105 protein-coding genes, 2 tRNA genes and 3 pseudogenes (2 of these 110 cut by a window edge) are annotated in these 113349 nt (G+C 58.8%); 62 read left to right on the top strand and 48 right to left on the bottom strand.

Going from position 1 to position 113349, the window contains the following annotated elements; genetic code table 11:
* The 3 genes from HMPREF0326_RS12945 to HMPREF0326_RS12955 all read right to left on the bottom strand — a co-directional run.
* On the bottom strand, positions 1–113 hold the 5' portion of the coding sequence (locus HMPREF0326_RS12945; RefSeq protein ID WP_008685921.1) for a hypothetical protein. It extends 100 nt beyond the left edge of the window; only the first 113 of its 213 coding nucleotides appear in the window; the start codon lies at positions 111–113; its stop codon lies off the left edge, out of view.
* Between the two features lie 169 nt (positions 114–282).
* Positions 283–2850 carry a preprotein translocase subunit SecA gene (gene secA, locus HMPREF0326_RS12950; protein WP_008685920.1) on the bottom strand — a complete coding sequence of 856 codons (2568 nt, stop codon included), beginning with the start codon at positions 2848–2850 and terminating at the stop codon, positions 283–285.
* A gap of 422 nt (positions 2851–3272) precedes the next feature.
* Positions 3273–5012 carry a methyl-accepting chemotaxis protein gene (locus HMPREF0326_RS12955; RefSeq protein ID WP_020990608.1) on the bottom strand — a complete coding sequence of 580 codons (1740 nt, stop codon included), beginning with the start codon at positions 5010–5012 and terminating at the stop codon, positions 3273–3275.
* 999 nt (positions 5013–6011) lie between these two features.
* On the opposite strand from HMPREF0326_RS12955, the gene HMPREF0326_RS12960 reads away from it, so the two are divergent.
* From HMPREF0326_RS12960 to HMPREF0326_RS12970, 3 genes are read left to right on the top strand one after another with little or no spacing between them, the layout of a single operon-like run.
* Entirely contained in the window at positions 6012–7202 is a 1191-nt protein-coding gene (locus HMPREF0326_RS12960; protein ID WP_020990609.1) for a DUF3440 domain-containing protein, read from the top strand.
* Positions 7202–7618 (top strand): hypothetical protein, encoded by a 417-nt coding sequence (locus HMPREF0326_RS12965; RefSeq protein ID WP_008685917.1) that lies wholly within the window; start codon positions 7202–7204, stop codon positions 7616–7618. The genes HMPREF0326_RS12960 and HMPREF0326_RS12965 overlap by 1 nt, the downstream gene beginning before the upstream one ends.
* Positions 7608–8231 (top strand): IbrB-like domain-containing protein, encoded by a 624-nt coding sequence (locus tag HMPREF0326_RS12970; protein ID WP_008685916.1) that lies wholly within the window; start codon positions 7608–7610, stop codon positions 8229–8231. Before HMPREF0326_RS12965 ends, HMPREF0326_RS12970 begins: the two co-directional genes overlap by 11 nt.
* A gap of 247 nt (positions 8232–8478) precedes the next feature.
* Here HMPREF0326_RS12970 and HMPREF0326_RS12975 read toward each other — a convergent pair whose 3' ends face one another.
* Complete coding sequence (locus tag HMPREF0326_RS12975) at positions 8479–10218, bottom strand: methyl-accepting chemotaxis protein (protein WP_008685915.1); 1740 nt, start codon at positions 10216–10218, stop codon at positions 8479–8481.
* Between the two features lie 190 nt (positions 10219–10408).
* On the opposite strand from HMPREF0326_RS12975, the gene HMPREF0326_RS17010 reads away from it, so the two are divergent.
* A complete protein-coding gene (locus HMPREF0326_RS17010; RefSeq protein WP_147568335.1) occupies positions 10409–10675 on the top strand; it encodes a hypothetical protein in 267 nt (88 codons plus the stop codon).
* A gap of 184 nt (positions 10676–10859) precedes the next feature.
* Here the strand turns inward: HMPREF0326_RS17010 and HMPREF0326_RS12980 are convergent, their stop codons facing one another.
* From HMPREF0326_RS12980 to HMPREF0326_RS13010, 8 genes and pseudogenes are all read right to left on the bottom strand, one after another.
* On the bottom strand, positions 10860–12929 hold the full coding sequence (locus HMPREF0326_RS12980; protein ID WP_008685914.1) for a methyl-accepting chemotaxis protein: 2070 nt from the start codon (positions 12927–12929) through the stop codon (positions 10860–10862).
* A gap of 1312 nt (positions 12930–14241) precedes the next feature.
* A complete protein-coding gene (locus tag HMPREF0326_RS12985; protein WP_020990610.1) occupies positions 14242–15981 on the bottom strand; it encodes a methyl-accepting chemotaxis protein in 1740 nt (579 codons plus the stop codon).
* A 703-nt stretch (positions 15982–16684) separates the two neighbouring features.
* Positions 16685–18424 carry a methyl-accepting chemotaxis protein gene (locus HMPREF0326_RS12990; RefSeq protein WP_008685910.1) on the bottom strand — a complete coding sequence of 580 codons (1740 nt, stop codon included), beginning with the start codon at positions 18422–18424 and terminating at the stop codon, positions 16685–16687.
* 689 nt (positions 18425–19113) lie between these two features.
* A pseudogene (locus tag HMPREF0326_RS12995) lies at positions 19114–20277 on the bottom strand (methyl-accepting chemotaxis protein); the annotation flags it as partial.
* Between the two features lie 99 nt (positions 20278–20376).
* Positions 20377–20949: pseudogene (locus tag HMPREF0326_RS17635) on the bottom strand (MCP four helix bundle domain-containing protein); the annotation flags it as partial.
* 583 nt (positions 20950–21532) lie between these two features.
* Positions 21533–23653 (bottom strand): methyl-accepting chemotaxis protein, encoded by a 2121-nt coding sequence (locus tag HMPREF0326_RS13000; RefSeq protein ID WP_020990612.1) that lies wholly within the window; start codon positions 23651–23653, stop codon positions 21533–21535.
* Positions 23654–24453: 800 nt separating this feature from the next.
* Positions 24454–26193, bottom strand: a complete 1740-nt coding sequence (locus tag HMPREF0326_RS13005) for a HAMP domain-containing methyl-accepting chemotaxis protein (RefSeq protein WP_020990613.1) — start codon at positions 26191–26193, stop codon at positions 24454–24456.
* A 901-nt stretch (positions 26194–27094) separates the two neighbouring features.
* Complete coding sequence (locus tag HMPREF0326_RS13010; protein WP_008685906.1) at positions 27095–27460, bottom strand: molybdenum cofactor biosynthesis protein MoaE; 366 nt, start codon at positions 27458–27460, stop codon at positions 27095–27097.
* A 78-nt stretch (positions 27461–27538) separates the two neighbouring features.
* On the opposite strand from HMPREF0326_RS13010, the gene HMPREF0326_RS13015 reads away from it, so the two are divergent.
* Positions 27539–30289 carry a hypothetical protein gene (locus HMPREF0326_RS13015; RefSeq protein WP_008685905.1) on the top strand — a complete coding sequence of 917 codons (2751 nt, stop codon included), beginning with the start codon at positions 27539–27541 and terminating at the stop codon, positions 30287–30289.
* 207 nt (positions 30290–30496) lie between these two features.
* The gene (locus HMPREF0326_RS13020) at positions 30497–30841 is read left to right on the top strand and encodes a DVU0772 family protein (protein ID WP_008685904.1); all 345 of its coding nucleotides are present in this window, start codon (positions 30497–30499) and stop codon (positions 30839–30841) included.
* 147 nt (positions 30842–30988) lie between these two features.
* On the opposite strand, the gene HMPREF0326_RS13025 is transcribed toward HMPREF0326_RS13020, so the two are convergent.
* The 4 genes from HMPREF0326_RS13025 to HMPREF0326_RS13040 all read right to left on the bottom strand — a co-directional run bounded on the left by HMPREF0326_RS13025 (position 30989) and on the right by HMPREF0326_RS13040 (position 34204).
* Complete coding sequence (locus tag HMPREF0326_RS13025) at positions 30989–31657, bottom strand: amino acid ABC transporter permease (protein WP_008685903.1); 669 nt, start codon at positions 31655–31657, stop codon at positions 30989–30991.
* Between the two features lie 210 nt (positions 31658–31867).
* Complete coding sequence (locus tag HMPREF0326_RS13030) at positions 31868–32626, bottom strand: amino acid ABC transporter ATP-binding protein (RefSeq protein ID WP_008685902.1); 759 nt, start codon at positions 32624–32626, stop codon at positions 31868–31870.
* Between the two features lie 3 nt (positions 32627–32629).
* Positions 32630–33322 carry an amino acid ABC transporter permease gene (locus HMPREF0326_RS13035; RefSeq protein ID WP_008685901.1) on the bottom strand — a complete coding sequence of 231 codons (693 nt, stop codon included), beginning with the start codon at positions 33320–33322 and terminating at the stop codon, positions 32630–32632.
* 138 nt (positions 33323–33460) lie between these two features.
* Positions 33461–34204: an ABC transporter substrate-binding protein gene (locus tag HMPREF0326_RS13040; protein WP_008685900.1), complete on the bottom strand. Its 744-nt coding sequence runs from the start codon at positions 34202–34204 to the stop codon at positions 33461–33463.
* Positions 34205–34525: 321 nt separating this feature from the next.
* Here HMPREF0326_RS13040 and wbaP point away from each other — a divergent pair, with 321 nt between their 5' ends.
* On the top strand, positions 34526–35926 hold the full coding sequence (gene wbaP / locus HMPREF0326_RS13050; RefSeq protein ID WP_008685898.1) for an undecaprenyl-phosphate galactose phosphotransferase WbaP: 1401 nt from the start codon (positions 34526–34528) through the stop codon (positions 35924–35926).
* Here wbaP and HMPREF0326_RS13055 read toward each other — a convergent pair.
* From HMPREF0326_RS13055 to lysS, 9 genes are all read right to left on the bottom strand, one after another.
* On the bottom strand, positions 35920–37035 hold the full coding sequence (locus tag HMPREF0326_RS13055; protein ID WP_008685897.1) for a glycosyltransferase: 1116 nt from the start codon (positions 37033–37035) through the stop codon (positions 35920–35922). The genes wbaP and HMPREF0326_RS13055 overlap by 7 nt on opposite strands.
* Before the next feature lies 1 nt (position 37036).
* A complete protein-coding gene (gene fabZ / locus HMPREF0326_RS13060; protein WP_008685896.1) occupies positions 37037–37504 on the bottom strand; it encodes a 3-hydroxyacyl-ACP dehydratase FabZ in 468 nt (155 codons plus the stop codon).
* A gap of 247 nt (positions 37505–37751) precedes the next feature.
* Positions 37752–38297, bottom strand: a complete 546-nt coding sequence (locus tag HMPREF0326_RS13065) for an OmpH family outer membrane protein (RefSeq protein ID WP_008685895.1) — start codon at positions 38295–38297, stop codon at positions 37752–37754.
* A 193-nt stretch (positions 38298–38490) separates the two neighbouring features.
* The gene (locus HMPREF0326_RS13070) at positions 38491–40902 is read right to left on the bottom strand and encodes an N-acetylmuramoyl-L-alanine amidase (RefSeq protein WP_008685894.1); all 2412 of its coding nucleotides are present in this window, start codon (positions 40900–40902) and stop codon (positions 38491–38493) included.
* Positions 40903–41142: 240 nt separating this feature from the next.
* Positions 41143–43917: an outer membrane protein assembly factor BamA gene (bamA, locus tag HMPREF0326_RS13075; RefSeq protein WP_009301968.1), complete on the bottom strand. Its 2775-nt coding sequence runs from the start codon at positions 43915–43917 to the stop codon at positions 41143–41145.
* A complete protein-coding gene (locus tag HMPREF0326_RS13080; RefSeq protein ID WP_008685889.1) occupies positions 43898–44584 on the bottom strand; it encodes an ABC transporter ATP-binding protein in 687 nt (228 codons plus the stop codon). The genes bamA and HMPREF0326_RS13080 overlap by 20 nt, the downstream gene beginning before the upstream one ends.
* A gap of 2 nt (positions 44585–44586) precedes the next feature.
* On the bottom strand, positions 44587–45813 hold the full coding sequence (locus HMPREF0326_RS13085) for a lipoprotein-releasing ABC transporter permease subunit (RefSeq protein WP_035073596.1): 1227 nt from the start codon (positions 45811–45813) through the stop codon (positions 44587–44589).
* Between the two features lie 58 nt (positions 45814–45871).
* Entirely contained in the window at positions 45872–47050 is a 1179-nt protein-coding gene (locus HMPREF0326_RS13090; protein ID WP_008685885.1) for an MFS transporter, read from the bottom strand.
* Positions 47051–47661: 611 nt separating this feature from the next.
* Positions 47662–49245 carry a lysine--tRNA ligase gene (gene lysS / locus HMPREF0326_RS13095; protein ID WP_008685881.1) on the bottom strand — a complete coding sequence of 528 codons (1584 nt, stop codon included), beginning with the start codon at positions 49243–49245 and terminating at the stop codon, positions 47662–47664.
* Between the two features lie 261 nt (positions 49246–49506).
* On the opposite strand from lysS, the gene HMPREF0326_RS13100 reads away from it, so the two are divergent.
* From HMPREF0326_RS13100 to HMPREF0326_RS13110, 3 genes are all read left to right on the top strand, one after another.
* Positions 49507–50070 carry a glycine cleavage system protein R gene (locus HMPREF0326_RS13100; RefSeq protein WP_008685878.1) on the top strand — a complete coding sequence of 188 codons (564 nt, stop codon included), beginning with the start codon at positions 49507–49509 and terminating at the stop codon, positions 50068–50070.
* 105 nt (positions 50071–50175) lie between these two features.
* Positions 50176–51561, top strand: a complete 1386-nt coding sequence (locus HMPREF0326_RS13105; RefSeq protein ID WP_008685875.1) for a PFL family protein — start codon at positions 50176–50178, stop codon at positions 51559–51561.
* A gap of 144 nt (positions 51562–51705) precedes the next feature.
* The gene (locus HMPREF0326_RS13110; protein ID WP_008685873.1) at positions 51706–52410 is read left to right on the top strand and encodes a DNA-3-methyladenine glycosylase family protein; all 705 of its coding nucleotides are present in this window, start codon (positions 51706–51708) and stop codon (positions 52408–52410) included.
* A 47-nt stretch (positions 52411–52457) separates the two neighbouring features.
* Here the strand turns inward: HMPREF0326_RS13110 and HMPREF0326_RS13115 are convergent, their stop codons facing one another.
* The 5 genes from HMPREF0326_RS13115 to HMPREF0326_RS13135 form a co-directional block, all read right to left on the bottom strand.
* Positions 52458–52961, bottom strand: coding sequence for a GlcG/HbpS family heme-binding protein (locus HMPREF0326_RS13115; RefSeq protein WP_008685871.1), 504 nt, complete (start codon positions 52959–52961; stop codon positions 52458–52460).
* Between the two features lie 108 nt (positions 52962–53069).
* The gene (locus tag HMPREF0326_RS13120) at positions 53070–53849 is read right to left on the bottom strand and encodes a sulfite exporter TauE/SafE family protein (protein WP_008685869.1); all 780 of its coding nucleotides are present in this window, start codon (positions 53847–53849) and stop codon (positions 53070–53072) included.
* Between the two features lie 6 nt (positions 53850–53855).
* On the bottom strand, positions 53856–54203 hold the full coding sequence (locus HMPREF0326_RS13125; protein WP_009301974.1) for a DMT family protein: 348 nt from the start codon (positions 54201–54203) through the stop codon (positions 53856–53858).
* Positions 54204–54383: 180 nt separating this feature from the next.
* A tRNA-Thr gene (locus HMPREF0326_RS13130) sits at positions 54384–54459 on the bottom strand.
* A 70-nt stretch (positions 54460–54529) separates the two neighbouring features.
* Positions 54530–55447 carry a LysR family transcriptional regulator gene (locus HMPREF0326_RS13135; RefSeq protein WP_008685865.1) on the bottom strand — a complete coding sequence of 306 codons (918 nt, stop codon included), beginning with the start codon at positions 55445–55447 and terminating at the stop codon, positions 54530–54532.
* Positions 55448–55550: 103 nt separating this feature from the next.
* Between HMPREF0326_RS13135 and HMPREF0326_RS13140 the strand changes: the two genes are divergently transcribed.
* Positions 55551–56147, top strand: a complete 597-nt coding sequence (locus HMPREF0326_RS13140) for a hypothetical protein (protein WP_009301976.1) — start codon at positions 55551–55553, stop codon at positions 56145–56147.
* Between the two features lie 13 nt (positions 56148–56160).
* On the opposite strand, the gene yjgA is transcribed toward HMPREF0326_RS13140, so the two are convergent.
* The 3 genes from yjgA to HMPREF0326_RS16350 are packed head-to-tail and all read right to left on the bottom strand — an operon-like array spanning position 56161 to position 58455.
* Positions 56161–56760 carry a ribosome biogenesis factor YjgA gene (gene yjgA / locus HMPREF0326_RS13145; RefSeq protein WP_009301977.1) on the bottom strand — a complete coding sequence of 200 codons (600 nt, stop codon included), beginning with the start codon at positions 56758–56760 and terminating at the stop codon, positions 56161–56163.
* A gap of 11 nt (positions 56761–56771) precedes the next feature.
* A complete protein-coding gene (locus HMPREF0326_RS13150; RefSeq protein ID WP_009301978.1) occupies positions 56772–57635 on the bottom strand; it encodes a 4-hydroxybenzoate octaprenyltransferase in 864 nt (287 codons plus the stop codon).
* Between the two features lie 4 nt (positions 57636–57639).
* Positions 57640–58455 (bottom strand): MogA/MoaB family molybdenum cofactor biosynthesis protein, encoded by an 816-nt coding sequence (locus HMPREF0326_RS16350; RefSeq protein WP_008685859.1) that lies wholly within the window; start codon positions 58453–58455, stop codon positions 57640–57642.
* A gap of 614 nt (positions 58456–59069) precedes the next feature.
* On the opposite strand from HMPREF0326_RS16350, the gene queF reads away from it, so the two are divergent.
* The 5 genes from queF to HMPREF0326_RS13180 are packed head-to-tail and all read left to right on the top strand — an operon-like array spanning position 59070 to position 65120.
* Entirely contained in the window at positions 59070–59570 is a 501-nt protein-coding gene (gene queF, locus HMPREF0326_RS13160; protein ID WP_008685857.1) for a preQ(1) synthase, read from the top strand.
* A gap of 30 nt (positions 59571–59600) precedes the next feature.
* Positions 59601–61322, top strand: a complete 1722-nt coding sequence (locus HMPREF0326_RS13165) for a lipid II flippase MurJ (protein ID WP_020990615.1) — start codon at positions 59601–59603, stop codon at positions 61320–61322.
* 42 nt (positions 61323–61364) lie between these two features.
* The gene (locus HMPREF0326_RS13170) at positions 61365–62408 is read left to right on the top strand and encodes a hypothetical protein (protein WP_008685852.1); all 1044 of its coding nucleotides are present in this window, start codon (positions 61365–61367) and stop codon (positions 62406–62408) included.
* A 53-nt stretch (positions 62409–62461) separates the two neighbouring features.
* Positions 62462–63961, top strand: coding sequence for a signal recognition particle-docking protein FtsY (ftsY, locus tag HMPREF0326_RS13175; protein ID WP_020990616.1), 1500 nt, complete (start codon positions 62462–62464; stop codon positions 63959–63961).
* A gap of 19 nt (positions 63962–63980) precedes the next feature.
* Complete coding sequence (locus HMPREF0326_RS13180) at positions 63981–65120, top strand: glycosyltransferase family 2 protein (RefSeq protein WP_020990617.1); 1140 nt, start codon at positions 63981–63983, stop codon at positions 65118–65120.
* Here HMPREF0326_RS13180 and HMPREF0326_RS13185 read toward each other — a convergent pair.
* Both HMPREF0326_RS13185 and HMPREF0326_RS13190 read right to left on the bottom strand, forming a co-directional pair.
* Positions 65085–66509, bottom strand: a complete 1425-nt coding sequence (locus HMPREF0326_RS13185; protein ID WP_008685847.1) for a GGDEF domain-containing protein — start codon at positions 66507–66509, stop codon at positions 65085–65087. The genes HMPREF0326_RS13180 and HMPREF0326_RS13185 overlap by 36 nt on opposite strands.
* 12 nt (positions 66510–66521) lie before the next feature.
* The gene (locus HMPREF0326_RS13190; protein ID WP_008685846.1) at positions 66522–67883 is read right to left on the bottom strand and encodes a response regulator; all 1362 of its coding nucleotides are present in this window, start codon (positions 67881–67883) and stop codon (positions 66522–66524) included.
* An 875-nt stretch (positions 67884–68758) separates the two neighbouring features.
* On the opposite strand from HMPREF0326_RS13190, the gene rpsJ reads away from it, so the two are divergent.
* The 36 genes from rpsJ to lon all read left to right on the top strand — a co-directional run bounded on the left by rpsJ (position 68759) and on the right by lon (position 92022).
* Entirely contained in the window at positions 68759–69076 is a 318-nt protein-coding gene (gene rpsJ, locus HMPREF0326_RS13195; RefSeq protein WP_006008400.1) for a 30S ribosomal protein S10, read from the top strand.
* A 12-nt stretch (positions 69077–69088) separates the two neighbouring features.
* On the top strand, positions 69089–69718 hold the full coding sequence (rplC, locus tag HMPREF0326_RS13200) for a 50S ribosomal protein L3 (protein WP_008685843.1): 630 nt from the start codon (positions 69089–69091) through the stop codon (positions 69716–69718).
* Between the two features lie 10 nt (positions 69719–69728).
* On the top strand, positions 69729–70361 hold the full coding sequence (gene rplD / locus HMPREF0326_RS13205; protein ID WP_008685842.1) for a 50S ribosomal protein L4: 633 nt from the start codon (positions 69729–69731) through the stop codon (positions 70359–70361).
* Between the two features lies 1 nt (position 70362).
* Positions 70363–70653: a 50S ribosomal protein L23 gene (rplW, locus tag HMPREF0326_RS13210; protein WP_008685841.1), complete on the top strand. Its 291-nt coding sequence runs from the start codon at positions 70363–70365 to the stop codon at positions 70651–70653.
* 2 nt (positions 70654–70655) lie between these two features.
* Positions 70656–71504: a 50S ribosomal protein L2 gene (gene rplB / locus HMPREF0326_RS13215; RefSeq protein ID WP_008685840.1), complete on the top strand. Its 849-nt coding sequence runs from the start codon at positions 70656–70658 to the stop codon at positions 71502–71504.
* Positions 71505–71513: 9 nt separating this feature from the next.
* Positions 71514–71798: a 30S ribosomal protein S19 gene (gene rpsS, locus HMPREF0326_RS13220; RefSeq protein WP_008685839.1), complete on the top strand. Its 285-nt coding sequence runs from the start codon at positions 71514–71516 to the stop codon at positions 71796–71798.
* Between the two features lie 9 nt (positions 71799–71807).
* Positions 71808–72146: a 50S ribosomal protein L22 gene (gene rplV / locus HMPREF0326_RS13225; RefSeq protein ID WP_008685838.1), complete on the top strand. Its 339-nt coding sequence runs from the start codon at positions 71808–71810 to the stop codon at positions 72144–72146.
* 3 nt (positions 72147–72149) lie between these two features.
* Positions 72150–72791, top strand: a complete 642-nt coding sequence (rpsC, locus tag HMPREF0326_RS13230; protein ID WP_008685837.1) for a 30S ribosomal protein S3 — start codon at positions 72150–72152, stop codon at positions 72789–72791.
* A complete protein-coding gene (gene rplP / locus HMPREF0326_RS13235) occupies positions 72791–73204 on the top strand; it encodes a 50S ribosomal protein L16 (RefSeq protein WP_008685836.1) in 414 nt (137 codons plus the stop codon). Before rpsC ends, rplP begins: the two co-directional genes overlap by 1 nt.
* Positions 73204–73434, top strand: coding sequence for a 50S ribosomal protein L29 (gene rpmC / locus HMPREF0326_RS13240; RefSeq protein WP_008685835.1), 231 nt, complete (start codon positions 73204–73206; stop codon positions 73432–73434). Before rplP ends, rpmC begins: the two co-directional genes overlap by 1 nt.
* Positions 73435–73436: 2 nt before the next feature.
* Complete coding sequence (rpsQ, locus tag HMPREF0326_RS13245; protein WP_008685834.1) at positions 73437–73700, top strand: 30S ribosomal protein S17; 264 nt, start codon at positions 73437–73439, stop codon at positions 73698–73700.
* Between the two features lie 9 nt (positions 73701–73709).
* Positions 73710–74078, top strand: a complete 369-nt coding sequence (gene rplN, locus HMPREF0326_RS13250; protein ID WP_008685833.1) for a 50S ribosomal protein L14 — start codon at positions 73710–73712, stop codon at positions 74076–74078.
* Positions 74079–74087: 9 nt separating this feature from the next.
* The gene (gene rplX, locus HMPREF0326_RS13255) at positions 74088–74420 is read left to right on the top strand and encodes a 50S ribosomal protein L24 (protein ID WP_008685832.1); all 333 of its coding nucleotides are present in this window, start codon (positions 74088–74090) and stop codon (positions 74418–74420) included.
* Between the two features lie 9 nt (positions 74421–74429).
* Positions 74430–74969, top strand: coding sequence for a 50S ribosomal protein L5 (gene rplE / locus HMPREF0326_RS13260; RefSeq protein WP_008685831.1), 540 nt, complete (start codon positions 74430–74432; stop codon positions 74967–74969).
* 11 nt (positions 74970–74980) lie between these two features.
* Positions 74981–75166, top strand: a complete 186-nt coding sequence (locus HMPREF0326_RS13265) for a type Z 30S ribosomal protein S14 (protein ID WP_008685830.1) — start codon at positions 74981–74983, stop codon at positions 75164–75166.
* Between the two features lie 109 nt (positions 75167–75275).
* Positions 75276–75656, top strand: a complete 381-nt coding sequence (gene rpsH, locus HMPREF0326_RS13270; protein ID WP_008685829.1) for a 30S ribosomal protein S8 — start codon at positions 75276–75278, stop codon at positions 75654–75656.
* A 10-nt stretch (positions 75657–75666) separates the two neighbouring features.
* Complete coding sequence (rplF, locus tag HMPREF0326_RS13275) at positions 75667–76206, top strand: 50S ribosomal protein L6 (RefSeq protein ID WP_008685828.1); 540 nt, start codon at positions 75667–75669, stop codon at positions 76204–76206.
* 10 nt (positions 76207–76216) lie between these two features.
* Positions 76217–76576 (top strand): 50S ribosomal protein L18, encoded by a 360-nt coding sequence (gene rplR, locus HMPREF0326_RS13280; RefSeq protein ID WP_008685827.1) that lies wholly within the window; start codon positions 76217–76219, stop codon positions 76574–76576.
* Position 76577: 1 nt separating this feature from the next.
* Complete coding sequence (gene rpsE, locus HMPREF0326_RS13285; protein WP_008685826.1) at positions 76578–77099, top strand: 30S ribosomal protein S5; 522 nt, start codon at positions 76578–76580, stop codon at positions 77097–77099.
* A 2-nt stretch (positions 77100–77101) separates the two neighbouring features.
* Positions 77102–77278 (top strand): 50S ribosomal protein L30, encoded by a 177-nt coding sequence (gene rpmD, locus HMPREF0326_RS13290; RefSeq protein ID WP_008685825.1) that lies wholly within the window; start codon positions 77102–77104, stop codon positions 77276–77278.
* A 21-nt stretch (positions 77279–77299) separates the two neighbouring features.
* Complete coding sequence (gene rplO / locus HMPREF0326_RS13295) at positions 77300–77764, top strand: 50S ribosomal protein L15 (RefSeq protein WP_008685824.1); 465 nt, start codon at positions 77300–77302, stop codon at positions 77762–77764.
* A gap of 120 nt (positions 77765–77884) precedes the next feature.
* Positions 77885–79198, top strand: a complete 1314-nt coding sequence (gene secY / locus HMPREF0326_RS13300; protein ID WP_008685823.1) for a preprotein translocase subunit SecY — start codon at positions 77885–77887, stop codon at positions 79196–79198.
* Positions 79199–79213: 15 nt separating this feature from the next.
* The gene (map, locus tag HMPREF0326_RS13305; protein WP_008685822.1) at positions 79214–80008 is read left to right on the top strand and encodes a type I methionyl aminopeptidase; all 795 of its coding nucleotides are present in this window, start codon (positions 79214–79216) and stop codon (positions 80006–80008) included.
* Positions 80009–80114: 106 nt separating this feature from the next.
* The gene (rpmJ, locus tag HMPREF0326_RS16355; RefSeq protein ID WP_005027799.1) at positions 80115–80228 is read left to right on the top strand and encodes a 50S ribosomal protein L36; all 114 of its coding nucleotides are present in this window, start codon (positions 80115–80117) and stop codon (positions 80226–80228) included.
* Positions 80229–80243: 15 nt separating this feature from the next.
* Positions 80244–80612, top strand: a complete 369-nt coding sequence (gene rpsM / locus HMPREF0326_RS13310) for a 30S ribosomal protein S13 (RefSeq protein ID WP_008685808.1) — start codon at positions 80244–80246, stop codon at positions 80610–80612.
* A 44-nt stretch (positions 80613–80656) separates the two neighbouring features.
* Complete coding sequence (gene rpsK, locus HMPREF0326_RS13315) at positions 80657–81046, top strand: 30S ribosomal protein S11 (RefSeq protein ID WP_008685806.1); 390 nt, start codon at positions 80657–80659, stop codon at positions 81044–81046.
* 46 nt (positions 81047–81092) lie between these two features.
* Positions 81093–81719 (top strand): 30S ribosomal protein S4, encoded by a 627-nt coding sequence (gene rpsD / locus HMPREF0326_RS13320; protein WP_008685804.1) that lies wholly within the window; start codon positions 81093–81095, stop codon positions 81717–81719.
* Between the two features lie 11 nt (positions 81720–81730).
* Positions 81731–82774, top strand: coding sequence for a DNA-directed RNA polymerase subunit alpha (locus HMPREF0326_RS13325; protein WP_008685803.1), 1044 nt, complete (start codon positions 81731–81733; stop codon positions 82772–82774).
* Positions 82764–83276 carry a 50S ribosomal protein L17 gene (gene rplQ, locus HMPREF0326_RS13330; RefSeq protein WP_008685801.1) on the top strand — a complete coding sequence of 171 codons (513 nt, stop codon included), beginning with the start codon at positions 82764–82766 and terminating at the stop codon, positions 83274–83276. Before HMPREF0326_RS13325 ends, rplQ begins: the two co-directional genes overlap by 11 nt.
* A gap of 277 nt (positions 83277–83553) precedes the next feature.
* Positions 83554–84612 carry a selenide, water dikinase SelD gene (selD, locus tag HMPREF0326_RS13335; protein ID WP_084493641.1) on the top strand — a complete coding sequence of 353 codons (1059 nt, stop codon included), beginning with the start codon at positions 83554–83556 and terminating at the stop codon, positions 84610–84612.
* A 102-nt stretch (positions 84613–84714) separates the two neighbouring features.
* Positions 84715–84798, top strand: a tRNA-Leu gene (locus HMPREF0326_RS13340).
* A gap of 233 nt (positions 84799–85031) precedes the next feature.
* Positions 85032–85550 (top strand): hypothetical protein, encoded by a 519-nt coding sequence (locus HMPREF0326_RS13345; protein ID WP_020990619.1) that lies wholly within the window; start codon positions 85032–85034, stop codon positions 85548–85550.
* Between the two features lie 349 nt (positions 85551–85899).
* Entirely contained in the window at positions 85900–87264 is a 1365-nt protein-coding gene (gene tig / locus HMPREF0326_RS13350; protein WP_008685797.1) for a trigger factor, read from the top strand.
* Positions 87265–87475: 211 nt separating this feature from the next.
* Positions 87476–88084 (top strand): ATP-dependent Clp protease proteolytic subunit, encoded by a 609-nt coding sequence (locus HMPREF0326_RS13355; RefSeq protein ID WP_008685796.1) that lies wholly within the window; start codon positions 87476–87478, stop codon positions 88082–88084.
* A gap of 3 nt (positions 88085–88087) precedes the next feature.
* Positions 88088–89377 carry an ATP-dependent Clp protease ATP-binding subunit ClpX gene (gene clpX, locus HMPREF0326_RS13360; protein WP_008685795.1) on the top strand — a complete coding sequence of 430 codons (1290 nt, stop codon included), beginning with the start codon at positions 88088–88090 and terminating at the stop codon, positions 89375–89377.
* A 200-nt stretch (positions 89378–89577) separates the two neighbouring features.
* Complete coding sequence (gene lon, locus HMPREF0326_RS13365; protein ID WP_008685794.1) at positions 89578–92022, top strand: endopeptidase La; 2445 nt, start codon at positions 89578–89580, stop codon at positions 92020–92022.
* Between the two features lie 464 nt (positions 92023–92486).
* On the opposite strand, the gene HMPREF0326_RS13370 is transcribed toward lon, so the two are convergent.
* The 3 genes from HMPREF0326_RS13370 to HMPREF0326_RS17015 all read right to left on the bottom strand — a co-directional run bounded on the left by HMPREF0326_RS13370 (position 92487) and on the right by HMPREF0326_RS17015 (position 93500).
* Positions 92487–92825 carry an SMR family transporter gene (locus HMPREF0326_RS13370; protein ID WP_008685793.1) on the bottom strand — a complete coding sequence of 113 codons (339 nt, stop codon included), beginning with the start codon at positions 92823–92825 and terminating at the stop codon, positions 92487–92489.
* Positions 92825–93268: a DMT family transporter gene (locus HMPREF0326_RS13375; protein ID WP_008685792.1), complete on the bottom strand. Its 444-nt coding sequence runs from the start codon at positions 93266–93268 to the stop codon at positions 92825–92827. The genes HMPREF0326_RS13370 and HMPREF0326_RS13375 overlap by 1 nt, the downstream gene beginning before the upstream one ends.
* Positions 93269–93350: 82 nt before the next feature.
* On the bottom strand, positions 93351–93500 hold the full coding sequence (locus tag HMPREF0326_RS17015; RefSeq protein WP_008685791.1) for a hypothetical protein: 150 nt from the start codon (positions 93498–93500) through the stop codon (positions 93351–93353).
* A gap of 415 nt (positions 93501–93915) precedes the next feature.
* On the opposite strand from HMPREF0326_RS17015, the gene HMPREF0326_RS16360 reads away from it, so the two are divergent.
* The 6 genes from HMPREF0326_RS16360 to traI all read left to right on the top strand — a co-directional run bounded on the left by HMPREF0326_RS16360 (position 93916) and on the right by traI (position 99528).
* Positions 93916–94998, top strand: a complete 1083-nt coding sequence (locus tag HMPREF0326_RS16360) for a tyrosine-type recombinase/integrase (RefSeq protein ID WP_198012627.1) — start codon at positions 93916–93918, stop codon at positions 94996–94998.
* 416 nt (positions 94999–95414) lie between these two features.
* Positions 95415–95636 carry a hypothetical protein gene (locus HMPREF0326_RS13380; protein ID WP_008685788.1) on the top strand — a complete coding sequence of 74 codons (222 nt, stop codon included), beginning with the start codon at positions 95415–95417 and terminating at the stop codon, positions 95634–95636.
* A 105-nt stretch (positions 95637–95741) separates the two neighbouring features.
* Entirely contained in the window at positions 95742–96095 is a 354-nt protein-coding gene (locus tag HMPREF0326_RS13385; RefSeq protein ID WP_008685787.1) for a DUF1640 domain-containing protein, read from the top strand.
* Positions 96096–96644: 549 nt separating this feature from the next.
* Positions 96645–96938, top strand: coding sequence for a hypothetical protein (locus tag HMPREF0326_RS13395; protein ID WP_008685786.1), 294 nt, complete (start codon positions 96645–96647; stop codon positions 96936–96938).
* 422 nt (positions 96939–97360) lie between these two features.
* Complete coding sequence (locus HMPREF0326_RS13400) at positions 97361–97696, top strand: plasmid mobilization protein (RefSeq protein WP_008685785.1); 336 nt, start codon at positions 97361–97363, stop codon at positions 97694–97696.
* The gene (traI, locus tag HMPREF0326_RS16365) at positions 97693–99528 is read left to right on the top strand and encodes a TraI/MobA(P) family conjugative relaxase (RefSeq protein ID WP_332248638.1); all 1836 of its coding nucleotides are present in this window, start codon (positions 97693–97695) and stop codon (positions 99526–99528) included. Before HMPREF0326_RS13400 ends, traI begins: the two co-directional genes overlap by 4 nt.
* Before the next feature lie 150 nt (positions 99529–99678).
* On the opposite strand, the gene HMPREF0326_RS13415 is transcribed toward traI, so the two are convergent.
* The 4 genes from HMPREF0326_RS13415 to HMPREF0326_RS13430 all read right to left on the bottom strand — a co-directional run bounded on the left by HMPREF0326_RS13415 (position 99679) and on the right by HMPREF0326_RS13430 (position 101991).
* Entirely contained in the window at positions 99679–100197 is a 519-nt protein-coding gene (locus HMPREF0326_RS13415) for a hypothetical protein (RefSeq protein WP_008685782.1), read from the bottom strand.
* Positions 100198–100216: 19 nt separating this feature from the next.
* Positions 100217–100459 carry a hypothetical protein gene (locus HMPREF0326_RS13420; protein WP_008685781.1) on the bottom strand — a complete coding sequence of 81 codons (243 nt, stop codon included), beginning with the start codon at positions 100457–100459 and terminating at the stop codon, positions 100217–100219.
* A 461-nt stretch (positions 100460–100920) separates the two neighbouring features.
* Complete coding sequence (locus HMPREF0326_RS17020) at positions 100921–101193, bottom strand: hypothetical protein (RefSeq protein WP_008685780.1); 273 nt, start codon at positions 101191–101193, stop codon at positions 100921–100923.
* A gap of 42 nt (positions 101194–101235) precedes the next feature.
* Positions 101236–101991 (bottom strand): ParA family protein, encoded by a 756-nt coding sequence (locus HMPREF0326_RS13430; RefSeq protein ID WP_008685779.1) that lies wholly within the window; start codon positions 101989–101991, stop codon positions 101236–101238.
* 612 nt (positions 101992–102603) lie between these two features.
* On the opposite strand from HMPREF0326_RS13430, the gene HMPREF0326_RS13435 reads away from it, so the two are divergent.
* Both HMPREF0326_RS13435 and HMPREF0326_RS16370 read left to right on the top strand, forming a co-directional pair.
* Positions 102604–102834, top strand: coding sequence for a hypothetical protein (locus tag HMPREF0326_RS13435; protein ID WP_035073709.1), 231 nt, complete (start codon positions 102604–102606; stop codon positions 102832–102834).
* On the top strand, positions 102831–104069 hold the full coding sequence (locus tag HMPREF0326_RS16370; protein WP_020990624.1) for a DNA cytosine methyltransferase: 1239 nt from the start codon (positions 102831–102833) through the stop codon (positions 104067–104069). Before HMPREF0326_RS13435 ends, HMPREF0326_RS16370 begins: the two co-directional genes overlap by 4 nt.
* Here HMPREF0326_RS16370 and HMPREF0326_RS16375 read toward each other — a convergent pair.
* Both HMPREF0326_RS16375 and HMPREF0326_RS16380 read right to left on the bottom strand, forming a co-directional pair.
* Positions 104047–106047, bottom strand: a complete 2001-nt coding sequence (locus HMPREF0326_RS16375) for an ATP-binding protein (RefSeq protein ID WP_020990625.1) — start codon at positions 106045–106047, stop codon at positions 104047–104049. The genes HMPREF0326_RS16370 and HMPREF0326_RS16375 overlap by 23 nt on opposite strands.
* Before the next feature lie 603 nt (positions 106048–106650).
* A pseudogene (locus HMPREF0326_RS16380) lies at positions 106651–106763 on the bottom strand (ParA family protein); the annotation flags it as partial.
* 131 nt (positions 106764–106894) lie between these two features.
* On the opposite strand from HMPREF0326_RS16380, the gene HMPREF0326_RS13440 reads away from it, so the two are divergent.
* Together HMPREF0326_RS13440 and HMPREF0326_RS13445 are read left to right on the top strand one after the other, a co-directional pair.
* Positions 106895–107989 (top strand): tyrosine-type recombinase/integrase, encoded by a 1095-nt coding sequence (locus tag HMPREF0326_RS13440; RefSeq protein WP_020990626.1) that lies wholly within the window; start codon positions 106895–106897, stop codon positions 107987–107989.
* Between the two features lie 270 nt (positions 107990–108259).
* Positions 108260–108535 carry an antirestriction protein gene (locus tag HMPREF0326_RS13445; protein ID WP_020990627.1) on the top strand — a complete coding sequence of 92 codons (276 nt, stop codon included), beginning with the start codon at positions 108260–108262 and terminating at the stop codon, positions 108533–108535.
* Between the two features lie 151 nt (positions 108536–108686).
* On the opposite strand, the gene HMPREF0326_RS13450 is transcribed toward HMPREF0326_RS13445, so the two are convergent.
* The 4 genes in view from HMPREF0326_RS13450 to HMPREF0326_RS13465 are tightly spaced (at most 53 nt apart) and all read right to left on the bottom strand, a layout consistent with a single transcriptional unit that may run on beyond the window.
* Positions 108687–109304 carry a phage tail protein gene (locus HMPREF0326_RS13450; protein WP_020990628.1) on the bottom strand — a complete coding sequence of 206 codons (618 nt, stop codon included), beginning with the start codon at positions 109302–109304 and terminating at the stop codon, positions 108687–108689.
* Positions 109305–109357: 53 nt separating this feature from the next.
* The gene (rdgC, locus tag HMPREF0326_RS13455) at positions 109358–110239 is read right to left on the bottom strand and encodes a recombination-associated protein RdgC (protein ID WP_008685771.1); all 882 of its coding nucleotides are present in this window, start codon (positions 110237–110239) and stop codon (positions 109358–109360) included.
* Between the two features lie 11 nt (positions 110240–110250).
* Positions 110251–112395 (bottom strand): type I DNA topoisomerase, encoded by a 2145-nt coding sequence (gene topA / locus HMPREF0326_RS13460; protein WP_008685770.1) that lies wholly within the window; start codon positions 112393–112395, stop codon positions 110251–110253.
* On the bottom strand, positions 112392–113349 hold the end of the coding sequence (locus HMPREF0326_RS13465) for a zincin-like metallopeptidase domain-containing protein (protein WP_008685769.1). 1178 nt of this gene lie beyond the right edge of the window; 958 of the gene's 2136 nt are visible here — the last part of the coding sequence; the start codon falls outside the window, past its right edge; it ends in the stop codon at positions 112392–112394. The genes topA and HMPREF0326_RS13465 overlap by 4 nt, the downstream gene beginning before the upstream one ends.

Genomic DNA, 113349 nt, shown 5'->3' on the forward strand with positions numbered 1-113349 from the left:
AGGCGGGCGGCCTCGGCTTTGGAAAGGGGCTCGCTTTCCAGCAATTGTGAATGCACGGCAAAGGCCAGCATGCGCATTCGCCTTTGCAGCGCGCTCGTATCATTTTCCTGCATAATTGTTCCGCGCTACGTCGCCTATCTGATTGCGAAAATTTCGAGCATAGTTATACTCCCGATTTTCGCAGGATCGTCAGCGAAAAAACGTGGTTTTTCGCTGACGCACGGCGGCTACGCCGCCGCAACATCCTACAGGTTTTGTGTGTCTACTTTGAAAAAGTAGGCACTACTTGTCCTGGCCGCAACACTTCTTGTATTTCTTGCCGCTGCCGCAGGGGCAGGGATCGTTGCGACCCACGCGCGGTCCGGCCTTGGCCGGTTTGTTCTTGGCGGACTGGGCCTCGGATTCGCCGCCGCCGGAGTAGGACAGCTCGCCCGCCGATTCTTCGCGGTGGCGGAATTCCCGTGCCAGGGCTTCCCTTTCCGCCTCGGCGCGGGCCTGTTCCTCTTCCGGGCTGACCCGCTGCACGCGCACGCGGGTCAGGGCGCGGAACACGCTCTCACGGATTTGGAAGAGCATTTCCTGGAACATTTCAAAGCCTTCACGCTTGTACTCCAGCTTGGGGTCGCGCTGGCCGTAGCCGCGCAGGCCGATGCCGTCGCGCAGGGCGTCCATGTTGCGCAGATGTTCCTTCCAGCAGCGGTCCAGCTCTTCCAGCAGGAAGTAGCGCTGAATGTCCTTGTAGCTTTCGGCGGCATCGGTCCGCAGCTCGTCCAGAATGCCGCGTATCAGCTTTTCGCACTCTTCCCGCTCGGGCAGGGGAGCGTTTTCGGGCAGCACGCGATCCAGATTAAAGACTTCGCGCAGGCGGGCCATGATGGTCTTGCGCGTATCGGCCAGGTCGTCGGGCGCGGCGTTGTCCAGCGGGCCGTAGGCGTCGTCCAGCACGTCGCTCAGGAACTCGTTGAGCACCGGGTCCAGGTCGTTCTCGACCATGAATTCGCGGCGCAGGGTGTAGATGACCTCGCGCTGCTGGTTCATGACGTTGTCGTAATCCAGCAGGGTTTTGCGGATCTCGAAGTGGTGGGCTTCCACCCGCTTCTGGGCCCCTTCCACGGCGCGGGTGACCATGGCGTTTTCAATGGCTTCGCCGTCGCGCAGGCCCAGCTTTTCCATGAGGCCCTTGATCCGGTCGGAACCGAACAGGCGCATCAGGTCGTCTTCCAGCGAAAGGTAGAAGCGGGAGGAACCGGGGTCGCCCTGGCGGCCCGAACGGCCGCGCAACTGGTTGTCGATGCGGCGGCTTTCATGGCGCTCGGTGCCCAGAATGTGCAGGCCGCCCAGGTCCACCACGCCGTCGCCCAGCACGATGTCCGTGCCGCGTCCGGCCATGTTGGTGGCAATGGTCACCTTGCCCTTCTGGCCGGCCTGGGCCACGATTTCGGCTTCCTTCTCGTGCTGTTTGGCGTTGAGCACGTTGTGCGGGATGCCCAGTTTGGTCAGGCGCTGGGAGAGCATTTCCGAGGTTTCAATGGAGATGGTGCCCACCAGCACGGGCTGTTCCTTCTGGTGCAGCTCGGCGATGGCCTCCACAATGGCGTCGAATTTTTCCTTGCGGCTGCGGAAGATCAGGTCCGGGTGGTCCCTGCGGACCATGGGCTTGTTGGGCGGGATGGAAATGACTTCCAGATTGTAGATCTGCTGAAATTCCACGGCTTCAGTGTCGGCCGTGCCGGTCATGCCCGAAAGTTTGTCGTAGAGGCGGAAATAGTTCTGGAAGGTGATGGAGGCCAGGGTCTGGTTTTCCGCCGCGACGGTTACGTGCTCCTTGGCTTCCAGGGCCTGGTGCAGGCCGTCGGAATAGCGGCGTCCGGCCATGAGGCGGCCGGTGAACTCGTCCACGATGACCACCTGATCGTCCTGCACGATGTAGTCCACGTCGCGCTTGAAGACCTGATGGGCCTTGAGGGATTGCAGAACGTGGTGCTGGGCTGTGATGTTGGCCGGGTCAAAGAGGTTGTCCAGTTTGAGCAGTTCTTCGCAGCGTAGCACGCCCGCGTCCGTGAGCATGGCCGTGCGGGCTTTTTCGTCAATGGTGAAATGTTCGGGCGTGAGTTGGCGCACGATGTCGTCCACCGTGCGGTACATGCCCACGGATTCCTCGGACGCGCCGGAAATGATCAGCGGCGTGCGGGCTTCGTCAATGAGGATGGAGTCCACTTCGTCCACGATGGCGAAGTTGTGGCCGCGCTGCACGAGCTGCTCGGCGTAAAACTTCATATTGTCGCGCAGGTAGTCGAATCCGAATTCGTTGTTGGTGCCGTAGGTGATGTCCGCGTTATAGGCGGCTTTACGCTCGTCGTCGTCCAGGCCGTGCACGATGACGCCCGTGCTCAGGCCCAGGAAGGAGTAAAGTTTGCCCATCCAGGCCGCATCGCGTGAGGCCAGGTAGTCGTTGACCGTAACCACATGCACGCCCTTGCCGGACAGCGCATTGAGCACCACGGCCAGGGTGGCGACCAGGGTTTTGCCTTCGCCGGTCTTCATCTCGGCGATCTTGCCCTTGTGCAGGACCATGCCGCCGACGAGCTGCACGTCGTAATGGCGCATGCCCAGCACGCGGCGCGAGGCCTCGCGCACCAGGGCGAAGACTTCGGGCAGCAGGCTGTCCAGGCTTTTGCCGCCTTCCTGCACTTCTTCCTTATACCGTGCGATGCGGGCGGCGAAGTCCGCGTCGTCCAATTGCTGCATTTCTGGTTCCAGGGCATTGATACGCTGCACCTGGGGGCGGAGACGGCGCAGATACCGTTCGTTCTTGCTGCCGAATATTTTCTTGAAAAGAAAGCCGAACATGGATGCTCCTCTGCTTCACACGGGCGGGCCGTTCGCGGCACCGACGAATTACGGGTCAGGCTTGAGTGGACGGCAGGCGCTCACACTGCCGTGGTATCTCCTAAAAATAAGTCATTATGTTATACTTGGCAATGCAAGGCGGGGCATCTTTCGGGCATTTACGCGGCACGGGAAGCCCCCGGCGTCGAGCGGCGCGGGCCGCAAGCCTTTTACGGCGAGCTGTTTCGGGAAATACGGCACGGTCCGACTTTTTGGGCAGCGGACTGCTTCGAAAAAAAGGAAGCCGGGCCCGCCATGACGCCCGGCTTATATGTGCGGCGCGCCCCGTTGTCCGTCGGGGCGCGCCGGGGAAGAGGCGCGTACTGTCCAAACGCGCCCGCGCGGCCGGGGAGGGGATGCGTGCCCCGGCCGCAACAGTGTTGTTACGCTTCTTTCAATTCCTGGATCAGATTGGTCAGGCCCTGGGCCTGGGCGGCCAGGTCGGACACGGCCTTGGCGGCTTCGGCCATAGCCTCGGCGGTCTGGCGGGACATGTCGTTGACCTGGACGATGGACTGGTTGATCTCCTCGCTGGCGGCGGACTGTTCCTCGCTGGCCGTGGCAATGGCATTGACCTGGTCCGCCGTGGCTTCCACGGTGGCGACGATTTCTTCCAGAGCCGCGCCGGATTGGCTGGCGAGCTCCGTGGCTTCGCCGATGCGTTCCACGGCGTTGTCCACGCCGGTCATGCTCTTTGCCGTGCTTTCCTGGATGGCCTTGATGGCGTTGCCCACGTCGTTGGTGGAAGCCATGGTCTTTTCGGCCAGCTTGCGCACTTCGTCGGCCACCACGGCGAAGCCTCGCCCGGCCTCGCCCGCGCGGGCGGCCTCAATAGCGGCATTCAGGGCCAGCAGATTGGTCTGGTCCGCGATGTCCGAGATCACGCCCATGATCCTGGTGATGTCCTGGGCGTGTTCGTTGAGCTGGGCCATGTCCTCCTTGAGCTCCAGGGACATCTGATGAACCTGCCCGATGCTGCGCACGGCCTTTTCCACCACCTGGGACCCGGCCTCGGCCTTCTGTTTGGTTTCGGCGGAGGCGGCCGAGGCGGAACCGGCGTTCTTGGCGACTTCCTGGACCGTGGCGTTCATTTCGTTCATGGCCGTGGCCGCCTCGGACAGGCGCTGGGCGGACTCGGCCGCGCCCCGGTCGGACTGCTCGATCTGGGCTGAAAGTTCGGTGGAGGCGGAGGAGACCACGCTGCCCACCTGCTCCAGCTTGTCAGCGGCCACCAGCATGGCCTCGGTCTTGGCCTGGGCTTCCTTGCTCGCGGCTTCGGCCTGGGCCATGGCCTCCTGGGCCTTGGCGGACTGCTCTTTGGCGTTCTCGGACTCGCGCTGGGCGTTTTCAATATTCTGCTTCAGGGCGTTGACCATTTCCACAATGGCCCCATAGACGCCCAATTTTTTGCCGCCGTCGTCAATATTGTAGTCGCCGTCCACCACGCGGTGAGCGATGGCGTTGAGTTCCCCGGGGTCCTTGCCCAACTGGCGCACGGTGTTGCGCACGATCAGAATGGTCAGGACCACGGCGATGAGAATAGCCAGCACGGTCAGGGCGGTGCCGATCATATTACTGTTTTCGTACATGGCGTCGCCTTGGGCGCTCATGGCTTCGGCGTTGTTTTTGGCCGCAACCGAAAGGGCATTGAGCTTGTCGCTCAGTTCGCGGTAGACCGTCTCCGAATCGCCCAACATCAGGGCTTTCGCCTTGTCCATATCACCTTGGCGGGAGATGCTCCGCAGGGTTTTGGAAATATCAAAAAAGCTCTTTTGCTCCGCATTGACCTCTGCCAGAGCTTTTTTGACGGCTTCCATTTTTACGCGGTCAGCCAGTTCGGAGAGATAGGAATCAATTTTTCCCTTCCAGTCCGCCATTGCTTTTTCATTTCGCTCCCTATAGGCCGGGTCTGGATTGAGAATGTAGCGGGTTTCCGCGATGCGGTATTCCGAGATGTCATTGTTCAGCTTGCCCGCCAGATCAATGACCGGAATATTCCGTCCCGCCAGGATGGTGGACATCTGATTGACGCTCTTCATCTGCACCAGCAGATAGACCGCCAGAATGGCGATCAGTATGGTCAACGCGCCCATGCTGGAAGAAATCTTTGTAGACAGTTTCATCAGAATCTCCTCGTTATTGAAGTATACGTATGCCCCGTCATTGGCCCGGTACGCTCCATTGAACGCGCCGGCATCCGTAAATACAAAAAGGGTTGCATTCCCCAGCGCAGGAGAAATGCAACCCTTTAAGAATTATATGAAAAAAGATCCGCTACGTTCTGCGGTTCTCTCTCTCTCTCTCTCTCTCTCTCTCTCTCTCTCTCTCTCTCTCTCTCTCTCTCTCTCCAGGCCACACGCGGTGACCAGCGTATGCGGCACGGCGGAAGAATAGGCGGCGTGTAAGGTATTCATGGCGTTATCCGGCGTGAAGCCTGTTTTTTATAAAGCTGCAATAGTCGCAGGGAATCGCATTCTACGCCGTTGAGCTCATATCTTTTGCATGCCTTGCTTAATCGGATGCAAAATATATTTCTTTATGTTTATCCATAAATCAAGGTTGAGAAAGGGATTTTTTCTCGGAGTAATAGCGATAACTTATTTAAATTTATTGATAAAATAAGAAAAATATTATGCTTCTGCTTTCACAAGCGGCCGATGACGCACACATGGGGGCGGCAGCTGAAAATGCACGAGCGTGCCGGAATGCCCGGGACAGGAGCGAGCGGGGAAACGGAGGCATAAGAGAAAGCGCCGCCTCTATGCCTGTAACGTTATATTGTTAAATTAGAAAATATGGTATATATATAATTTCACATATTATAAAACTAGTAATGAATTTTTATAGTTATAGTGTACAACAATAATTGCTATTTTACACGGTAGTGCATCACAATTTTTATTGTGCTGAAAAACTATATTTTATTGTATGCTGACGGATAAAGATCGTTTGAGCGGCAATAGAAAGTAAAGATAGTTTTTAAACTGATGATTACAGCCTTCAAGGTGCTGTTGATGCCTGCCCAGATGAGCGAATTCACCTGTCTGTGTGAGAGGCGCATCGTGAAAAGTATTTGATGTTGCGCGGCATCTCTCGTGCAGGCGGCTTGTGGAGTCGATGGTATGAAGCGTTTTCTTGGCATGGACGTGTTTGCCGCGGCGCGTCTGCGGCTTGAGGAGATCTTTGACAGTTTTGAGCGCGTGTATGTGTCCTTTTCCGGAGGCAAAGACTCCGGGCTTGTGGTGCAGTACGCCCTGGAGATCGCCAGGGAGAAAGGGCGTCTTCCCTTAGACGTGCTGCATGTCGACCTGGAAGCATGGTATGCGCACACCGACGCTTTCGTCACACGCATCATGACCAGGCCCGACGTCCGCCCGTGCTGGGTTTGCCTGCCCATTCATCTGCGAAATTCGGTTTCCCAGATGCAGCCGCATTGGTTGTGCTGGGATCCTGACGCGCGGGAGCTGTGGGTCCGTGAGCTCCCCAGGCATCCGGGGGTGATCACGAGTGAGGACCATTTCCCCTGGTTCAGGCGGGGCATGGAGTTTGAGGAATTCACCCCCCTGTTCGCAAAGCATTTTGCGGAGGGGCGCTCCTGCGCCTGCATTGTGGCCATTCGCAGTGATGAATCCCTGAACCGTTTTCGTACCATTGCGTCTTCGACCAAGCAGCGCTGGAACGGGAAAAGCTGGACTACCGTGACGCCTTCGGGCGTTGTCAATACATACCCGATATATGACTGGCGCACCGAGGACATCTGGACGGCCACGGGCAGGAAAGGCTGGGACTACAACCGGATTTACGACCTTATGCACCTGGCCGGAGTCGGCATCCACCAGATGCGCCTTTGCCAGCCGTACGGCGACGACCAGCGGAAGGGGCTCTGGCTTTTTAAAATGCTGGAGCCGGAGACATGGGCCAGGCTTGTCGGGCGGGTGGAAGGAGCAAACTTCGGCAACCGCTATGTGGAGCAATCGGGAAACGTGCTTGGAAATTTTCATATTCATCTTCCGCAGGGGCACACCTGGCAAAGTTACGCGGAATTTCTGCTTGAGACCATGCCTCCCCCCACCGCCGCGCATTACCGGAAAAAAATCAAGACCTTTCTCAGATGGTGGGCCAAGCACGGCGTTGAGGAGATTCCGCAGGAATCCGATGTGGAGCAAGAGAGGCTCCGTAAGGCTCCGAGCTGGCGGCGCATCTGCAAGACCCTGCTGAAGAATGACTACTGGTGCAAAGGCTTGAGCTTTTCCCAGACAAAGCGCGAGATGGAGCGCCAGGCTCAACTGATGATGAAGTATATGGTGCTGTGATGCAACTTCTGGAATTTACTCACGATGAAGATCCGATAAAGAACCGTGAATTGTTCGGACTGCTGGGCGAGTACATAGCAAGCCCGGCAATCCGTGAGACATTGGGCGGCGTCATCAGCTCAGAGCCGGGCCGCCGCTGGTTTGTGATGATGGAAGGCGCGCGGGTTGTGGCTTTCGGCTCGATACGCCGCAGGCGAACGGCGGCTTGTCTTCTTCATTTATATGCTCTGGAGGGAGAAGCGGAGATTCCCATCCTGGAACGCTGCATTCTGGAGGCGCGGGAGACCGACGCGGCTCGCCTGGTAACCGCGGATTACTGGACGCGCCGGGAGCTTTATTTCCGCTATGGATTCAGTTCCGTCTGTAAAGTCGGGCGGTTTGTGCGCTTTAAAAAGGAATTTGAGCATGGAAATTGATGAACTCCTGACCAAGCTTGGGCGGGTCCTTGAGGCCGAGACGGGCGACCTGGACAGGCGCGTCGCGGTGTACAACCGTATCGTCGCTTTGGCTTCGGCCTACCTGAATATACCGCACCCGGTGACGTGCCCCCAGCTCGTGCGTGTTGAGCAGGTCCGCGGCAATGAGTACAACCCGAATAAAGTCGCCCCGCCGGAAATGCGGCTGCTCACCTTGTCCATTGAAAAGGACGGCATGACCATGCCGGTCGTGGTGGCGGACGACAAAGAGGGTTGGGTCGTGGTGGACGGCTTTCACAGGCGGCAGGTGGTGAAGACGAAAGCGAATGTCCGGCAGAGCCTCGGGGGCTATCTCCCGATAGTCCGTCTCAACAAGAACCTTGAGGACCGCATCACGTCCACCGTGCGCCATAATATGGCCCGCGGCGCGCATCAGGTGGAGTTGACGGCGAAACTTGTGACCTTGCTTCGCGGGCATAACTGGACAAATGAGCGGATCGGCAAGGAACTCGGCATGGATCCGGATGAGGTTTTGCGGCTGAAGCAGATGCAGGGACTGGCCGAGGCTTTTTCCAATCGGGAATTTTCACGGGCATGGGATGTGGACGCCTGAACTGAAGCGGGCAGCCGGGGAGCATCTTCCACTTTTCCTTTGAAAGGGGACGCCGCGCCGGACAATACCGGCATGCTTGCTTTTTTTAACTAGCCGGTTTTCTCTGCCGGATACACAGGCCCGGCTTAACTGTGCGGCGCGCCCCGTTGTCCGTTGGGGCGCGCCTGGGAAGAGGCGCGTACTGTCCAAACGCGCCCGTGTGCGGCCGGGGAGGAGATGCGCTGCCCCCGGCCGCAATTTTTTGTGGTTATGCTTCTTTCAATTCCTGGATCAGATTGGTCAGGCCCTGGGCCTGGGCGGCCAGGTCGGACACGGCCTTGGCGGCTTCGGCCATGGCTTCGGCGGTCTGCCGGGCCATGTCGTTGACCTGGACGATGGAGTGGTTAATCTCCTCGCTGGCGGCGGACTGTTCCTCGCTGGCCGTGGCAATGGCGTTGACCTGGTCCGCCGTGGCTTCCACGGTGGCGACGATTTCCTCCAGGGCCGCGCCGGATTGGCTGGCGAGCTCCGTGGCTTCGCCGATGCGTTCCACGGCATTGTCCACGCCTTCCATGCTCTTGGCCGTGCTTTCCTGGATGGCCTTGATGGCGTTGCCCACGTCGTTGGTGGAAGCCATGGTCTTTTCGGCCAGTTTGCGCACCTCGTCGGCCACCACGGCAAAGCCGCGCCCGGCCTCGCCTGCGCGGGCGGCCTCAATAGCGGCGTTGAGCGCCAGCAGGTTGGTCTGGTCCGCAATATCCGAAATCACGCCCATAATCCGGGTGATGTCCTGGGCGTGCTCGTTGAGCTGGGCCATGTCTTCCTTGAGTTCCAGGGACATTTGATGAACCTGCTCAATACTGTGCACGGCTTTTTCCACCACCTGGGACCCGGCCTCGGCCTTCTGCTTGGTTTCGGCGGAGGCGGCCGAAGCTGAACCCGCGTTCTTGGCGACTTCCTGGACAGTGGCGTTCATTTCGTTCATGGCCGTGGCCGCCTCGGACAGGCGCTGGGCGGACTCGGCCGCGCCTCGGTCGGACTGCTCGATTTGGGCGGAAAGTTCGGTGGAGGCGGAAGAGACCACGCTGCCCACCTGTTCCAGCTTATCGGCGGCCACCAGCATGGCCTCGGTTTTGGCCTGGGCTTCCTTGCTCGCGGCTTCGGCCTGGGCCATGGCTTCCTGAGCCTTGGCGGACTGCTCCTTGGCGTTCTCCGACTCGCGCTGGGCGTTTTCAATATTCCGCTTCAGGGCAGTGACCATCTCCACGATGGACGCGTAGACGCCCAGCTTTTTACTGCCGTCGTCAATATTGTAGTCGCCCTCCACCACGCGGTGGGCAATGGCGTTCAGTTCGCCGGGGTCCTTGCCGAGTTGCTGCAGGACGTTGCGCACCAGGAAAAAGACCAGCAGCACGCCGATGACTATGCCCAGTATCAGCAGGGCGGAGACCAACGTCTTGGATGAGTCGTATAACTCGTCGCCCTCGATGCTGGCCTTGTCGCCGTTTTCCGTATTGAGCTGTACAATTTTGACGAGCAGGACGCTGGCTGTGCGGTACGCATCCCTGGAAGTGCCGTTCAGCAGGGCCTTGGCCTCGTCCGTGCGGTTCTGCTTGGAAAGGGCGTAAATTTTTTCATGGATCTGTGTGTATTTTTTCCATTCCGAGAGAAAGTCGTCGTAGAGTCCCCGTTCTTGCGGACCGGAGATCAGGGTTACATATTTTTTTTCAAGCTCGGCGATGCGTTTTTCCATTTCGGACATGAGTTTTTCATATGTGGCCATATCTTCCGCTGTGGTGGAGAAAATATGCATGACCTCGTACAAACGGTAATCCGAGGTCAGGGTGTTGAGGCTGTTTGCCGCGTTGGTGGAGGGCATCCAGTTTTTGGCGATCTCCGTGGATGCGTCATTGATATTGTTCATCTGATACAGGCTGAAAATGCCAAGCCCGCACAGCATGGCTATCAGCAGACCCATGGACAGCGACAGTTTTGTTCTCAGTTTCATTATTCCTCCCTTGAAAAACAGGCACAATGCGGAGCGACCCACAAAAAAGGGTGACGGATTTCGCATACTACGCGAAATCCGTCACCCTTGGTGAAAAATCGGCAGAAAAGACGGCAGCCGCGGCTACCTCAACTCTCTCTCTCTCTCTCTCTCTCTCTCTCTCTCTCTCTCTCTGCGGCAAAGAAAAGCGGTGCCGGGCATCCGGCAGTGCGGCGATGGGGAAGAAGAGGATGTCCGTTTATGCGCTTCATCATATTCCCTTGTGCAAAAAGCCGCCGCCGGGGGCGTCGGCCCCAAGCATCGCTTTGCGCGTTTTTTTTCACCCTGCTCTTGGGTGAAAGCAGCCTGCCGCATCGTTATGTGGTTTTATATCGGATTAGAGAAAAATAACTTTAGTTTTTTGGGAACTCATTCAAAAGAATTTTCAAAATATATGGACGTTAACAATGTATTATAAAAGACAAAAATGTCATATGGGATAAAAATTTATCCCATATACTGGAATACATTGCCCCTCAAGAGAAAGAAAGGCGCGTCCCGCTGTCCACTTCGGGACGCGCCCGGGGAGGGCGCGTGCTGTCCATACGCGCCCGTTTGCGGTCGGAGTATGCGCTGCCCCCGACCGCAAATTTCCGTCAATGTCAGGCCTGTTTCAGCTCCTGGATCAGCTCGGTGAGCGTCCGGGCCTGGGCGACCAGGTCGGACACGGCCTTGGCCGCCTCGGCCATGGCTTCGGCGGTCTGGCGGGACATGTCGTTGACCTGGACAATGGACTGGTTGATCTCCTCGCTGGCGGCGGACTGCTCCTCGCTGGCCGTGGCAATGGCGTTGACCTGGTCGGCCGTGGCTTCCACTGTGGCCACAATGTCTTCCAGGGCCGCGCCGGATTGCCCGGCGAGCTCCGTGGCTTCGCCGATACGCTCCACGGCATTGTCCACGCCTTCCATGCTCTTGGACGTGCTTTCCTGAATGGCCTTGATGGCGTTGCCCACGTCATTGGTGGAGGCCATGGTCTTTTCGGCCAGCTTGCGCACTTCGTCGGCCACCACGGCGAAGCCGCGTCCGGCCTCGCCCGCGCGGGCGGCCTCAATGGCGGCGTTGAGCGCCAGCAGGTTTGTCTGGTCCGCGATGTCCGAGATCACGGCCATAATCCGGCTGATGTCCCGGGCGTGCTCGTTGAGCTGGACCATATCCTCCTTGAGTTCCAGGGACATCTGATGGACCTGCCCGATGCTCCGCACGGCCTTTTCCACAACCTGGGCCCCGGCTTCGGCCTTTTGCTTGGTTTCGGCGGAGGCCGTGGAGGCGGAGCCCGCATTCCTGGCGACTTCCTGGACAGTGGCGTTCATCTCGTTCATGGCCGTGGCCGCTTCGGAGAGGCGGGCTGCGGACTCGGCCGCGCCCCGGTCGGACTGCTCAACCTGGGCGGACAACTGGGTGGAGGCGGAGGAAACCGCGCTGCCCACCTGTTCCAGTTTGTCGGCGGCCGTCAGCATGGCCCTGGCCTTGGCTTGGGCTTCCTTACCGGCTTGTTCGGCCTGCCGCATGGCTTCCTCGGCCTTGCGGGAATGCTCGTTGGCCTTTTCCGATTCCTGATGGGCGGCGGCGATCATCTCCTTGAGATGGGCCACCATGCTGCGCAGGGCGTCGAAAAGTGTGCCCAACTCATCGTTGCGGGTCACAGTGAGTTGTCTGTCCAGATCGCCCTCGGCGATGGCCTTGGCGCACGCAACGCACTGCAGCAGATCGCGGATGATGGGGCGGGTGACCAGAAAGATGATCAGGCCCACAATGGCCGCGCCGGCCAGCATGATGCCCAGGGCGGCGTTGCGGATATAGGCCGTGGTCTCGTTGATTTCCGAGACGTCCAGGCAGGTGACGGCGATCCAGCCGGATTCCGGGTCCAGCCGGAAGTTGAGCAGGCGGTCCACGCCCGTGCTGGTGGTGTAGCGCAGGGTTCCCTGGGGTGAGCCAAGCACCTGGCGTCCCCATTCCACCTTTTGGGCGTCGAATTCCTGGATCAGTTTGGTGTCGGGATGGGCCAGCATCAGGCCGCCGCTGTCCAGGATATAGGCATAGCCGGTTTTGCTGATGCGCACGCCCTCAATGGTGCTGGCGACGACGTCCCGGCAGGGCAGGATGGCGTAGAGCACGCCCGTGGGTTTGCCGGAGGCGTTCAGCAGCGGTGTGGAAACCACCATGGCCTTGTCGTGGATGTCCATGCTCATGAGCGGCGCGGAGATGACCGTCTCTCCCTTCAAAGACGCCTGAAAATAGGCGCGCTTGCCCACATTGACCTTACCCACGGCATCCTTGTTGCTGCCCGCCACCACCAGGCCGTCGGGCCCGGCGATGTTGACCACCGGAAAGGCCTTATACAGTTTGGCGTAGCCTTCCAGAACGCTTTGGGCCAATTGCGCGGCATCGGCCAGCCGGGCGGAATCGATCCCGGTCTGCCCCCCGCCCAGTATGTTGGCCAGGGCGCGCAGCCGGGCCGTTGCCGCCATGGCCCGCACGCTGTCTTTGTAATTGACGGCGGCATTGTTCACGCCCTTGAGCAGAATGCTGTTGCTCACGTCCAGCTCCTGCCGGAAATTCTCCTCCAGGCGGCCGGCGATCATGCTTGCGACCAGCAGCGTGCTGCACAGGATCAGAATGACAAGGGCCGTCAGGCTGGGCAACAGGAGCTTGTTTTGAATGGTGAGTTTCATGCTTCCCCCTCAGTGAACGTTTTGTGTGCCGCGCCCAAAAAAGGCCAAAGCCCCGCACTGTCGCCGGAGACGCTTTGGCCCGTATGCGCGCCCACAAAGCAAGTCAGATTTTTGTTAATTTCGTCTCTCTCTCTCTCTCTCTCTCTCTCTCTCTCTCTCTCTCTCTGTAGTGGAAAGCTGACAAGAGGGGTCAAACGCCCCGCAACAGGAAAAACGATGCATGTTATTTAGCCTGTTCATTGAAGTATCCTGAAAAATTTTTATGCCCACAGTATAGTCATTCCTGCTATTGAAATGAGTTTTCGCTGCCCATGCCATCCGGCAATCAGGACACGAAAAGCCCATAAAAAAGAAGCGGGGCGTCAGGAGAACACCCCGCTTCCAGAAGCGCGCCCCGCTGTCCACTTCGGGGCGTGCCGGGGAGGCGCGTGCTGTCCATGCGCGCCTGCTTGCGGCCGGGAGATGCGCTAACCCCCCGCCGCAAATGTCTGAACCGGGCGGCTTCCAATTTCCATGGCGGAAGCCCGGCTTTTGATTCCAATATAATGTTTCCACCGCCGCCCATGAAACGGTGCGGCAGTGGAAAAAGCACACAAAAAACGGCGGCATACCGCGCGCAAAACACGCGGCACACCACCGTCAGACGAGTCAGCCGATAAAAAATGAAAAAATTGAGGAGCTAAACTCTCTCTCTCTCTCTCTCTCTCTCTCTCTCTCTCTCTCTCTCTCTCTCTCTCTCTCTCTGCAGGCAATTCAGCGCGGCGCCTGGATGCCCCGCGCCGTTACGAAGAGAAAATATGGTTACGGATCTCTTCATTTCACACTGCCTTCTGCAAAAAAAATATTACGCTGTCGTCCGCTTCCCGGAGGCGCGGGGAACCATCTCAGGCCTTTCAAACCGCTGCCGGGCGGGTGGAATAGGCACAAAACCCTTTGTATTTACTTATCGGAAAATTGATGCATTTACTTTAGTCCCCAATAGATATTTACCAATATCGGGGAGAACGCAAGTGAAGAATGTCGCAAAGCAGATAAAAAATTTTTGTTGAATAGTATAAAATATACTTTTTTATAAATATATTCAAATAGTTGTGAAGATATACGAAATATCCGGCCGTTCCCGCCCCGCGCATATGGGCTTGCGGGTTCGCATTCCACCCGGGAATGAGCGCCGCCGCGCGGCTGCCGGTCGCAAAGAAGGCGCGCCCCGCTGTCCATTTCGGGACGCGCCTGGGGTTGGGCGCGTACTGTCAAACGCACCCGTGTGCGGCCGGGGAGGAGATGCGCTGCCCTCGGCCGCAATTTTTTGTGGTTATGCTTCTTTCAATTCCTGGATCAGATTGGTCAGGCCCTGGGCCTGGGCGGCCAGGTCGGACACGGCCTTGGCCGCTTCGGCCATGGCGTCCGCGGTTTGCTTGGCCATGTCGTTAACCTGGACGATAGAGTGGTTGATCTCCTCGCTGGCGGCGGACTGCTCCTCGCTGGCCGTGGCAATGGCGTTGACCTGGTCGGCCGTGAGCTCCACGGTGGACACGATTTCCTCCAGGGCCCGGCCGGAGCGGCCGGCAAGCTCCGTGGCCTCGCCGATGCGTTCCACGGCGTTGTCCACGCCGGTCATGCTCTTGGCTGTGCTCTCCTGAATGGCCTTGATGGCGTTGCCCACGTCGTTGGTGGAGGCCATGGTCTTTTCGGCCAGCTTGCGCACTTCGTCGGCCACCACGGCAAAGCCGCGTCCGGCGTCGCCCGCGCGGGCGGCCTCAATGGCGGCATTCAGGGCCAGCAGGTTGGTCTGGTCCGCGATGTCCGAAATCACGCCCATGATCCGGGTGATGTCCTGGGCGTGCGCGTTGAGCTGGGCCATGTCGTCCTTGAGTTCCAGGGACATCTGATGGACCTGTTCGATGCTGTGCATGGCCTTTTCCACCACCTGGGCCCCGGCCTCGGCCTTCTGCTTGGTATCGGCGGAAGCGGCGGAAGCCGAACCGGCGTTCTTGGCGACTTCCTGGACAGTGGCGTTCATTTCGTTCATGGCCGTGGCCGCCTCGGACAGGCGCTGGGCGGATTCGGCCGCGCCCCGGTCGGATTGTTCGATCTGGGCGGAAAGCTCGGTGGAGGCGGAGGAGACCACGCTGCCCACCTGTTCCAGCTTGTCGGCGGCCACCAGCATGGCCTCTGTTTTGGCCTGGGCTTCCTTGCTCGCGGCTTCGGCCTGGGTCATAGCCTCCTGGGCCTTGCGGGATTGTTCTTTGGCGTTCTCGGACTCGCGCCGGGCGTTTTCAATATTCTGCTTCAGGGCGTTGACCATCTCCACAATGGCCCCGTAGACGCCCAGCTTTTTGCCGCCGTCGTCAATATTGTAGTCGCCGTCCACCACGCGCCGGGCGATGCCGTTGAGTTCGCCGGGATCCTTGCCCAACTGGCGCACGGCGTTGCGCACGATCAGGATGGTCAGAACCACGGCGATCAGAATCGCCAGCACGGTCAGGGCAATGCCGGTCGTCCGGCTGGTCTCGTACATCACGTCGCCCTGGGCGTTCCTCTCGTCGGCGTTCTGCTTGGAGATCGTCACAAGGTTTTCGATGGCGTTGCTCAGGCTGCGATAGTCCTTGCGCGATTCACTCAGCAGGATTTTGACGGCTTCCTCGGTTCGCATTTCCCGGGAGAGAGCCAGCATCTTGTCGGAGAGAGCGAAATATGTGCTCATGCCGGTCTTGACCGCCGCAAGGCTTTCCTTGACCTCCTTCACTCTGACGGTCCTCTCAAGGTCCGCAAGGTAGCTGTTGAGGTTCTTTTTCCAACCGGCCAGGCGGTCTTCATTGATCTTGATCTGTTCCGGCTCGGTGGCGTAGATGTGGAGTATTTCCGAGATGCGGTATTCCGACATGTCATTATTCAATTTACCGGCCAGCTCTATGACCGGAATATTGCGCTCCGCCAGGATCGTTACCGCATCATTGATATTTGCCATCTGTACCAGCAGATAGCCGGCCAGAATGGCGATCAGTGCCGTCAGTGTGCCCATGCTGGAAGAAATTTTTGTAGACAGTTTCATCAGAATCCTTCTTTTGGTGTATGTGTGTGCCCCGACGTTGACCCGGTACACTCGATTGAACGGGCAGTCCCGTCATAGAAAAAGGATTCCATCCTCCAGCGCAAAAGGAATGCAACCCTTTAAGAAATATATGAAAAAAGAGCCGCTACGTGCAGCGGCTCTCTCTTTTGGCCGCAATAAAGCGCCGCGCGGGCCAGAGGCTGACCGGCGTCACAGTGCTTCAAGGAAAGGAGATGTTCCTTTATCCGTCCCATGACACTCCTGGGCGCGGCGAACAGCTTTGTGCGCTGTCCGGCACGGACCAAGGCCTGAAGTAGAGTTCGTTTCTGATCCCCGAACCTGTTCCCGAAATACCGTTATCCACACCTCCGGTGCCGTTCTTATGCGACTGTTTTGGACGCCCTCAGAGAATGGCACATTATTACAATCTCATATCGTAAAAGTGTGAACTTTCTTTAGTGTAAAATTTAATATTTGTAAAATTAAGTAAAAAATAACAAAAACACCTGAAATTATCGTTGAATATTTGTATTAATGAGTAAAATAGTTCGCATAAAATAGAATATTGGATTTTTCTGGAGAATTAATTATTATATTTCGTAAATCACGGCGAGCATAAAAGTAAGCAAGGCGCTCCGCAGGCTGTTGCGGAGCGCCTGTTCTGACGGCCGGAAGAGGAAATCCGGCCGTCAGATTGACCTTGTTAGGCTTTTTTCAGTTCCTGGATCAGATTGGTAAGGTCCTGGGCCTGGGCGGCCAGGTCGGACACGGCCTTGGCGGCTTCGGCCATGGCTTCGGCGGTCTGGCGGGACATGTCGTTGACCTGGACGATGGACTGGTTGATCTCCTCGCTGGCGGCGGATTGTTCCTCGCTGGCCGTGGCAATGGCGTTGACCTGGTCCGCCGTGGCCTCCACGGTGGCCACAATTTCTTCCAGGGCCGCGCCGGATTGCCCGGCCAGTTCCGTGGCCTCGCTGATACGTTCCACGGACTGCTCCACGCCTTCCATGCTCTTTGCCGTGCTTTCCTGAATGGCCTTGATGGCATTGCCCACGTCATTGGTGGAGGCCATGGTTTTTTCGGCCAGCTTGCGCACTTCGTCGGCCACCACGGCGAAGCCGCGCCCGGCTTCGCCCGCGCGGGCCGCCTCAATGGCGGCGTTCAGGGCCAGGAGGTTGGTCTGGTCCGCAATGTCCGAGATCACACCCATGATCCGGGTGATATCCTGGGCGTGCTCGTTGAGCTGGGCCATGTCCTCCTTGAGGGTCAGGGACATCTGATGAACCTGACCGATGCTCTGCACGGCCTTTTCCACCACCTGGGCTCCGGCCTCGGCCTTCTGCTTGGTTTCGGCGGAGGCTGTTGAGGCGGAACCGGCGTTTTTCGCCACTTCCTGGACCGTGGCGTTCATTTCGTTCATGGCCGTGGCCGCCTCGGACAGGCGCTGGGCGGATTCGGCCGCGCCCCGGTCGGATTGTTCAATCTGGGCCGAGAGTTCGGTTGAGGCGGAGGAGACCACATTGCCCACAGCTTCCAGCTTGTCGGCGGCCACCAGCATGGCCTGGGTCTTGGCCTGGGCTTCCTTGCTCGCGGCTTCAGCCTGGGCCATGGCCTCCTGGGCCTTGCGCGACTGCTCCTTGGCGTTCTCGGACTCGCGTTGGGCGCTGTCTATATTCTGCTTCAGGGCGTTGACCATCTCCACAATGGCCCCATACACACCCAGTTTCGCGCTGCCGTCGTCAATAGCGTAATCGCCTTCTACCACACGGTGGGCGATGCTGTTCAGCACGCCGGGGTCCTTTCCGAGCTGACGCAGGACGTTGCGCACTAGAAAGATGACCAGCAATACGCCGATGATCAGCGCCAGCACGAGCGCGCTGATGACCAGCGTGCGGGAGGAATTGTAAAGCTCGTCGCCGTAGGCGCTGGCTTTGTTGCCGCCTTCCGTATTAAGCTCCACAAGTTCCATAAGAATGTCGGCATTCTCGTCATATAAACTCCGGGAGGTGGAGCTCAAAAGGGCGCGGGCCTGTTCAAGCTGATTTTCTTGGGCGAGTTGGAAAAGCTGTTCATGTACCCGCAGATATTCTTTCCACTGATTCTCGAATTTCGCGTACATCTCGCGTTCAGCGGGAAGGGAGATCAGCGGAACATATTTATCGCTGATCTCTTCAAGCCTCTCCAGATTCTCGTTTATCATTTTTTTGTATTTGAGTCGCTGCTCCTCCTCAGTGGAAGAGATATACTGGATTTCCGCGATACGGAAGTTCGCGCACACCGCTCTGAGGCGCATGGTGTACCTGGTGGAGGGCAACCATAACTGAGCAAGTTCCGAGGATGTCGTGTTGATACGGTCCATCTGGACCAGACTGAAAATACCCAGACCGCAGAGCATGAACAGTAAAAAGCCGCTCATCAAAGCAAGTCTCGTCCGCAGAGTCATACTTCCCCCTTTATCTGCAACTGGTTGATAAAAAAAGCGGCCGACCTTCTGCAGAAGGCTGCCGCAATCCCAAAAAAGTAAAAAATGCGCGGAATATACTCCGCAGCGTGCCTATGCGGACGCGCTACTCTCTCTCTCTCTCTCTCTCTCTCTCTCTCTGCCGCAATAGAGCGCTTTGCAAGCCGAAGGCTGACCGGCGTCACAGTGGTGTAAGGAAAGAGCTTGTTTCGTTATCTGTTTCATAACACCCCTGAGCGCGACGGGCAGCTTTAAGCACTGCAGGCACGGACCAACGGCCTGAAATATCATTCTTTTCTGATTCCCGGGTTTGTCGCCCGAAATACCGTTATCCACACTTCCGCCGCCGCTCTTGCGCGGCCCGTTTGGGACGCGCTCAAGGAATGGCGTATGGCTACAACTGCATATCGTGAAAATGTGAACTATCTTTAGTGCAAAATGTAATATTTGTAAAATAAAGTAAAAAACAGAAAATTCGTATAAATTTATTATAATATATTTCAAATGGTTATCATAATGTTTATCTGGGATAGAAATTTGGCCCTTCGAGGAATTAATTATTATATTTCGTAAATTCAGCGGATATAAAAATAAGAAGGGCGCTCCGCCGACTGTTGCGGAGCGCCCTTCTTACAGCCGGAAGAGGAGATCCGGCCGCCATATTGAGTTCGTTATGCTTTTTTAAGCTCCTGGATCAGATCCGTAAGGCTCTGGGCCTGGGCGGCCAGGTCGGACACGGCTTTGGCGGCCTCGCCCATGGCGTCGGCGGTCTGGCGGGACATATCGTTGACCTGGACGATGGACTGGTTGATTTCCTCGCTGGCGGCGGATTGTTCCTCGCTGGCCGTGGCAATGGCATTGACCTGGTCCGCCGTGGCTTCCACGGTGGTCACAATGTCTTCCAGGGCCGCGCCGGAGCGGCCGGCAAGTTCCGTGGCTTCGCCGATGCGCTCCACGGCCTGGTCCACGCCGCCCATGCTTTTGGCCGTGCTTTCCTGAATGGCCTTGATGGCGTTGCCCACGTCATTGGTGGAGGCCATGGTCTTTTCAGCCAGCTTGCGCACCTCGTCGGCCACCACGGCAAAGCCGCGTCCGGCCTCGCCCGCGCGGGCCGCTTCAATGGCCGCGTTGAGCGCCAGGAGGTTGGTCTGGTCCGCAATGTCCGAAATCACGGCCATAATCCGGCTGATATCCTGGGCGTGCTCGTTGAGCTGGATCATGTCTTCCTTGAGCTCCAGGGACATCTGATGAACCTGCCCGATACTGTGCACGGCCTTTTCCACCACCTGGGACCCGGCCTCGGCCTTCTGCTTGGTTTCAGCGGAGGCCGTGGAAGCGGAGCCTGCGTTCCTGGCGACTTCCTGGACCGTGGCGTTCATTTCGTTCATGGCCGTGGCCGCCTCGGACAGGCGCTGGGCGGACTCGGCCGCGCCCCGGTCGGACTGCTCGATCTGGGCTGAAAGTTCGGTGGAGGCGGAAGAGACCACGCCGCCTACCTGTTCCAGCTTGTCGGCGGCCACCAGCATGGCCTGGGTCTTGGCCTGGGCTTCCTTGCTCGCGGCTTCAGCCTGGGCCATGGCCTCCTGGGCCTTGCGCGACTGCTCCTTGGCGTTTTCCGACTCGCGTTGGGCGTTTTCAATGTTCCGCTTCAGGGCATTGACCATTTCCACAATAGCCCCGTAGACACCCAGTTTTTTGCCGCCGTCGTCAATAGCATAGTCGCCGTCCACCACACGGCGGGCGATGGCGTTGAGTTCGCCGGGGTCCTTGCCCAACTGGCGTACGCTGTTGCGCACGATCAGGATGGTCAGAACCACGGCGATCAGAATGGCCAGCACGGTCAGAGCCGTGCCGATCATATTGCTGCGCTCATACATTTCATCGCCCAGGGCGTTCTGCTCGTCGGCGTTTTGCTTGGCCGCCGCCACAAGAGCGTTGATGTCGCCACTCAGGTTGAGGTAGGCCTTGTGTGAATTGCCCAGCAGTTCCTTGACCGCTTCCTCGGTCTTCATTTCCCGGGAGAGGTTCCGCATTTTGACGGACATCGCGAAATATCCGTCCATGCCGGTCCTGACCTTTTCCAGGGCCCCTCTGACATTTCCGGTTTTTTTGATGTGGCCGTCGAGGTCGGCAAGATAGTTGTTGAGGTTCTTTTTCCAATCGGCCAGGTGTTCCTCATTGATCCGCATCTGTTCCGGCTCGCTGGCGTAGATGTGGAGCACTTGCGACATACGGTATTCGGACATGTCATTATTCAATTTACCGGCCAGCTCTATGACCGGAATATTGCGCTCCGCCAAGGCTGTTACCGTGTCATTGACATTTCCCATCTGCACCAGCAGATAGGCCGCCAGAATGGCGATCAGCGCCGTCAAAGTCCCCATGCTGGAAGAAATCTTTGTGGATAATTTCATGTCCATCTCCTTTCTTGGCTCTGGTATGGTCCACTCTTTGTTTTGTTTCGGCCGGCTGAGATGGCTGGTCGTAGTATATAACAATGGTTGCATTCCCCGGTTCAGGGGGAATGCAACCCTTTAAAAAATATATAAAAAAGACCCGCTACGTTCAGCGGTTCAATCTCTCTCTGCCGAAAAAAAGAAGCCAAGCAGAAATGATCGGCGTTGCTGCCGGTTAAAGGAAAAGAATGTCCTGTTATCCGCTTCATTATATTCCACCAACCCTCAAGTGGAATTCATGCAACATGACTTACGAGAGAAAATATCGATTTATGCATTTAAAGGCAGCATGCATAAAACTGCTACGTTTTCTAGAAACGTAATTTACAGCTATGCCTGTGTATATCGGAAGAAAAAACACTAACATTAGTATTTTGAAAAATTATCGTGCATAAATTTTTTTTAATCAATAGATGTCATAGTAAAATAAAAAAATGTCATTATTATGCAAAATTTTTACTAAAGTACGCGTATTTTTATTTTACAGCATTTCTATCCAGTATTTTTACGTTAAAACATAATTTGTGGAAAATAAAAGGCGCACCCCAATGTCCATGAGGTGCGCCGCACGCGTTAGTCACACGCGCATGCTCACAGCCGGAAGGGAGGCGATGCTCCGGCTGCAAGGTTTTGATTACGCCGCTTTCAGTTCCCGGATCAGCTCCGTGAGATCCTGGGTCTGGGCGGCCAGATCGGATACGGCTCTGGCGGCTTCGGCCATAGCCTCGGCGGTCTGTTTAGCCATGTCGTTGACCTGGACGATGGAGTGGTTGATCTCTTCGGAAGCGGCGGACTGTTCCTCGCTGGCCGTGGCAATGGCGTTGACCTGGTCAGCTGTGAGTTCCACGGTTGACACTATCTCCTCCAGAGCCTGGCCGGAGCGGCCGGCAAGTTCCGTGGCTTCGCCGATGCGCTCCACGGCCTGGTCCACGCCGCCCATGCTTTTGGCCGTGCTCTCCTGGATGGCCTTGATGGCATTGCCTACGTCATTGGTGGAAGCCATGGTCTTTTCAGCCAGTTTGCGCACCTCGTCGGCCACCACGGCAAAGCCGCGCCCGGCCTCGCCCGCGCGGGCCGCCTCAATGGCCGCGTTCAGGGCCAGCAGGTTTGTCTGGTCCGCGATGTCCGAGATCACGGCCATAATCCTGGTGATGTCCTGGGCGTGCGCGTTGAGTTGGGCCATATCGCTCTTGAGTTCCAGGGACATCTGATGGACCTGCCCGATGCTCTGCACGGCCTTTTCCACCACCTGGGCTCCGGCCTCGGCTTTTTCCTTGGTTTCGGCCGAGGCCGTGGAGGCCGCCCCCGCGTTTTTGGCGACTTCCTGGACAGTGGCGTTCATTTCATTCATGGCCGTGGCCGCTTCTGCCAGGCGTTGCGCGGCCTCGCTCGCACCCTGGTCGGACTGTTCGATCTGGGCGGAAAGCTGGGTGGAAGCGGAGGAAACCACATTGCCCACGGTTTCCAGTTTGTCGGCGGCCACCAGCATGGCCTGGCTTTTGGTCCGTGCCTCCTGCCCGGCTTTTTCGGCCTGGCGCATGGCTTCCAGGGCCTTCCGGGACTGCTCCTCGGCTTCCTGGGATTTTTTCTCGGCGTCGTTGATCTTTTCGTTCAGGGCATCGACCATACTGTCCAGGGCCACGGAGAGCTGGCCGATTTCATCTCCTCGGTCCAACGCCAGGCGCTGATCCAGGCGCCCCCCGGCCACGTCCTGGGCGAAGCGCAGGGCTTGGGCCACGGGCCTGGTGATGGAACGGGTCAGGGCAATGCCGATGCCCAGGGTGAGCAGCAGGGTGACGAGGCAGATGATCAGGGTTACCCGCGACGCATTGCCCGCGGCTGTGGAAACCCGCTCCAGGGCCTTGTTCTGGAGGGAGGCGGCGGTGTCGGCGATCTCGCCGATAAGCCGCAGCGCTTCTTCACGGGCCGGACCGCGCGCCTTGGTCAGTTCTTCCTGCTGAGCCCAGAGGGTCTGCATTTTGTTCTGCACTTCCCGGAAATCCACAATACCGGCACGCGCCTGCTTCAATATCTCCTGCGGCTTGGGATAGATGAGTCGCGCCGCCAGTTCGTCCACGCGTTTGAGCAGGGTCGGGAATCTCGCGGACACATTGTCCAGGGAATAGCTCCGGTTTCCATCGGCGAGGCCGCGCAGCATGCTCGCGCGGATGATGTTGACATCGTCCAGGATGCCGTTGGCCTCCCGGATCAGAGGCGTCACCCTGAGGAGTTCCGAGAGGTTCTGCTCTTCCAGGCCCTTGTTCTGTACCGCGCTCTGTACGCTGACGAATTCTTCCACGAGCTTGAGCACGCCGGATTCCGCGGCTTCCAGCGAAGCGCGCAGGCCTATGAAGGTCTCATTGGTGTCGTGCGAATCCCGGAGGGTTTTTTCCAACCGTTCGTAAGATGCCTGGGCCTGAACAGTGCGCCCGGCGTTCAGGTGCGGATATTTCGCCAGCAGGGCCTCCATGTCGGCAAAATTTTTGCGCACGTCGGCGAACACGCTCCCCAGCCTGGCATAGGGCTCATTCTGGCCGGAGAGCAGGTATTCGTTCATCAGCGACGGAATGAGCTTGATATCGTCGTTGAGTTTGGCGGCGATATTCTGCTGGGGCAGATATTCCTCTGTGATGTTTTGCAGTTGGTCATCCACCTGTCCCAGCAGGGATGATGAGAGGACGCTGAGCACGACGATCAACGTAATGATCGTGCCGAGGCCCAAGGCCATTTTCAGCCAGATTTTACAATTTTTCATTGAAATTCCCCGAGTTGCGAAGTCGTTCTTCGCGGTACGGCACGGACGGCGCGGAGAGAAAAAACAGCGTCGGCGGCGTTCCCGCTGGACGCCGCGCTTTCTCACGCACAGCCGGGCGTTTTCAGGCTTGCTCCCGACTCCTGGGTCAGGTCCGCGCGGGCATGCCTTGGTGGGCGGTTTTGGCGGAACACGAATATTGCCATGCCGTTTCTGTTGAGGGCAGGATTACCGCTTCATGCATCTCCTTTTGACCTTGCAGAGTGGTCGGGGTGCGGTGTGGCGGCCGGTGAAAAAGACCGGCCGTAAAATAAAAAAAGGGTTGCATCCCCCCGGCATGGGGAATGCAATCCTTTAAGGAATATACGGAAGAGGGCTTGCGTCGCTTGCGGCTCTCTCGCCTTGAGAGAGAAAAAAGCTCACGGCCCGAGGTGACCGTCAGGCACACGAAAAAACCGGCAATACATGACTCATTCATAATGATCCCATCCAAAGCCGGAGAATTTTCCTGTGCTCGTGACTACGCGGCAAAAGCCGCGCAATCCTCGCTCTTTTTTTGTCGATTTATCGCGGGTTGAACGCGGAAGCAAGGGAAATTTTTTAATATGTTAAGAATACATTTTTGTTTGGATTTCGTGAAAACAACCCCGCCAAAATGAAACCGGGCGTTAATGACGCCCGGCCTGTGAGCGGCGCACCCCGCTGTCCACGTCAGAGTGCGCCGCAGGGCACGCACTGACTGTCCACACGCGCCCGCGTGCGGCCGGGGTGAAGATGCGCTGCCCCCGGCCGCAACAGTGTTGTTATGCTTCTTTCAATTCCTGGATCAGATTGGTCAGGCCCTGGGCCTGGGCGGCCAGATCGGACACGGCCTTGGCGGCTTCGGCCATGGCCTCGGCGGTCTGGCGGGACATGTCGTTGACCTGGACAATGGACTGGTTGATTTCCTCGCTGGCGGCGGACTGCTCCTCGCTGGCCGTGGCAATGGCATTGACCTGGTCCGCCGTGGCTTCAACGGTGGCGACGATTTCTTCCAGGGCCGCGCCGGATTGCCCGGCAAGCTCCGTGGCTTCGCCGATGCGTTCCACGGCATTGTCCACGCCTTCCATGCTCTTGGCCGTACTTTCCTGGATGGCCTTGATGGCGTTGCCCACGTCATTGGTGGAGGCCATGGTTTTTTCCGCCAGCTTGCGCACTTCGTCGGCCACCACGGCGAAACCGCGCCCGGCCTCGCCCGCGCGGGCGGCCTCAATGGCGGCATTCAGCGCCAGAAGGTTGGTCTGGTCCGCGATGTCCGAGATCACGCCCATAATCCGGGTGATGTCCTGGGCATGCTCGTTGAGCTGGACCATGTCGCTCTTGAGTTCCAGGGACATCTGATGGACTTGCCCGATGCTCTGCACGGCCTTTTCCACCACCTGGGACCCGGCCTCGGCCTTCTGCTTGGTATCGGCGGAAGCGGCGGAGGCGGAACCGGCGTTCTTGGCGACTTCCTGGACAGTGGCGTTCATTTCGTTCATGGCCGTGGCCGCCTCGGACAGGCGCTGGGCGGATTCGGCCGCGCCCCGGTCGGATTGTTCGATCTGGGCGGAAAGCTCGGTGGAGGCGGAGGAGACCACGCTGCCCACCTGTTCCAGCTTGTCGGCGGCCACCAGCATGGCCTCTGTTTTGGCCTGGGCTTCCTTGCTCGCGGCCTCGGCCTGGGCCATGGCTTCCTGGGCTTTGGCGGATTGCTCCCTGGCGTTCTCCGACTCGCGCTGGGCGTTTTCAATATTCCGCTTCAGGGCGCTGACCATTTCCACAATAGCCCCGTAGACGCCCAGCTTTTTGCCGCCGTCGTCAATATTGTAATCGCCGCCCACCACGCGGTGGGCGATGCCGTTGAGTTCGCCGGGGTCTTTGCCCAACTGGCGAATGGTATTGCGCACCAGCAGCAGGGTCAGGATGACGGCAATCAGGATGGCCGCCACGATCAGGATAATGCCGGTCAGCCGTGAGTTGGCGTACATGACGTCAGCGTCATCGTTGACCTGCTTGACCTGTTGCTTGATCGCGTTGATGGTGTTGTCCAAAGCCTCGCTCATCAGATTGTACTGCTTGAAGGATTCGCCGAGCAGCAGCGTGACGGCCTGTTCCGTATGCAGCCCCCGCGAAAGTTCAAGTACTTTTTGGGATTCTTCGCGGTATTTTTGCCGGGCCGCCAGATAGGTCTGGAAAATCTCTCTGGTCCGGGGACTGACGATCATGGCCTCGCTCTTCTGGACCCCGTCGGCGATGACTTTCATCCACTTCTGCTGTTGCTTTTCATACTCCCGCATTCGCGCGGGGTCTGTGGCGTAAATATGCAGCACTTCGGCCAGGCGGTATTCCGAGGCGGCGTTATTGATGACGCCCATCTGTTCCACCAGCGGCATCTGGCGTTGGCTCATCTCCGTCGCAACGTCATTGACTTTGGACATCTGCATAATCAGGTAGATGCCCAGAACAGCCATGAGGGCGGCCAGCGCGCCCATGCTCACGGCGATTTTTACCGACAGTTTCATTTTTTCTGCCTCCAGGTGAAATGGTTGGGACGTCAGAGACGTTTGGGGCGGGAAAAGAAGCGCCAAAAAAGAAGCCGTCGCCTATGGGCAAAATACCCATAGGCGACGGCTTCTCCCATTGGAGAAAATATCTCTACCCGCGAAGAAAACGGCTACTCTCTCTCTCTCTCTCTCTCTCTCTCTCTCTCTCTCTCTCTACTGCCGGAAAGAAGAGCCGCGCCGGGAGTTCCGGTGTGGTGGTGGCTCAAGAGAAGAGGACGCCTGTTTGTTTGCCCCATGACACTCCCTCACGCGAACGTCTATTCACCATGGCTTGATCACAGGGCCAAAGCGCGCTGTGTTCCATTTCGGGCTCGCCCGCCCAAAGGCCGTTTCCAGATTCTCTTTCTCGCGCCTGTCTCCCGGCTTCGGAGTCCATTACGGGAATTATACGTAATTAACACTATATATCGTGATAAAAAAGATAATCTTTAGTGCAGGAGAGACTATTTTGTAAAAATTTACGAAAATCAAGGAATATCGCAAAGAATATTGCTGGATGCTCAGATTAACATATTATAACTATCTTATAAAATAAGAAATTAAATCCGGTTTGAAATCTGCTTCTTATTTTTCGTAACCAACAGGGGATGCAAAAATGCGAAGCGCGCCCCGTTGTCTTTCAGGGCGCGCCGAAAAGGATATCTCATCCTCACGCCGGGCGTGGATGACTGAAGTCGCACACGACCGGACATAATTCATGATTTCAGATGTGAAATATCGTGTTTTTCAGGCCGTAAGTAACGGGATGCGGCGGTTCCGGGCCGAAAAAGAAGCACAACAACGCAAAAAGCCGGGCGGCCCGGCTAATCGCCGGGCGCAAGCGGCCGATAACACGGGTAGAGGGGAAGACGCGCCGGTCTCAGGCCTCGTGGTATTCCTGTTTGATGACGGCTTCGGCCTTGATCCGGTCCAGCAGTTCGGCGAACGTCGCTTTGACGTGCTCGCGGATATCCCCGGCCACCACCAGAAAGAGCAGGTCGTCGCCGGGTTTGAGCAGGCCTTCCTCGGCCTGGGCCACAATGGCGAAAATACCGGGGCGCTGTTCCATCTCGCGGCAGATTTCGCGCATTTTCGCGTTGTCATGGCTGACGCGCACGGCGCTGACCGGCGCGTGGTCCTTGCGGGACCAGCCTCGCACCACGCCGTTGTGCACGAGCATCATGCCCACGTGTTCGGTGAAGCCGGGGCGGGCTTTGAGTTCCTGAAGAGTTTTGTTAATATCCATGAAGACCGCCTTGGTTGAAAGAGTGGCTGATTGCGGCAAGTATATATGCAGGCCGCCCGGCCATAAAGGATTTTATTGATGGCGCAGTTATCGCAGCTTCTGGCCCGCCTGCCCGAGGGCAAGGACGTGCACATGAGCACCATGGGCCATGTGCTCTGGGTCTGCTGGCACAACAATCTCACGCCGGCGGTGAACCAGACCCTGCTCAACTACGGCGGCATGCTGGTGGGCGAGGAGCGCGAGCAGGCCCTCTGGTTCTTCTTCACCGACGACGTTTTTCTGGCCCTGGCCCGGCTGATGGTCTGGGGCAATTTCAATGAACTGGCCGTCAGCATTGAGCTTTTCCCCGGCCGCCTGCAACTGAGCAGCAAGCGCGACGCCGGCCTTTCCCTGGACGGCGCATTGCGGGCCCAGGAAATGCTGGTCAGGGACAGCCTGGAAGTCTGGGTGCATCCCAAGAGCCGGGAAGGGCGCAGCGCCCTGCCCGGCATCTCCTTTGAAAGCCGTCCGGGCCGCCAGGGCATGGCTTCCGTGGACTGGGCCACGCCCGTGGTGGACGTGCGCATGCCGTACTCCTCCACCCAGGCTTGGTTCGCCATTCTGCACCCTCTGGGCAGCCCCCTGGACAAGGCCTTTCAGAGCGGCTGGAGCTCCATGTTCAAGCGCGTCGAGGCGCTGCTGCAAAAGCACAAGATCAAGTCCATCGTGCACGAAACCTTCGTCATGGTGTCCGTGGACAACCTGCTGATGCTGCGCACCTTTTTGCGCGACTACCTGCGCAGTTTCGACAAGGAGCAGAACGAGCCCGGCACTTACTGGCCCTGCGTCTGCGTGGTGGCCGACCGCAACAATCTCAATTTCAATATCGACCTTCCCAAGAAAATCGGCCTGCAATGGGATAATCTGATGCCGGATTTCCCGTACATCAGTTACCGCAATGCCTATCTGCTGGGCGACGGCTTCACGGTGCGCGATCTGCGTTTTACCGGCGAGCAGGCCAGCATGGACAGCTGGTGCAACGTGCTGCTGGACGAAAACAGCATCAGCGCCCGTTCCATCCCCCTGCTCATGGCCGGGCGGCTTACCGCGGGCAGCAGCGGGGCCGGGGGCTGCTTTTATTGCGGCATTCCCAGCCATACGGCGGCGGAGTGCCCCACGCGCACCTATTTCCCGAGCAGGCCTGAAATCTGGGACGAGCTGGCGGGCCTGGACCTGGAAAACATCAACGAGGCCTTCCGGCGCATTGAGATGGTGCTGGGACAGGACAGCGTGGAGGGCTACGAGGAACTGCTGGAGGGCAAGGACGACGCGGCCCTGCTGATGCAGGCCGTGCTGGACATCAACGGTCCGGGCCAGTTGCGCAACGTGCCCCGGCACTGGCTCTACCGCATGCGCGAGCCGGACCAGGACGAGGAAAAGCCCACCCGCGACGACAGCCCGGCCTGGGATCTGCTGGACCAGTTGGCCCGCGCCGCGTCCGACGAACTGTCCGATCTCGAAAAAAAGGTACTCCAGACCATTACCCGCCACCAGCGCGACCCGCGCCTGCGCATGGTGCGGGCTTTTCTGCTCATTGAGAAGAACGATTTCAGCCATGCGGCGGCCTGCTTCCGCGAAGCGGCCAGCCTGACCCCGGCCCCCACGCTTCAGGCCTGGAATGAATTTTTGCAGGGGCGGCTCTCGGAAGAGCAGGGCCAGTACGGCCCGGCCATCGAGCAGTATGCCCAGGTCTGGCGGGTCATGCCCCAATGGCGCGACGTGCAGTACCGGGGCATTGTCTGCCGGGTCAAAATGGGCTTTGCCGAGCAGGTGCTGGAGCAGATCACCAAGCTGGTCCGGGAGGAGCCTTCCTATTTCAACCGCGTGCTCATTGATCCCGGCCTGGAGCGCGGGCGCCTGCTGATCCTTTCCTCGCTCTATGATCTCTGGGCCGAGGCCAAGAAGAACGCCGAAGATGAGCGGACCAGAATCAACGCTCTGGAGGCCCGGCTCAATGACTGGTTTCCGCCGGACCATCCGGTGCAGTTGCAGCTCGGAAGCAAGATTCATAAGCTGGAAGCTCTGAGCAACATTAATAACTATATTGCGTTTCTCCAGGTGGTGGAGCAGCGCCCGGTGCTGGAAAAGGAGCTGGAAGAAAGCATCCAGCGCGAGGTGGAGGAGCTGCGCAACCGCTACAAGTATTACCTGGACGTGTTGCAGGAAATCCGCGACGAGGCTTCCTGGTTCCCCTTCCCCTCTGTCCTGCGCGACTTCAGCAGCGATTTCAACGAAAGCGCGGGCATCATCAACTGGGCCTTTGCCTGCAACTTCAACGAGGCCGAAACCTTCAAGCGCGCGCAGGACACCACGCCCCGGCTCAACGAATTGCTGCGCAATCTGAAAAAGCGCCTCAAGTTCCTGCGCATGGTACGCGACGGCACGCTTTTCGCCCTGACCATGGGCAAGACTTTTATCTGGGTGGAGATTGTGGGCCTGCTGTTCTGTTTCATCGGCGTGCCCGTCGTGGTCTTCTGGGGCGACAGTCTCTATCTGGGCTGGCTCAAGAATCTGCTGGGCGAAAATCAGTGGTCCATCCAGAAAGTGCTGGCGGTCATTATCACCATCATTGCCATCGGCATCGGGGCCCTGCACACCACCTTGGTCTTTGACCGCAAGCGGGAAAAACTTCTGGAGCAGGCCCGCGAGCAGCGGGAAAAGGCGCAGCAGATGCGCCTGGAACGCATCCGTCGCCAGCGTATGGCCGAGGCGGAAAATGCCCGCCGCAGTCAGCGGGCCGAAAGCGATCGGGAAGTGCAGCGGCAGCTCAAAGAGCGGATGAAAGACTGAATCGCCTGCTTGCCGGGTCCGGGCTTGCCAAATTTATTAATAAATATTATTGATAATAAGAGCGGTTGACGCATACCGATGCGTCAACCGCTCTGCGAGGATTTGCCAGCAAATCCTCGCCGCGAAATGCGGGCAGGCGGGCATTGCTCGCCGTAAACAGGCATTTCAAATGTTAAATGCTCTAAATTCCGTTGCAAGGAGGCTCTTATGCCGGATCTGAAAGATTTCGCGCTCTGCAATATAGATTGGAATCTCACCCCGGAACACGCGGTTACCATGTATCTGGAATGGGGCAACAACGACTGGCATGCCGAATACCCGCCGGTGCGCTCCAAAGAGGATGTTTCCCATTATTTTGTGGTGGACAGTTGGCAGGACCCGCCGGTGGTGCGGCTGGTGCGGCGTAATTCCGAGCGGGCCGACGATCTCATCAGCGTGCCTCTGCCGGACAGCCTGCTGGCGGATTTCCGTCAGGCCCACGGCACATGGCGCGGCATCAGCGAGCCCACTCCCAAGATCAAGGCTTGGCTGAAAAGCGAGCTGGAACAGTAGAGCATTTCAAACGCTACATGCTCCAGACGTTGCCGCGCAGCGGCATTGCATCTGAATTGCGACAACAGACAGCCGGTCGTCGGTCGGGTTCGTACCGCAAAAGTGCGCATTCCGTCCGGCGGCCGGCTGTTGTGATGAACGGTTTTGTCAGCGTGCGCCGAAGCCCGGCACATGAAAGCGTTTTTCCAGCCAGCGCAGCAGCCAGGTGGCCAGGGTGACCATGATCAGATAGTAGGCACCCACGGTGATGAAGACTTCGGTGAAGCGGAAGGTGTCCGAGGCCACCACCTTGCCTTCGCCCATCAGTTCCATGCAGGTCACCAGATAGGCCAGGGAGCTGTACTTGATCAGATAGATGATCTCGTTGCCGCAGCCGGGCAGGGCCCGGCGGGCGGCCTGGGGCACCACGATCCAGGCCACGGTCTGCCAGGTGCTGAAGCCCAGGGCCTGGGCCGCGCGGATCTGTCCCTGGCGGATGGAAAGCAGGGCCCCGCGTATGTATTCCGACTGATAGGCTGCCGTGCAGAGGATGAAGGAAGTCAGGGCCGCGCCGTAGGGCGCGAAATAGATGCCCAGCTTGGGCAGGGCGTAGTAGATCATCATTAATTGCACGGCCAGGGGCACGCCGCGCAGGATGGCGGTGTACCAGTCGCCCAGGCGGCGCAGCCAGCGCGGGCCGAACGTGCGCATGCAGCCGATGAGCACGCCGCCCACAAAGCCCAAACTACCGGCGGGGATGATCAGGGCAAGGGAGACCAGCAGCCCCCTGTTCAGGGCGGGCAGCAGCTCATGGCTGAAAAAGACCGTATCCAACATGCGTGTTCCCGGTGGCTAGTGTCTGATTTTTCAAATCAGACACACAAAACCAGTAGGGTTTTGCGGCGGCGCAGCCGCCGTGAGTCAGCGAAAAACCACGTTTTTACGCTGACGATCCTGCGAAAATTGAGAGCATACCTATGCTCGGAATGTTTACAATTCGCAAACCCGTAAGGACCTGCGCGCCGCCGCAGGCGGCGTAATATCTCTCTAGGCCCCCATTTCCAGAAGGCGGGCGCAGAAATCACGGGTGCGCGTGGCCGAACCCTCGGCCAGCAGGTCGTCCGGAATGCCCTGTTCAATGATTCTGCCGCGCTCCATGAACAGGATTTCCGTGGCCAGGGCCCGGGCGAAATCCATCTGGTGGGTAGCCATGATCATGGTCATGCCGCCGCGCGCCAGATCCCGGATCACGGCCAGCACTTCGCCCACCAGCTCCGGGTCCAGGGCCGAGGTGGGCTCGTCCAGCAGAATGACTTTAGGGTCCATGGCCAGGGCCCGTGCGATGGCAACGCGCTGCTTCTGGCCGCCCGAAAGCTGGGCCGGGTAGAGCAGGGCGCGCCGGGCCAGGCCCACGCGGCCCAGTTCTTCCAGGGCGCGGGCCTTGGCGTCCCTGCGGGACATGCCGCGCACCTTGCGCAGGGCGATAGCCACATTTTCCTCGGCCGTGAGGTGGTCGAAGAGATTGAAATCCTGAAAGATCATCCCCACCTGGGCGCGGAAGGCGCAGAGCTTGCGCTTGTCGCGCATCTCCAGGCGTTCGTCCTCCAGCCAGATTTCACCGGAATCCGGCGGAATCAGGCAGTCGATGCACTGCAGAAGCGTGCTCTTGCCCGCGCCCGAGGGACCGATAAGCACCTTGAGCTCGCCCCGGCGGACCGTCAGCGAGCAATTGTCCAGAATAGGCCTGCCGCCCAATTGCTTGGAGATACCCTCAACCCGCAATACCACTTCCTGTTCTGCGCACATGGCTTATCCCGCTCCCATGCCTTCCATGCCCATTCCCGTGGAATAGCCCGGCACATGGACGTTGTCTTCCAGGCGGCGCAGCAGCTTGAGCACCACCAGCGTCAGCACGAAATAGATCAGACCCGCCGCGGCGTAGAGCGCCAGATGCTCGTGGGTGCGCGCGGCCACGAAGGAGGTGCGGGCCATGATGTCCTGAGTGCCCAGGACGTAGCAGATGGCCGAGTCCTTGAGCAGAATGGAAAATTCGTTGGCCCAGCCGGGGATGGACAGGCGCAGGGCCTGGGGCAGAACAATGCAGCGGATGCCCGTGAAATCATTCATGCCCAAGGCGCGCGCCGCCTTGAGCTGCCCTTGGGGCAGACTTTCGATGGCCCCGCGGAAAATCTGGGACTGATAAGCCGTACTGGTACAGCCGAGCACCAGACAGCAGATCAGAAAGGGATCGGCAGGCAGGCCCAGGCTGATGAACAGGCCGTAGCAGAGAAAAAGCAGCACCAGAATGGGCACGCCTCGGAAAAACCAGACGTACAGCGCCACCAGCCGACGCAGCCACGGGCCGCCGTAGACCTGGCTCACGGCCAGCGGCACGCCCAGCACCAGCCCCATGGCCAAGGAGGCGGTCACGTTGCCGATGGTCACGAAACTTCCGGCCAGGATGGCGGGCAGGGCGTTGAAAACGACGGTCAATGAATTCATGGGCAGCGCCGGGCAGAAAATTTGCAGTCAAATCACCGCGCAACGCGGACCGCCGGAAAAGCCCGGCGGTCCGCGCCGTGTCGCGTTGTCACGGCAGGAAGCGGGAACGAATGTCGAAGGCGGCCGGGCCGCCTCCGCTTACTTGTTCAGATACTTTTTCTGCAGTTCCTTCCAGTACGGATCGGCCATGAGCTTGCGGTAGCCTTCGTCGATCAGGGCGCGCAACTCTTTGTCGTCCTTGCGCAGAGCCACGCCGAAGCCGTCGGGCTTGCCGTGGGTGCCGGCCTTTTTCACGGCGCGGCCCTTGGTGATGGCGTCGTCGGCGGGCAGTTCGTCCATGAGCGCGGCCTGGATGCGGCCGTTGAGCAGGTCTTCCACGGCCAGAGGCGCGGATTCATAGAAGCGCAGTTCAAAGGGATACCCCTTTTCCTGCTGCTCCTGCTTGATGGCGTTGGCTTCGGAAGTGCCGCGCTGCACGCCCAGCTTGATCTTCTGGCTCAGGATGTCTTCAGGCGTCAGCTTGGAATCGGCCGGCACCAGAAAAACGCGCGAAACGGTCCAGTAGGGATCGGAGAACTGCACCATCTTGGAGCGTTCCGGCGTGATGCTCATGCCGGAGCCGACCATGTCGATCTGTTTTGCCAGCAGGGCCGGAATAATGCCGTCCCAGGCCATGGGTTTATGGGTGATTTCCACGCCCATGGTCTTGGCGATCCAGTTCAGGGAATCCACGTCAAAACCGGCGGCCTGGCCGGTCTTTTCATCCATGTAGGCAAAGGGCGGGTAGTTGGGGTCAATGCCGTTTACGTAGCTCTTTTTAGCAAAGGCGGGCACGGCGGCCAGCAGCGAAGCCAGCAGTGCGCAGACAAAAAATTTTTTCATGCTCATTTTCCCCCTCGAAAGAAGACAGAACAACAGACTGCGGCCTTGAACGCGTATGCGTCGGCCGGACCCCGGCAAAACAAGAATTTTTTGTAACAGAAGCGCGCGCCTGACGCAAGGTCGCTTTCGCCGGAACGTTGTCCGCCGCGCGGCGGAGGTGCGGAGGTCTTGTGCTCCATGCCGAGGCGGGCTATACTAACAAAAATATAATGTTGAAAGTACGTCTGGAAGGGCGCGGCCCTGCTCGTGTTTTCAGGCAAAGCGTGGCGAACGGCGTCTGTGATCTGTGCCAGCCTCTTACCGTCTACGGTCAAGTCAGTCATGTCCCAGTTTTCTCCCGCCATCCGCCTGTTGCGCCGCTTCGGCCTGTCGCCGCAGAAAGTTCTGCTTGTGCTGTCCGACCTCCTGGCCCTGCTGGGCACGGCCATTGCGGTTTTTTTGCTGCGTGCGGCTTTTGACAATCTTGACTCCATCCTTTACCGCTGGGTGCTGCCGCTTTTGCTGCTGGGGCCGCTGCTCGGCGCAAGCCTGGGCCTGTACCAAAGCATCAGCCTGCCGCCGCACCGCGAACTGAAAGCCCTCTTCCTGATGATCAGCCTGACGTATTGCATGATCCTGGCCGCGCTTTTTCTGGCAAAAACCGGGGACCTGTATTCGCGCTTGGTCATTCTGGGCAGTTGGGCCGCCACCATCTTTACCCTGCCCACCCTGCGCGGCATCTGCCGCCGCCGCTTCTGCCGGAAAAGCTGGTGGGGCAGGCCGTTGATCATTCTGGACCGTAGCGACCGGGGGCGCGATCTCTGGCACTACCTCAGACGCCATCCGGAGCGGGGCCTGATGCCGGTGAAAATTTTCGGCCTGCCCGATGATGCGCTGCGCGTGCGGGAACTGCTGGGCACCGCCGCGCGGCGCTGGCCCAACGCCATAGCCTTGATTCTGCAAAAGGTCGGGCAGGGGCAGGTGCTGGATTACGTCACGGAAGTCAACCGCTATTTCAGCAAGGTGCTGCTGGTGCCCTCCTTCGGGGAAGACTTCAAATGTTACTGGCTGACGCCGCGCGACCTGGGCAATGTGGTAGGCCTGCTCTTGCGCCAGAATCTGCATGATAAGCGCCGCTTGCGGATGAAGCGCTGTATTGATCTCTTTTTCTGCCTGCTGATCCTGCCTGTGCTTCTGCCGCTGGGCCTGATTCTGGGCCTGCTGATCCGTCTGGACAGCCCCGGTTCGATCCTGTACCGGCAGCAGCGCATCGGCCAGGGCGGCCGGGCGCTGCAAATCTATAAATTCCGGACAATGGCGGCCAATGCCGACGCTGTGCTTGAAGACTGGCTGGCTCGCGACCCCGCCTTGCGTGAGGAATGGGAGCGCGACCACAAGCTCAAGCATGACCCCCGGGTCACCCGCATGGGGGCTTTTCTGCGCAAGACCAGCCTGGACGAGCTGCCGCAGCTCATCAATGTGGTTCTGGGCGGCATGAGCCTTGTGGGGCCGCGCCCCATTGTGAGCGGGGAAATCGAGAAATACGGCGAAGTCTATGACGAATACTGCCGCGTCAAGCCCGGCATCACCGGACTGTGGCAGATTTCGGGCCGCAACGACACCAGCTATGAGGAGCGTGTGGCCTACGACCACTATTACATCAACAACTGGTCGGTCTGGATGGATTTGTGGATTCTGGGCAGAACCGTGCCGGTGGTGCTTTCCGGCTATGGCGCTTATTGAATTTCCGGCGGACGGCTTTGCGCCGCCCACGCCAGTTCCACCTGCCGCGCGAATTCCTGTCTGAAGCGCTCCTCGCCGAAGCTCTCGGCGTGACGGCGCAGTAGCTGGGGGTCAAAATCCCGCTCCCGGCGTTCGAACTCCAGAATGGCGGCTTCCACTGCCTCCACACTCTGTTCCGTGAAAAAGAGTCCGGTAACGCCGTCGCATACCGTTTCCGTGGCGCCGCCCCGGCCATAGGCCAGTACGGGCGTGCCCGAGGCCGCCGCTTCCAGGGGGACGATGCCGAAGTCCTCTTCGCCGGGGAAAAGCAGGGCTTTGCTGCGGGCCAGCAGGTCCGCCACCGCAACGTCATCCTGACGGCCCAGAAATCGGACGCAGGGCGCTGCTTCGGCCTGTAGGGCTTTAAGCGCCTCTCCTTTCCCGACAACCACTAAGGGCCGATTCAGCCGCGAACAGGCCTTGACCGCCAGATCAACCCGTTTGTAATGCGTCAACCGGCCAAGGCAGAGATAAAACTCCCCGCCCGGCCGCTCACGCGCGGTAAAGGCCGCGATATGCACCGGCGGGTAGACTACCGCCGCCTCACGCCGCCAGTGCTTACGGATGCGCCGGGCCACAGTGCGCGAATTGGCCACGAAATGGTCCACCCGAAAGGAGCTGGCCAGATCCCAGCGCCGCAGGCCCGGCAGCAGCAGGCGCATGCCCAGACGGGTGAGCGCCCCGGCCGAGGCCATGTAGTCGGGCCAGGTATCCCAGAGGTAACGCATGGGCGTGTGGCAGTAACAGACATGCAGGCTGTCCGCGCGGGTGATCACGCCCTTGGCCGGGCCGGACTCGCTGGAAATGACCAGATCATAGCCCGTGAGGTCAAGCTGCTCCAGTGCCAGAGGCATGAGCGGAAGGTAACGCTGGTACTGCTTCCGGCTGCCGGGCAGACGGTTGATGAACGTTGTTTCAATATGGTGCCCGGCAATGTCCGGGGAAAGGGCCCTGCGGTCCAGCACATGGGTGAAAATGTCGGCTTGCGGGTACATGCGGCAGAGCGCTTCCAGCACCCGCTCGCCGCCGGCCATGCCGACAAGCCAGTAGTGGACAAGGGCCACGCGCATCTCAGGCTCCCGGTCTGTCGCCGATGGCGGCCGTAATCCGGGCCTCGGCGGCCAGCTTGCCGTCCACAAAGGCGCGGGCTTCCATCTTGCAGAGCTTCAGCTTCATGCGCATATTGGAGCATTCCAGGTCCAGGCGGTCGCCGGGAACCACCTGACGGCGGAACTTCACGCCGTCCAGGCCGGTGAAAAGAAAGAGTTTGTCCGCGAGGTCGCCCATGCCCGCCGCGGCCAGCAGACCGCCGGTCTGGGCCAGGGCCTCCAAGATCAGTACGCCCGGCATGATCGGCACGCCGGGAAAATGGCCCTGGAAAAAGGGTTCGTTGACGCTGACGTTTTTATAAGCCTTGATATGCGAGCCCGGCACGCATTCCACCACCCGGTCCACCAGGAGAAAAGGGTAACGGTGGGGCAGAATGCTCAAAATGCGCTGAATATCCATAGTCTGGCTCTGAGTGACCGTATCCTGCATATGTTCTCCCCGGCGCGTCCGGCGCCTGTGAAAAGGTAGAGGAATTCACGATTGAAATGAGTGAATTCCTCTGGTGGCCGCGTGAGCGGACACCCGCGCCCAAGCGCAAGGAAAAACCGCGTTTTTCCGCAGCACGCGGGCGGCGTAGAGTTTGAAATGTGTAAGATTTCAAACGTAAAATGCTGTAGAAAAAAAGCCTCTCGCCCCGTCAGGGTCGAGAGGCTTTGCGACGAAAAATGTCCGGCGCTTACTTCTTGTCGTCCTTTTTGGGACCACCGGCCTTATACAGCTTGTTCACCTCGGCCAGCACGTCCTGGGTCAGGTCCATGGACTGATCGGCATAGAGCACGCCGCCGGCCGTGACGTCCACCACGAAATTGAAGCCCTTGGCCCGGGCCACTTCATAGGTGGCGCTGAACACCAGGGTAACCATGTCCTGGCGCAGCTTAACCTCGTCCTGTTCCACCTTGCGCAGGAAATTGCGGGTCTTTTGATCCAGTTCCTGCTTGGCGCGGATAAAGGCCAGCTTCTTTTCCTCACTGGCTTTGGGATTCTTCAGGTCTTCAGCCTTTTTCTTCAGCGCTTCGCCCTGTTTTTCCAAGCTCTGGCGCTCCTTGCCGTATTTGGATTCCATCTGTTTTTTGGCGGCCTGGGCGGGCTCGCTCTGCGTGGCTACAGTCTGCATGTCCACCACGCCGATTTTAGCCGCGGGCACGGCGTTTTCATCAGCGGCGAAAGCCGCTCCGGCCAGCAGCAGACAAGCCGCAAGGGTCATCAACACAACATTACGCATGAAAGTTCTCCTTCCCCAATTGCTGAATTTTATGCCGCCCTTGCGGAACAGGTATGCCCACGCGCCGTAAGAAGCTCGTCTCTAAAATTATTCCGGACGGGCCGATGCAAACACGAGAGAGCGCAAAAAAAGCCCGGTCCGCTTGTTGCGCGCGGCTTTGTGATGCTCGCGGCGCAACTGTGAAACACGGACTTCACATAGCACCGGGGCCGTTGGGCGTCAAGGAATTCTGCGCGGTCTGGCGCTTGAGAAGGCGATCTTTGTAAGCCAGGATACCCTCGGCCAGCCCTTCGGCCAGGGCGTGACGATATTTAGGGTCAGCCAGGTTGCGGGCCTCGGCCGGATTGGTGCAGTAACCCAGCTCCACCAGCACGGCGGGCATTTGCGCGCCGAGCAGCACATGGAAGGGCGCGGCCTTGACGCCGTTGTTCCTGACCGTGAATTCCCGCCGTTTCAGGCGGAACATGGACAGGCGCTGGATGTCCCCGGCCAGGCGGCGTGACTCCTCCACCCGGGCGTTGAGCATGACGTCGGCCAGCATGTTCTGCATGTCGCCGAGGCGATGATCGCTGCCCGCGTTTTCCAGCGCGGCCACACGCGCGGCCTGCGGGTTGCTGGCCAGGTCCAGATAATAGGTTTCCATGCCGCTGACCCGTGGATCTTCGCTGGCATTGACATGCACCGAGACAAAAAGGTCGGCGCGCGCCGCATTGGCCCTGCGCGTACGCTCGCTCAGGGAGACTGCCGTGTCGCGGGTACGGCTGTAGACGACTTCCAGGCCGTTGGCCTCCAGCAGACGGCCCAGACTCATGGCTACGTCCAAGGTAATCAGGCGTTCCAGCACCTTGTTGTGGCTGGTGCCCGGATCCCGGCCGCCGTGTCCGGCGTCGATGAACACCGTATGCACGGTCAGGCCGAGCTGGCTGGCCATGTCGCTGACTTGGCGGCTCTTGACGCCGGCTTTGGACGCGCGCGGCGCGGGCGCGTCTTCCTCGCCGGCGGCAAAGGCCGCCGCCGCTCCGGCCTTGCGCGGCAGAGGGGTCTTGCCCGCGGCCACGCTGAGCACGATGCGGCACGGGTCATCCTCTATGCGTGCATCGAAACGCCGCACCTCGCGGAAATCGAACTGAAGGCTGGCCCCGCCTTCCTTGCGCTCGCGCACGCGCACGGCCTGCAAAAGGCTGCCGCGCACCGTGACGCCCTTGCGCACGTCACTGACCACGGCGGCATTCTCCAAATCCAGATACAGCCGGGCCGGAGCGCCTTTCTGGGCCTTGACCAGACGCGTGGAATAGCGCGTGGGGCCGCTCATTTCCAGAACGATTTCCACGCTGTTTTTGTTCAGGGAATCCCAGGAAAGCACCTGCACTTCCGGCGTCTCAGGCCGGGACGCGGCCTTTGAGGCTGAATCCGCGCGCCCTGCACCCGCTCCGGCCCCTGTATTCTCGGCGTCCGCCAGAGTGCCCCTCCACTGGGCCCGCAGGCTGCGGGCCTCCGCAGCCATGTCGCCGCGCGGGTAATTGGCGGCGATTTCGTCCAGCAGGGCGAGACCTTCACTGGTTTTGCCCAGGCGCGTGCTCTGGATTCGGGCCGCGCACAGCAAGGCGTCGTCGGCCAGCGCACTCTTGGGAAATTCGCGGGTCAGGGACAAATAGAGTTCCAAAGCACGGCGGTAATCGCCTGACAGATGGGAACAGTCGGCCAGAGCTTCCTGGCTCGCGGCGGAACGGAACAGCGCGCCGGGTGCCACAGCCCAGTTCTTACGGCTTTCATAGATGCGTTGGAACTCGGCCTGCAGTTCTTCCCAGGGCTGACGCCAGCAGGATTTGACCTTGTCCGCCCGGAGGGCTTCCATGCGGGCCTTGGCCGCGCGATAGCGGGGCAACAGCTGGCCTTCCGGAACAGCTGGCGAAACAGCAGGCTGGACAGAAACCTGCGGGGAGGAAAATTTTTCCGGCGCGGCAGGCTGATCCTCCACCGCTTCCTTCCTGTCCGCAGCCGCCACCTGGCGGGCCTCCGGCGCGGTGCGGCCGCTGGCCGAGGCCTTGAGGGCCTTTTCCAGAGCCAGGGCTTCGGGCAGCATATCTCCCTTGGGGTACTGGCTCTTGATCCGGGTCAGCAAAGCCAGCGCGCCCTTGTCGTCCTTGAGCCAGGCCGCGCGCATCCGCGCCGCGCGGAACAGGGCGTCGTCGGCCAGGCGGCTATCGGCATGGCGCAGGGCCAGGGATTCATAACATTCTATGGCCTTGCGGGCGTCCGCTTTGGCGAAGGAGCGTTTTGCCAGCTCCTCCAGGCTTTCGGCGGCCCGGAACAACGCGGCCGGGCGGTTGGGCCAAGCCGGATCCGTATCGTAAATGGCCCGGAATTCCGTAGCCAGTTTTTCCCACGGTTCTCGCAGATTGCCTTTCTTGTCGTCCAGTTTGAGATTGGCAATATCCGCCTTGGCGGCGGCATAGCGTTTTTCCGTGGGCGGCAGCGCACTGTAACCGGCATCATAGCAACAGATAACCAGCAGACAGAGCGCCAGCAAAAAGGCCAGCGGCGGCGCGAGCCGCCTGACCAGGGCTTTGTCCGTCTGTTTATGTTGCTTACTTTTTCCGGCCACTGTTTTTTTCCGTTCCCTGAGAGAGTGCGCTGTTGTCCGTCGGTTTTCCGACACCGGCGTAAGCCGGACTGGTTATGTTATCGGCCGCCCGGCGTCAGTACTTAAGGGCTTGCCGACCTGCGGCGACATGGGCGAAGCCCGCCGTTGAAAAATTATTGCAGATTTTGTGCCAATAGAAAAGCCGCCGCGAATTTCGCGGCGGCTTTTCAGACCATATATTTCGAACAAGCGCAAAATGCTCTAGAAGAACTGGCCCATGCTGAACTCAAGCCTTCCCGATTCCATTTCCTTGTCGTAATCCTGTACCAGGGGGATGCCGTAGGCGATGCGCAGATCGCCCATGGGCGAACGCCAGCGCAGCTCCAGACCGGCGGAGGCCACCAGATATTTGTCCAGGTCGTTGCCCATGGTCTTCTGGTCGATGTTGAAGCCGCCGTCAAAGAAGGGCACCAAGGCCAGGCCCATATCCTTCTGGAAGGTCCAGATATATTCCACATTCAACACGCCCATGCGGTCGCCGCCGATCTGTTCGCCCTTGTACTTGTAGTCGCGGGGCGAAAGATCGGAGTAGGAATAGCCGCGGATGGTGTCCATGCCGCCCAACCAGAAGCGTTCAAACACGGGCACCGGGTCGTCGGTGTTCTGGAACACGCCGCCCAGACGGGTGCGCACATGGAAGGTGTTCTGGGGATTGAAGGACCAGAAGCCCTGCCAGTCGGCCACGGCCTTGACGAAGTTGTCCGTGCCGCCCAGGCCGCCGCCGCCGTATTCCGCCCAAAGACGGGTGATGGTGCCCTTGGTGGGGCGGTCCTTGGCGTCGGTGGTGTCGCGCAGGATGCGGCCGGAAAGGGCGCTGGTCCAGTTCACGCCCTTGTAGTCGCTGATATACGGCGAGGCGTCGCTGTGCACGTCATACAGCTCGTAGCGCTCCAGGCGGTAGGCCAGGCCCACGGAGGTGTATTCGCCGATGGGATAGGAGGCCCGGATGGTGTCGCCGACAGTGTCCTTGGTGAAGTCGTCCCAGTAATCGTGCGTGTAATAGAGGTCGTTGCCCAGGGAAAGGTCCGTGTCGTAGACGCGGGGGTTGGTGAAGGACAGCATGCCCGTGGTGCGCCGCCAGGAGAAGAAACCCTGCAACTGGAGCCAGTAGCCCCGGCCGAAGAGATTGCGCTCCATGATGGAGGCGGTGACGCCCACGTCATAATAGGTCGAGTAGCCGATGCCGCCCATGATGGCGCCGGTGTTGGTTTCCTTGACCTTGACCTTGAGGTCCACCTCGTCCTCATTGCCTGTGGGAATCAGCTCCGTGTCCACGGCGGAGAAGTAACGCAGGCGGTTCAGGCGTTCGCTGGAGCGGCGCAGTTTGGCACCCTCGTACATATCGCCGTCGCCCAGGCGCATTTCGCGCAGAATGACGTTGTCGCGGGTCTTGGTGTTGCCTTCCACCGTGAGACGGCGGATGAAGACCTTCTGCTTTTTGTTGATCAGATAGCCCACGTCCACCTGGGCGCTGCCGTCGTCGGCCTTCATCAGCTTGGTGTCCACTTCTGCGAAGGCGTAGCCGTAATCGGCGTAGTAGTCCGTCAGGCGCTTGGAGTCTTCCTGCATGACCGTCAGGGAGAAGTATTTGTTGGACTTCTCCCAATCGTCCATCTGCACCACCTTGAGCATGTTGTCTTCGCTGTCGATGACGTCGCCGGCGAATTTCACGTTACGCACGGTATAGCGAGGGCCCTCGTGCACGGTGAAGGTGATGTAGATGCCGTCGGGCTTATAGTCCACCTGCGGCGCGGAAACCTGCATGTCGATGAAGCCTTCGTTCAGGCCGTAGGCGGCAATGGCGTTGGTGTCGCGCTCCAGGTATTCATCCTTGAGCACGCCGCTGCCCGTGAACCAGGAGAAGATGTTGCGGGGCTTGAGCGCCATGTACTTGTCCATGTCGCCCTGCTTGAGTTCCTTGAGGCCCTCGATCTTCACTTCCTTGATATAGAGCTTGTTGCCCTCGTCCACGGAGATGACCAGCACCGCGCCCCGGCCGCCCTGCCGGTCTTCCAGGCGATAGGTGGCCTTGGCCAGGTAATAGCCTTCCTTGCGGTAGAGTTCGGTGATTTTCTGCAAATCGTCGGAAAGCATCTGCTCGTTGAGCACGCTGCCGGACTTGGTGCCCATGGCGGCCAGCACGTCTTCCTGGTCGATATCCTTGGAGCCTTCCACCACGATATTGTCGATGCGCGGCTTTTCCACCACGGTGAAAACCAGGACGCTGCCTTCCATGGAGGCCTGCACGTCGCTGAAATAGCCCATGTCCCAGATGCGTTTGACTTCTTCGTTGATGGCGTTGGCGTCCGGCTTGTCGCCCTTGCGGATGGTCAGGCGCATGAGCACGGTGTCCGGGTCCATGATCTTCATGCCGCGCACCTGCACGTCGGCCAGGCCGTCACCGGCGGCCGCCGGGGAGTGCATGGGCACGAAGCCGGGGCCGTTGTCGGCCTGCGGGGCCGGAGCGGCGGGCGCGGCGGCGCCCAGCATGTCCGAAGCGCGCCCGGCCACGGCCGTGGCGCACTCGCTCAGAGCCACCAGGGAATTGCGCTCAAAACCGGCGGGCACGGCTTCGCCCTGCTCCACGGGCACCAGGCGGGTGTCCATGGTGAAGCCGTCTCCCAATTGATTGAAGCTGCCGTAAATGACCAGTTTGGCGCCGGCCTGGCGCCCAAGGCGGCGGGCCGTGGCCAGGTCGATGCTGTTGTCGCCGCTGCGTTCGAACAGGGCGCGGGCCCGGTTCATAGGCACGGCCTTGAGGCCGTTCTGTTCCAGCTGGCTGACGATGAGCTGCGGCACATCGCGGGAGGCATCGGGCATCTCCGGCCCGGCATTGACCTGGAAGGGCAGCACCAGAACCAGGGGCTGCCCGGCCTTGGCCGCCATGACATTCTGGGCGGACAGCGCCTGTAAGGCGCAGGCCAGGGCGGCAAGGCACACGGCCCTGAACAGCACACTATGCAAAAGACTTCTCATACAGAGCCCCCGCTCTAAGTTCCAGGCCGCGGTCCATTCTGGCGGCCAATTCCAGATTATGCGTCACCACTACCAGGGTCATGCCCAGTTCGCGGTTGAGTTCCTGCAGCAGATCCCCCACCTGGGCGCCGCTGATTTCATCCAGATTGCCTGTAGGTTCGTCGGCCAGAAGGACGCGCGGCCGCAACAGGACCGCGCGGGCGATGGCTACCCGCTGGCGTTCGCCGCCTGACAGGGTGGCAATCTTGCTGTCCGCGCGGGCGGCCAAGCCTACCCGCTCCAGCATGGCGCGGGCTTCGAGCAATACGGCGGCCCGGCGCGCGCCGCCGATGAGGGCGGGCATGGACACGTTTTCCAGTGCCGAAAATTCCGGCAGGAGGTGATGGAACTGAAAAACAAAGCCTAGGGTTTTATTGCGGAAAGCTGCTTTCCGGTCCGGGCTCATCAGGGCCATATCCCGGCCGTCAAAGGCCACAACGCCCGTGCTTGGAGTATCAAGAGCCCCCATAAGATGCAAGAGGGTGGACTTGCCGGAACCGGAAGCCCCCACAATGGCCAGGGCTTCGCCTTCTTCCACAATCAAATTGATATTCTTGAAAATTTCAAGATTTTCTCCAGGCCCGGAAAATTTTTTTCCCACGTCAGAAAATTTGTAGAGCTCGGACATGATTATTCGTAGCGCAGGGCTTCGGCCGGTTCGAGGCGGGCGGCCTGGCGCGCCGGATAAAGAGTGGCCAGAAAACAGAGCAGCATGGCGCTGGCCCCTACGATGAGCACATCGGAAACCGTGATGATGATGGGCAGATGGTCCAGGGTGTAGACGTTTTCAGGCAGTTTGATGAACTGGTAGCGTTTGAGCAGCCAGCCCAGACTCAGGCCGAAAACATAGCCCAGCAGCGTGCCGATGACGCCGATGATAGTGCCCTGAAGCATGAAGATGCGGCGGATCATGCCGCGCGTGGCCCCCATGGACATCATGATGGCGATGTCGCGGGTTTTTTCCATGACCAGCATGACCAGGGTGGTGACGATGGAGAAAGAGCCGATCAACACCACCATGGCCAGCAGAATGAACATGCCGACCTTTTCGAGCTTGAGGGCCGCGAAGAGGTTGGCGTTCATTTCCATCCAGGTGCGCACGTAGAAAGGCGAACCCAGTTCCGTGGACAGGCGCGCGGCGACCTGATCGGCCTTGAAGACGTCCCTGACCGTGATTTCAATGCCCGAGAGGAAGCCCGGCGGCAGGCCCAGCACGTCGCGGGCGGCGTTCAGGGTGACGAAAGCCAGGGAGGAATCGTACTCGAACATGCCGGTCTTGAAGATGCCCACGACCTCAAAAGGCCGGATGCGCGGGGAATAGCCGGAGGCGGTCTTCTGGCCTGAAGGGGAGAGCAGATTGACCCGGCTGCCTGCGGCCAAGCCCAGGCGGCGGGCCAGCTCCTCGCCGATGATGATGCCCGGCGTGCCCTCTTTTTGCAGATCCTCCGGCGAACCGGAACGCATCTGGTGCAGCAGGGAGAGCACCTCGGGCGCGCTGGCCGGGTCGATGCCGCGCAGCACCACGCCCTTGACGCCGCCGCCCGCGGAAAGCATCACTTCGGTGTAAATAAAGGGCGTTGCGCCGGTGACGCCGTCCACCGAGCGGATGCGTTGGGTCAGGTCCTGGTCGTGCTCAAAAGCCGAGGGCACATAGGACATGACAATGGCGTGGGCGTTGGCGCCCAGGATCTTGTCGCGCATGTCCGTGGTCAGGCCGTTGTACACGCCCAGAACCACTACCAGCGCGCCCACGCCGATAGCCACTCCCAGAATGGACATCAGGGAGATGATGTAGATAAAAGTCTGCTTGCGCCGTGAAAAGAGGTAGCGCAGGGCCACAAAGAGTTCAAAGGACATTTGCGGCATTCTGGCCCAGCTTGGCCTGAGATTCAAGACTTTTTTTAGATGAAACGGTTTAATCGCCCAGAATGGGGGAGCCGTATTTGCGGGCGTATCCCAGAAGCAGCAGAAAACCCGCGGCGGCGAGCAGCGCTCCGATCAGGGCCGTACTGCCGTAGCCGTGCCCGGCGGCAATGGAGAGCCCTCCGCAATAGGCCCCGATGGCATTGCCGATATTGAAACCCACCTGCGCCAGGGCGGCGCCGAGCATTTCCCCGTCTTTGGCGTTTTGCAGCAAAAGCATCTGCTGCGGGGCTGAAACGCCGAACAGGCAGGCGGTGCAGATGAACATCAGAGCCAGCGCTGTTGCTGTATGCTGTCCCGAAAAGAAGACCAGCAGCAGGGCCGTGCCCATGACGGCCAGCATGCCTTCCGCAATGCCGGTCGGCGGGAAACGGATGGAGAGCCGGCCACTGAGGGCGTTGCCCAGCACCATGCCCAGACCCGCAAGGGCCATGACCAGAGTCATGTGGACGGAGTCAATTCCCGCCACCTTGCCCATGAAGGGAGAAATGTAGCTGTACCAGCAGAACATGCCTCCGTTCCCCAGCACAATAGCCAGAAAGATGAGCCAGGGAGCCGGGAATTTCAAAAAACGGAATTGCCCCCGGAAGCCCGTGTCCTTGAGCCCCGGCAATCGGGGGACCCAGGCCCGCACGCCGATGATGACCAGAAGGCCCACGCCGGCGACGATGCCGTAGGCGACCCGCCACGACAAAATCTGCGTCACCAGGGTCGCGCCGGGCACGCCCACAAGGTTTGCGATGGTCGCGCCGGACACCACAATGGAGACGGCCAGTACGGAAAAAGCCCTGCCTGCCAGTTTGTCCGCCACAATGGAGGCCACCCCGAAATATGCCCCGTGCGGCATCCCGGCGATAAAACGGGCCGCCAGCATCATGGAGGCGTTGGGAGCCAGTGCGGTCAGAGTATTGCCCGCGATGAAGACAAGCATCAGCGCCAGCAGAATACTCCGCAACGGGCGGGAGCGGGCCATCAGCACCGTCAGCGGGGCCCCCACGCACACGCCCAGGGCATAGGCCGAAATAAAATACCCGGCATCGGGAATGCTGACGGAAAGGCTGTGGGCCACTTCCGGCAGGATGCCCATAATGGAAAATTCCGACATGCAGACGCCCAGCGTCCCCAGGGACAGGGCGACAAGACTTTTGAAAACGGGGTAACTGATTTTCATGGTATCAGAATGTCGGCGGGTTGGTGCGGTGTGGCTTTCTGCAATCTCACGGCGGCAAGTCCGCAACTTCAATAACCTTCATGGGTGGCCATGACAAGCGGGCGGATGCCCCGGGCATATGACGGTAGGGCGAGTGTTCTTTGTACCGGGGATATTGTATTGCCGGTTTAGCCCGCGCCTGATAATGCGAGACATATTGTTCCGGATCCGGCTGATTTTTCAGCCTACCTGCCGGTGGTCACTGCTTTTGCGTAGTATCGTGCAAGTCGGGAAAACAGGGCAGGAAAAAGCGTTGCAGGAAATACAGGGGATGTATGGTCTGCATTATGAAACGGGTATCCAATCGGGGCAGAAGTTTGTTTCTTGCGCTTCCTCATCGAATTCGAAGCGTGGTTCCTTACTCTTGCAAATAAAAAAGACGGACTGACGGCCTGTTGCCGCCGGTTCACCTTTTTGTGTCGGATTTTGCTGGCTGGTGCCCGATCCGGGCTTAGAGCAGAGTAACTTTGAAATTTTACAAATTTCAAAGTCGGCATTTCGGCGAAAAACGTGCTTTTCGCCGGAATCCACGCCGCTTCGCGGCGTTAGAGCAATTTTAACGTGAAATTGCTCTAAAACTCGGGCCGCAGCAGAGGAAAGAGAATGACCTCGCGGATGGAAGCCGAATCCGTGAGCAGCATGACCAGGCGGTCGATGCCCACGCCCTGTCCCGCCGCCGGGGGCATGCCGTATTCCAGGGCGCGCAGGTAGTCCTCGTCCATGCTGTGGGCTTCGTCGTCGCCGGCTTCCCGTTCGCGCACCTGCTCTTCAAAGCGCAGGCGCTGGTCCACGGGGTCATTGAGCTCAGAAAAGGCGTTGGACAGCTCGCGTCCGGTAATGAACAGTTCAAAGCGGTCCGTGATTTCCGGCCGCAGGTCGTTGCGGCGGGAGAGGGGCGAGATTTCCGTGGGATAATGATAGATGAAGTGCGGCTGGATCAGCTTGCCTTCCACATCCAGGTCAAAGAGCTTGGCCTGGAGTTTTTGCAGGCTTTCGCTGTCCGCGGCCTTTTCGCCGCGCTCGCGGATATAGTTGCGCACTTTGCTGTAATCATTGTAAAAATCAGGGGAATGCCCGCCGATTTCCGTAAGCGAGTCGTAGAAGCTGAGGCGCTTCCAGTGGCCGGGCGTGAGGTCTATTTCCTGGCCCTGATATGTCACCACCGTGGTGCCGCAGGCCGCCATGGCCAGATGGGCGAAGAGCTTCTCCGTGAAGTTCATGAGATCTTCAAACGTGGCGTAGGCCCAGTAGAATTCACACATGGTGAATTCCGGATTGTGGCGGGTGTCGATGCCTTCGTTGCGGAAACTGCGGTTCAGCTCAAAGACTTTTTCAAAGCCGCCCACCAGCAGGCGTTTGAGGTAGAGCTCCGGCGCGATGCGCAGAAAAAGATCCAGGTCCAGCGCGTTATGGTGAGTCTTGAACGGCTTGGCCGTGGCGCCCCCGGCCAGGGGTTGCATGATGGGGGTTTCCACCTCCATGAAGCCGTGCTCCTCCATGAAGCGGCGGAACTCGCGCACGATCAGGCTGCGCTTGGCGAAGATCTCCCGCGCGCGCGGCGTGACGATGAGGTCCACATAGCGCTGGCGGTAGCGCGTCTCCATGTCCTTGAGGCCGTGGTATTTTTCGGGCAGGGGCCGCATGGAGCGGGTGATCAGCTTGAGGCTGCGACAGGCGATGGTCAGTTCGCCGGTCTTGGTGCGAAACAAGTGGCCGGAAACGCCCACAATGTCGCCTACGTCCAACTTCTTGACGATCTTGTAAGTCTCTTCGTCCAGATGCTCGCGCGAGGCATAACACTGGATGCGGCCGCTTTGGTCCATGAGGTGGAAGAAGGCCACCTTGCCGAAGGAGCGCAAAGAGACGATGCGCCCGGCAATGGCAAAGACGTCTTCCTGTTTTTCCAGGTCGTCGCCTTCCAGGCCGCCGAACTTTTCCTGCACCCAGGAAACGGCATGGTCTTTGTGGAAATCATTGGGAAAAAGGGGCACGCCCGCGTCCAGCAGGTCACAGGCTTTGCTGACCCGGTTTTTGATGACCTCGTTGAGATCATCGCGCGCGGCGAAACTTTCCAGCATGGGCATGAAGTATGCCGCATGCGAAGACTTGGTGCCCAGTTTGACAACAGGCTTTTTCTTCTTTTCCCGGTTTTCCACTGAATTCCCCCGCTCTGGCCCTGCCTTGACGCTCCGCGAGGCCAGGCCCCGCGCCGTCATGTTCGTCACTGTTCAGGAAAGGAGCGTTACGGTATGCCATTCAGCCGGGAGCGTCAAGATTGTCCGACCGTCCGGGGCGACCGTGCCGCGGGCGGGAAGGGCTTTCCGGGCTTGAACTGCGCCCGTGTTTGCGTGTATAGATGCACTTTCCGCCGGAGGCGCGATTTCCAGGGCAACCGGCGCTTTTCCAAGGACAGTGTCATGCAGAAATACACCGCCTCCTTTCTCGGCCGCGACTGCCCCGGCGTGGTCGCCACGGTGAGCCGCATCTTGGGTGAAACGGGCTGCAATATCGTGGAAGTGACCCAGACCATCCTTTCCGGCGAGTTCGCGGCCATTTTCGTGGTCCAGGCCCCGGAGGGCCGCAGCGCCGAGGAACTGCGCGAGCAGCTCACCGCCGGTCTGGCCGAAGCCCAGGTGGATCTCTCCGTCCTGGTGCGTCCGGCCATTGAGGGGCAGTGGGGCAAAGACCTCAAGTGCGATCCCTTTGTGGTCACCGCCGACGGTCCGGACAAGCCCGGACTCATCGCGGCCATGAGCCGCGTATTCGCCCGCCACGGCGTGAACATCGAAAGTCTCAAGGCCATCCTGGGCGAGGGCGGGGAGGATCACGCGCTCTTCGTGTTTGAGGTCATGGTGCCCGAGGACGCGGATCTGGGCCGCCTGCGCCGCGAGCTGGCCTGCGAGGGCCAGAGCCGCCATCTGCGCGTGAGCGTGCAGCACCGCGATATTTTCGAGGCCGTCCACAGAGTGAGCTCTTTTTAAGGACAGCCGCGCCCGGCTTTTTGCCGGGAAACAACATTCAGCTTTGCAGCGGCTGTCCGGTCCTCTTGCAGGGCGGCAGGCCGCGCATGGTACACAGGATACGCCATGCTTTCAGAACGCGAAGTCATCAGCACCCTGAACATGCTCCGCAACGAGCATCTGGATGTGCGCACCGTCACCCTGGGCGTGAGCCTGTTTGACTGCGTGAGCCACGATCTGGATCTCTTCACCGCCAACGTGCGGGCCAAGCTGCGCCGCTATGCCTCGCAGCTCGTGGCCGTTTGCGACGAAGTAGGCGACAAGTACGGCATCCCGGTGGTCAACAAGCGCATCAGCGTCAGCCCTATCGCCGTGGTGGGCGCGCCCTTCGGCCCGGACGGCATGGTGCGCATCTGCCGCGCCCTGGACGAGGCCGCCAAGGAAGCCGGGGTGGATTTTCTGGGCGGCTTCACGGCCCTGGTGGAAAAGGGTTTCGCCAAGGGCGACCGCGCCCTCATCGAGGCCCTGCCCGACGCTCTGGCCCAGACCGACCGCATCTGTTCCTCCATCAACGTGGCCTCCTCGCGCAGCGGCATCAATATGGACGCCGTGGCTCTGATGGGCGAGCAGATTCTCCGGGTGGCCCAGGCCACGGCCGAGCGCGGCGGCATCGGTTGCGCCAAACTGGTGGTCTTTGCCAATATTCCGCAGGACGTGCCCTTCATGGCCGGGGCCTATCTGGGCGTGGGCGAGCCGGACGTGGTCATCAATGTGGGCGTTTCCGGCCCCGGCGTGGTCAAGAAGGCCATTGACCGGGCTTTGGCCGCCGGACACAACGAGCAGGGCGGCCGCCTGACCCTGCTGGATATGGCCGAGGTCATCAAGCGCACGGCTTACAAGGTAACCCGCGTGGGCGAGATGATCGGAACCGAAGTGGCCCGGCGGCTGGGCATCCCCTTCGGCGTGGCCGACCTTTCCCTGGCCCCCACCCCGGCGGTGGGCGACTCGGTGGGCGAAATTTTTCAGAGCCTGGGCCTGTCCAGCATCGGCGCGCCCGGCAGTACGGCGGTGCTCGCCATGCTCAACGACGCGGTGAAAAAGGGCGGCGCTTTTGCCTCCTCCTCGGTGGGCGGCCTGTCCGGGGCCTTTATCCCGGTATCCGAGGATTCCAGCATTGAGGCCGCGGCCATGTCCGGCCGCCTGAGCATCGAAAAGCTGGAGGCCATGACCAGCGTCTGCTCCGTGGGGCTGGACATGATCGCCATCCCCGGCGACACGCCCGCAGCCACTATCTCCGGGCTCATCGCCGATGAAATGGCTATCGGCATGATCAACCACAAGACCACGGCCGTGCGCGTGATTCCTGTGCCCGGCAAAGGCGTGGGCGACGAGGTTTCCTTCGGCGGCCTGCTGGGCAAGGCCGCCATCATTCCGGTGACGCCGGGCGACGCTTCGGGCTTCATCGGTCTGGGCGGGCGGATTCCCGCGCCCATCCACAGCCTGAAAAACTGACGTTTCGTGTGGGAGAGAAACTTTGGTGAACAAAGTTTCTCTCCCACACGCCCCCTTTTTTTTCTCAAACTTTACCTTTAGAGCAATTTCACTTTGAATTGCTCTGGGAGTGGACCAAGGGGCGTTGCCCCGGTCGGCATTGCCATGGCGCAGTACTTTACATACGGCGAACAGGAAATCGCCCACCTCAAGGCGCGGGACAAGCGCCTGGCCGAAATCATCGAGCTGATCGGCCCGGTGCGCCGTGAGGTCGTGCCGGACCTCTTTGAGGCTCTGATTCACGCCATTGTGGGCCAGCAGATCGCCACCAGGGCTCAGCAGACCATCTGGGCGCGCATGCGCGCGGGCCTGGGCGCGATCACGCCCGGCGTCATCCGGGAAACGTCCGAGACTGGCTTGCAGGCTTTCGGCCTGTCTTTCCGCAAAGTGGGCTATATGAAGGCGGCCGCCGAGAGGGTGCTTTCCGGCGAATTCGATGTGGAGGCCCTGCGGACCCTGCCCGACGACGCGCTCTGCGCCGAACTGGCGCGCCTGCCCGGCGTGGGCGTCTGGACGGCCGAAATGCTGATGACTTTCTCGCTGCAGCGGCCCGACGTCATAAGTTACGGCGATCTGGCTATTCAGCGCGGCCTGCGCATGCTTTACCGCCACCGTCGTGTCGACCGCAAACTCTTCGACAAATACCGGCGGCGTTACGCGCCCCATGCCACAGTAGCCAGTCTGTACCTCTGGGCCGTGGCCGGCGGGGCCGTTCCGGGCCTCACGGATCCCGCGCCCAAGGCGACGTCCAAAGTCGCATCCCGAAGCGCGCCGCGCCGTACAACGATACGGAAAAGCGCGTCTGAATGAGAAAGCCCGGCGCAAGCCGGGCTTTCTCATGGAATGTCAATTAGCTGTTATTTGCTCTTCCCGGCCGTGGAGTCAAAGGCCGCCGCGCCTGCCTTGGCCACATTTGTGTCCTCGGCCACCGAGCCGCCGCTCACACCGATGGCGCCCACAATGACGCCGTCCTTGATCAGCAGCTCGCCGCCGCCGAAAATGACCAGCCCGTCATTGGTGACTTCAATGCCGTACAGCTCTTTGCCGGGCTGGGAGGCCGCGCCCAACTGGGCTGTGGACATATTGAAGAAACGGGCCGTGCGGGCTTTTTTGGTGGCGACGTCGATGCTGCCCAGAAACGCGCCGTCCTCGCGCGCAAAGGCTTTGAGGTTGCCGCCCGCGTCCACCACGGCGATATTCATGGGCACGCCCTGGGCTTCGGCTTTGACCAGGGCGGCCTTGAGCACTTCCTGGGCCTGGGCCAAGGTCAGATCGCCGGGCAGTTGTTTTTGGGGACCGGCGGCCTGAACCGTGGCGGCCAGCAGAAGAAGCATCAGAGCAAGGGGAAGAATGCGACGCATAACGCTGCTCCTTGTAAAGGGTGGGGGCGGACCGCCGTGCGGCGGCTCCGCTGAAGCGGCATTACGGTAACATGCGCCGAAACGGCAAGGCAAGCTGTGGTCCCAGGCTCAACGGGCCGGAGCCAGAAAGTATTGCCAGATCAGGGTGAGCAACAGCAGGGACAGCGAGACAGTCAGGAAGCGCCGCACGGCCTTGGCGCCCACCCGGATGGCCGTGCGGCTGCCCAGCCAGTTGCCGATTACGGAACCCCCGGTCATGGCCAGGGCCAAGGGCCAGAGCACCTTGCCGTGCCAGATGAAAGCCACCACCGCGCCGAAATTGGAAGCCAGGTTGAGCACCTTGGAGGTGGCCGAGGCCTCGATGAGCCCCACACGCAGAATCCAGTGAAAGGCCAGGATCAGAAAACTGCCCGTACCCGGCCCGAAAAAGCCGTCATACGCGCCGATCAACAGGCAGACCAGGGGCACCAGCGTCCAGAAGCGCGCGCCTTCCAGCGGGCGGGGCGCGCATTCGCGCTCCTTTTTGGGCAGCAGGGTGGCGCACATGCCCACAGGCAGCAGGCCCACCAGGATTTTGCCCAGAATTTCGCTGTTCACATAAAGAGCCAGGATGGAACCGGCGTAAGCCCCCAACAGGGAAAAGGCCAGCCCCGCCAGGGCCAGACGCCAGAGCACCAGATGGCTGCGGGCGAAATTGCCCAGGGCCACGCTGGTGCCCACGCAGGAACTGACCTTGTTGGTACCCAGGGCCAGATGCGGCGGCACGCCGGTGAGCAGCAGGGCGGGCATGGTGATCAGGCCGCCGCCCCCGGCGATGGCGTCAATAAAGCCGCCCACCAGGGCCGCGCCGGTGCAGATCAGGATAGTGCTCAGCGTGAGGGTGAACATGCGGCCCTACCATTCCTTGAAGATGACCCAGGCCGCCAGCACGATCAGCGCGAAGCCCAGAATGTGGTTCCAGCGCAGGGATTCATGCAGCCAGAATGTCGAAAAAAGCATGAAGACGGTCAGGGAGATGACTTCTTGGATAGTTTTCAGCTCAGCGGCGGAAAAATAACCGTAACCGATGCGATTGGCCGGAACCTGCAACAGGTATTCGAAAAAGGCGATGCCCCAGCTGGTGAGGATTACCAGCGGCAGGGCCACGCCCTTGTAACGCAGATGCCCGTACCAGGCGAAGGTCATGAAGATATTGGACAGCGTGAGCAGGCCCACGGTGACAAGGGGAACGGGAATCTGCATGGCCGCCTGCCTTGCGCGAAAAATGCCCATGGAATCATAAGCATGCGGGCGTTACTGACTTTTGTGCCTTTCCGCCCGATGCTTTTACCGCCGCAGGCGGCGCAAAGGCCCGGTTTCGTGGAAACCGGGCCTTTGTCTTCATAATCTGACGCCTATAACGATAGGCGCGGGTACTTTTTCTGGAGCCCTTGATCAGGATTGAACTGATGACCTCATCCTTACCAAGGATGCACTCTACCGACTGAGCTACAAGGGCGCTGTTGACGAAGATGGCTTCTATCCTATCGGCGGGCCGCAGTCAAGTCTTGCGGCGGAGTTTTTTGCATTCAGTCCGCCCGCAGGCCGTCAGATCCCGCGCCGTGGAGCGAAACGCCGCCGATGTATTCCTCTGCCAGGGCAGTGAAAAGACGCAGGGCCGGGCTCCGGGCCTTGTTGACATGACGGGCGCAGACAGCGCGCAGGGTGTGGGCCGGTTCGACAAAGGGCAGCTCGCGGAGCAGGCCTTCGCGCAATTCCCTCTCCACGCAGAAGCGGGGCAAATAGGAAATCCCGAGGCCGGCGGCCACGCAGTTTTTGATGCTCTCAATGCTCAGCAGTTCGATGGTTCCGTTCAGGCTGATGTTGCGGCGGCGCAGCGTGTTTTCAAAGAACAGCCTGAACATGCACTGGGGTTCGTTGGTAATCAGGCTGGTGGGCAGCTTCTGGTCCGGGCGGGTGAAATCCATGTCCGCCGACTGCGGCGCGGCTACCAGTGCCAGGGGAAAATCCCCCAGAGATTCCTGCGCCAGCGAGGCGTCCGGCCCCTGGCTGTAAAATACTCCCACGTCCGCCGCGCCGCTGAGCAGCGCATCCCGGATCACATAGCAGTTGAGCGATTGCAGGTGCAGGCGCGCTTCCGGGGCGCTGGCCCGGAAACGGCGCAAAACCTCAGGCAGTTTGTAGGCCAGCAGGGTTTCGCCCGCGACCACGCGCAACAGGCCGCGCGGCTCTTCCCGCCGGGCAGCCGCGCGCAGGCCGTCCAGGGCCCTGGCCAGTTCGCGCACCTGAGGCATGAGGCCGTGGCCTGCCTCGGTGAGACGCATGCGGCGGCCCACCTTCTCGAACAATTGCAGGCCAAGCTCCTGTTCCAGTTGACGGATCTGGAAGGTGACCGTGGATTGCGCGCAACAGAGGCGGCGCGCGGCCTTCTCGAAGCTGCCCTCGTCCACCACGGCGTTGAGGGCCTCCAGGCGGCGCAGGTCCATACCCGCCTCCTTTTCATCGGATTTATCAAAGAATAAAAGCAAAAATATTCACTATTCCGATGAAACTATCGACGCTATGCTGGCAAAAAGCAAGGAGAATGTCATGTCTTTCGTTGCCTTCTGTTCCTTCCTGAACTACGCGCTGATCGCCGCCGTGACGCCGGGTCCCAATAACATCCTGGCCTTGAGCAGTACCGCGGCGCACGGCCTGCGCCGCAGCGTTCCCCTGCTGGCGGGCATCAGCACCGGGTTTCTGGCCGTCATGCTGCTCTGCGGCGGCGCGGCGCTCGCCCTGGCGCGCGTGCTGCCGGGGCTGGCCGCCTGGCTGGTCTGGCCGGGGGCGCTCTATATTCTCCGGCTGGCTTGGCGCATGGTGGCGGGCGGCGTGGGAGAGGAGGGAGACAGCGGCGCTGCGGGACGCCCGCTGGGATTCTGGAGCGGGCTTGCGCTGCAATTCGTCAATGTGAAGGTGCTGCTCTGCGGCCTCACGGCCCTGACCGGATTTGTGCTGCCGCACGCGCCGGACGGGCCGCATGTGCTGGGCTGCGCCCTCGTGTTCGCGGCGCTGGGCGTAGCCTGCAACCTGCTCTGGGCCGGGGCGGGGGGCCTGCTACGGGAGACGTTCCGGCGGCACGGGCGCGCGCTCAACCTGTTGCTGGCCGGATTGCTGGCGGCCAGCGTGTTGCAGATGTTTATGTAATCCGCGTCCCGCGTCAGGCTTTGTCCTGGACTGGAGCCAACGCGCGGGCCAGGGTCCGGAACAGGGCGCGGGATGCATGCGGCGTGATTTTGGCCGTTGTTGCCGCCTGGGCGGCGCGGGCCTCCCGCGCTTCCCGGACACAGCGGCGCAGTTCCTCAGGCGCGGGCCGGTCCGCCGGAAGGGCGTCAGCGTCCGGCATGGCCCGCAGCAGCGCTTCCAGCAGGCTTTCCACTTCCGTTTCGGGCGCGGCCAGGAGGCGCTCGCGCCATTGCTCCACCTGATGGAAGCGCGCGGTGTCTGCCGCGGCCGCGTCCCGCCTGGCGTCCAGGGCCGCGCGCAGGGGCCCGGCAGCGGTTTCGCGCATCAGGCGGCCGATATACTGCATTTGTCGGCGGCGGCCCTCATGATCGCGGATGCGGGCATACAGGGTCAGGGCTTCCCTGAGATCCGGCGTCAGGTCAAGATGTTGCAGTTCCGCCGGGGACAGGCGGGTCAGTTCCTCGCCCAATGCCTGGAGGGCCAGGCTCTGGCGTTTTTTGGCCGAACGGCTGGGGGCTTCCGCATTGTCCGCGTTGCCGCCTGCCTGCCACTGATAACTTTTTTTACGGGGCATGATGATTCCGGTCAGATGTAAATGCCCAGGATCACGCCCATCAGCACCACCGGCGAGATGATCCCGTTAAGCGTGAAAAAGGCGGTGTTCACATGGCGCAGGTCCTGGGGGCGCATCAGCCTGTGCTCTACCAGAAGCAGAACGCCGATGCCCAGGCAAATGGCGTACCAGGGCCAGGAGAGATGGGCCGCCAGGCCCGTCAACAGCAGGAAAATGGCGGTCATCACATGAGAGAAGGCCGCCAGGGCCAGGGCCGTGTCCGGCCCGTAGACCGAGGGCACGGAACGCAGGTCGAAGGCCAGGTCGAAATCCAGGTCCTGAAAGGCATAGTAAATATCAAAGGCGCCCACCCAGAAGGTCACGGCCAGAAAGAGCAGCACGGGCGAAAGGTCCATGCTTGCGGGGTTCACGCTGATCCATCCGGCCAGAGGGGCCAGGCCCAGGGTGGCTCCCAGCCAGAAGTGGCAGAGGGCGGTGAAACGCTTGAGCAGGCTGTAGGCGGCCGCGAACAGCAGGGCCGGTACGGCCAGCCAGAAACAGAGACTGTTCAGGCAGGCGCAGGCAATGATGAAAATCAGGGCCATGACCCCGCAAAAGGCCCAGGTCTGGGCGACGCTGATGTCGCCGGTGACCAGGGGACGGTCCATGGTGCGGGGATTGTCGCGGTCAAAGGGCAGATCCACCAGGCGATTGAAGGCCATGGCAAAGGAGCGCACGGCCACCATACCGATGGTCAGAAAGATCAGGCTGCGCAACGGCGGCAGACCCCGCGCGGCCAGAAAGGCTCCGGCCCAGGCATAGGGCAGCGCGAAGACGGAATGCTCGATCTTGATCATCCGGCAGATGTCGGCAAACTGGCCAAAAGGCGTGCGCATGCTGTTATCCTCCACAGTCGGCGGGGTCGCCGTGCAGTTTGTCCAGGGCATGGGGCAGGGCGGGCAGCACGGCGGCCAGATTTTCCTGCACGCCCTTGCGGCTGCCCGGCAGGTTGATGATGATGCTTTGGCCCAGTACCCCGGCCACGGCGCGGGAAATGGCGGCGTGCGGCGTTTTGCTCAGGCTCGCCGCCATCATGGCCTGGCTGAAGCCGGGCAGGGGCAGGTCCAGCAGGGCCGCCGTGACCTGGGGCGCGATATCGCGCGGGGAAAGCCCCGTGCCGCCGGTGGTACAGATCAGGTCGTAGCCCTGGTTCAGGGCCAGATCCGTAAGCAGGGCGCGCAAGCGCGCGGCATCGTCCGGCAACAGGAACCCCTGGCTGTGGCAGAGGGGCAAATGCGCTGCCGCCAGATCCGCGATGGCCGGGCCGCTCAAATCCTCGCGCATGCCCTGGGAGCCCTTGTCCGAAAGCGTGATCCAGGCCAGGGAATGGCCTTCCTTGCGTACTTCCAGGCGTACGGCGTCGTCCATATTGGGGAGCGGCGCGATATCCGTGAGGGCGGTGAGCATGGGGCAACTGTAGGCGTGCGCATGGCTAAGCCTGGGCGGCGTGGTCAGCCAGATGCGCCCGGTGACGCAGAACAGCGCCGTCCCGTCCTCTGTGTACAGGCGGGTTCCTACCGACATTCGGGGCATGGGGCGGGGAACGGCTTCCGTCAGGCAGTGGGCGGGCCAGACGTCCGCGCCGGGCAGGGCGGCGGGAAAAAGCGGCAGACCGTCGCCGGTCCGGCAGGGCTGTAATCGCAGGCTGAGATGCATGGCTCCTCCGAAAGGGATTGCTCGCCCGGCGCTGTTGCTGAAAAAGTTCCTTTGTCTTCCGGTTGTATTGCGATGCCGACGGCAGTCAAGACAGACGCATTTTTTGCTCCGGCCGCCTGCCTCGCGGACGTATGCCCTTCACAAAAAGCGTTTTTTGGGCAGGAAGGACAAAATTTTTTTCAGAGCAAATTAATTTCAGCGTCAACCTGCTCCGGAGGCAGCGCCTCGGGCAGCGCTCGAATAGAATATTGTAGCCGTAAGCGCAATGGGTTACAAGTCCGTTACGCGCCGGAGGCTTCCCGTGTTTTTTCCGGCGGGTTGCCGGAATGATGTGAGTTAGAGCCATTTCACTTTGAAAGTGCTTTAACGCCGCACATGGTGCGGCGCGCCGCGAAACGGCGTGGATTCTGGCGAAAAGCACGTTTTTCGCCAGAATGTCAACTTTGAAATTTGTAAAATTTCAAAGTTAATCTGCTCTAGACGGTTGACGCATGAAATGCCTCGACTGCTCTGTAAGAATTTGCGGACAAATCCTTGCCGCGAAATGCGAGCAGGCGGTCTTTGCCGCCGTAACCGCGCATTTCATGTGTTATTAATGTTCCAAGGAGTAGCGCATGCCCACCCGCAGTCAGGACCAGACCCAGAACCTGCATATCCTCGGCACGGGCCGTCTTCCGGCCTTTGAGGACGGCCCCGGCGTCGGTCTGCTGGAGTCCTTTCCCAATTGTTACCCGCAGCGGCCCTATGTGGTCAGCATCAGTTTCCCCGAATTCACCTCGCTCTGCCCGGTGACCGGCCAGCCGGACTGCGGGACCATCAGTGTGGAATACGTGCCGGACAAGCTCTGCGTGGAATCCAAGAGCTTTAAACTCTATATGTTCGCCTTCCGCAATCACCAGTCCTTCATGGAGACGATCACCAACACCGTGCTGGAAGACCTGCGCGAGCTGCTCGCGCCCTGCTGGTGCCGGGTCAAAGGCCTGTTCGTGCCGCGCGGCGGCACGCGCATCCATGTTTTCGCCGAGGAGTTCAAGGAAATGCCCGAGGAGCAGGACCGGCGCGTGCGCGAGGTCGTGCGGGCCTGGCGGTCGGAGATTGATCCGCACCGGCCCTGAGGGCTCGGCGTCGGAGAAACGGATCTGAGCATGCCGGATCGCGTCTGTCCTCAACCCGCGCGGGCCGCTTCGGGCGGGATGCTGCGCACGGCGGCCCTATTGGGCGGCTTTACCCTCGGTTCGCGTCTGCTGGGCCTGGCCAGGGATATGGGCATGGCCTGGCTGCTGGGCGGCGGGGCGGCGGCGGACGCCTTGGTGGCGGCCATGCGTCTGCCCCATGTGCTGCGCCGCCTGCTGGGTGAAGGCTCCTTGTCCATGACCCTTACCGCCGGTCTGGTGCGCCGTTCCCACGGCCCGGCGCGCAATGCGGCGGAGGAACGGGGGCGGGCGCATGCTTTGCGCCCCTTGGCGTCGGCTCTGGCTGTGCGCCTGGGCCTGGTGCTGGTCGTGTTGACCCTGGCCGGCCTGCTGTCGGCGCCCTGGCTGGCCTCGGCGCTGGCTCCCGGCTTTTCCGGCCCGGAAGCGGCGCGGGTGACGGATCTGCTGCGGATCTGCCTGCCCTACCTGCTTACGGCGGGTATGGCCGCCTTGGGCATGGCTCTGCTGCACAGCATGGGGATTTTCTGGCTGCCCGCCCTGTCGCCCGCGCTGTTCAACCTGACCATGCTGCTGTTTACGGCCGCCGCGGCCCTCGGCGGCTGGCCGCCCGCGTCCACCCTGGCTCTGGGCATGTTCTGCGGCGGGCTGGTCCAATGGCTGGCGCAGTGGCTGGCCCTGCGCCGCCTGCTGCCGGGCGAGGCGTTGCCGGAGCCGGTGCGCCCGGATCGGCCTGATCGTCCTGATTGGCCTGGCCGTCCGGATTACGACATCCGGGCGCAAGCGGCGCGTGAAAATCCGGGCCGGGTTGCCTGGCGCTGCCTGGCGCAGCTGCCCGCCGGTCTGCTGGGGGCCGCCGCGCCGCAGTTGGCCATGCTGGCGGCCATGAGCCTGGCGTCGGGCCTGGGCCAGGGGCAGGTGGCGGCGCTGTATTACGCCGAGCGCCTGCTGGAACTGCCGCTGGGCTTGGTGGGCGTCTGTCTGGGCATGGCCAGCCTGCCCACCTTGAGCCGCCTTGCGGCGGAACGGAATTTTTCGGCCTTTGCCGGTCAACTGGGCACGGCCCTGCGCTGGACCCTGCTGTTCAGCCTGCCCGCCGCCGCCGGTCTCTGGGCTGTGGGCCCGGACCTGGTGGACGCCCTGCTGCGGCACGGGGCTTTTGACGACCGGGCCGCGTATGAAACCGGGCTGGCGCTCTGGGCCTATCTGCCGGGCCTGCCCGCTTTTGCGCTCAACCGCAGTTTGCTGGCGGGCTGCAACGCTCTGGCCGAAACGCGGCGCACCGCCGTCAGCGCGGGCTGGGCCGTGGCGGCGACACTTGCGGCCGGGACCGTGCTGGGCCATAGTCTTCCCGCGCTTTGGTCGTCCATGGCCCCGGCCTTGGCCGTGAGCTTGGGACTCTGGCTCCAGACCTGCCTGCTCTGGCGCGGGCTGCGTCTTGCCTTGCGACGTTGCGGGCAGGCCGCTCCGGCAGTGCCCCGGCGGGCGCTGGCGCAGCAGGCGGTGGCGGCTCTGGCCGCCGGAACTGCCGCTGCCCTGGCCGTCCGCGCGGCTGATGCCGCCCAAACGGCCGGTTGCTGGTGGGGCGGGCAGTGGAGCGCACTGGCCCTGGCTATTGCCGCCGGGCTGGCGGGATGGCTGCTCTGTCTGGCCGTCTTGGGCAATGAGGATTTGGCCGCTCTGACGGGCCGCCTGCGCGATCTGCGCGCAAAATGAGAAGGAGGGCGTAAGGCCGCCGGCTTTGCGCACACGAAATATATGCCCTACATTACACACGGCACGCGCCGCTGGCTGGCTTTGGCCGCCTGGGCGGCGGGACTTCTGCTTTTTCTGCTGCTCGGCCTCTGGAATCTGAACAGCAGCCGCCGGGATGCGGAAAACCGGCTCATCAGCGAGGCCGGGCGCACGGCCGCGCAACTGGCGGCCCTGCTTTCTTTGCCCGCCTGGGAGCTGGACGAGCTGACGGCCCGCACGATCGTCATGGCCGCCATGGAGGACGACAGCATTTACGCGGTCAAGGTCCAGACCAAGCGGGGCATGCTGGAAGGCCAGCGTCGCAATTATCAGTGGGAGCCCGTGCCCTGGGACGATGAAATCGCGGAAAACACCGTACAGGGCATGAATCCGCTCAAGATGGAAGGCCGGACCGTCGGCTCGGTGGAAGTATATCTCTCGCCGCGTTTGAGCGCGGAGGAGCAGGCCCTGACGGCCCGGCGCGAAGTCTGGCGGTTTGCCCTGGCGGCCCTGTTCTGGACCGGAGCGCTGCTTTTGCTGCTCTGGCACTGGGGGGATCTGGCCCGCCTGCGCCGCCTGCTGGCCCGGAAAGCGGATGCGGCCCTGCCCGGACCTGATGCGTCCGCGCCGGAAAAAATCGTGCTGGGTCTGAGCGCTTCCACGGCCGAGGGCGATAACGCTCCGGACGGGGGGGAGGGCCGGGCTCCACAGGCCCACGGCGCGCCCGTGCCTTGTTTTGCGCCGGTCAATCCGGCGCTGGGCCGGAGTTTCCAGCGCAAGCATGCCGACGCCTGGCAGATTACCGCCGGGCTGTTCCGCCAGTGCTTTGCCCGCGCGCCCGAACTCCTGAGCCGCCTGTATGCGGACGGCGAAACGGCGGGGCTCTGTCATCTGGGACGCATGCTCGAACTGGCGGCCCCCTGTCTGGGCGCGACCCGCCTGACCGAGGCGGCACGGGCCATGCAGGCGGCCCTCAATGACCCGCAGTGTGAAACCGCCGCGCTGGCCGTGGAAGAGTGCATGCGCGCCCTGGAGGATGTGCTGGCGGCGTTGGGTGGAGAGAAATAAGGGAAGCGCTGGGTAACTTTTTGCGCGGGGCTTCCACAAGCAAGGAGTGTGTCATGGGCTTTTTTTCAGCCGTCAAAAAAATCTTCGGCGGATCGCGCCAGGATGAAAATGCGCCGCAGCCTTCCGATGCCGCGGACGAGTCGCAATCTTCCGAAATTGGGGCTGAAGCGCGGCATGAGCCCGAAACAGCGCCAGCGCGTGAGCCTGGGGGCGGGGCCGCACTGCCCCAGGAAGCCGCGGCGCCAGTGAGCCCGGCCCCGGAAGTTGTTCCGGAACCCGCCCCCACTCCGTTTGAGGAAAAGGGTGTTGCGGGGGCGCCCGCTCCGGCTTCCGGCATCTCCGGGGAAGACGAGGCCCTGACCCTGCGCCTGCGCGAGGCCGAACCCCGGCTTTCAATCTGGCTGGGCATCATCCTGGAGGATGTGGACGGCGTCGGCGACCAGCTCTGGCAGCGCCTGGCATTTCTGCTGCGCTCCCTGGACGCGCCGCAGGACGAGGTTCAGGCCTTTGTGCGCGATTTTCAGGACTGGCTTGAGCGCATGGAATACCGCTATGTGGAGGAATTCCGCTCGGAACTGCAATACCGCTTGGCCCTGGCCCTGGACCTGGAGGATGAGGAAGATGAGCGCAGCCGCCTTTTTCTGAAGATCAGCGAAGGGCTCTCGCGCACCCGCGAACAGTTCGCGCGTCGCCTGGACACGCTTTTCGCCGGCCACGGCGAACTGGACGAGCAGTTCTGGGAAGAGCTGGAAGAGCTCTTCATCATGGCCGACCTGGGTTACGAGCCTTCGCTGGAACTGGTGGAGCGTCTCAAGGAGCGCGCCCGGAGGGAAAAAGCCACCCGCGCCGAACAGGCCCGTGAACTGCTGCTGGCCGAACTGGAGGAGATCTTCCACGCGCCGCGCCGCATTTCGGCCGTGAATCCGCCCGAAGTGGTGCTGATGATCGGGGTCAACGGCGTGGGCAAGACCACCACCATCGCCAAGCTGGCGCATCGCGCGCGCATGCAGGGCAAGAAGGTGATGATCGCGGCCGGGGACACGTTCCGCGCGGCGGCCATTGAGCAATTGCAGGTCTGGGCCGAGCGGGTGGGCGCTCTGTTCCACGCCCGTCCGGCGGGCTCGGACCCGGCCTCCGTGGCCTTTGAGGCTGTGGAGCGGGCCGTGCGGGAAGGTGTGGACGTGCTCTTTGTGGATACCGCCGGGCGCTTGCAGACCAAGGTCAACCTGATGGAAGAGCTGACCAAGATCCGCCAGGTGCTGGGCAAGAAGCATCCCGGCGCGCCGCACCGCAGCATTCTGGTGCTGGACGCCACCACCGGCCAGAATGCCCTTTCCCAGACCAAGCTTTTCAAGGAGGCCGCCGGTGTGGACGAGCTGATCCTGACCAAGCTGGACGGCACGGCCAAGGGCGGCGTGGCTATTGCCGTGGCCATGCAGCATCATCTGCCCATCACCTTTGTGGGCCTGGGTGAAAAAATGGAGGATCTGCGCCCCTTCAACGGCGCGGATTACGCCCGCGCCCTGCTGGGTGAGCCCGCCGCCGGAAATTAACCGAACCGGAGGGCCGTCTGTGTACTACGCCTGCGTCTGCGCCATCGCCAAGGATGAGACGCCCCATCTGCGCGAGTGGGCGCTGCACCATTTTGCCGTGGGCTTCGAGCATATTGTGCTCTACGACAACGGCAGCGCCGTGCCCGCGGCGCGGACGCTGGCGGATCTGGCCGACGCCGGTCTGCTGACGGTCGTTGACTTTCCCCGGCGCGAGGCCCCGCAGTTGTCGGCCTACTACCATTGCCTGCGCCAGTGGAAAACACGCAGCCGCTGGCTGGCCTTCATTGATATTGACGAATTCGTGCTGCCTCTGGGCCGCCGTGACGTGCGGGATCTGCTGGAAGACTATGAGGCCTGGGCCGGTCTGGCGGCGCACTGGATGGTCTTCGGCTCCGGCGGCCATTTGCGCAGGCCGTCGGCGGGCGTGACGCGCAGCTATACCGACGGCCTTTGCCTGCATCATCACGTCAAAAGCCTGGTGCAGCCGCAATGGACGCTCAAGCCCCTGTCGCCGCATCACTTCGCCTATGCGGAGGGACGCTTCTGCGTCAACGAGGACCGCGTGCCCGTATTGGGAGCCTCTTCCTATCCCGTGGCGGAAAAAATCCGCATCAATCATTATTTTTATAAATCACAGCAGGATTTTGAGGAAAAAATCCAACGCGGCCTGGCTACCGCCGTATGCGGGAGCGACGGCTGGACCCTGGAGGATTTTTACCGTCAGAGCCGTCGGGCCGGTACGCCTGATATGGCCATTGCGCCTTTTCTGCCCGTGCAGAAGGCGTTCGGCCGCATGCCGCCTGAAGAACTTGCCGCCGTGGTCACGCGGGATTGCGCGGCCCGTCCTGAGGAGGAGATCGCCGCCATCGCGGCCTTGGGGCAATCCGGCGACATGGAGCGGGCCTTCCGGCGCTACGCCCGGTTGCGCCGCTATCAGGCCACGCCACTGACCCTGATGCTGGGAGCCAATCTGCATTTTATGCGGGATGAGACGGAAAAAGGACTGGAACTGCTGGGCGCGGCCCTTTTCGCGGCCCGGGAGGACGCGGCGCTCCGGACCTGGATTTATGAGGAAATCGGCCGCTGCTACGGCCGCCTGCGCAAAAGTGAGACGGCGGAGGCGTTAAAGCGCTTTCTGCATGGTGTCGGACGACGCTGAACGGCAGGCGCGGGCGGGGTGATCGTTTTGGTTCCGGTCGCAGTAATGACGGCGCTTGTCCGCATACATGCGTTCGTCGGCAAGGCGGGCCATCTCGACCGGGTTGCCGCCGGATTTCTTCCAGACGCTGCCCAGGGCCAAGGCTTTCGGATATAGGGCTTCGGCCTCGGTGCGCATGGCATGGAGCTTTTTTCTAAAGAGGGGAAAGGGGATACCCCGGCAGACGATGACGAATTCGTCGCCGCCGATGCGGAACACCTCATCTTTTCTGAAATGCCGGGTGAACACTTCACCCATAGTTTTGAGAAAGATATCCCCCGCCGTATGGCCCTCGCGGTCGTTGAGGGATTTCAGGCCGTTGAGATCCACAAAGGCGACGCCGGTTTCAACCAGAGGGACGCTTTTCAGTTCATCCAGCAACAGCATGTAACTGTGCCGGTTGCACAGGCCGGTGAGACTGTCGTGGTGACTCAGGTACAGGATGTCGTCTTCCATGCGCCGTTTTTTCTGCTCCACGGCCATAAAATAGGCCAGCGACCAGAGAAGAGAAAGATCCTCTCCCATGTGCCGGGGATTGTCCACGCCGATGAAGCCGGTGGCCGTGCCATCCACGATAAACAACGAAGCCATCAGGCTGGTAATCAACTGTGGTTTCAGAAAGCCGTAAGGCTGCGGATGGCTTTCCCTGATATTTTCCAGATCCCGGATGACGATGCTGTGCTCTGTACCAAACAGCTTATTCCAGCTCACAAGAACATCCCCGGGCAGATCACGCAGAATGTCCATTTGCGGCTCAATGCCGGCAGCACACCATTCATGTGTATTATTGACGACGACTCGGCCCAGCTTATCGGTACTATATTCAAAAATATAGGCACGGTCGGCGTGATGCTGTTGCCCAATTTTGCGCAGGATGGCGTCAATGGCTTCGTCGAAGCTTGTAGCCGTATAGAAGATACGTAGACATTCCACAAGGGTATGCTGCATTTCCAGCTTGTCCCGGACGGCGCGGCTGGTGTTCTCCTTTTCCGTGATGTCCACGGCAATTTCCAGGCGTGCCCGGCGACCCTGCCATTCAATGAGCTTGTCCTTGATCAGATAGTTCCGGCCAGTGCATTCGTTCAAATGCTCCCAGGTATAAAATTTCTCACTGTTGAGCAGATGGTTGGTGCAGAATTCGCAGGGCTTTTCCTTGCCCTGGAAAAGCCGGTAGCACTTGTGCCCTTTGACCTCGTCCAGATTCAACTGGCGTTTTCCGAAGGCATTGACGTAGAGCACGTCATATGTCTGCGGATCGCTGATGTAGATGAACGAATCCGTTTCATTGACGATGATGGATTCGGCCAGGCTCTCGTCGTCCGAGGTGTCGTCGCGGTGTTCTGAAGACATGGCGCGTCTCTATTACCCCCCCGCCCGTTTCAGGCCGTCCTGGGCGGCCGGGAAATCGGGGCGCAGCTGCAGGGCCAGTTTGAAGAACTGGGACGCCCGCTCGCGGTCCTTGGACTGAAGAAAGACCGCCCCGAAATTATAGGCGATGTTGGGGCTGGCGCCGGGGATGTCCGGATTGAGGTCCACGGCTTTCAGCAAATTGGCCTTGGCCTGCAAAAAGTCGCCGCCTTCAGCGAAGGCCATGCCGACATTATAATAGAGATTTTCATCCTCGGGCGCGATCTTGATGGCCCGTTTGTATTCGGTGATGGCGTCCTTCCAGCGGCCCTGCTTGCGCAGGCTGATGCCCAGCTGGTTAAAGAGCATGATGTCGCCCTTGGAGAGATATTTGCCCTTGACCTCCAGGCTGTTGCGCAGAAATTTTTCGGCCTTGGCCGGGTCGCGGTCGGCATAGATGGAGGCGATGCGGCCTGAAAGGGCGCTGATGCCGTCCATGGCCTCCTTGGTGATCTGGGCCATGGCCTTGTCGAAGAGCTCCTCGGCCTTTTCCGGCTCGCCCATGGCCAGGTGGATTTCCCCAAGGCTCACCTTGCGGTTGACGTTGAGCGGCGAGATGGTGTCGAGCTTTTGCAGACAGCGCAACTGGGATTGCTGGTCGCCCAGTTCCTCATACATTTCGGCCAGCCGTTGCAGCGGCGCAAGGTAGAGGTCGGCGGATTTGGCCGCCGTTTCATAGGCCACGCGCGCTTTTTCATAATCCTTCATGGCGCGCTGGGTATCACCGATAACCAGGTAGGCCGCGGCGCTGCCGGGCTTGAGCGTCAGGATCTTCTGGCAGGCGGCCAGAGCCTCGGCGTATTTCTGGTGGGCCAGAAAAGACTTGGCCAGATCAATGGCCTGGCCGAGTTTGCTTTGCGGCTTGAGGGTGAAGGCCATTTTTTCGATCAGCGTATTCACGGACACCGGTTTGGCGATGAAGTTGTCCGCGCCCACTTCGTGCAAAAGCATGAGCCGGTCGCGTTGCACGTCTGTGGTCAGGATGATGATCCGCAGCTTGCTGTAGGCCTGCTTGATCTGGTTGACCAGAAAACTGAGATCCTGGCCGCCCATGATCCGCTCCAGAAACAGCATCGGGGCCGGGTGCTTGGGGGTCACTTCGCGCAGCACGCGCAGCAACTGATGCGGGTCGGACAGGGCCGTGAGCATGTTGGGGGAGGAGAGTCCCAGCTCCTTGGCCAGTGTCAGGCGCAGTTGGGTGGAGAAAGCCTGGTCGTCGCTGAGTACGATGACGTGGCCGTCTTCCTTGTTCATATAGTGGATGACAGTATCTTCATATAGATTTTGTTTGGCCTTGAGGGCCGGATCAATAGGCATGGATGGCTCCTGCTGTCGCGGACAAAACGACCGCTGGTTGTCTGAAAAGGCATGCCGAACAGGCCGGAAAGTATAACTTTTCGCTCCGGCCTGGCGCTGCGTAACACGTCTGAGCTACCGCACTTCGTAGGTAGGATAAAGGCCGGGCGCGGAAAAGGTGTGGGGACGCAAGCGCACGGCATAGTTTATCGAAAGCATGTAGGCCCGGCCGACCTGCTTTGTCAAGCAGATGGCCCGACCCGCGCGGCGCGCCGAGCAGGGGCGGCGGTCTTGCGGTCTATTGAATTTTTTTATGGAAAAGCCTTGACGTCAGGCCGGGTTTTGGCTAAACAAGACGTCGCTTCAACGGGTTTTCCCGTGGAAGCATTCCCTGGACGGCAGGGAAGGGCAGGTTGAGCCTGTCCTGCTGCGCCCGGAAGCGGTTCGGATGCCATCATGGTTCCATCGCCGCCACGGGCTTTGACATTCGCAGGCGTTACCAAATGCCGGACAATGTCGAGCCGTTCCAGCCCGAGGACGGACCCCACCGAGGCCGAGAGGCCGGAGTGACCCGGGGCTGTAAGGTATTGGGGGTAAACCCCATTTGGTGACCCTGCGGGACCGCCGCGCCGCCGTTTTCATCGGCGGCCAGGCCTGGGCTGCGCCGGGGAGCATCACACGGATGATGCCGGAGCGCCCAGGCGTCCATCATCTTCCGAATTCCTGATTTCAGGTGTGATGCGCGCGACTCGCGCAGCCCCTTACGTAGCCTTGTTCCGTCCGTCGCCAGGGTGTGGTGGCCTTCGGGCCGTGCTTCATGGCCCGCGTATGCTGTGAAGGAGCCCGCCGGGGCCGTGTCGGCCGCGCGGGATGTTTTTGCAAACGGAGTAGGCACAATGACAACTGTTAGCAGCGATCGCATTCGGATCAAGCTCAAAGCCTACGATTACCGCATTCTGGATAAAGCCGTTGCGGAAATCGTGGATACGGCGCGCAATACCGGTGCCGGTGTGGCGGGGCCCATTCCCCTGCCCACCAACATCCATAAGTACACCATTCAGCGCTCCGTGCACGTGGACAAGAAGTCCCGTGAGCAGTTTGAAATGCGCATTCACAAGCGGCTTATGGATATTCTGGAACCCACGCAGCAGACCGTCGACGCGCTGGGCAAGCTCTCCTTGCCCGCCGGTGTGGACGTGGAAATCAAGCTCTAGCGAGAGGCAGTCATGGCTGAGAAAATGGGAATTTTGGGTCGCAAACTTGGCATGACCCGCATCTTCGCCGGTGACGGCGCCGCCGTGGCCGTGACGGTCATTGAGGCCGGGCCCTGCCCCGTCACCCAGGTCAAAACCGTGGAAAAGGACGGCTACAACGCCCTGCAGATCGCGCTGACCGAAGCCAAGGAAAAGCATGTGGGCAAAGCCATGCGCGGCCACTTCGCCAAGGCCGGCACCGGGCTTTTCCGCCACACGCGTGAAATCCGGCTTTCGGGCGCGCCCGAGCAGCAGCCCGGCCAGCAGCTCACCGTGGACATCTTCGCCGCCGGCGATGTGGTCAAGGTGACCGGCAAGAGCATGGGCAAGGGCTACCAGGGCCGTATGCGCCGCTGGAACTTCGCCGGCTCCAAGGATACGCACGGCTGCGAAAAGGTGCACCGCAACAATGGTTCGGTAGGTAACAACACCTTCCCCGGCCACGTCTTCAAAGGACGTAAGATGGCGGGCCATTGGGGCAATGAAACCGTGACGGAAATGGGCCTTCTGATCGTCGGCGTGCGTCCCGAGGACAACGTCATTCTGGTCAAAGGTTCCGTGCCCGGCCCCAAGAACGGGCTGGTGCTGATCCGCAAGCAGTAGGGGAAGCAACATGGCTACCGTGAAAGTATACGACCAGAACAAGCAGGAAAGCGGCGAAATGACGCTGGCTTCTGACGTGTTCGAAATCGAGGTGAGGCCTGAAATCCTCAACCTCGTGGTGCGCGCCCAGATGGCGGCCAAACGCGCCGGCACGCACAATGCCAAGACCCGCGCGTTCGTCTCCGGCGGCGGCGTCAAGCCCTGGAAGCAGAAGGGCACCGGCCGGGCTCGCTCCGGCTCCAACCGTTCGCCTATCTGGCGCGGCGGCGCCATCATCTTCGGACCCAGCCCGCGCGACTACGGCTTCAAGGTCAACAGCAAAGTGCGCGCCCTGGCTCTCAAGATGGCTCTGTCGAGCCGTCTGGCCGGTGAAAGCCTGCTGGTGGTCAAGGGCATTGAACTGCCCGAAGCCAAGACCAAGCATTTTGCCAAGGTGGCCGGTGCTCTCGGCCTCGGAAAGGCGCTCATCGTGACGCCCGAGGACAATGAGGCTCTGAGCCGCTCGGCCCGCAACATCCCCGGCCTGACCCTGACCACGCCCGATCGCCTGAGCGTGCTGGACGTGCTCAAGCACAAGCAGCTTGTGCTTCTGGAAGGGGCCGTGGAGTCTGTGCAGGCGCGTTTTGCCAAGAAGGGGGCTTAAGATGGAAACGACGTACGTTCTGCTCAAGCCCCTGCTGACGGAAAAAACGACGCTGCTCAAGGATGAGGCGCAACAGGTGGCTTTTTATGTCCATCCCAAGGCCAACAAACTTGAGATCAAGCAGGCTGTGGAAAAGGCTTTTGATGTGAAAGTGGAAGCGGTCAACGTAGTGCGCCGCGCGCCTTCCGTGAGGGAGCGCCAGGGCCGCGTTGTGGGCCGCAAGCCCGGCTGGAAGAAAGCGTATGTGACGCTGCGCCAGGGCGATAAAATCGAGTTCTTCGAGGGAGTGTAATCATGGCTGTCCGCAAGCTGAAACCGACCTCCGCGGGGCGTCGCTTCCAGACGGTTTCCGACTTTGAGGAAATCACCCGGACGCGCCCTGAGAAGTCGCTCACCGAAGGTCTGCCCAAGAAGGCCGGCCGCAACAACCGTGGCCGCGTCACCAGTCGCCGTCGCGGCGGCGGCGTCAAACGTCTGTACCGCCTCATCGACTTCAAGCGGGACAAGACCGGCATTGAAGCCACTGTGGCGCAGATTGAATACGATCCCAACCGCACCGCCCGCATTGCGCTGCTGCACTATGCGGACGGCGAAAAGCGCTATATCCTCGCGCCCGTGGGCCTGAACCAGGGCGACGTGGTCATGAGCGGCGTCAACACCCGCAGCGGCGCAACGGCCGATATCAAGCCCGGTAACGCGCTGGAAATGGCCCGTATTCCCGTGGGTACCGTGATCCATAATGTGGAGCTCTACCCCGGCAAGGGCGGCCAGCTCTGCCGTGCCGCGGGCACCTATGCCCAGCTTGTGGCCAAGGAAGGCAAATACGCCCTGCTGCGCCTGCCCTCGGGCGAAGTGCGCAAGGTACTGGCCTCCTGCGTGGCCACCGTGGGGCAGGTGGGCAACATCCACCACGAAAACATCTCGCTGGGCAAAGCCGGCCGTAACCGCTGGCTGGGCCGTCGGCCCCAGGTGCGCGGCGTGGCCATGAACCCCATCGACCACCCGCTGGGCGGCGGTGAAGGCAGAAGCTCCGGCGGCCGTCATCCTGTGTCGCCGTGGGGCATGCCCGCCAAGGGTTACAAGACCCGTGACAAGAAGAAGGCCTCTTCCCGGCTGATCATCAAACGCCGCGGCCAGAAGTAGGAGTAGCTCATGCCGAGATCATTGAAAAAAGGGCCGTTCGTGGACGGCCATTTGATGAACAAGGTCGACAGCGCGGTGGCCAACAGCGACCGTCGCGTGCTCAAGACCTGGTCGCGCCGCTCGACCATCCTGCCGGAAATGGTGGGTCTGACCTTCGCGGTGCACAATGGCAAGAAGTTCGTGCCGGTGTTTGTCACCGAAAACATGGTGGGCCACAAGTTGGGCGAATTTTCGCCCACCCGTACCTTCCACGGGCACGCTGCCGATAAAAAGGCCAAGGCCGGCAAGAAGTAGGGTAGAACTATGGAATCGAAAGCTATTGCGAAATTCCAGCGCGTTTCGCCGCGCAAGACCCGGCTTGTGGCTAAAAACGTGCAGGGCCTTGGGGTTGAGGAAGCCATGAATCTTCTGCGCTTCACCCCCAACAAGCCCGCGGGCGTGCTCTTCGGCGTGCTCAAAAGCGCGTTGGCCAATGCCTCGCAGCTGGGCGGCGTGGATGTGGATGCCATGGTGGTGAAGGAAATCGTGGTCAACGAGGGCCCTTCGTGGAAGCGCTTCATGCCCCGCGCTCAGGGCCGGGCCAGCAAGATTCACAAGCGCACCAGCCACATCACCGTCATACTCGCAGAAGGGCAGGAATAGGCTATGGGTCAGAAAGTACATCCGTTCGGCTTCCGGCTTGGGTATAACAAGAACTGGCAGTCCCGCTGGTTCAGCAAGAAGGAATATCCTGCCTTTGTCTACGAAGACAGCAAGATCCGCGCGTTCGTCAAAAAGCTCCTCTATCATGCGGGGCTGTCCAAGATCGAGATTGAACGCGCAGGCGGCAAAGTGCGCCTGATTCTTTCCACGGCCCGTCCCGGCATCGTCATCGGGCGCAAAGGCGTGGAAATTGAAAAGCTGCGTGGAGACCTGCGCCAGAAGTTCGGGCGCGAATTCTCCCTGGAAGTGAATGAAATCCGTCGTCCTGAAGTGGACGCCCAGCTCGTGGCCGAGAATATCGCCCAGCAGCTGGAGCGCCGCGTGGCCTTCCGGCGCGCCATGAAGCGTACCGTGTCCATGGCCCGCAAGTTCGGCGGCGAAGGCATCAAGGTGACGTGCGCCGGTCGTCTGGCCGGAGCTGAAATCGCCCGTACCGAATGGTATCGCGACGGTCGCGTGCCCTTGCAGACCCTGCGCGCCGACATTGACTTCGGCTTTGCCGAAGCGCGTACCACCTATGGCATCATTGGTGTCAAGGTGTGGATCTACAAGGGTGAAATCCTTGACAAAGAGGTTGAACAATAATGCTTGCGCCCAAAAAAGTTAAATTCCGCAAGTGGCAGAAAGGCCGTTTGCGCGGGCTGGCTACGCGCGGCGCCTCCATTGCCTTCGGCGACATCGGCCTGAAGGCCGTGCAGCACGGACATCTGTCCAGCCAGCAGATTGAGGCCGCCCGTATCGCCATGATGCGTCACATCAAGCGCGGCGGCAAAGTCTGGATTCGCGTTTTTCCGGACCGTCCGGTCACCTCCAAGCCTCTGGAAACCCGCCAGGGTTCCGGTAAGGGCGCGCCGGTGGGCTGGTGCGCGCCGGTCAAACCCGGCCGCGTGCTGTATGAAATCAAGGGCGTCAGCCTGGAACTGGCCCGCGAAGCCTTGACCCGCGCGGCGCACAAGCTGCCTGTCAAGACCGTCATCGTGGTGAGGGAGGGCTTCTAATGGCTGCCAAGAAAAAAAGTGACAAGGCTGTCCGGGATGCCGCCGGCAAGCTGCGCGATATGAGCGCGGAAGAACTGCGCGGCAAGCTGACCGAGCAGCGGCAGGAACTGATGAACGCCCGCTTCAAGCACGCCGCAGCGCAGCTTGAAAAGACTTCCGAGCTGAAAGCCATGCGGAAGCAGGTGGCGCGCATTGAGACCGTGTTGAACGAAAAGGAACAGAGGGCCTGAAAATGCAAGCTCTGGAAGAACGCAAGGGCAGAACGCTGACCGGCATTGTGGTGAGCGACAAGAACGACAAAACCATTGTCGTGCGCGTTGAGACCCTGGTCAAGCACCCTCTGCTCAAAAAGTATGTGAGGCGCCGCAAGAAGTTCACGGCTCATGATCCCATGAACGAATGCGGTATGGGCGACAAGGTCAAAATCGTGGAGTTCCGTCCCATGTCGCGCAACAAGCGCTGGCATCTGGTCTCCATCATTGAAAAAGCCGTGTAGGGTAGTGCCATGATCCAGGTAGAATCAACGCTTCAGGTGGCCGACAATTCCGGCGCCAAAAAGGTGGCCTGCATCAAGGTGCTGGGCGGTTCGCACCGCCGTTACGCCTCGGTGGGCGACATCATCATGGTTTCCGTCAAGGAAGCCATGCCCCACAGCAAGGTGAAGAAGGGCGACGTGATGAAGGCCGTTATCGTGCGCACCGCCAAGGAAGTGCGGCGCATGGACGGCAGCTACATCAAGTTCGACGGCAACGCCGCCGTGCTGCTCTCCAACCAGGGCGAGCCGGTGGGCACGCGTATCTTCGGCCCCGTGGCCCGTGAGCTGCGCGCCCAGAACTTCATGAAAATTATTTCCCTTGCCCCGGAAGTGCTCTAGGAGATCGTCATGAAAACGTATCGCATCCGCAAGGACGACAAGGTGATGGTGATCACCGGCAAGGACGCGGGCAAGATCGGCAAGGTGCTCAAGATCCTGCGCAAAAAGGATCGCGTGTTGGTGGAAAAGACCAATATGGCCAAACGCCACATGCGCCCCAATCCCTATGCCCAGCAGCCCGGCGGCATCGTGGAAAAGGAAATGCCCATCCATGTCTCCAACGTCATGGTGGTCTGCTCGGCGTGCGGCAAAGCCACCAAGGTGGGCTACAAGTACATCGAGTCCGAAGGCAAGCAAAAGAAAGTGCGCTTCTGCAAAAAGTGCAACGAAGTCATGGAATAAGGTGATACGATGACACGCCTTGAAAAGATATATAGAGAGAAAGTGGTTCCGGTGTTGCAGAAGGAGTTCAATTATACCTCCTCTATGCAGCTGCCCGGGATTGAAAAAATCTCTCTGAACATCGGCCTTGGCGCCGCCACCCAGAACAACAAGATCATGGAGGAGGCCGTGGCGGAACTGACCGCCATTGCCGGCCAGAAAGCTGTGGTGACCCGCGCCAAGAAATCCATTGCCGCTTTCAAGCTGCGCGAAGGCATGCCCATCGGCGCTCGCGTCACCCTGCGCAAGGACCGCATGTGGGACTTCCTGGACAAGCTCATGAACTTTGCCCTGCCCCGGGTGCGCGACTTCCGTGGCATTCCGGATCGCGGCTTTGACGGGCGCGGCAACTTCACCTTGGGCATCAAGGAACACACCATCTTTCCCGAGCTGGAAATCGACCGTGTGGAAAATCCCAAGGGCATGAACATCACCATTGTTACTTCGGCGGCCACGGACAAGGAAGGCAAGTTCCTTCTGGACCAGTTGGGCATGCCGTTCCGTAAATAGGAGTCTGCCGTATGTCCCGTACTTCGCTGGAAGTGAAGGCCAAACGTAAGCCCAAGTTCAGTGCGCGCGCCTACAATCGTTGCCCGCTGTGCGGTCGTTCCCGCGCCTTTTTGCGCCAGTTCGGCATCTGCCGTATCTGCTTCCGCAACATGGCCCTGCGCGGCGAGTTGCCCGGCGTGCGCAAGTCGAGCTGGTAAAAGCATTGCCGGACGCGGGAGCGTCCGGGCGGCGCGGAGAACACCGCGCCTGTGGGAAGTGGCGGCATCGGGCCGTTAACCCCGCGCTCAAAACTCTCAGGAGCTTTCGATGTTGACAGATCCCATTGCGGATATGCTGACCCGTATCCGCAACGCACATTTGGCCCTGCACAAGGAAGTGAATGTGCCGCGCTCGAAGATGAAGGAATCGTTAGCCGCCATCCTCAAGCAGGAAGGTTACGTCGAAGACGTGGCCGTGGCCGACAGTACCATCACCATCACTCTCAAGTACCTGAAGGGCAAGCCCGTCATTTCGGGCCTGAAGCGCGTGAGCACTCCGGGCCGCCGGGTGTACGTGAATTCGCGTCAGATCCCCAAGGTGCAGAACGGCCTCGGCATTTGCATTCTGTCCACGTCCAGCGGCGTGCTGGACGGCATGACCGCCCACGAGAAGAAGGTGGGCGGCGAACTTCTGTGTGAAATCTGGTAGGCGGTGCGTTATGTCTCGCATAGGTAAACTGCCCATTCCCGTTCCCAATGGCGTCGAAGTCAAGATCGGAACGGATGTTGTGGAAGTGAAAGGCCCCAAGGGCTCGCTGAGCACGCCTCTCTGCTCTCTGCTCAAGTATGAGCTGGCCGACGGGCATGTGACATTGACCCGCCTCGAAGAAACCCGTGAAAGCCGTTCGCAGCACGGCCTGCGCCGCACGCTGCTGGCCAACTGCATCGACGGCGTGACCAAGGGCTTTTCCAAGGCCCTGGAAGTCATCGGCGTGGGCTATCGCGTGGCCGTGAAAGGCAACATCATTGAACTGGCCGTGGGCTTTTCCCACCCCGTGGTGCTGGAACTGCCCGCCGGTATCAAGGCCGCCGTGGAAGGCCAGGTGTTGACCATCAGCGGCGTGGACAAGGAACTGGTGGGCGAAATGGCCGCCAGGATCCGCCGTATCCGCAAGCCCGAGCCGTACAAGGGCAAGGGCATCAAGTACGTGACCGAGACCATCCGCCGCAAGGTGGGCAAGTCCGGCGGCAAGAAGTAGGGGCTGCGTCATGAATTATAGCAAGAATGAATCCCGTCAGCGCCGCAAGATCCGCATCCGCAAAAAGGTCAACGGCACGGCTGAACGTCCGCGTCTCGTGGTCTACAGGTCCAACCTGCATATTTACGCCCAGATCGTGAACGATCTGGAAGGCGCGACTCTGGTGTCCGCCTCCACCCTTAGCCTTTCCAAAACCGAATCCGGCCTGCACTGCAACAAGAGCGGCGCCGAACGCGTGGGCAAGGAAATTGCCCGCTTGGCCAAGGAAAAGAATATCAGCAAGGTGGTATTCGATCGCAACGGGTATATTTATCACGGTCGCGTCAAGGCTGTAGCCGACGGCGCCCGCGAAGGCGGTCTGGAGTTCTAATATGCGTCAGGATAACTCGAACAATAGCGAAACCCAGCAGAACGAGCTGGGCGAAATCGAAAAGATCGTCTCCCTCAACCGTGTGGCCAAAGTGGTCAAGGGCGGTCGCCGTTTCAGCTTCAGCGCCCTTGTGGTGGTGGGCGACGGCAAGGGCGGCGTGGGCTTTGGCCTGGGCAAGGCCCAGGAAGTGCCTGAGGCTCTGCGCAAGGCTACGGAGCGCGCGCGCAAAAACCGCGTGCATGTGCCCTTGGTCGAAGGGACCCTGCCCTATGAGGTGCTGGGCCGCTTCGGCGCGGGCCGCGTCATGCTCAAACCCGCCTCCGAGGGTACCGGCATCATCGCCGGCGGCGCCGTGCGCGCCGTGATGGAGGCCGTGGGCGTGCGCGACGTGCTGGCCAAAGCCATCGGCACCAATAATCCGCATAACGTGCTTCGCGCCACCATACAGGGTCTTGTTTCCCTGCGTAGCGCCGAGGATGTGTCGGTCCTGCGCGGCAAGAAGCTGGAAGCTCCGAGGAAGTAGCCATGACGGAAATCAAGGTCAAACTCGTGCGCTCGCGCATCGGCACCACGCCGGCCCAGCGCAAAATGCTGGACTCCCTTGGCCTCAAGCGTCGCGAGATGGTCAAGACGTTCAAGGACACCCCGGCCATTCGGGGCATCATTGCCAAAGTTTCGCACCTTGTGGCCGTCGTGGACTAACGGCCGCGCGAGGAGTATAGTATGCAACTGCACAATCTCTTTCCCTTTCCGGAAGAGCGCAAGACCCGCCGCCGGGTGGGCCGGGGCGGTGGTTCCGGCTTGGGCGGCACGTCGGGCAAGGGTCACAAAGGCCAGAACGCCCGTGCCGGCGGCGGCGTGCGCCCCGGCTTTGAAGGCGGCCAGATGCCTCTGCAGCGTCGTCTGCCTAAACACGGCTTCAAGAACGCGCCCTTCAAAGTGACGTACGACGTGATCAACCTGGATGTGCTGACCCAGGCCTTTGAGGGCAAGGGCAGCATTACCTTGGATGACATTTACGCCCGGGGTCTCGCCCGGTTGGGCGCGCCGGTGAAAATTCTTTCGCGCGGTGAAGTGAAATCCGCCCTCAAGGTGGAAGCCCACAAGTTCAGCCAGGCCGCGGCGGAGAAGATCCGCCAGGCCGGTGGTGAAGTCAGCGAGCTGGAAGCGGTTCCCGCAGCCGAATAATCCCCGGCCGCGCGAGCGGCCGGAACGGAATATTGCGGCGTCATAGCCCGCCGCGCGCGGCGGGCTATGACGCTTACGCGCATACGGCGCCCTCGGGCGCGCAAACGCAACGAGTCTTTCATGGCAGTAGGATCGGCAAACAATATGGCGGGCCAGCCCGCCCTGGCCAAACGCCTGGGCTGGACCTTCCTGATTTTGTGCTGCTACCGGATCGGCGTGCATGTGCCGGTGCCCGGCGTGGACGCCGCGGCCCTGGCTTCTTTCTTTGAAAGCATGTCCGGCACCCTGTTCAGCCTCTTCGACATGTTCTCGGGCGGTGGCCTGCGTAACGTTTCCGTCTTTGCGCTGGGCGTCATGCCGTATATTTCGGCGTCCATCATCATGCAGCTTTTGCAGGTGGTCAGCCCGGACATCAAGCGCATGGCAAAGGAAGAAGGGCAGGCGGGCCGTCGCAAAATCACCCAGTATACCCGTTACCTCACGGTGCTGATCACACTGGTGCAGGGCTTGGGCATCGCTGTGGGCCTGGAAAATATGACCAGTCCCGCCGGTTCGCCCATTGTGCTCAATCCGGGCTGGCATTTCCGGCTGGTGACAATGATGACCTTTACCGCGGGTTCGGTGCTGGTCATGTGGCTGGGTGAGCAGATCACCGAACGGGGCATCGGCAACGGCATTTCGCTGATCATCTTCTGCGGCATCGTCGTGGGTATTCCGCGCGGCATCATTCAGTCCGTGGCCCTGATTCAGGCCGGTGACATGAGCATCTTCATGGCCGTGGTCATTGTGGTGTTCATGGCCGCCGTGACGGTCTGCATCGTCTTTGTGGAGCGGGCTCAGCGGCGAATCCCCATCAGTTACGCCAAGCGTCAGGTGGGCCGGAAGATGTTCGGCGGGCAGAATTCGCATCTGCCTCTGCGCCTGAACACGGCGGGCGTTATTCCGCCCATTTTCGCCTCCTCGTTGTTGCTCTTCCCGGCCACCATCGGCCAGTTTTCGACCAACGAGTATGTGAAGCGGGCGGCGGAGCTCTTTTCGCCCCACGGCATTCTGTACAATATCATTTACGTGGCCCTGATGTTCTTCTTCTGCTATTTCTACACGGCCATCATCTTTGATCCCAAGGATATGTCCGAAAACCTGAAGAAGGCCGGCGGCTTCATTCCGGGCATCCGTCCGGGCGAAAAGACGCAGGAATACATTGATACCGTGCTTTCGCGGCTGACGCTTTCGGGCGCGGTGTATATTTCCCTCGTCTGCCTGCTGCCCATGTTGCTGATCAGCAACTTCAACGTGCCGTTCTACTTCGGCGGCACCAGCCTGCTGATTCTGGTGGGCGTGGCCATGGACTTCATGAATCAGGTTGAATCACACATGATTTCAAGCCAGTATCAAGGCTTGATGCAGAAAGCGCGCAAGGGCGGAAAAGCATAGCGCGGGGCGTGGAGCATGAAAAAATATCACGGCGCATTCATTAAAAATGAGCGGGAAGTGGGTTGTCTGCGTGAAGCCAACCGCATGGTCGCCAATATTCTTGACGCCGTGGGCGATATGGTGGCGCCCGGCCTTCCCACCATGCGCCTGGAAGAACTGGCGCGCGACATGTGCGCCGACTACAAGGTGAAACCGGCTTTTCTCGGTTACTGCGGCTATCCCTTTGCCGTCTGCTGCTCGGTCAACGAGCAGGTGGTGCACGGCTTTCCCTCCGCGCGGCTGCTACAGGAGGGGGACATCGTCAGCATCGACATGGGAGTGGTCTTCGAAGGTTTCGTGGGCGACGCCGCCCGTACCTACCCGGTGGGGCAGGTGAGCGACGAGGCCCGCAGGCTGATGCGGGTGACCGAGGAAAGTCTCTATGTGGGCATTGAGAAAGCGCGGGCAGGCAATGACGTCTATGATATCGGCGCCGCCGTGCAGGACTATGTGGAAGCCGCCGGTTTCAATGTGGTGCGTCGCTTCGTGGGCCACGGCGTGGGCGCGAAGATGCACGAAAAGCCGGAGGTGCCCAACTTCAGGCCCGGCATGCATGGGCTGACCCTGCAGAACGGCATGGTCATTGCCATTGAGCCCATGGTCACTGCCGGTACCTATGAAGTGGACATCCTGGATGACAAATGGACCGCTGTGACCCGTGACGGCCAATGGGCCGCTCATTTTGAGCACAGCGTGGCGATCACCCCGGAAGGGCCGAGAATTCTGAGTATTTCGGATCGCGGTCTGAACCGGCACACAATTGATGGTTGACAGAATAGGCAAAGATAGATAAAGATGCCTGTTCCTGCCCCGAAATAGCCGGGGCCGTCAGGACGGGCCGTCACAACGGCCAAACGGCTATCAGTGGAGATATGCGATGAAAGTCAGACCTTCCGTCAAGAAAATATGCCCCAAGTGCAAAGTGATCCGGCGCAAGGGAGTGCTTCGAGTTATCTGCGAAAACCCCCGGCACAAGCAGCGCCAGGGCTAGGGCAGGAGACATATTGTGGCGAGAATAGCAGGTGTTGATTTGCCGCGCGGCAAACGGGTGGACATTGCGCTTACCTACATTTACGGCATCGGTCGCACGACGGCCCTGAAGATCCTTGACTCCACCGGCGTCAACTGGGAGCGTAGCATTGACGATCTCTCGGCTGACGAAGTGAACGAGATCCGCAAGGAACTCGAACAGAACTTCAAGGTGGAAGGCGATCTGCGCCGTGAAGTTTCGAGCAATATCAAGCGGCTTATGGATATCGGCTGCTACCGGGGGCTGCGCCATCGTCGCGGTCTGCCCGTACACGGCCAGCGCACCCACACCAACGCGCGCACCCGTAAGGGGCCGCGCCGCGGCGCTGTGGGCAAGAAAAAGTAGGCGCGCTCATTTACTCGTTTTTTTAGCCAGATTGAGGGATAGTCATGGCCAGACCCAAGAAAGCGGTCAAGAAAAAGGAAAAGAAGAACGTGCCTGTGGGCATTGCCCATATTCAGGCTTCGTTCAATAATACCATCATCACCTTTACGGATACGCGCGGCAATGCTGTTTCCTGGGCCTCTTCGGGCCAGAGCGGCTTCAAGGGTTCGCGCAAGTCCACGCCCTTCGCCGCCCAGGTGGCCGCTGAAACCGCCGCCCGCAAGGCGCAGGACAACGGCATGCGTACCGTGGGCGTCTATGTGAAGGGTCCCGGCTCCGGTCGTGAGGCCGCCATGCGCGCCATTGCCGCCGTGGGCTTCCGGGTGGCTTTCATCCGTGACGTGACGCCCATCCCGCACAACGGCTGCCGGCCGCCCAAGCGCCGCCGCGTCTAGTTTCGCGCTGCCGGGGCAGCGCCGTACAAACGAAGAGGACTCATTCATGGCCAAATATACTGAAGCCAAATGCCGGATCTGCCGCCGCGAGGGCTGCAAGCTGTTCCTGAAAGGTGATCGTTGCTTTACCGACAAGTGCGCTTATGATCGCCGCCCCTACGCCCCCGGCCAGCACGGCCGCGCGCGGAAGAAGGTCAGCGAATACGCGGTGCAGCTGCGGGAGAAGCAGAAGACCCGCCGCGCTTACGGCGTGCTGGAGCGCCAGTTCCACGGCTACTTTGAAAAAGCCGAAATGCAGAAGGGCGTCACCGGCACGAATCTGCTGGTCATCCTGGAACGTCGTCTGGACAACGTGGTGTACCGTCTGGGTTTTGCCAACTCCCGCAACCAGGCCCGCCAGCTGGTGCGTCACGGCATCTTTACCCTGAACGGCCATAAGGTCACCATCCCCTCCCTGCAGGTGAAGGTGGGAGACTCTGTGGAAGTGCCCGAAAAGAATCGTAAAATTCCCGTTCTGGCCGAAGCCCAGGAAGTGATCGCCCGCCGCGGCTGCCCCGGTTGGCTTGAAGCCGACGGTGCCGCTTTCAAGGGCACCGTGAAAGCCTTGCCGCAGCGCGATGATATTCAGTTCCCCGTCAACGAGCAGTTGATTGTCGAACTTTACTCGAAATAAGCGGGGGGCGCATGCTTATTAAACAAGGCGAACGCCTTATCAATGCGCGCAACTGGTCGGAGCTCGTGAAGCCCGACCAGATTTTGCGTGAGGAAGAGACGGCCAGCGGCACGCACGGCAAGTTTATTTGCGAGCCTTTGGAGCGGGGCTACGGCACCACCATCGGCAACGCCATGCGGCGCGTCCTTCTGGCCTCCCTGCAAGGGGCGGCCTTTGTCTCGGTGAAAATCACCGGCGTGCAGCATGAGTTTACCACCATCCACGGCGTGCTGGAGGACGTTACCGACGTCATCCTGAATCTCAAGCAGGTCCGTCTGCGCCTGGACACGGACGAGCCCCAGCGCCTGATCCTGCGCGTGGACCGGAAGGGGCCGGTGACGGCCGCCCAGATCCAGACCAACCAGCATGTGGAGGTGCTCAACCCCGAGTTGCACATCGCCACCCTCACCGAGGATGTCGTGCTGGAAATGGAGCTGGAAGCGCGTATGGGCAAGGGCTATGTGCCCGCCGACATGCACGAGGGTCTGTCCGAGGAAATCGGTCTGATCAAGCTGGATTCCAGTTTTTCCCCGGTGCGCAAGGTGGCGTATACGGTCGAACAGGCCCGCGTGGGCCAGATGACCAACTATGACCGCCTGCTGCTGGAAGTCTGGACCGACGGCTCGCTCACGCCAGAGGATGCCATTGCCTACAGCGCCAAGATCATCAAGGACCAGATTTCGGTCTTTATCAATTTTGATGAGCGCGTTTCCGGCGATATGCGTCTGGGCAGCAGTGACGGCGGCGAGGTGAACGAGCATCTGTTCAAGAGCATTGACGATCTTGAACTCTCCGTGCGCGCCACCAACTGCCTGCGTAGTGCCAATATCGCTCTGGTGGGCGAACTGGTGCAGCGCTCCGAGGGCGAGATGCTCAAAACCAAGAATTTCGGACGCAAGTCGCTGGACGAAATCAAAAGTGTTCTTCTGGACATGGGCCTTGACTTTGGTATGAAGGTCGACGGCTTCGACAAGAAATATCAGGAATGGAAAAGGAAGCAGCAAAATGAGGCATAGCAATTCCGGCAGGAAACTCTCGCGCACGCCCGCGCACCGTAAGGCCCTGTTGCACAATCTCGCCAAGGCGCTTCTGATCCACGGCAAAATCCGCACCACGGAGATGAAGGCCAAGGAATTGCGCCGGGTGGTGGAACCCCTGATCACGCTGGCCAAGCGCAACGATCTGCACTCTCGCCGTCTGGCCTACCGGGTGCTCAACGACCACGCCTTGGTCAAGCGTCTTTTTGATGAAATCGGCCCGCTGTTTGCCGGCGTGCCGGGCGGCTACACCCGCGTGCTCAAACTGGCCATGCCACGTAAGGGCGATAATGCCCCCATGGCTATTATTGAGTTGTCCCGTGCGGCCGAGCCGGTTGCGGACGCCAAGGCGGGCAAGGACAAGAAGGCGGCCAAAGCCGTTGACGCCGCTCCGGCCGGTGAAGCGGCCGCCAAACCCAAGCGTACCCGCAAGCCCAAGGCTGAAGAAGGGGCCGCGCAGGAAGCAGGCGCCGCCGAATAGCGCGCAAGCAAAGCAGCTTTTGCAAAAGGGGAGTCTTCGGGCTCCCCCTTTTTTATGCTCTTTCAGAGCAGGGCTTTTTGCCTGTTTTCCATGGGTTGGACTGTAGTCGCGCGGCGTGCGGGACTGTCGTTCAGGAGGAAAGCTTGCGGACCGGAAAAGCTGCGCTGCAGCCTCCTTCTTGGCAGCGTGCAAAATTTCCCGTAGCTTGAACACGTCGCATCGTTGGAGTGAACGTGTCTGATTGTTCATTGTGAAATGTTCTAACGGAAATTTGAAGATGAAGCTGTTGGAAAAAGCCCGCGCCGCGGGCTGAGCGGCCAAGTTGGCTCCAGGGGCCCTGGAGCGGCTTTTGCGCGGTCTTGCGCCCGAAACTCCGCCCGAATTGGAGGCCAGGGTGCTGGCTGGCCGCGCCCGTAACGAGGACGCCGTGGTGCTCTCCGTGCCGCCGGGCAAGGCCCTGGTGCAGACCGTGGACATCCTCGCGCCCATCGTCAATGACGCGTTCGCCTTTGGCCGCATCGCGGCGGCCAATGCTTTGTCCGATGTCTACGCTCTTGGGGGCGAACCCTGGTGCGCCATGAACGTGGCCTGTTTTCCCCAAGCGTTGGCGGAAGATGATCCCGAGCAAGCCCTGACCAGCATTTTGCGCGGCGGCCAGGACGCCCTGCTGGAGGCCGGGGCCGTGCTGGCCGGGGGCCATACCGTCCAGGACGACGAATTGAAATATGGTCTGGCCGTGACGGGCATTATCGATCCGGCGCATATTGCGGTGAACGACGGGCTCAGGCCGGGACAGCGCCTCCTGCTGACCAAGGCGCTGGGCACCGGCATTCTTGCCACGGCGGTCAAGGCCCGCTGGGAGGGCGCGGCGGAAAGCGAGGCCGAACTGATCCGCTGCTGCGGACGACTGAACAAGGTGGGCGGCGCGGCCATCCGTGCGTTCCATCTGCCCGCCGCCACGGATATCACCGGTTTCGGCCTGGGCGGCCATGCCTTGGAAATGGCCCTGGCCTCAAATGCCTGCGTGGCTCTGGATACGGCGGCTCTGCCCCTTTTGCCCCGCGTGCTGGAATACGCGCGTGACGGACTGATTCCGGCGGGCAGCCATCTGAACCGGAAACACTGGGCCTGTTCCACCCTGGTGGAGCCGGGCGTGGATGAGGCTCTTGAGAGCGTGACTTTTGACGCCCAGACTTCGGGCGGTTTGCTGCTGGCCGTGCCGCCGGACTTGCTGGGGCCGGTGCGGGACATGCTGGAGAGCGGCGGAGACCTGGCCCGCGAGGTGGGCGAAGTGCTTCCGCCGAGGACCGACGGCAAGGCCTTGCTGTTGCGTTGAGGGAATTGGGGCGACGCGCGTCCATGGCGCACAGGCCTTGCTTTCCACGAGGCGGAGGCGCGGCTTGCGGCCCGCCCGCAAATAAGCTATTAATATACCTTTGCGAGAGTGGCGGAACTGGTAGACGCACTGGACTTAGAATCCAGCACCCTAGGTATGGGGGTTCAAATCCCCCCTCTCGCACCAGAAGCCATAACCGCTTGTACACAAGCAGTTCATAAAACCCCTCATGCTCCTGTTTCCTTGGTTGCATGAGGGGGTCTTGTTTTTCGGGTTGCTGTCTGTCCGCTGCCGGGCGCGGCTCTCCTGGACGGGTTCCACAGTGAAGCCTGTATTGTGATGCTCCCTCGGGGCTTGTGCGGTGGCCGGCGGGCGTGGTCTGCAACGACATAGCCCCCTTTGCCATGCCCGGAGCCGATATGGCCTGGTTTGAGGGCTATGTGCCGCGCGTCATGCGCTGGCATGCCCGGCTTGCCCCGGCGCACTGCGATGTGCGCCCCTTTCTGCTGGAAAACAAAATCCCCACCTTTTCCTGCGCCATGGCCAGAACCGGCCTGTTGCGCCGTATCTCCCTGCAAACGCCCGTGCCGCGCTGGCTGGACTGGTGGGTCTGGGCCCAGCTCGCCGCGCTCGCGCCCTTTGCCTTTGTGCCGGAAAAGCTCACCCGCTGGCGGCTGCACCCCAAAAGCTGGCACCACAAGGTGGAAATCTTCAGCTACCTTAAGGAGTTCCGGCGCATGGGGCACGGCTTCCGCCGCCTGTTCGCCAGCGATCTGGCCCGCCGCGGGCAATGGGGCGCGCTGGCCTTTCTGCTGCTGCCCGCCACAATACGCCTGGCCGCGCGCCTGGCATTGACGGCACGTGAGGACGGGCTTGTGCGCGCCTTGCGGCGTATTTCCGGGCGGCTGGATGTCTCCCGCTCCTTCCGCAGATTCTAGACGGAGGGTCTTTGAAATTGTGTCCACTTTCAAAGTGGACGCCGCGCGGGCGTCGGCTCCCGCTGTCAGAGCAAACGCCCCGCGGCTGAACTTCTCTTGACGATATGGCTGCGGATGCTTATCGAAGTCTTGAATCTTGGTGTAAGTTACGGTATCAAGAGCGATTGCCGCCGGTTGCGGGTTGCGGTTTCGGGACGCGCGAGGCGCTTCTGTTTCCGGGCTTGCGGCTGGTGATGAAGAATTACAGTATGTTATTTTAATAATGGCGGTTTGGATCCGGCGCCGAAAGCCTGTGGGTTCAAGCCTCGATTTCTGCGCCAACATCCCCATTACCAGAAAGGAGCCCCACGTGGAATACAGCGCTGAAGATCTTTCGCCGGTTAAGAAAAAGATCGTGATCACCACGGAACCGCAGGAAGTGGAAGCGGCCATCATGGGCGCCGTGGCCTTGTATAAAACTTCCGTGCAGCTGGACGGTTTCCGCAAGGGCAAGGTGCCCGCTTCGGTCATTGAACAGCGCTTCCGCGACAAGATTTACGAAGAAGCCCGCCAGGATCTGATCAACGTGCATATCAACGAGGTCATGCAGAATCTGGACGTGCAGCCCCTGTCCGGCATCAATGTGGACGGCGCGGAGGCTCTGGAGCGGGGCAAGGGCTATACTTACAGCATTGAATTTGAAGTGCTGCCCACGTTTGATCTGCCCCCCTACGAAGGCATGGAAGTGGAGCAGGAAAAGGTGGAGGTCAAGGAGCAGGAAGTGGCGGATGTCATTGAGCGCATCCGGCGCGACCGCGCCCAGCTTGTGCCGGTGGACGGCGCGGGTCCGGCCGTGGACGGCCAGGTCGCCAGCATTGACTTCGCCGCTTACGAGAACGGCCAGCCCCTGGAGGGCGTCAAGGCCGAGAATTTTGATCTGGCACTGGGCGAGCATCAGGCCCTTGAGGATTTCGAGGCTCTGGTCAAAACCATTCCCTACGGCCAGGAAGGCGAGGGCGAAATCCGTTTTCCCGACGACTTCATCGCCAAGGACCTGGCCGGCAAGACCGTGACCATGAAGGTCAAGGTGCACGCGGTCAAGGAACGCAAGCTGCCCGAGCTCAATGACGACCTGGCCAAAAGCCTGGGCCTGGACAATGTGGACAAGCTCAAGGAAACCATCACCCGCAGTTATACCCAGAGCCGCGAAAATCTGAACAAGAGCGCGGCCCAGAAAACCATGCTGGACCGGCTGCTGAAGATGGTGGATTTTCCCCTGCCCGAAAGCCTGCTGGACATCCAGATGCGCACCCTGCTGACGGACCTCAAGGCCCGCCTGGAACGTCAGGGCAAGGGCCTGGAATCTCTGGGCAAGAGCCCCGAGGAGCTGCGCAAGGAAATGCTGCCGCAGGCCGAGGAGCTGGCGCGCATCCAGGTGCTGTTGCTCTCCATCGCCAAGAAAGAGGGCCTGGAGGTTTCCGACCAGGAAGTCAATACGCATATTTATCAGGAAAGCCTGCGCAGCGGCGAGGACTTCAAGGCTCTGCGCGAGAGCTATGAGCGTTCCGGCCTGATCTTTGTGCTGCGTGACCGCCTGTTGGCCGACAAGGCCATGGACCGGATCTACGCCAAGGCCAAGGTGACGGAAGTGGAACCCAGGGAGCCCCGGACCGGAGACGGCGATGCCGAGACTCCGGCGGAGGCCCCCGCCGAATCCAAGGAAGAAACGAAGTAAGGAAAAGGCGGCCTGAGGGCCGCCTTCCGCGTGATGACAAACACCGCGCGGCGGGCGTGCGCCGCCGCGCGGAGAGGCACGAAAATCGGTCGCTGCGACGCGGCGAAGCCGCGACCTGCTCCTGATTTTCGGGGCTGTTGGCCATGTCAACAGCCTTTTACAGTTTTCACGGCCCGCGCTTGCGGCGGGCCGGAAACCGTGAGGCGGATATATGTCTTTAGTTCCCATGGTCATTGAAACCACAGGCCGTTCCGAGCGGGCCTATGATATTTATTCCCGGTTGCTCAAGGACCGTATTGTGCTTCTGGGCTCGGAGGTCAACGACGCCGTGGCTTCGCTGATCTGCGCCCAGCTTCTTTTCCTGGAGTCCCAGGACCCGGAAAAAGAAATCAACCTGTACATCAATTCCCCGGGCGGGTCGGTGACGGCCGGTCTGGCCATCTACGACACCATGCGCTACATCACCTCGCCGGTCACCACGGTCTGCATGGGCCGGGCGGCGAGCATGGGGGCTTTTCTGCTGGCCGCCGGTGAGCCGGGCATGCGTTTTGCCCTCCCCAACAGTCAGATCATGATCCACCAGCCTTCGGGCGGTTTTCAGGGCCAGGCCACGGATATCGAAATCCACGCCCGCGAGGTTCTCCGCCTCAAGGAGCGGCTCAACCGCATGCTGGCGGAGAACACCAAGCGGCCCTATGAGGACGTGGTCAAGGCCACGGAGCGCGACAACTTTTTGACCCCTGAAGAAGCCAAGGAACTCGGCATCATCGACCGCGTGCTGGCCTCACGCCGAGAGATGGCGCAGGAAAAGAGCGAATAAGCCATGGGCAATACCACAAAAAACACGGTCAACGAGCCGTTGCGCTGCTCTTTCTGCGGTCGTAGCGAGCTGGAGGTGCGCAACCTCATCGTGCAGGACGGCGCAAGCATCTGCGACAACTGCGTCAAGGCTTGCAACGAGATTATCGCCCGCGACCAGATGGAAAGCCCGGACAGCGGCGAACGCCTGCTTTCGCCCCAGGAAATCAAGGACAGGCTGGACGAATACGTCATCGGGCAGCACGAGGCCAAGAAAATTCTTTCCGTGGCCGTGCACAACCACTACAAGCGCGTGTTCTATGCCGACGCCCTGGGCCACGACGTGGAACTGGAAAAAAGCAACATCCTGCTGGTGGGACCCTCGGGCAGCGGCAAAACCCTGCTGGCCAAGACCCTTGCCAAGGTGCTGCGCGTGCCTTTCGCCATTGCCGACGCCACCACCCTGACCGAGGCCGGCTATGTGGGCGAGGATGTGGAAAACATCCTGGTCCAGCTGCTCCAGAATGCGGATTACGACCTGGAGGCCGCCGGTAAGGGCATCATTTACATTGACGAAATCGACAAGATTTCACGCAAGGGCGACGGCCCCTCCATTACCCGCGACGTGTCCGGCGAAGGCGTGCAGCAAGCCCTGCTGAAGATCATTGAAGGCACCGAGGCCAACATCCCGCCCAAGGGCGGGCGCAAGCACCCGCAGCAGGAATTCATCCGCATGAACACGGGCAATATCCTGTTCATCGTGGGCGGCGCTTTTGTGGGCCTGGACAAGATTGTGGAGTCGCGCATGAGCGGCGGTTCCATGGGCTTCGGCGCCAAGGTGCGCAGCAGCAAGGAGACGCCCCTGGCCGAACTGCTGGAAAAAATTCATCCGCAGGATCTGGTCCAGTTCGGCCTGATTCCTGAATTCGTGGGCCGCATTCCCATCATCACCCATGTGGATGAACTGGACGAGCCGGATCTGGTGCGCATTCTCACCGAGCCCAAGAACGCCTTGGTACGCCAGTACCAGAAGCTCTTCGAGCTGGATCATGTGACCCTGCGCTTCACGCCCAATGCCCTCAAGGCCATTGCGGCCAGGGCCATTGAGCGCAAAACCGGCGCGCGCGGCCTGCGCAACGTCATGGAAAAGATCATGCTGGACATCATGTTCAAGCTGCCGTCCATGCCCAACGTCAAGGAATGCCTGATCAACCGGGCTGTGATCGAAAAGGGCAAGGAGCCGGTCCTGCTCTATGGGGATGGCGGCGAGGCCGTGAGTGAAGAAGAGCGTTTGTCCGCGGACAAGGCATCTTAGGACATTTTAACACTTGAAATGCTCGTTTACGGCGGGCAAAGCCTACCTACGCGCATTTCGCGGCAAGGATTTGCAGACAAATCTTTGCAGAGCAGTTCAACGTTGAAATGCTGTGCATTTCAAACGGATATGTCGAAACTGGCTTTTGTGGGCCGAGGCCAAGAGGCCCGGCCCGCTGACGCCTTTCGGGGAGAGAGATTATGTCTGACGCAGTGCGTGGGGAAGCCTTCCAGGAACTGCCGGTCATGCCCTTGCGGGAAGTGGTCATGTTCCCCCGCTCAATCATGCCGCTTTTCGTGGGGCGCGAAGCCTCCATCAAAGCCATAGAGGCGGCCCAGGCCTCGTACAGCAAACAGATTTTCCTGGTGGCCCAGCGCGAGCCGGAACTGGAAAAGCCCGAGGCTGACGATTTGTGCGCCGTGGGCGTGGTCAGCAAGGTTTTGCAGATGCTGCGCCTGCCGGACGGCACCATCAAGGTGCTCTTTGAGGGGCTGTACCGCGCGGCCTGGCAGGATCTGCGCGAGGCCGACCAGTGCTTGCTGGCCGGGGTGCGCCGTCTGGAGGAAAGCCAGAGCCGCCCGGAAGAAAAAGAGGCTCTGGTCCGCGCGGCCCACGAGTCCCTGGAAGAGTACGGCAAAAACAACAAGAAAATTTCGCAGGAAGCCGTGCTTTCCATCCTGGCCCTGCATGAGCCCGGCCCGCTGGCCGACGCGATTTTGCCCCATCTCAAGGTGGAGTACCGCAAAAAGCAGGAAGCGCTGGAACTTTCCGACGTGACCGAGCGCCTGGAGCGCACCTATGAGCTGTTGCAGGGCGAAGTGGCCCTGTCCTCGGTGGAAAAGCGGATCAAGAACCGGGTCAAGGTCCAGATGGAGCGCAACCAGCGCGAGTACTACCTCAACGAGCAGATCAAGGCCATTAACAAGGAAATGGGGCGCGACGACGATCCCCAGGCCGAGGTGGACGAGCTGGAGCAGAAACTCAAGGGCCGCGACATGCCCGAAGAGGCCCGGCAGAAGGCGCTCGCCGAAGTGAAGAAGCTGCGCGCCATGCCGCCCTCGGCCGCCGAATACACGGTGGTGCGCAATTATGTGGACTGGATTCTGGACCTGCCCTGGAATGATCTGAAAAGCATCGACATCGACATTGAAAAGGCCCGCGCCATTCTGGACGGCGACCACTACGGCCTGGAAAAGCCCAAGGAGCGCATCCTGGAATACTTGGCCGTGCAGAAGCTTTCGCACGGTCTGAAAGGCCCCATTCTCTGTTTTGTGGGTCCTCCCGGCGTGGGCAAGACCTCGCTGGCCAAATCCGTGGCCCGGGCCACGGGCCGCGATTTCATCCGCCTTTCCCTGGGCGGGGTGCGCGACGAGGCGGAAATCCGGGGCCACCGTCGCACCTATGTGGGCGCGCTGCCGGGCAAGATCATTCAGTCCCTGAAGCGGGTCAAATACAACAATCCCCTGTTCTGCCTGGATGAAGTGGACAAGATGACTTCGGATTACCGGGGCGATCCGGCCTCGGCCCTGTTGGAGGTGCTGGACCCGGAGCAGAACAATACCTTCATGGACCACTATCTGGATCTGGAATACGACCTGTCCAAGGTATTTTTCATCACCACGGCCAATTCCCTGCACACCATTCCGGTCCCCCTGCTGGACCGCATGGAAATCATCGAGCTGTCCAGCTATCTGGAGACGGAAAAACGGCACATCGCCCGGAGCTTTCTGCTGCCCCGCCAGGTTGAGGAGCACGGCCTCAAGGAAGGCAACATCCGCATATCGGAAAATGCCTTGCTGGAGATTATCCGTGGCTACACGCGCGAGGCCGGGGTGCGCAACCTGGAGCGTGAAATTGCGGCCCTCTGCCGCAAAACAGCCATCCGTCTGGTGGAGGACGACGATCTGGACAAGTGCGTGTCCATATCCCGCCAGAGCCTGCAGGGTTTTCTGGGCGTCAAGAAATACCGCCATGAGGAACGCGAGGACGAGCCCCAGGTGGGCGTCTGCGCCGGGCTGGCCTATAATCAGCGCGGCGGCGAAATCCTGCTGGTGGAAACCAGCCTGATGAGCGGCGCGGGTCATGTGGTGACCACCGGCCAGTTGGGCGAGGTCATGACCGAGTCGGCCAAGGCGGCCCTGTCCTATGTGCGTTCGCGCGCGGAAGTGCTGGGCCTGGACCCGCGCTTTCACCGCAAGGTGGATATCCACGTGCATGTGCCCGCCGGAGCCACGCCCAAGGACGGTCCCTCGGCGGGCATTACCCTGGCGACCTCCATCTCCTCGGCCCTGTTGGGCATTCCGGTGCGCAACGACGTGGCCATGACCGGTGAAATCTCCCTGCGCGGGCGGGTGCTGCCCATCGGCGGCCTGCGCGAAAAACTGCTGGCCGCGCGGCGCAGCGGCATCAAAAAGGTCATTATGCCGCGCGACAACGAAAAGGACCTCAAGGAAGTGCCGGACGAGGTGCTCCGGGATCTGGAACTGGTCTTTGTGGAGCATGTGGACGAAGTGCTGCCACAGGCCCTGGCCGCCGCGCCGGAGGAAATCTTCTCGGGCCGGGCCACGGCCAGACCCATCTACAATTCCCTGCGCGCGCACGGCGAGGACAAGAGCGGCACCGGCGAAAGCCGACCGGCGCAGTAAGCGCATTTCTAGCGCTGTTTGCTCTCGCCTCGGCAACGCGAAGCGAAAACAGGACGCGCCCCCGATCACGAGATCGGGGGCGCGTTTGCCGTTTGGGGGTTAGAGCAATTTCACTTTGAAATTGCTCTGCTGACGCGAAGGCGGCAGCCGCCACGAAGTGGCGTGGATTCTGGCGAAAACCACGTTTTTCGCCAGAATGCCAACTTTGAAATTTGTAAAATTTCAAAGTTAATCTGTTCTAGAGCATTTCAACGTTAAGCCGTTCACGGCGAAGCCGTGTTACGAGGCTCACAAGGTTCGCCTACGGCTAAAGCTCCTTCGTCGCAACGGCTAAAGCAAGGCGGAGTCCAGGGCGGAGGGAGCATATTCAAACCCGACCTTCGCACGGGGCGAGCCTGACGCCGACTGGGGGCGAAAGGACAATTTAGAAACAGATGCTAGGGCGGCGGGTTGATGAGGGCTGTTTACCCCAGATGCAGGAGCAGCATGCCCGCGATAAGCAGGCCCATACCGGCGAAGGCGCAGGGCTTGAGGCGCTGGTTGAAGAAGAGCCAGCCGCCCAGCGAGGTGCCCAGAATGCCGAAGCTGCCCCACATGGCGTAGGCCACGGCCAGATCCATGTTTTTGACCGCCAGGGAGAGGCAGTAGAAAGCCAGGCCCACCAGAGCCAGGGCCGTGAAGCCTATCCAGCGGCGGTGGAACCCCTGGGAGCGCGCCAACAGCAGGTTGGCCAGAATGTCCAGAACAGCGGCCAGGATGACCAGCAGCACGGAAAAATTGAAAAAGGCGGCAGGGGCGTGCATCACGGCCTCCCTGCGCTCTGTGCGGCGTCCGTGCTTTCAGCGTCGGGGGAAGAACTGCGCCCGGCGTCATGCGGGCGCGGCTTCCGGCTTTCGCCGTGGCCCGTGCCGTGGTGCACCAGCAGGGCCCCGGCCAGCACGCAGATCAGGCCCAGAACGCGTTTGAAGGTCAGCGCCTCGTTCAGGATCAGCACGCTGGAAAGAGTGATCAGGGTCAGGCCCAGGCCTTCCCAGAAGGCGAAGGCCACGCCCACGGGCAGGCCGGTGGTGGAAAGCGCCAGCAGATAATAGGAAAGGCCGATGGCCAGCCACATGAGAAGCAGGCCCAGCAGAGCGGCATGGGCGAAGGTCCAGCCCTGGGCCAGCTTCATGACGGTGGTGCCGCCCACTTCCAGAGCAATGGCTCCCAGCAGGCAATACCAGTGAAACGGTTTGGTGGTCAGCATATAAAATTCCCCGCAAAAAAAATAGATGTGACAGGGGCCGCATGGCCGCGGCCTTTTCAGCCGGAGAATGGAAGATGCGGGTTTAGAGCAGGGAGCGCCAGCAGCGCTCTTCAGGAAAGCCGCAGAACAGGCGGCGGATGGGAAGGTTGATGGCATACATATTCAGATCATAAGCGTGGGCCGGGACTTTGGCAAGACGGCGGCCCTTGGCCGGCAGGGCAGACGCATCCAAAAAACGCGGCCAGTGTATTTCTAATTTAATTATTTAAAATAGTTAATACACGCTACGGAGTTGGGTAAAGCCACCTTTGCTCCGCCGGAGCGAAGCGTAGGCGGATGGCTGGTGCCGGGAGAATCCTAAAAACTAAGATTTTTCGGCGCTGGCAAGGAAAACGACAAAAAATAGGCGGGGTATCGGAGGGTAAGCCAACTAGCCAGAAAAGTTCAATTCTTTCTGAGAAATCAAGTAATTATCTAGAAAAAATTGAATATTTCTCTTGCGCTATTCCACTTTTCTGGCTACGGCAAACGAATAGCAAAAAACTTTTCTACTAGCAAGGACTTTAATCAGGGGTGGTCAGAAAAAAATGGCTCGGATCAAAACGCGCTATGTGGGGGTGTACTATCGCTTCGCCAAACACCGGATCATGGCGGACGGAAAACCCGATAAATGCTATGATATTCTCTACCATGCCAATGGTAAATATGTTTGGGAAAAAATCGGCTGGAGATCTGAAGGCTATTCCGTTCAAGACGCAATAACAATACGAGGCTTGCGTGTCAAAGCGGCTAGGCATCCGGAGTTGCTGCAAGAAGAGAAAACCCCACAATCTAGCGATGATAATGGCGATAATATAAAAATTTCTGACTTGTGGAATCAATATACCGAATTATATTTCCCTCATTTGAAAAATAAGCAATTCCCAAGTGTGATGTACAACAAATATATCAAGCCTGCGTTTGAAAATATCTCAGCCAGCTCAATAACAAAACTAGATGTAGAAAATTTTAAAAACTCTCTTCTTGAGTGTCATCAGAGAAATGGCTCCAACTTATCAAGATCATATATCAATAAAATAATTTCCCTTTTAGGACGTTTGATCAATAGAGGTATTGAATGGGATATGATTAACGTGGCAAAAAATCCAATATCTCATACATTATTCAGCGATGCGGATAAAAAGAGGGAACGATTTTTAACATCCTCAGAGGCCTCAAAAATACTTGATGGTTTGCGATGTATATACTGTGATGCTTATATTTTTGCCAAAATATCGCTTTTTACAGGTATGAGGATAAGTGAAATTGCAAGCATTAATAAGCAAAATATCAATATTGATGCAAGAATCGTTCATATTGAAGGTAAGACTGGCTTTCGTAGTGCATATATTCCGGACAACCTGATCTCTCTTTTTACAGGATTAAAGAACAGAGATCATCCTAAATATGGAGAAAGATGTTTTGACAAAGATGTAAGTACAATATCGCGTTATTTTAAAATGGTCGTTGACGCAATTGGCTTAAATTCTAATGTAGAAGATTCACGATATAAGGTTGTATTCCATACACTACGTCATACATTTTGCTCATGGCTCGCCATGAAAGGTGTTGCTCTTTACACAATTGGCGAGCTTGTAGGTCACAAAAAATTGGAAATGACAAAACGCTACGCCAAACTTTCTCCGGATACCAAACGTGACGCCTTAAATAAGATCAGCAATATGTTATGAAGTGGAGGGTGCGCCTTGGGCGCATCTTTCGCGTCATCGTTCCCTTCACTCCCGCGCTCCTTGTGCAGCTGCGACGGCCAGCCTGAGGCTGGCCGTCTCGCTTCCGCGTCCCCTTGGTCGTTTCGGTCACTCTGTCACGGAAGCGACCCTCATCGCCCGGAGCCTCTTCCAGGAGGAAGGGCTTGCGCTCAGACGCGCAACTTCCGTGCCGTCATTCCCGGCTTCGCTTCGCGCCGCCCTGGTCATTCCGTCACGGAAGCAGGCCCTCTTTTCCGGATTTTTCTCTTTTTTCTGGCGTTGACACGCCTTTGAGCGGATTCCCCCAAGGGGCTTCTTCACCTGGTGAAAGCCCTTGGGGGAATCCGCGTTAAAGACGGGTTCAACTCCAAAGGAAAAAACGCGAAAGGAGCAGAAAGATGAAGATCACGATCACAAACGATTTCCACGGCACTGCGGTAGAGGTTGTCCCTACTGAAACCTATACGCTGGAAAGTGGCCAGCCGTGCGCTGTGCTGCCATATACCGAATATCTACGAGCGAGGAAGGCGCTCTGCGGCATGCACGACTGTTCTTGCCTCAAGGTGCCCGGCACTGGTTTCGGAAGCGACGGCGTGAGATATGTCCTCAAGTTTGAGTAGCTAACATCTTGCCATCATCGGCCAGGGCGGCTCCAATGAGCCGCTTTGGTCATGCGTATGGACAGATACCATGAAAATAACTATATATAAACATCAGGAGGTCATATGACTGCGCTTGCTTTCGATACTCTGGCATACGCCAAGGAGATGGAGGCCGCTGGATTCTCCCGTGAGCAGGCCGAAGCCTTTGCCGCCGCTCAAGGTAAAATCCTGAAAGAAGCCTTTGCCGCCACGGAGTTGGCAACCAAGACCGACGTCAATGGTGTTCGCGTTGAACTGAAAGCTGAAATTCAGGATGTGCGCACCGAACTGAAAGCGGAAATTCAGGATGTGCGCACCGAAATGCTAAGACTTGAAAACAAGATGGAAGCCAACAAGCATGAAATCCTGAAATGGGTAATAGGCACGATGGTAGCCCAGACCGCGCTTATTGTGGCTGTCATCGCCTTCCTCAAGTAGCTCTCCCCGTAGATCAAGGGCGGTTCAACTCATGTGGGCCGCCTTTTGCTTTCTCCAGAAATTCCATATTGTGCACCGCGCTTCCTCGTTTGTGGCTATTCTGGCATGGTACGGCGCGCGGGGCCGGGAGCATCGGGCTCCCGGCCCATGCCATAAGATGAGGAGGGTGCGCCTTGGGCGCATCTTTCGCGTCATCGTTCCCTCCATACGGCGGCCAGCCTGAAGCTGGCCGCCTCGCTTCCGCGTCCCTTGGTCGTTTCGGTCACTTTGTCATGGTAGCAACCCTCATTGCCCGGAGCCCTTCATAGTTGAAAGGGGTTGCGCTCAGGCGCGCAACTTCCGTGCCGTCATTCCTGGCTTTGCTTCGCACCGCCCTGGTCATTCCGTCACGGAAGCAGGCCCTCCTTTCCGGATTCCTCTTTTTTCTGGCGTTGACACGCCTCTGAGCAGATTCCCCAAGGGGCTCCTTCACCCTGGTGAAAGCCCTTGGGGGAATCTGCGTTAAAGGCAGGTTCAACTCCAAGGAAAAAACGCGAAAGGAGCAGGACCATGAAGAAGGGTGATATTCTGGTGAGCAGTTGGGGATATGACCAGACCAATATTGATTTTTACGAAGTCGTGAAGGTTACGGAGAAGACCGCAACCCTGATTGAACTGAAGAGCAACCGAGTGGAGGACGGATATATGCACTACCGTGTAACGCCGATTCCGGGAAGCGGCCACGGCAAGCCTTTCCGCAGGCGTATCCTTGGCTGCTTGGAGGTTCCGGCCTGCCGGATCAATGACTCTGAGTTCGCCCGGTTGTGGGATGGAACGCCCAAGGCCGGAACGGCCTACGCCTGATCATGGTCAACGGGAGGCCTTGGTCTGCCGAGGCTTCCCACCAGTTCGATATTTTCATTTTTCAAAAGCAGATACCCACAAGGTTCCTTATTTCCAAGGAGCCTTTTTTATTATACGCATAATAGTATATTAATATATAAATCTCAATATATTGACTTTATAATTCATAACAAAACATGACATTTCATGATATATTGTTCCATCTTATAACATTTCATAATATCTTGTGACATCTTATTACATTTGTAATAAGATGTTATAAGATTTAAAAATCATAATATATCTTGACATAAATCGAAAAAGACAGGACAGGTAAAGTGGTACCACTTTTCAAGTGGCCACTTTACGTCCTGCCCCCTCAACGCCGGGGGTGGCTGGCTTACTCGCCTTCGGCTCGACGCTAAAAGCAGGGAACAAAAGGCATGGCGGAAGCGGAAGTTGAAAAGAGGCCCAGACGCACAGAGCAAATCAAAGCCTATGTGACGCTGGAAGAATTCGCTCTTATTATGGAGTCCAGTGACCGGGCCGGGCTGAGTCTGTCGGAGTTTGCCCGGCGTGTGTGCCTGGGCTTCCGGGTGGAGAGCCGGGAGGACCAGCAGGCTCGGCGGGAGCTGCTGAAGGTCAACGCCGATCTCGGGCGGCTGGGTGGCCTGCTCAAGCAGGCCCTGGCCACCGGCCATAAGGAACAGATTTACGGACTGCTCCATAAGATTGATCAGCTTCAGGCAAGCCTGAAGGCCAGGATCAGGGCGCTATGATCAGCAAGCGGATTCCGTGTGCCCCTCAAAATGATAACTACGCCCGGCTGGCAAAGTATATTGCCGCCGGGCGTGAACATGACATGCAACAGGAGCTGAGCGATGGACAACGGCACTATGATCCGCAGCGCCACTTTGAAACAGGTCAAGGACTTGCCGGAAACCGCATGCGTCGGCTGTCCGAATGCCGTCTGGCATCTTACTCGCAAGGACAGGAAAGAGGAGCTGCGGATTTTCTGCCTGCTGATGCACGCCTTGATCGACGCGCCGATGGCGGCATGCGACGGCACGCTGATCTTCCCGAAGATGTAAAGCCTGAAAAATGCCTTATGAGCTGGTGCGCCGGTTGCTGGGCCGGGGACGATTATGAGCTGGCCATCCAGGAAGTGGCCGATACCCAGGCGCTTAATATGCGCACCACCCAGGAGAAAACCTATCATCTGATTGTGAGTTTCCGGCCGGAAGATGAAACCAGGCTGACGCCGGAAACATTCAAGGCCATTGAGGAACGCTTTGCCCTGGCTTTGGGACTATCGGAACATCAGCGGCATTGCGGCGTCCACGTCAACACGGAAAACATGCACATGCACGTCGCTTATAATCTGATCCACCCGGAAAAGCTGACGCGCGTGGAGCCCTGGCGGGACTATATCAAACGCGACAAGCTCTGCCGGGAGCTGGAGAAGGAATACGGCCTTGTCATCGACAACGGCCGGGATAAGGCCCAGGAACAGGGCCTTGGTGAAAGGGCCGCAGCCGTGGAGGCGCACACCGGCCGACAGTCTTTTGAGGGCTACGCGCGCGACCAGGGCGAGGCCATTCTGGCCATATTGGAAAATGCGCGTTCCTGGGAGGACGTGCATTGCGCCTTTGCCCGGCATGGCCTGGAGCTGAAGCCGCGCGGGGCCGGACTTGTGGTCAAGGACCGACATGGGCGGCACATGGCCAAGGCCAGCGCCGTGCATCGGGATTTATCTTTGAAGAAGCTGGAAGCCCGGTTCGGAGCCTTCCAGTCATCCAGGGGAGTAATGCCGGAAAGCGAACGACGCTACGGCGCTGATCCGCTTCAGAAGGCACCGAACCGGAATCAGCTTTGGCAGGAGTTCCAGGAACAGCGCCAGGTCCAAAAAATAGGCCTGGAAGATATCCGCCGGAAGTGGGAACAACAGCGCATGGAATTACAGCGCAGGCCCATAGCGCGCAGGACCAGGGCGAATCTTATGAAAATGGTCCGCCAGTATGAAGCGGAAGAAATCCACGCCGCGCGCGTGGACCAGGGCGCGGGCAACTGGCTTGATTTTTTGCGGCAGAAAGCCGCCCAAGGCGACGAAAGCGCCCTGGCCGTCCTCCGGTCCAGAGAAGAAGAAGTCACGCCGGAGATAAGGCAGAGCCGCATGCAGGCCCGTTCGGCCTACCTGGCCAGCAAGACCGCAATCCTCGAGAATGCCGAGCTTTCCACCAAAACAAAAAACCGCCTCATCAGCGTCGCGCTGATGGAGAGCCTGGCCAGTGGAACCACGGCCAGAATCAGCAAACTCGGCAGTATTATTTTCACCCTGCCCGATGGAGAAAAAATTTGCGACACCGGGCGCAGCATCAGCTTCAGCGCTGAGGCCAGGGAAACAGCCCTGGATTATATGACTGCCAAGTGGGGCGTAAAGCGAAGGCGGGTGTCTCTGGACAGGGACACAGGCGATCTCGTGTACACGCTGGACAGTGGCCAGAAGATCTATGAGCGGAAGGGGCGGAATGTCTTTGAACGGCCCGCCGTTGTCCACCGGCAGCGCCGGCAAGAGCAAAGCCGGGGACAGAGCCAAGGGACGGAACGGTAGCACGAATTAATTTGCTGGGCAGATCCAGAACCATGTTGGCCAACTAACGCAACCTGTTGAATTTCTACAGAGCGGCTTTTTAGCCCGGTAACACGAAAAGTGAGACGGCCTGCCTATTGGCTGGCCGTCTCACTTTTCGTCACTTGAAGCTCAGCGTGACAACGATCTGTCCTGGTTTTTTTCCTGGCCCTTGCTTTGTCCCAAGGCTTGGGAGAGATGCAGCATATGTTCTTTATACACAGCCTTCAGACACTCCTGACGCCGTGAAAAGTAGAGCTTTTCCGCCGGCGTGGCATTTCCTTTGGCGTAATCGGATAAACGTCTGCACTGGGTTTTGACCAGGCTTTCCATGACGGTATCCATGACACGGGCCTTGGGCAAATTTTCCGGAGCATAGGTAGCCTGGAAATCCTCCCTGGCCGTCCTGGGGTTACTGACAATCCGCCAGCGCTCCATAATTTGCTTATGGCCGTTTTCCGATTTTTGGGCCAGATCTGTCCCGTACTCCCTGAAATCACGTTGCACGGCGAGTTTTTCCATAGCCAGCAACGTATCAAAATCTCTGGCTTTCAGTGCAAAAGCCATTTCAGAAGCAGCCTTTTGCAACTCCTTTGAGAGCCGCAATCCCGGTTTGGATTCTCTGATGCTTTTTAAAATGTCATCCGCCATATCCAATCGGTGAGCAAACTCAAGAGGCGAGCCAGTTTTCGCCATATTTTTCTACCGCAGTGGAAAGGTTTACGCCTTTTTCTATAAGCGCTTCAAGGCCCATGTGCTCTTTGAGCGTTTGAAGATATTCAGCCGGCAAAGGCAATGTACGATGGAGGGCGTCAGCCTCATCATCTTTTCCCTCATCAATAAGCGCCATAACCTGCTGTACGACTAATTTTCTTTCCTCTTCCGAAAAATGTTTCAAATTCGGTTCCGGCATTGTTTCCTCCAGATGTAGAAAACTTTTGACTAAACAAATATACGTGAAGGTCTGAAGAGCTACAAGCACCAGTCTGAATATATTTTTAAATATAAATATTTTTTCATGTAAAAAAATATTTACTTATTCATTTTTTAAAACATATCTGCCGGACACCACACCGATTTTTCCCGCAGCAACAAGCTGCTGTACGGTTCTTGGCCGCCACCCTGCGGGCACGTCATATTGAAGCAAAATCAGGCGCTCAAATCTTGACGCAATTGTTTGCGCCTTTTTGGCATCGTCTTTCCGGCAAAAGCGGGCAAAGGTGAGTCGAACTTTCTTTTGACCTGTGGCATCGCCACTATATGCACATTTGCGCCAAGGCCAGCGAGCCTCACGAGAGGATCAAACAGCTTGCCCATAATCGCAATAATTATTTTTCAACATGAATATTTTTATCCATTAAAAAATAATGTGTGTCATTTTTCCTCATGCGTATCCAGATAAGCCTCCAGGGACGCTCTGACCACATCCACTTCTTTGCATTCATGTTCAAACGCGAAACGCCGGAGCCGCTGGTTCAACTCTAAGGGAAGCGTGAAAGTTTTGGGCTTCACGGGTTCTCCCTTGGGTCTGCCTATTTTCTTTTCCGTGGTTTCAGGCTGGACTGCTTCCGTCGGCTTGAACAGATCGTCTACCGTGGGCGAGCCATCGAGCTTTACTCGCCGCTTTCCTCGATCACCAAGACCCATTTTTATATCCTTATTGTAATATTTTTTTATGTAAAAAAATAACTACTGATTTTTTACCCTAAGCATAAACTCCCTGGCAAGTGCCGCATAGTCCTGAGCGCCATAACTCTGGGAGCGATAGCCAAAAATACTCTGGCCATTGCTTGGTGCTTCCGCCAGTGCCACGTTATCGCGGATCACAGTTTTGAAAACCAAGTTTCCCCAGCGTTCTTGCAAACCAACCGCGACATCTCGGTTAAGCGATTTACGTTTGTCATAAAACGTGAGCAGGATTCCCAGAGTATGAAGACCGGGATTAAGATTTTCAACGACCCCTTGCATCGTTTCCTGGATCAGATCAAGCCCGGCCAAGGCATAGTATTCCGCCTGCACAGGGATCAGAACCCCATTGGCGGCGGTAAGGGCATTCACCGTAAGAAGTCCAAGGCTTGGAGGACAATCAATGATGGCGAAATCATAGTCAGCCTCCTTCAGGGCTTTTTTTAAAAGATTTTCGCGGCCCAACTTCGAGGCAAAGGCCAATTCCGCCACAGCCAAATCCCTGGTGGCAGGCAGCAAATCTATTCCCTTGGCCAGCGGAAGAATTACTTCCACCAGGCTCTTTCCTCCTCCAAGCACTTCATAAGCGGAACCATGCAAGTCTGGCTGAGTGAATCCGCAAGCGTCCGTTAGATTGCCTTGGGCGTCCAAGTCTATCAGCAACACTTTCTTTTTTTGCCCCAGAACCATTCCGAGATTGTGGGTTGTCGTTGTTTTCCCCACCCCACCCTTTTGGTTGGCCACAGCGCATATATACATGCGTATCCCCTTTTTTATGTAAAAAAATTATCATATTTTTATTTTTATCAATTGATATTTTTTTACATAAAAAATTGAATATGTAAATACATTTTTTAGGGATAAATACTGCCCATAACTCAAGGAGGGTTTATGAGCATTCAATTTCATGAGTTCCGTAAGAAGAAGCAGTGGGTAGTGACCTGGAGGAATCCGTGGACCGGAAAAAAACACACACAGGGCTTTGACGACGCCCCCACAGAGAAATGGGTAAATTGAGCAATATAACCGGACAGTACGCTATAGCTAGCTCAATCAGCATCTCCGTAAAAATTTTTAATAAATACAAATGGTACCACAGAATGTCTCTGGAGTTACAACAAGCATCCCAACATGGGCATCAATGGCATAAGCCCCGCCATGAGCCTGGCGCGGGTGTCATAGGCTCTACATGTATTTGTGCCTAAAAATGTAGGTGCGCTCGCGGCTTCTCACTAATCATGCAATGAAATCAGCATGATCCCAGAACACAACGAATGATGGATATCTTTTTTTATTTAAAATGTATACATAATTATGTATTTATTTTAAATAAATATTGACATAAAATACATAATTATGTATTCCATATATATGGATTTAGAACGATTTCTTGAGCAGGCTCACTATGTCTTTCTGGCAAGGCACGGCAAAAAGACCCAGGCTGAGGTTGCCAAAGCCATAGGGATTAAGCACCGGACCTACGTTGAGTATCTGCGTGGTGTGAATAAGCCGTTAGGAATGATTGCTTTGCTGAACTTGCTTAGCCAGCTTCCCGAACGGGATCTTGTTGATTTAATTAATGAATGGAAAGAGCAGAAATGAAGACTTTCATTGATTTGTTCGCGGGGCTCGGAGGGTTTCACCTAGGGCTTTCGAGGGCTGGGTACCAATGTGTGTTTGCATCAGAGATAGATGGCGACCTTGCGTCTCTTTATGAGAGAAACTTTGGACTAAGGCCAGTCGGGGATATAAGGAAAGTTGATGTAAATCACGTTCCCAAGCATGATGTTTTATGTGCAGGCTTTCCATGTCAACCATTTTCTTCTGCTGGAAAAAAGCAAGGAGCAAAATGCCCAAAGTCAGGGAGATTGATTAATGAAGTATTACGAATAGTTGAATTTCATCATCCAGAGTATATTTTATTAGAAAATGTTCCACAAATAATCACTATTCAAAATGGCGAATTCTGGAAACATGTGAATAGCTCTCTAGCACGCCTTGGATACCATGTTACCTACAAGATTTATTCTCCAAAACAATTTGGGATACCGCAGAACAGAGAACGCGTTTTTGTCGTGGCGAGCAAGCGTCATGCGATTGAGTTTGAGGATAGGCCGGAGATTGCGTGTGATGTTAATTCTATTCTTGTTCACGGCATAAAGCATAGGCTAGTAGAAGAGGCAAAAGTAGAGGCGCTGGAACACTGGCAGAAATATCTGGATAATATCGAATTTACTTACTGTCATACTGTATTGGCAGCAGAATTTGGGGCAACATACCCATTGACAGATTTAGGCTTGCTCCCAATAGGTGAGTTGGTAAAATATAGAGGTGCCTTTGGGATGTCTTTATGTGAGTGCAGATCACATGCGGATGTTTATGCAAGACTACCAGAGTATATTGCAAAAAAAAATGGAAAGATACCTGAATGGATAACTACTTCAATACGTAAAAGTCGGGAAATATATTCAAAAAACCAGGTATTTTTAGATGAATGGGTAAAAAGTATTCCCCCAAATACGAGCTGGCAAAAATTGGAATGGAGAGCAGAGCGAGGTAATTTAAATATATTTGAGAATATAATTCAGTTTCGAGCTTCTGGGATAAGGGTTAGTCGTCCCACGCATGCTCCATCATTAGTCGCAATGACCCCCACACAGATTCCTATTATTGGCAAATTCAAGAGATATCTTGCCCCCAAAGAAGCTGCAAAGCTCCAGGCTCTTGAAGGACTTCGTCACCTTCTTTCTGATAATACAAAATCCTTCAAGGCGCTTGGGAATGCGGTAAATGCAAAGATAATTTATTTTATTTCTAAAAAATTGGCCTGGGAATAACGCCACCCAATTCTTGTTGTAGATTCTTATTATTTAATATTTGGTCTGCGACAAGAAGGAAAAGGCCAATGTAATCCCCGAGTCCTTCAATTTTATCCCTAGTTAGTGAAGTAGTTGAGCCATGAGCCCCCAAGTGAGCTTGTTTTATATAAGTTTCGACATCCTTTTTCGATATTCCCTTGTATTGATTCAAAAGGTTCTTCTGTGATGAGGCGCTAGTTTGTTTGACGATAAGCTCTGCAATTTTATTACTATTGGGGTTTGAGTGAAGTAATCCATGTAATGCCAAAACAGCTTGTTCTGTGTTATGATATTGCACAGTACTGTCAAATTTTATATCTCTGGATATCCTAATTAAATAAAGCGGTATTTCAAAGCATGATCGTAATCCGCATGTGATAATTTCCATATACTCTTGTTGTTTATAGAGTTCATTAATTTGACTAACTAAATTCGGAAGAATAGGCCCCAATTGAAGACTATAAGATTCGTGAACAACATGGGGAATTAAGGGCTTGGAAATTTTTTCAATATTTGCCGGTTGAGCAGTAGGGATAATTATCAATTCTAGATTAGCATCTATCTTATTTGAATCATCATAAAAGTAATATGTAATATTGACTTTTTCAGATGGAAAGTTTCTTCTAAAATTTTGACTTTGTTGCTTTCCATCTATTTCAATTATTATATCAGTGTTTGGAACATTTTCCCCCTTACTGTTTGCTGCGAATTTTACATAATCAAGTAAATCTATATCTGCTTTAGCAAATACGTGGTCTACGTTTTTGTAAAGGGTAAGTATCGCCTTTTTTGGTCTTACTACAGGTCTTTTACTTTCAAGTTTCTTGTATTCATCTTCTGAAATCTCTATTGGATTAGCCTTTGCGCGATATGCCTCTGCCTGTTCTAGTAATTCTTTCACACCTTTCTGTTTTTTCAGTGTTTCAAGAAATAGAGTTTCATCTATTAAAAGATCTGTTTTGTTAACGCTGATAGGCTGCTCATTTAGGTGTAGCTCTGCAAAGACTCTTGATGGCGCGTGCTTGTTGGCTGTCCCAACAAGACTTATAGGGCGATAGGGTGCTGCAAAAAAACCTTTTAGTAATCGATTTTCTCGAAATAGCCTTAGCCCAGGGTTCTCTGTTTGACTTGATGTTTCAAGTAAGCACATCCTCCCCACGACTGGTTTGCCTTCAAATTTAAAATTAATATTTACTTCCCATTTCTTCTTTTTACCAATTGCATATAACGACTTTGTTTTATCAAAAAATTTTGCTTTTGGAAAAATTAATATATCCGGCTCCCTATACTTGTATAAGCGTTCATTATTGGGGCTGCTTAGACTTATATTATTGTAGTAAATTGACAGATTAAGCATAGGATTATCTACGTGCGTAAAAAGTTGGTATATATCTTGAATTTCAGACCATACGGCTTCAATGTGTGTCTGCGAAAGTTCTCTTCTCAATTTACTCAACACAATTGAGACGCCACGGCTATTCTTTTTTGCTTGCTGAGACCGTAATACTATTTGCTTTGTGTCGTTATCAATTAGTTCGTCAAGGTTGAAATCCGTAAAGTAAGTTACTTGTGAATCATATGGAGTACTAGTAACGGTAAATCTTGAGGCAAACCAAAAGGCAGCAGCTTTCATGCCAACCCCAAATTCACTCATGCCTGGAACTTCTTTTTTCTTAGCAAGCTCAAAAGATTTCTGAAAATCTTTTTTGAATATCCCTGCTCCGTTATCAGTTATTTCAACTTTGTTTTCTTTCTTGGTAAAAAACTTTATCTGGATATCTAAAGTTTTTTGATTCATTTTTTCTCTGTGTTCTAAAAATGCATGTAATGCATTATCAATGAACTCGCATAATGCTCTTGTCATCGTATAAGGAAAATTTTCAAATAAATTATATGTAATCATGCCAGGGGTAACATCTAAAAATTCATTCTCTTCGTTACGTGTTTCTTGGTTCATGACAGTTCCTTTCTGTGTGACTACAAAGTTATGATTGCATCGTTCTCTGCGAGTCTGCCAGCAGCAGAACGAATGGAGGCTTCACCCCCAATGACTTTTGTAGGCAGGGTGATAAATACCGTCTTCCGGCTTTTGGTATCCCTCGACAAAAGGCCTAGCGCAGATGTTCGCTACACTGGAAGTCCAAGCCTTTAAAATCGGTTCGTAGGGATTTCGTTTTTTGCGGATTTCGTAGAGCGTACCGAAGCATCAAAGAATATAGCTTGTATCAAATCAAAGCCCTTTGTTTACGCCAAAAAGAGAAAAGTTGCCCTGTGCAAATGGAAACTAATTTTAGCGTATTATAGCGTAAGGAATTACGGAACACAATTTGTTACCCTGTCACCTCCATCTTTTTTCCTATGGAGGGGTTTATCAAGGCTCTGTCATTTGCCCAGGCGTTGAATCTCGGATTGCAGCCCTGTGGTGCTGAACGCCCATACCGGAAGGAGAGCTTATCGCACGTCTGGGTTCCAGAATGTGGGGTACCTTTGCAAAATACCATGAGTGTGAGGTCCTATGGCATCCTGCTGTCGCACGCCCCGCGCCGCTGAGTACCCATGCGTCCAAGTCTATCAGCAACACTTTCTTTTTTGCCCCAGAACCATTCCGAGATTGTGGGTTGTCGTCGTTTTCCCCACCCCACCCTTTTGGTTGGCCACAGCGCATATATACATGCGTACCCCCTTTTTATGTAAAAAAATTATCATATTTTTATTTTTATCAATTTATATTTTTTTACATAAAAAATTGAATATGTAAATACATTTTTTAGGGATAAATACTGCCCATAACTCAAGGAGGGTTTATGGGCATTCAATTTTATGAGTTCCGTAAGAAGAAGCCGTGGGTAGTGACCTGGAGGAATCCGTGGACCGGGAAAAAACATACGCAGGGTTTTGATGACGAAGCCCTGGCCGTGGCGTTTGAAGCGGCGCAAGCGGAAATTGCGGCCAAGGAAAGGGCCTTGCTCCGAAAAGCCCGTAAGCAGAAAGCCAGCCAGAGCCGGATCAGCGTGAAAGATCTGCTGGAAAGTTATTTCCGGCTGGCGCACTCGAATCCCGTCACCATCAGACAGGCCCGATACCATGCCAGCCATATCGTTTCCGCGTTCGGGCACCGGCTGGCCAGTCAGCTCAATCGGCAAGACATTCTCAATTTTTCGGAAGCGCAGCATTTGCGCGGTATCGCCCCGATCACCGTCAATCGCCGCGTGAGCATCCTCCGCGCTGCTCTGAATTGGGGGACGAAGAATGGGCTGCTGCCTGAAAACCCTTTGTTTGATCTCCGGCTTCCCCGAGCACGTGCCCGGCGCATCGCACCGCCCACGGCCAAGGAGGCCAGAGCTTTGCTGAAGACAGCCGCGCCGCATGTGCAGCGCGTCATCATTCTGGGGCTATGTGCCGGGCCGCGCATCGGCCCCAGCGAACTATTCCGTCTGGAGTGGAAAGACGTTGATCTGGCTAATGCCATGCTACGCATGCCCAGCGCTCAAAAAAACCACCTTGAGGACGGACGCGACATTCCAATCCGCGCCGATCTGATCCCAATTCTGCAAGCATGGTGGCGGCATGATTCGGGCCAAGGCATCCGGTATGTCATTTCCTGGGGGGGCCGACCCGTGCGCAGCATTTGCCGGGCATGGCATACCGCCCTGGCGCGAGCCGGTATCGCCCGGCGTATCCGCCCATACGATCTCCGCCACGCATTCGCCACCTATACCCTGGCCGGCAGCGCCGACATCGGCAGTGTGGCCAACCTCATGGGGCATCTGGATGCCTCGATGATCCTCAACACCTACCAGCATGTCCAGGATACTCAGAAACGCGCGGCCGTTGAGGCCGCGCCCGACATCCTGGGCCTGGCCGGAAGTACCCGCGCGAAGCGGCTGCCGGGGATTTAAGAAAACGCTTCCGGGTGCGCCCGCAGGCGCATCTTCCGCGCCAGGACTGGCCAGCGGCGGCTGTTTCTTTGTGCAGCTCCGTGCGCTTGCGTACTCGCTTCCGCAGTCACAGCCGCCGCTGGCTGGCGTTCTGTCACGGAAGCAGACCCGTGGCGTTTTTTAGCTTCTCATTGGGCTACGCCCATTATCGAGCTGGGGGAAAGGGCCCGCTTTCGGCAAAACCCTTTCCCCCAGCTCGAAAAGGCTGGGCTACTCCAAAAGGAGATTCCAATGTTGGATCAAAAAGAAATCAGCAAAGTGAAAGTTGAAGAGGGTCAGATGACTGAGGCCATTACCAGCTATTTCGGATTTAAAGCGTACGTTGTTGAAATCAATACATATGCGATGCTGGATATGCTTTCTCCTGATTATCATGGAGGATCATGGAATTTTTACAAATTAAGCAATGGTGGATTTTATATGGCCCCATCAAAAAAAAGGACATACCGCATTCTTTGCAATGAAAATGAATATGATGGAACGATGACGTCTGATGCTGCCCGCTGAAGATATGTCGCGCATGGCATGCCCCTGAGGTGAGCCTAATTCAGCGCTGTTCCCCCCGTGCCCACGCAGAAACAGCCCCCTCAAATCCGGCACCTGGCCGCCGAGAACCGCAAACAGTTCCGAGTATGCGCCGCACTGGCCAGAAAACGGCCTATGGCCGGGCGCGGATCAGGTAACGAACAGCGGTGTTCACGGGGCGATTCTCCGCTGCTGTGGGCACAACGCGTGAGATGTCTATGTGATGAAAAGCAGTTGCATAATGGGCTGCGGATGGAAGCATATAACCTGATTGCCCATTCCGGTATACAATCCCTGATGAACCGGCATCAATAGACGGACCAATTGTTCCGGTAACATTTCTCGTACCGTCGCCCTGTACTTGCCCTAGGGCTCCAGAACTGTGCGTGGTGGACGTAATGCCCACGGTCGTGCCGTTGTTCTGGATGTGGTCCTGTGAGCCATGCCCCCTGAGAAATAACCCCCTCAGATCGGGCACCTGGCCGCCGACAAGCGCGGACAGTTCCGAGTAAACTGACGGTGATATGCTTTGTCCGTTACATTCCAGCCAGTTATCCATATCTTCCGGATTCGTCGCAACTGGCCATGCGACGATGGTCCCGACAGGGACTCCGCCGGAGCCTTTGGCCTTAACCTCCACCCTCGTGGGGTCAAAGCTGGTGGCGTCCGCGCCGTGGATCGGAGAAGACGCCAGAAGGGGCAGCAGAAAGAGCCAGAGGAGCAAGTGGATGGTTCTGAATTTCTGGAACATGACGATCTCCTGAAAAAGGGCCAGCCTGCCGGCCAGGCTGGCCCTGGATAGTGTTACTTGCTCAGGGCCTCCACGACATGGGCCGCATGCGCGCAGGCCTCAGCCTTGAGCAGAAACGTCGCGTCGGCGTCATCGCCTTTTTCCCCCTTGGGCAGCTTCAGCCCGGAGATGGTCAGATCATCAGCCAGAGCAAAGGCCAACTCCTGCTCACCGTCCACGGCCAGCAAGGCCATTTTGGTGATCCGCAGTCCTTCTTCGAGGGCCGTGGCCACAGCTCCTTGATTGTTGACGACAACGACATGGGCCTTGTCTTCCTGCTGTTCCGGCGTGGCCAGCGTCACGGAGTAGCCGTTGGCGCTGACTTCCGTGCCGCCATCCACGGGAATGCTTTCCCGGAACGCCCTGGAGAACAGTGCCGCCATATCCGCCTTGGGCGATACGGGCGTGGGAGTGACGCCGAAGGTTTTGTTAAACAGCTCCAGCAAGATGGCCAGGACTCCTTCTGAAGCCGTGGAGACGTAAAGACGCTGCGCGCCCAAATCCCAGATGCAGTCTGTCAGGGACGGGATAAAATCGGCCTTGGAAGTGACCGTGGCCGTGATGGCCTCTTTCAATTCCTTTTTCCTTTTGCCGGAAATCTTGCCGTCGCCGGCGGCGGCCTCCTCCTTGAGGGCTTCCGCCAGGCGTATTTTGATGGCCGCACTGGAGGGCTTGCGCTCGTCGATCCGCAGAGAAAAGGCCAGGAATCGGCCGAAGTCGATGCCGAAGCTGAAATCCAGGTCAAGCGGATCACCGAGGCCGACCCAGCCGATGCGTTTGCCGTCAGGGCCGGGAGTGGGCGTGAAGGCGTATTTCCGCAGCTTGTCGGAATCGGGTTCTTTGGCCTGAGCCTCAAAAACTTTCATTGCCGTGGTAGAACTCATAAAACCGGACATTGTTACTCCTTTCAGTGTTTGGGGGGATTGTCATAATCAGGGGAACCGTCGTCCTTGGCCCAATAGCGGACTTTACACTTGGGGTAGCCGGAGCAGCCGAACCAGACCCCGCCGTTTCTTGTAGGCCTGGGCACCAGGGGCTTGCCGCATTCTTTGCATTTGTATTCTGACAAGGCCGGAGCCTCACGGGCTACGGGCTTGCCGTCCACATTGTCGTATTTCGCGCCGCAGCCCTTGTCGGAGCAGGCGAAGAAGTCATACTGGCCGGAACCGTCTTTTTTCGTACCTTTGAGGTGCTGAAGAGGCTTGCCGCACTTTTCGCAGGGAAAATCCGTCAGTTCCGAAGCCGCCTTCTCCCGCTTGGGGCCGGGCCGACCATTGTCATCGGCAAAGGTAGCGCCGCAGGCCTTGCAGCCCCAGAAATTCCAGCCTTTTTCCCTGGAGTGGATATGACGGAACTGCTCCCGATCACCGCAGGCCGGACAAGGGACGGCATGCGCCTGGACGAACTTGCCCAGCTCTTCCATGAGCTGGGCATGAAACACGCCGACGCATTCCACATAACTGACTTTACCACCGGCCACGTCATCAAGGCGTTCTTCCATATGGCTGGTGAAATCCAGATCCAGAAAGCCGAATGCGCCCACCAGGGCGTCCACCAGCTTTTCCCCGCGCGGCGTGGGCACGAGAAAGCCTTTTTCTTCTTTCACATAGGCTCGTGACGTGATGTTTTCCATGATGGCGTCATAGGTGGCCGGACGGCCGATGCCGCGCTTTTCCATCTCGCGGACCAGCGAGGCCTCGGAGAAGCGGGAGGCGGGTTTTGTCTTTTTCGTCTTCACTTCGCCCCGGATAGCCGTAGCCTGGCATCCGGCCTTGAGGTCCGGCACAGCGTTGTCCGGCTCAGCTTCTTCAGCGTCCGCCAGAGAGGCGTCCGCCAGCATGACCACCTTCCAGCCCTGTTCCCTGAGCGTCCGGCCTTTGGCCTCAAACACGGCCTTTTTGCCGTCCACGTCGCCGGCAAGCCTGGCCACGCGCACGTCAAAGACAGCATCCGCAAGCTGGCTGGCCAGCGTCCGAATGCGGATCAGACGGTACAGGGCTTTCTCATCGTCCGTTTCTCCGGCCTCTTCCACATCCACATGCGTGGGGCGGATGGCCTCATGGGCCTCCTGCGCGCCGGCCTTGCTCTTCCAGGTGCGCGGCTTGGCCGGCAAGGGCCAGCTCTGGGCGTCGCAATACGCCCGGATCTCGGCAATGGCGCTTTCGCTCAAATTGGGGCTGTCCGTGCGCATATAGGTGATATGGCCGGCCTCATAGAGCTTCTGCGCCAGCTCCATCGTCTTCTTGGGTTTGAACTTCAGCGCATTGCTGGCCGCCTGCTGCATGGAAGACGTGGTGAAAGGCGCGGGCGGGGCCGTGCGGCTTTCCTTCTCTTCGCAGGAGAGAATATCCAGGGTCCGCAGAGCCGCGATTTTTTCAGCCGCGGACTTGTCCAGGAAATACTCCTGGCCCTCCTCCAGCCAGCCTTCCTTGGGCAGCCAGGCCGCCTTCCAGCCGTCGGAGATGTTTTCCACGGCCTCGAACAGAAGTTCCACGCCGAAATGTGTGGTGGAGACAAAGGACCGGATGGCCCGTTCCCGCTCCACCACGAGCCGGACAGCCGGACTTTGCACCCGCCCGGCGGACATTTTTTCTTCCCGCACCGCCCGGCCCAGCGGCCCGGAAACCTTGTAGCCGCACAAGCGGTCAAGAGCCCGGCGCGCTTCCTGGGCGTGGACGAGGTTCATGTCAATGTCACGCGGGCTCGCCAGTCCGGCCTGAACCTCCTGGGGAGCGATGGCCGTATAGGTCACGCGCTTATATGTCTTCAGCCCAAGGGCATCTTTCAGGTGCCAGGCAATCCCTTCCCCTTCCCGATCCGGGTCAGAGGCCAGAAACACGTCATCAGCGTCCTTGACCAGAACGGCCAGCTTTTTCAGCACATCCGGCTTGGTTTCCGTGTATCGGAGCGTGAAATCCGGCGGTTCCAGGCCATAGCCCTGGTTCGGCAAATCCCGTACATGGCCGCAACTGGCGGCGACGCGCCACTCCGCTCCCAGAATGCTTTGCAGCTTTTTGATCTTGCCGGGGCTTTCCACAATCAGCAGTTTCATCGGCTCAACTCCCTGCCCTGATCCCTGCCGCGCTCCATGCCGGTTTGACGCTGGACGGCCTCAAGGCCGCGCGCCTGGTGCAGATCATTGAAGTCGGTCAGGCCCTGGGCCTTTTCCTTGTCGGTGAACGTGGGCACCTTGACCTTGCCGTTGACCTTTTGCGCCGCCAGCCTGGCCTTTTCCACGCCCACGTTGTAGGGCTTGCCGTCCCTCTTCATGGAGTGATCATTATCCGCGCAGATGGTGATGGCGGCGTTGGGGTATTTGGCGCGGATGGCTTCCGCCACAGGGATCAGATTGCCGGAGTCAAAGGCGACCGCCACGGGCTTGCCCGTGGCCATGTGCAGGGAAGCGCCGGTGGCGTAGCCTTCGCAGAGGACAATTTCCCCCTGGGACAAGTCCTTGCCGGCAGCGCCGAGCAGATGGAAGTTGCCTTTTTTCTCAATGCCCGTGGCAAAGGCCTTCTGACCATCCGGTGCGATGGCCTGAAAACCACGTAATTCACCGTCGATATTCCGCAGAGGAACAATCAGGTTCCCTTGATCTTCCTTGAGGCCGAAGGCTTCCACGCCTTTTTTCTCCAGATAGGGAGACGAGGCGGCCGGGCTGAAGCTGTCCCACATGCCCTTGCAGCGCTGGGCGGCGGCATCGTGCTCCCTGGCGCGTTCGGCTTCCGCCGCCCGAAGCCGCGCGGCCCGTTCCCGCTGCTGCCGTTCACGTTCCGCCGGCGAGAGTACGACGCCGGTGGCCACGAGCTTTACCTTCTCGCCGGTGACATGGTTTTGCGCCCAGCCGGCGGGAATGCCGTCGCCGTGGAGGCAATAGCTTCCGTCCATGCCCTGGCCGTTTTTGGAAAGCAGGGGAACGCGGTGGATTTTACCGTCCAGTTCCGGAAGCCGGCCTTTGAGGTCCAGGCCCATATCCGCCAGCTTGCGGGCAAACTCTTCCTGCGGA

Source organism: Desulfovibrio sp. 3_1_syn3 (assembly GCF_000145315.2).
GTDB classification, from domain to species: domain Bacteria; phylum Desulfobacterota; class Desulfovibrionia; order Desulfovibrionales; family Desulfovibrionaceae; genus Desulfovibrio; species Desulfovibrio fairfieldensis.

Excerpts from the sequence above, each read along its gene's own strand:
- secA (WP_008685920.1), bottom strand. The coding sequence starts at position 2,850 with ATGTTCGGCTTTCTTTTCAAGAAAATATTCGGCAGCAAGAACGAACGG.
- HMPREF0326_RS12955 (WP_020990608.1), bottom strand. The coding sequence starts at position 5,012 with ATGAAACTGTCTACAAAGATTTCTTCCAGCATGGGCGCGTTGACCATA.
- HMPREF0326_RS12960 (WP_020990609.1), top strand. The coding sequence starts at position 6,012 with ATGAAGCGTTTTCTTGGCATGGACGTGTTTGCCGCGGCGCGTCTGCGG.
- HMPREF0326_RS12965 (WP_008685917.1), top strand. The coding sequence starts at position 7,202 with ATGCAACTTCTGGAATTTACTCACGATGAAGATCCGATAAAGAACCGT.
- HMPREF0326_RS12970 (WP_008685916.1), top strand. The coding sequence starts at position 7,608 with ATGGAAATTGATGAACTCCTGACCAAGCTTGGGCGGGTCCTTGAGGCC.
- HMPREF0326_RS12975 (WP_008685915.1), bottom strand. The coding sequence starts at position 10,218 with ATGAAACTGAGAACAAAACTGTCGCTGTCCATGGGTCTGCTGATAGCC.
- HMPREF0326_RS12980 (WP_008685914.1), bottom strand. The coding sequence starts at position 12,929 with ATGAAACTCACCATTCAAAACAAGCTCCTGTTGCCCAGCCTGACGGCC.
- HMPREF0326_RS12985 (WP_020990610.1), bottom strand. The coding sequence starts at position 15,981 with ATGAAACTGTCTACAAAAATTTCTTCCAGCATGGGCACACTGACGGCA.
- HMPREF0326_RS12990 (WP_008685910.1), bottom strand. The coding sequence starts at position 18,424 with ATGACTCTGCGGACGAGACTTGCTTTGATGAGCGGCTTTTTACTGTTC.
- HMPREF0326_RS13000 (WP_020990612.1), bottom strand. The coding sequence starts at position 23,653 with ATGAAAAATTGTAAAATCTGGCTGAAAATGGCCTTGGGCCTCGGCACG.
- HMPREF0326_RS13005 (WP_020990613.1), bottom strand. The coding sequence starts at position 26,193 with ATGAAACTGTCGGTAAAAATCGCCGTGAGCATGGGCGCGCTGGCCGCC.
- HMPREF0326_RS13010 (WP_008685906.1), bottom strand. The coding sequence starts at position 27,460 with ATGGATATTAACAAAACTCTTCAGGAACTCAAAGCCCGCCCCGGCTTC.
- HMPREF0326_RS13015 (WP_008685905.1), top strand. The coding sequence starts at position 27,539 with ATGGCGCAGTTATCGCAGCTTCTGGCCCGCCTGCCCGAGGGCAAGGAC.
- HMPREF0326_RS13020 (WP_008685904.1), top strand. The coding sequence starts at position 30,497 with ATGCCGGATCTGAAAGATTTCGCGCTCTGCAATATAGATTGGAATCTC.
- HMPREF0326_RS13025 (WP_008685903.1), bottom strand. The coding sequence starts at position 31,657 with ATGTTGGATACGGTCTTTTTCAGCCATGAGCTGCTGCCCGCCCTGAAC.
- HMPREF0326_RS13030 (WP_008685902.1), bottom strand. The coding sequence starts at position 32,626 with ATGTGCGCAGAACAGGAAGTGGTATTGCGGGTTGAGGGTATCTCCAAG.
- HMPREF0326_RS13035 (WP_008685901.1), bottom strand. The coding sequence starts at position 33,322 with ATGAATTCATTGACCGTCGTTTTCAACGCCCTGCCCGCCATCCTGGCC.
- HMPREF0326_RS13040 (WP_008685900.1), bottom strand. The coding sequence starts at position 34,204 with ATGAAAAAATTTTTTGTCTGCGCACTGCTGGCTTCGCTGCTGGCCGCC.
- wbaP (WP_008685898.1), top strand. The coding sequence starts at position 34,526 with ATGTCCCAGTTTTCTCCCGCCATCCGCCTGTTGCGCCGCTTCGGCCTG.
- HMPREF0326_RS13055 (WP_008685897.1), bottom strand. The coding sequence starts at position 37,035 with ATGCGCGTGGCCCTTGTCCACTACTGGCTTGTCGGCATGGCCGGCGGC.
- fabZ (WP_008685896.1), bottom strand. The coding sequence starts at position 37,504 with ATGCAGGATACGGTCACTCAGAGCCAGACTATGGATATTCAGCGCATT.
- HMPREF0326_RS13065 (WP_008685895.1), bottom strand. The coding sequence starts at position 38,297 with ATGCGTAATGTTGTGTTGATGACCCTTGCGGCTTGTCTGCTGCTGGCC.
- bamA (WP_009301968.1), bottom strand. The coding sequence starts at position 43,917 with ATGAGAAGTCTTTTGCATAGTGTGCTGTTCAGGGCCGTGTGCCTTGCC.
- HMPREF0326_RS13080 (WP_008685889.1), bottom strand. The coding sequence starts at position 44,584 with ATGTCCGAGCTCTACAAATTTTCTGACGTGGGAAAAAAATTTTCCGGG.
- HMPREF0326_RS13085 (WP_035073596.1), bottom strand. The coding sequence starts at position 45,813 with ATGTCCTTTGAACTCTTTGTGGCCCTGCGCTACCTCTTTTCACGGCGC.
- HMPREF0326_RS13090 (WP_008685885.1), bottom strand. The coding sequence starts at position 47,050 with ATGAAAATCAGTTACCCCGTTTTCAAAAGTCTTGTCGCCCTGTCCCTG.
- HMPREF0326_RS13100 (WP_008685878.1), top strand. The coding sequence starts at position 49,507 with ATGCAGAAATACACCGCCTCCTTTCTCGGCCGCGACTGCCCCGGCGTG.
- HMPREF0326_RS13105 (WP_008685875.1), top strand. The coding sequence starts at position 50,176 with ATGCTTTCAGAACGCGAAGTCATCAGCACCCTGAACATGCTCCGCAAC.
- HMPREF0326_RS13110 (WP_008685873.1), top strand. The coding sequence starts at position 51,706 with ATGGCGCAGTACTTTACATACGGCGAACAGGAAATCGCCCACCTCAAG.
- HMPREF0326_RS13115 (WP_008685871.1), bottom strand. The coding sequence starts at position 52,961 with ATGCGTCGCATTCTTCCCCTTGCTCTGATGCTTCTTCTGCTGGCCGCC.
- HMPREF0326_RS13120 (WP_008685869.1), bottom strand. The coding sequence starts at position 53,849 with ATGTTCACCCTCACGCTGAGCACTATCCTGATCTGCACCGGCGCGGCC.
- HMPREF0326_RS13125 (WP_009301974.1), bottom strand. The coding sequence starts at position 54,203 with ATGCAGATTCCCGTTCCCCTTGTCACCGTGGGCCTGCTCACGCTGTCC.
- HMPREF0326_RS13135 (WP_008685865.1), bottom strand. The coding sequence starts at position 55,447 with ATGGACCTGCGCCGCCTGGAGGCCCTCAACGCCGTGGTGGACGAGGGC.
- HMPREF0326_RS13140 (WP_009301976.1), top strand. The coding sequence starts at position 55,551 with ATGTCTTTCGTTGCCTTCTGTTCCTTCCTGAACTACGCGCTGATCGCC.
- yjgA (WP_009301977.1), bottom strand. The coding sequence starts at position 56,760 with ATGCCCCGTAAAAAAAGTTATCAGTGGCAGGCAGGCGGCAACGCGGAC.
- HMPREF0326_RS13150 (WP_009301978.1), bottom strand. The coding sequence starts at position 57,635 with ATGCGCACGCCTTTTGGCCAGTTTGCCGACATCTGCCGGATGATCAAG.
- HMPREF0326_RS16350 (WP_008685859.1), bottom strand. The coding sequence starts at position 58,455 with ATGCATCTCAGCCTGCGATTACAGCCCTGCCGGACCGGCGACGGTCTG.
- queF (WP_008685857.1), top strand. The coding sequence starts at position 59,070 with ATGCCCACCCGCAGTCAGGACCAGACCCAGAACCTGCATATCCTCGGC.
- HMPREF0326_RS13165 (WP_020990615.1), top strand. The coding sequence starts at position 59,601 with ATGCCGGATCGCGTCTGTCCTCAACCCGCGCGGGCCGCTTCGGGCGGG.
- HMPREF0326_RS13170 (WP_008685852.1), top strand. The coding sequence starts at position 61,365 with ATGCCCTACATTACACACGGCACGCGCCGCTGGCTGGCTTTGGCCGCC.
- ftsY (WP_020990616.1), top strand. The coding sequence starts at position 62,462 with ATGGGCTTTTTTTCAGCCGTCAAAAAAATCTTCGGCGGATCGCGCCAG.
- HMPREF0326_RS13185 (WP_008685847.1), bottom strand. The coding sequence starts at position 66,509 with ATGTCTTCAGAACACCGCGACGACACCTCGGACGACGAGAGCCTGGCC.
- HMPREF0326_RS13190 (WP_008685846.1), bottom strand. The coding sequence starts at position 67,883 with ATGCCTATTGATCCGGCCCTCAAGGCCAAACAAAATCTATATGAAGAT.
- rpsJ (WP_006008400.1), top strand. The coding sequence starts at position 68,759 with ATGACAACTGTTAGCAGCGATCGCATTCGGATCAAGCTCAAAGCCTAC.
- rplC (WP_008685843.1), top strand. The coding sequence starts at position 69,089 with ATGGCTGAGAAAATGGGAATTTTGGGTCGCAAACTTGGCATGACCCGC.
- rplD (WP_008685842.1), top strand. The coding sequence starts at position 69,729 with ATGGCTACCGTGAAAGTATACGACCAGAACAAGCAGGAAAGCGGCGAA.
- rplW (WP_008685841.1), top strand. The coding sequence starts at position 70,363 with ATGGAAACGACGTACGTTCTGCTCAAGCCCCTGCTGACGGAAAAAACG.
- rplB (WP_008685840.1), top strand. The coding sequence starts at position 70,656 with ATGGCTGTCCGCAAGCTGAAACCGACCTCCGCGGGGCGTCGCTTCCAG.
- rpsS (WP_008685839.1), top strand. The coding sequence starts at position 71,514 with ATGCCGAGATCATTGAAAAAAGGGCCGTTCGTGGACGGCCATTTGATG.
- rplV (WP_008685838.1), top strand. The coding sequence starts at position 71,808 with ATGGAATCGAAAGCTATTGCGAAATTCCAGCGCGTTTCGCCGCGCAAG.
- rpsC (WP_008685837.1), top strand. The coding sequence starts at position 72,150 with ATGGGTCAGAAAGTACATCCGTTCGGCTTCCGGCTTGGGTATAACAAG.
- rplP (WP_008685836.1), top strand. The coding sequence starts at position 72,791 with ATGCTTGCGCCCAAAAAAGTTAAATTCCGCAAGTGGCAGAAAGGCCGT.
- rpmC (WP_008685835.1), top strand. The coding sequence starts at position 73,204 with ATGGCTGCCAAGAAAAAAAGTGACAAGGCTGTCCGGGATGCCGCCGGC.
- rpsQ (WP_008685834.1), top strand. The coding sequence starts at position 73,437 with ATGCAAGCTCTGGAAGAACGCAAGGGCAGAACGCTGACCGGCATTGTG.
- rplN (WP_008685833.1), top strand. The coding sequence starts at position 73,710 with ATGATCCAGGTAGAATCAACGCTTCAGGTGGCCGACAATTCCGGCGCC.
- rplX (WP_008685832.1), top strand. The coding sequence starts at position 74,088 with ATGAAAACGTATCGCATCCGCAAGGACGACAAGGTGATGGTGATCACC.
- rplE (WP_008685831.1), top strand. The coding sequence starts at position 74,430 with ATGACACGCCTTGAAAAGATATATAGAGAGAAAGTGGTTCCGGTGTTG.
- HMPREF0326_RS13265 (WP_008685830.1), top strand. The coding sequence starts at position 74,981 with ATGTCCCGTACTTCGCTGGAAGTGAAGGCCAAACGTAAGCCCAAGTTC.
- rpsH (WP_008685829.1), top strand. The coding sequence starts at position 75,276 with ATGTTGACAGATCCCATTGCGGATATGCTGACCCGTATCCGCAACGCA.
- rplF (WP_008685828.1), top strand. The coding sequence starts at position 75,667 with ATGTCTCGCATAGGTAAACTGCCCATTCCCGTTCCCAATGGCGTCGAA.
- rplR (WP_008685827.1), top strand. The coding sequence starts at position 76,217 with ATGAATTATAGCAAGAATGAATCCCGTCAGCGCCGCAAGATCCGCATC.
- rpsE (WP_008685826.1), top strand. The coding sequence starts at position 76,578 with ATGCGTCAGGATAACTCGAACAATAGCGAAACCCAGCAGAACGAGCTG.
- rpmD (WP_008685825.1), top strand. The coding sequence starts at position 77,102 with ATGACGGAAATCAAGGTCAAACTCGTGCGCTCGCGCATCGGCACCACG.
- rplO (WP_008685824.1), top strand. The coding sequence starts at position 77,300 with ATGCAACTGCACAATCTCTTTCCCTTTCCGGAAGAGCGCAAGACCCGC.
- secY (WP_008685823.1), top strand. The coding sequence starts at position 77,885 with ATGGCAGTAGGATCGGCAAACAATATGGCGGGCCAGCCCGCCCTGGCC.
- map (WP_008685822.1), top strand. The coding sequence starts at position 79,214 with ATGAAAAAATATCACGGCGCATTCATTAAAAATGAGCGGGAAGTGGGT.
- rpmJ (WP_005027799.1), top strand. The coding sequence starts at position 80,115 with ATGAAAGTCAGACCTTCCGTCAAGAAAATATGCCCCAAGTGCAAAGTG.
- rpsK (WP_008685806.1), top strand. The coding sequence starts at position 80,657 with ATGGCCAGACCCAAGAAAGCGGTCAAGAAAAAGGAAAAGAAGAACGTG.
- rpsD (WP_008685804.1), top strand. The coding sequence starts at position 81,093 with ATGGCCAAATATACTGAAGCCAAATGCCGGATCTGCCGCCGCGAGGGC.
- HMPREF0326_RS13325 (WP_008685803.1), top strand. The coding sequence starts at position 81,731 with ATGCTTATTAAACAAGGCGAACGCCTTATCAATGCGCGCAACTGGTCG.
- rplQ (WP_008685801.1), top strand. The coding sequence starts at position 82,764 with ATGAGGCATAGCAATTCCGGCAGGAAACTCTCGCGCACGCCCGCGCAC.
- HMPREF0326_RS13345 (WP_020990619.1), top strand. The coding sequence starts at position 85,032 with ATGGCCTGGTTTGAGGGCTATGTGCCGCGCGTCATGCGCTGGCATGCC.
- HMPREF0326_RS13355 (WP_008685796.1), top strand. The coding sequence starts at position 87,476 with ATGTCTTTAGTTCCCATGGTCATTGAAACCACAGGCCGTTCCGAGCGG.
- clpX (WP_008685795.1), top strand. The coding sequence starts at position 88,088 with ATGGGCAATACCACAAAAAACACGGTCAACGAGCCGTTGCGCTGCTCT.
- lon (WP_008685794.1), top strand. The coding sequence starts at position 89,578 with ATGTCTGACGCAGTGCGTGGGGAAGCCTTCCAGGAACTGCCGGTCATG.
- HMPREF0326_RS13370 (WP_008685793.1), bottom strand. The coding sequence starts at position 92,825 with ATGCACGCCCCTGCCGCCTTTTTCAATTTTTCCGTGCTGCTGGTCATC.
- HMPREF0326_RS13375 (WP_008685792.1), bottom strand. The coding sequence starts at position 93,268 with ATGCTGACCACCAAACCGTTTCACTGGTATTGCCTGCTGGGAGCCATT.
- HMPREF0326_RS16360 (WP_198012627.1), top strand. The coding sequence starts at position 93,916 with ATGGCGGACGGAAAACCCGATAAATGCTATGATATTCTCTACCATGCC.
- HMPREF0326_RS13380 (WP_008685788.1), top strand. The coding sequence starts at position 95,415 with ATGAAGATCACGATCACAAACGATTTCCACGGCACTGCGGTAGAGGTT.
- HMPREF0326_RS13385 (WP_008685787.1), top strand. The coding sequence starts at position 95,742 with ATGACTGCGCTTGCTTTCGATACTCTGGCATACGCCAAGGAGATGGAG.
- HMPREF0326_RS13395 (WP_008685786.1), top strand. The coding sequence starts at position 96,645 with ATGAAGAAGGGTGATATTCTGGTGAGCAGTTGGGGATATGACCAGACC.
- HMPREF0326_RS13400 (WP_008685785.1), top strand. The coding sequence starts at position 97,361 with ATGGCGGAAGCGGAAGTTGAAAAGAGGCCCAGACGCACAGAGCAAATC.
- traI (WP_332248638.1), top strand. The coding sequence starts at position 97,693 with ATGATCAGCAAGCGGATTCCGTGTGCCCCTCAAAATGATAACTACGCC.
- HMPREF0326_RS13415 (WP_008685782.1), bottom strand. The coding sequence starts at position 100,197 with ATGGCGGATGACATTTTAAAAAGCATCAGAGAATCCAAACCGGGATTG.
- HMPREF0326_RS13420 (WP_008685781.1), bottom strand. The coding sequence starts at position 100,459 with ATGCCGGAACCGAATTTGAAACATTTTTCGGAAGAGGAAAGAAAATTA.
- HMPREF0326_RS17020 (WP_008685780.1), bottom strand. The coding sequence starts at position 101,193 with ATGGGTCTTGGTGATCGAGGAAAGCGGCGAGTAAAGCTCGATGGCTCG.
- HMPREF0326_RS13430 (WP_008685779.1), bottom strand. The coding sequence starts at position 101,991 with ATGTATATATGCGCTGTGGCCAACCAAAAGGGTGGGGTGGGGAAAACA.
- HMPREF0326_RS13435 (WP_035073709.1), top strand. The coding sequence starts at position 102,604 with ATGGATTTAGAACGATTTCTTGAGCAGGCTCACTATGTCTTTCTGGCA.
- HMPREF0326_RS16370 (WP_020990624.1), top strand. The coding sequence starts at position 102,831 with ATGAAGACTTTCATTGATTTGTTCGCGGGGCTCGGAGGGTTTCACCTA.
- HMPREF0326_RS16375 (WP_020990625.1), bottom strand. The coding sequence starts at position 106,047 with ATGAACCAAGAAACACGTAACGAAGAGAATGAATTTTTAGATGTTACC.
- HMPREF0326_RS13440 (WP_020990626.1), top strand. The coding sequence starts at position 106,895 with ATGGGCATTCAATTTTATGAGTTCCGTAAGAAGAAGCCGTGGGTAGTG.
- HMPREF0326_RS13445 (WP_020990627.1), top strand. The coding sequence starts at position 108,260 with ATGTTGGATCAAAAAGAAATCAGCAAAGTGAAAGTTGAAGAGGGTCAG.
- HMPREF0326_RS13450 (WP_020990628.1), bottom strand. The coding sequence starts at position 109,304 with ATGTTCCAGAAATTCAGAACCATCCACTTGCTCCTCTGGCTCTTTCTG.
- rdgC (WP_008685771.1), bottom strand. The coding sequence starts at position 110,239 with ATGTCCGGTTTTATGAGTTCTACCACGGCAATGAAAGTTTTTGAGGCT.
- topA (WP_008685770.1), bottom strand. The coding sequence starts at position 112,395 with ATGAAACTGCTGATTGTGGAAAGCCCCGGCAAGATCAAAAAGCTGCAA.